The sequence below is a fragment of the Roseobacter sp. genome, from assembly GCF_045106495.1.
Lineage (GTDB): Bacteria > Pseudomonadota > Alphaproteobacteria > Rhodobacterales > Rhodobacteraceae > Roseobacter.
The window spans coordinates 1-107457 of record NZ_JBGCEQ010000012.1; the positions used below are offsets into that span (position 1 = coordinate 1).

The window sequence follows — 107457 nt, forward strand, 5'->3', positions numbered from 1 at the left end:
TTGGGGCATACGAAGATGGATAGCACAGTTCGTTATTTGGGCGTTGAACTCGAAGATGCGCTAGCAATAGCCGAAGCGATCGAAATGTAAGTATTTGGGCCGTTCGACAAGGACGGCCCATTGCGGTCGTTGATCAATGGGTGTCGTCGCTGCGCTGCGGAGCACCGAAGCAGCCCTTCGCTGCAAACGCAAACTTCATAGCAGGGTTCGCACAATATACTATTGGCTCAGTCTGCCTTGCATTGGGCGGCCAGTAAGCTCAACAATGTGTCAATTGTCTACGAACGGATTAGAACAGGATGCCAGCCAGTTCACTTCATGAGGTTATCGAGTGATAAAGCGAATAGCGTCAGTGATAAGAGCTGCAATCCCAGTTTTTCTTGGCACTTCCTTAGGTATCGGCTTGACGCTGTTGTTCACATTGAACTCCAGCATTGCGCTGCGGCACGGTTTAACTGTTGGACTTGCCGTATGTGTATTTTGTTTCGTTTTTTTCATCATCGTTCGTTTGATAGCTAAGAACTCGAAAGTTGTGGTCCAGGAACGGGTTAAAGACGGGAAGAGTAACGATGAGAAAAAAATAGTATTGGTTCTGTCTAGCCTCTTGGAAAGGTTTGCCCCGGAAATTGAAGATCATGAGCAGGCTGGTGAGAGGTTAATATCTAACGCCCGCGAAGTAGGGAGAATTGGCCTTTCGTATTGGAGTGCTACCGCTGCGCTAGGAATAGCGATTACAGCCATGGGTCTAGTCATTGCGATGGTGACCGCAATGGCTGCAATCAATCAGGTCAATCGCATTGATATACAGAACAGTCTCATCGAACAGCAGATCTACGAGGCTCAAGCGAGCCGAGTTTCGTCACTCTTCTCTGCTCAGTTGCCTGATTTAATTGCTGCAATTGACTTGGAGCGCTCTGGTCAAGACGAATGGGTACCAAGCAATTTGCTAGTAAGTCGCATACAAGCCATAGTCGATGTTGCGGAACCTTATCTCATTGACCACGAAGTCGAACAAATTCGCCAGAGGCTTCACCATAACCTTAGCTTAGCGGATCTGAAAACTGGGACCTGGTTCAACCGAACTTACACGATCGAGCCTCTGCTTTCTAAGGAGCCACTTACATTTAGCCCTGAAAGAGGTCAGTTGCTCAGAATAATATTGTCCTCTGGCATACAGCTGAGCGAACTAGAGCAACCCTTGAATTTCAGCAGAGCATATCTTCGAGGCGCCTCATTAAGTGGTACATCCTCGCTTGGCGAGACTGACCTAAGTCTGGCAAATCTTCTCGATTCCCGTATTGCCGTTGACCTCGGGTCTGTAAACCTTACCGGTGCATTCCTTCCTCCGCTCGATTCATTGTACTGGAGGCTGCCGCTTCCGAAAAACGAGTTGAGCGAGGAACTTGGCACGCAATTCCCAAAAGTTGACTATGCGGTTACCTGGGATACGCTGTTGGCGCGCGTCAATTTTCTCCTTGAGTTGCCATTGGAGGCGGGAACGTTCAATAGCTTTTCCGGCTATGAGCCAGGGGCTCGATCTGCGCTCGATATGAGTGGCCTACTCACTCTTCAAGATCTAAGTGAATGAGTTTTTGAGAAGATACGCGTCACCAGAACTCTACGCCATGCGAATGCATTACCATTTCTCTCGATTTTTGCACATACTGATCCAACAACTGGACCAGTGTATTTGATGTTTGATGCAGGTTGGCCTGAGTATAGCTTCAATGATGCGGCACAGGCCCTGCAGCTTGAAGCTCAGGACCACCCGGATTGTGTTGGTGTCAGTTTCGAGATTCTGTACTTGAGAGAGTATGATGCCTTTCTAAGGGGCGATGATGCCCGGGTTGAATTAGGATTGGACAGCTTTAGAGCCACTGTCCCAGAAGCATTTTGGAGTTGCGTATTTGACACCCTGCCTCCACAGAGCATACCGCCTGGGCTAAACCTGGGTGTGTACTTCGAACCTCTGCCGGTGGATTAGCCGGTCAAGATACTGCGGAACAGAACGTGCACGGCCCAAACCGGCCATTGACCCACCCTACGCTATGCTGCGGTGCGGCCCGTCGGACCGGCCATTCGCTGCAACTGCGAAATCAGTTGATGGGCGAACTTACAGTTCGCGGACATTTTTGCCGTTCCACTTTATTGTGCGAATGGTGGCTTTCGAAGACTGACTATTTTTTTAATTTTGCAGCCCGAGCCAGCTTAGGCACTCTGTTGGATACGAGGCAAAAGAAAAGCCAGCGCTGCGCCAAGAATGTAGACTGGCAAAATCATCAGTGGGAATTGCAACGGGAGAGTGATCGCAATAAGCGCTCCGGAATAGATGCCTAAAGGGTGCCCAACCGCAACCAAAGAACCTGTGATAGCACCGACGCAAGGATATGCAGCCGCAATCCACAGACCATCGGTGACCCACCACCTACCCATTCTTGGGAAGACATAAAAAGCCCAAACACTGGCGGCGATGCTGGCAGCTCCTGCCATGTACCAAGGGCTCATCGGTCCGTGGCCAGGGTTAACGTTTGCCTCATAGATGAATGCACAGCTTCCAGCGCACAACGCTGTAAATGCCACACTGATCCAGATTCTCACCGCGCCAATCCCTCCTTGGATCACAACATCAAGTGGCAAGTTTATAACATGAACATCTAAGAAGGTGGCGAAATTTGGAACCCCAAATTGACTGTGCTGAGCATCTATCAAACAATTTGCCGCACCCGAATGCGGATGAGGTGGGTGGCTCCTGCTCCACCGGCAATGAATGTGCCAAAGTGCAGTTGTTATCGGCTGCTAGGAAAGGAGCCACCCGATGACAGTTACGACTTCTGGCCTCGATTTGGCCAAGGATGTTTTCCAGGTTCACTGCGTTTCGGCCATGGGGCGCAAGATCATCAACAAGAAAATCAAACGCACAAAGCTGCTCCCATTCTTTGAGACGCTGCAGCGCTGCGTAGTTGGAATGGAGGCTTGCGGATCATCTCATCACTGGTGATGCAAATTTCGCGAACTTGGCCATGACGTGCGGCTTATGCCCGCCGCCTACGTCAAACCCTATGTAAAGCGCGGCAAGACGGATGCGGCCGATGCCGAGGCAATCTGCGAAGCAGTACGCCGCCCGACTATGCGCTTCGTCGAGATTAAGTCCGAAGACCAACAAGCCGTGCTTGCTATCCATCGCGCACGCGATCTGGTCGTCCGCCAGCGCACCCAGGTCGTGAATATGATCCGCAGTATCCTTCGCGAGTTCGGGCACATTTTACCGATGGGTATCGAAGCTGTATCCAAATTTGCCCGAGAACACGGAACCGAAGAGCAGTTAGAAACACCTAAGATCGCAGACGGTATTCTCGGCGTGATGTGTCATCATCTGAATGGCCTCAATGCACGGATCGACGGACCGACCAAGCTGATCGAACAGCACGCATGGCTGGATGCCGATGCGCGACGGTTGATGGGTATGCCAAGGATCGGACCGATCACGGTCTCGGCCCTTGTCGCGACTATCCGAGATGCAGAACAGTTCGAAACCGGACGCGATCTGGCGGCTTGGCTGGGCCTCACACTGCTGAACAAATTCAGTGATAGCAAGGAACGCCTTAGTCGCATAACCAAAAAGGGTGACCGATTCATCCGCAAGCTTTTGATCGTCGGGATGACATCACGGGCGCTCATGGCGAGGAACAAACTTGAGAAGGCGGATAAGGCGCGTTGCAGCATCGGTCGAAGCGGGCTCTAGTGCCGTCATTCCGCTCAATCTCATAGAGTGGCCGTTTTAAACAGCTGACTGTCCCAAAAAAACGAGACACGCCATTGATATGACAGAAATATCCGTTTTTCGGGAATGGCGGCTTACAGAACTAGGTTCGAGCCTGCCCCACTGCGATGCCGCATGCCGACTGTGAACCCTTTTCGGTTTCGTTTCTGGTCAGCTAGGTTTTACCGTTTGCCAGATGTATTCTCATCGCCCTAAGCTATCGGATGTCTAAGAACCGGACTTTGATTAGCAAGGAATTGAGCGATGGCAAAAGTTCTTGAGCAGCGGATGGCTGCCAACATCGAAGGTGACTTTGTCGTTTTTCTCATCGGCATGCGGATCAACAAACCTTGGAAACCCCACAAATGGATACCAGCATTTCTTGCCATGCCCAAAATGCTGAAAGAACTGGAAACTATGCCTTCCGATGAAACAGGGTTTTTAGGCCACAACGGTTTAGGCATGGGTGTAATCGTGCAATACTGGCGCAGTTTTGAACATCTTGAAGCCTACGCGCGTTCCAAAGACAATGCGCATTATCCGGCATGGACCGCCTTCAACAAGCGCATGAAAAACAGCCGGGCAGACGTTGGAATTTGGCACGAGACTTACCTGATAAAAACTGGGCAATATGAGGCTGTGTATTCTGGAATGCCGCCTCATGGATTGGGCCGGGTTTCCGAGCTGGTTCCGGCTACCGGTAACCGAAGTGAAGCTCGTGCGCGATTGGCGGGTTGATGGCGCTACCGAGTTTTGTTTGCCCGTTTAGTCCGACATGCCCAAGTTCCGCTAAGTCCCAAAACTCGGTCATGGACCCTACTGAAATCGCTGCAACAGATATAAACGGCCGTTTTTCTGGCTGCGGAGCAGCGGATGGTTTTGGTGAACCACTTTGCTGCATCTGCTCGATTGGGAGTCGGGGCGTGTCTGCTCTGGGCTCGAAGTCGACATCCGACGGTATCGGTCAAATGGCCATGTGAATCGGTCGGTTGTCGTTCGATTTGAAAGTTCTAAGGCGGGTCAGCGGGAGTTTGCTCCGGTTCGAAGTCGTAGTATCCATGTCAGTTTTTGAGCAACAGCGAAAATCAGGAGACAAGACCATCCAGCTTGGCTGCGCAGATAAAGTCATTTTCTGACAAACGACCCAATTCATGGGACGTGAATGTAACTTGGCAATAGCCCCAACCAAAAGCCACATCCGCGTGATGACCTTCCTTATCGCTGAGGAATGCAGCAAGATTGGCGGTGTAGACAGCTTTTGCAAAACCTTTGAATTCGAATTTACGAGATAGGGCATTGCCTACGACATTGATGGTCCACGCTGGATCAAGCTCGGATTTCAAGTGCGCAATGCGTTCATCTGATAGAGCTGGAACCCAACCATCGCAGGCTGCACAATTCTTCGACGCAATTTCTGACATTGTTTTATCCGGCCATTTTCTTTTGAGGAAAAGATGGGGCGTGCAGCCCTAAGGCTTGGGCCGTTTTTATGTCTTGCAGCAAATCTCGCTTACACGCGTTCAGCAGTTGTTGCACATCGTTCAACACGAAATAGACGGGTTGATTAATGTCGATCCGGTACGGTGTGCGCAGGATATCGATCACATCAAAGGGCTTACGAACAGCGGTTTGATCCTCCACGGAATATTGCAATTCGCCCGGTGAGGAAGCCAAACCAGACCCCAGAACTTTAATCGCGTCCCCTTCGCGGATCAGGCCAAACTCAACCGTGAACCAATAGAGACGGATTAGCCACGCATAATCGCCAGCCCCGCATCTTAAACCCGTTTCACCAATCGCTTGTGAAAACTCAGCAAATCGGGCATCTGCCAACAAAGGCGAGTGACCATAAATTTCGTGAAAAATATCCGGTTCCTCAATGTAGTCGAAGTCCTCGCGGTCACGAATGAAGGAAGCGGCAGGAAAAGTGCGTTCTGAAAGCATTTTGAAGAACTGCGAGAACCCAATCAATGCGGGAACAGGCGCCACGCGCCAGCCCGTCAGAGGCAGAAGACTCTCGGTGAGGTCAACGCACTGTGGCACACGGTCCATTGGCAAATTCAGCTTTTTTTGCCCCTCCAGAAACGGACGCGCCGCAAACTTGGCAACCCTAGGCTGTTGCTGTGCGACAAGATCACACCAAACGGCGTCGTCCTGTGCAGAGTAGTCAATCCGACCTTCATGATCTGGGGTCTTGGCAGTGTATTTGGTAGACTTCGGCATGGCATTCCCTCTCAACTGCCCAGACATAATGAGGCTAAAAGGCAGAAAAATTACGCCTAAGTCTTAGGGTTTTTGGGAAAATCAGGTTATTTTTTCCTCAGAAGAAGGCTTTTAAGGTAAAATCATGCTGGATAAATTCGAAAAACTCATCTTGACGACTCTTCAACACAATGGCCGGGCGAGTACCCAAGAACTCTCCGACGCAGTTGGATTGTCCCCGTCCCCGTGTTGGCGGCGCGTAAAACGGCTAGAAGACGCAGGCTACATCACCCGATATGCAGCTATTTTGGATGGCAAAAAGCTGGGCCTTCATGCTTTTGCCCATGTTCAAGTTTCCTTAATCGACCATAGCGAAGCGTCCATTGACGTGTTTCGCAGGTTTGTGGATCAAGTCGATCAGGTTCTGGAGTGCTCCTCGATCACGGGTGACTTTGACTATATTTTGAAAGTCGCGGCCACCGATCCTGAAGCCTTGGAAACATTTATCATGAACAATATCCTGCGACTTGGTGTTGTTCGCACGACGACGACCAATTTCATCTTACGGCAGATGAAGGTTTCAGGCCCACTGCCACTTGACAATTAGCCACCTGCACGAATGTGGCACGCGAGCAGTAATTGGTTCACTTTGCTGAATTGATTACTATGGATTCTGAGCCGACAAGCTTCGCTTTGGCCTGGAACTGTCGGGATCAGAATTCTTCAGATCAAAGCAGTCAGCCTGCGTTCAGAATGCTCAAGGTCTCGCGGGCTATTACCAACTCTTCATCGGTCGGAATGACGTACATACTGATCTCGCTTTCTGGTGTCGATATCCTGGGGACACCTTGGCTGTTCGCTAAAGGGTCAAGTTTAGCGCCGAGCCATTCCAGACTTTCTGCCGCCCGGGCTCTGATCTCTGGCGAGTTCTCGCCGATCCCTGCGGTGAAGACAACACCATCCAGCCCATTCAATGCAGCCGCTAACATGCCAATGTGCAAGCCGCATCTGTGGACAAAATGGTCGATCGCAAACTGCGCCTTCGGGTCATTGCTGGACAATAATTCGCGCATGTCGCTCGACAAACCTGACAAGCCTTCAAGGCCCGACTGATGATAAAGCAACTCCGTTACTTCCGCGGCACTCATACCCAAGTGACTTATCAGATACAGAACGACACCGGGATCAAGCTGACCCGAGCGTGTACCCATGGGCAAACCGTCAAGCGCCGTGAAACCCATTGTGCTTTCTATACTCTGCCCGGACCGCAGCGCACATAGTGAAGCACCACTTCCCAGGTGCGCGACAATAACGCGACCAAAAGCGAGCTCAGGCGCCACTTCAGGCAATACTTGAGAAATGTACTCGTAAGACAGGCCATGGAAACCGTAACGACGAACCCCCGCTTGATACAACGCCTCGGGAAGCGCATAGCGATCTGCATGTGCCGAGTGACTACGGTGGAATGCCGTGTCAAAGCATGCAATCTGCGGCAAATGCGGTGCAACCTGCATAGCAAGGCGAATAGGCGCCAGATTGTTTGGTTGATGTAGCGGAGCAAGTTCCTGATAGGCAGCCAACTTCTGGAGCACTTCAGCATCAATCCGAACCGGGGCGGCATAATCGGGCCCACCATGCACTACGCGGTGTCCCAACGCGCGCAATTGTATACCCTCAATACTCCGGACATAATCGCCCATCTTGGAAATTGCACTCAGCAGGTCCGGCACCTCGTGTACTAACCATGTACGATCCAAGAGCGCCCCACCGTCGCTGTCCTTCACTGAGAGTTTGGGCCTGACTCCGACACCTTCGATCTGGCCACGTAGCAGACGTGATAAAGACGAACCGATGATTTCAAAAATTTGAAACTTCAGGCTTGATGAGCCCGCATTCATTACAAGGATTGCGTCTTTCTTCGTCACACGGGTAATCCCTCTGTCGCGGGCCTGAAAGTCTGTGCCTTTTGCAACCTTAACAGTGCGGTTACTTTTCTACAGGCTCATCTTTCGGCAACCGCAAGGTGCCAGATAGCAGCGACTTTTATACACAAAACTCTTAGTTTACCGTTGGTACTAGTAACCTAATTTCCAACATGGGTTGTAAGCATTATGCGTTCTCCCTCCGTATTCCGACGCCTTTTGGCCAGGCGTTGTTTTGCAACGTCAAGCTTGAGCCGCGCAACTTTCAGCTGCCGGATGGCACGGTCGCGGTGATCATGGATACGTCGAACAGAAGAACCCGGATCTCCGATTGTCGATGCACCAGGCTTGCTGTCGACCGGGAATCAGGAGTTCATGTCGCACAACGCCATGGTCCACGCTCTAGGGAGGCACTTGTTCGACTACATGCAGAAAGGTTGTGTAGGCATTCGGTGTCGCCAAAATTTCTGCCAACTCTATTGGTGCGGTTACATCAGGTTCGCCATCAAAGACGACTGGAACCAAAATATTGCGATACATGCTTGCTCACTCCATGAGAGCTTTGAAAGTCGCACGCAATTGTAGTCCGCGCTTTGACTTAAGTCAGGAATGCATGGACATTTTGACTCAAACGGAGGCCATCCGATCCGCGATTCTGGGCGTCGAGAAGCTTATTCTGGAGAACCATGCAGAGCACTGCGTCGCAACCGCGATCCAGAGTGGCGATCGGTAGGAGCAACGGGCAAAGCTTGATGCGTTGATCGGTCTTTTGCGGAAGGCATCGAAGTAGTCTGGTCACCTGAGCGCCTTTCCGCGCTGTTGAATGGCGGTTTCAAGTCGTCGTTCAGGCCACTTCGAACCACCCCATCATGCCTGACTTTTGATGTGATAGCATGTGGCAATGGATCATCCAGACGCCGGGGTTGTCGGCTACGAAAGCGATCTCAACAGTTTCATCTGTTCCGATGAGGACAGTGTCCCTCACGTCGCCAGGGCTATTGGCAGATCCGCTTTGTGATTGGATGGTGAAGTGATGACCATGCAGGTGGATCGCATGCGGAAACATTGATCGATTGGTCATTTCCAAGTGAACTGTCCGACCCAAGGCCGACCTGAACATGGGTTCCTCCATTCCGTGAGCGACACCATTAAACGCCCAAACCATGCCATTGGAAGCAAGCTCACGAAACCCCATCTTTTTGCCACCAAAGCGGGCCTCTTGCACTCCGCGCATGGCACCGCCTTCCATCAGCAGCGTTTCACGTTGTGGGTTTGAGAGATCAGGCGCGGGCAGCATACGCCAAGCAGGCAGAGGCTTCACATCGGAATTGGATTCTGGCACGGGCTCGCCCGCATGTATGATGGCCGCGATCTCGACCCATTCCCCATTGCCGGGATCAAGCAACAAACCAGCTTGCGCTTCGCCGTTCTTGCGACCATCGATCACGACATCAGCCCTTTGGGCGGGGCCCAGGACGAGCGTTTCAACATCGCGTGGCGTGACAGGGTGACCGTCCAAAGCAATCAAACGTGCTGTCATATCTGGCAGGGCCAGCGGCATGATCCGATCTGTAGCTGTGTTGATGATCCGCAATCTAATTCGCTCGCCGCGTCGGACAACTAATTCCGGGTAGGCCGCCCCGTTTACGGTTACGGTATTGCCCATGCGTCCGCCGTGCGACGCAGCATGCAGATCATCCCATCTGTCTTCGACAATGCCTGCATTACTGTCCAGCAACCAATCGTCCAGAACAAGCACCAGCTCTCGGGTCGCGGCTCCACTTTCACCAAGCCAAGGATCAAGATCCTCCACGATCAATGGACCTGCGAGACCCCTCGCCACCTGTTCAGTGCTGCGATTGTGTGAGTGATACCAGTACGTACCGGCATCAGGCGCGACAAAGTCGTAGTCGAACTCTTCGCCAGGCGGCACTGGAGCCTGCGTGAGCGGTGCCGCTCCATCCATGGAATTTTCAATGCGAATGCCGTGCCAGTGAACGGCTGTGGCTTGAGGCAGCTCGTTCACTAGCCGTTGCCTGACACGTTCTCCTGCGCGCAGTCGGATTTCCGGACCAGGAACGGTGCCCTTTCCCTCGGTCGCATAGGCCCAGACTGGCGTCGAGGGATATCCGGCAGGAGCAAGTTGTGCATTTGATGGTGCCGCCCGCAGAAGCGGTAGACTGGCATCGGCCATTGAATGTCCGGGCAGCAGAACCGATCCGCTAAGAGCAGCGAAACTTTTCAAAACGGTACGTCGAGAGAGTTGATGCATTGGCAGTTTCCTTCTCACAGGTTCACTGGAGGCGTGGTAATCGAGGTCAGCGTAGCCGTCGCGGTCAGAATGAGTAGAACCGCTAGAGCTTCTACTCGGATTGAGTGGCGCAAACAGAGCTTAGCGGAAGGTGCGCCAGATGCCAGCGCCGGGACCAACCGCCATTTGTTGAATGCTGCAAGGCCCATCAGGCCTGAAACGACACAAAGCTTGGCAAGGAGCGTCCAACCATAAGCTGTTGTGAGCAGGGCGGCGACCGATCCGGTCATCAGCCAAGCGAAAATTACACCGACGGCAACCAGCAGCGCGACGGTAAAGTTGGCAATGTGCCCAAACCGATGCAGGAGCGATGCCCCGTCTGGCTGGGATACTGCATGCCACAGCGGGATCAGCGCGCCGATCCAGAACGCCGCAGCCAGCAGATGCAGCGCCAGTAGAGAGGCTAGTAGCCAGCGGGGATCTCCAAGCGAATGGCCGACGAGGGTATAGGATACTGCAATCAGCAGGGCGCCAAGCAGTCCCATGCCAAGGCCCATCACGCCTTCAATCAAAACGGCGAGGACAAGCAGCCAACCCAAACCTCGCAAAACCGCAGCGGAACCGAGCGGGCTGTCCCAAACAAAACCAAGCATCATTGGATCAACGGCCCCCGACAGCCCCATGCCGGAGATACGGGCGGCGCGGATGCCGAAGCGCAGGGCCAGTACGGCAATCCCGATCAAAGAGGCAATCACAGCGACTTTCAGAGCCAAACGCCTCACATCGTTTGATGCATCAGGGAAAGCCGCAATGAAGAGCGGTCCGCCTATCGCGAGAAATGCCGCGCAATAGCCTGCGGCCTTCGCAAAAATCGCCGCGATTGCCCATCCGTCGATTGGTGCCAGTCCTTCCATCACTATCAGTTTGCAATTGCGAAACCGAAACTGCCCTCGACCGGATGTCCATCCGCTGAGAGACCACGCCAATCGATTTTATAGGTTCCGACTGGAAGTTCAGCAGTTGGAAGCGCGCGAAACTCGGTTACAGCATCCATGCCGGTCTCACGCTCGACATCGACCTCGCCATCCGGGCCGATGATCGAAATTGCCGTTACTCGTATCGGATCATCGAAACGTATTTCGATGACTTCGACAGTTTTAACGGTCGCTTCGTTTTCCGGTGTTGTCTGTTCTGCTTTTGCGTGCGCCCAAGCAATGATTGGGGTTGCGGCCAGTAAAAAGGCAGCAAAAATCGTCTGTCTCATTGTCTGTTTTCCAGTTCGTTATGATGGGCGCGGATTTCTTCTGGCCAGGTCGATTTGATGTAGCTGAGCACAGCGACGATCTCTTCATCGCTTAGAATGCCTTCATAGACTGGCATGTTCGAGGCATATTCAGCATCGTTAATCAACGCGCCCACACCGTACTTTGTCAGCTGGAACAATGTGTCACCGTCATGGTGCCAAGTATGCCCAGTTTCATCATGAGGCGGGGCTGGTAACCGACCATCCTCGTCAGGGGAACGCCAATCAGCTTGGCCTTCAAGATCAGCGCCATGGCAGGAGGCGCAGTTTGCTTCATACACGGCGGCACCCAATGCAACGGTTGCTGGATCAAGGTCGCGTAGAACGACCCGGCCGGTTTCAGCCCAGACTGTTCCGAAGGTATAGAACGCGGCCCCTATCAGGACCGTTCCAACAACACTGATGAGTGCGAACGTTCTCATAGAACGGCCTGATAGAAGACCTCGCCATCACCCCCAATGCCCGCAAACGCGATCACGTCAAACTGTGTAGTCGCATCATTCCGCATGCCCGCAGTGCCACCAGGCATCCCGGGCACGGCGATACACTTGATTTCGGGGCGTTCTTCTAACAGCTTCGCGACGGCTTCAAATGACACATTGCAATCAACCACGTAACTGTCGATCTGCGCTGAAATGCAGGCCCACATATTGCTGGGAATGTCCGAATGCAGCTTCACTCTGGTCACGTCTTCCCTTTCGGTGGTTTGAATGTCATGGCTTTCCTCATCGGCAAGAGAAACACAAGCGCTGCAACAGCCGCAGGCTGGGCTTTTGGTGACGTGGATGGTACCATAACCAGCCATACTCGCATGTTTATCGGCTTGGGCCAAGCAGGCCCATCCAAGGGAGGCTATTCCAAGTGCCAATGCGGTGTTGGACTTGAAGGCTAACAGTGGCTTGATTGGTTTCATGAGATTGTTTTTGCGAAACATACGCACCAAAAATAGGGCCACGGGCACTGCCCGCTTTGGTTTGATTGCAAGTTGCTGTCCGCACTTGAACAGGCACAGCAGGCATCATACGGCGCGGGGAGTACTGAAAGGGTCGGTAGGTTCGATACATTTTATCCGAAAACCCGACGCAATAGTTATGTCCTTACCGGATACGGCCGCGTTTTCATTCGTATCCATAGCTGGCAGATCATTGCAGTTCCGCTCTCGTTCTATGCATTCTTGGCAGAAAAAAGGCCGATCATCCACAATCGTTTCAACGGTGACAAAATCGTGACCCGGGACTTGCATAGCTTCTGCTTCCTGCGAGACGGAACACGTCGCGACGACAATTAAAAAGAAACGAAAGAAAATCATAAAGTAAACCTAAATGGGGTATGTCGAATTTTGCAAGTATGATCCGTTTTCGCAATCGTCAAAGAGGTGGCAAGTGTTAAGAACCTCAACTTTACTGGCACTGGTGCATAACTTCTCAAAAAGACCAATTGCGACGTGGGAATCTGTCTGGAAGGACACCAGCACTGCGGTTATGCGATCTCTGAACAAAGCCTCACATAGTGTCAAAAAGGGCCTTTCAATAAATGTAGACGGCGCGGTGGCGTTGATAAAATGTTGTTAGTAGATGTTTACGGTCGCTCGGAACACTTTCTGTAAATTCCCAGATTTGGAATAGAGGAAGTATTCATGACGAACGAAGAACGAAACATTCAGCGCAAACTTAGAGTGCTCCAACACGCTAAGAAAATCGGCATTGTCCACAAAGCCTGTCGGCACTTTGAGGTCGGCAGATTCAGCTTTTTTCGAAGGCGTGATGCTTATCTCATGCATAGCGAAGCCAGGTTAGAGAATGCCAAGTTATTCCGAAGACACCCGCCAATCAAACACCGATCAAGATCGTCGAGAAAGTGCCATATCTGCGGCGCAAGTATTACCTCGAGCCAATAAGGATTGTCTGGTATTTAGCGCGCTATCACGACATCGAATTCTCAAACGCGGGGTTTACCGCATCCTTAAGCACAGGAGCATTAACCGGATACCCAGAAGCTCGCGCGTGCGAAAATTGCACACCAAAGGCTATCAGAAACAAGTTCCAGGGCATCACATTCAAGTGAATGCTAAGATTCTGACCCTCAAACGAAAATGCGGCGACAAGATCCGTTGATTCCAATACACAGCAATCGACGATGCAACAGATTTCGCGCACGCAAAAGCTGTCGACTTCATTGACCACATCATCGGAAAGTTTCCATTCCGCATTCGCGAGGTCCGCACGGATAATGACCGCGAGTTCCAGGCCAAGTTCCATTCGGGAACGTTCTCTATCTGCGGTCTCGGTTTCCAGGGCGTTTTTTGATCTCATCGGGTTCATGGTTCTCTCCGAGGTCAGCGTTGCCGCCTCATAATGACGTCGGTGATAGACGGAGCCTGTCGCTTTTTTCGCTCTTAATGTGGGCCTCGCGATACCACCCCGTCCGCGCGAGTTGTGCGAGGGCCTCGGCATCCGATCTGTCAGGCTTGTTCATTCGCGCCGATAGCGCCTTGTTGGCTGCGCGGGCATCAACGCAAACCACCGGCGCATCGCGCTTGATCCATTCTCGCGACAGCCAGATCGACAGCGGACCAGACTCGTGCACGATCCGTTCGACACAACCCGCCTTCTCTGAGATCGTTCGCATAATCGCATTTGGATCAGTCGCGCAATCGCCCTCAAAAATCGGCGACCCATCGTCATCAAGGATACAAACCGCACAGCTATCTTGCGATACATCTCGACCAACAAATCGTTTCATGGTCGTCTCTCCTTCAGTTCAAGGTTCCTGAGATACGACCTTAGCCGCTCTCTCTGCCCTGGAACCTGACCGTTCAGCAGATGCGCCATGTCCGCTTGCAGCAAGGCGACGGTGTGACGGTTGGCGGCAACGCGAGTCTGGGAAGTGAAAGCGCGCACCAGCGAATGATAGTCACCGTTTCAGGGAATGCGCACCTTTCGCTTTTGTCAGTTCGTTGCCGGATGTCTAGCCACAGGAGGATTCCGCACAAGGGCGCGAACGGCGCATCGTGGACACATGACACCACTGCATCGAAATCACCGACCACCTCAAAGAGCGATTCCAACGCACTTATTCTGCCCATATCGGCATAATAGCATCCGCCGGAGCGGCCAGCGGAGATTATTTCTTACTGTTGCAAGAGGACCAACTTCAGTGGGCGGTTGAGAACCTCCTCGATTCCAGCAGATTACCGAGAAGGACCTGGGTTTGATGTTTTTCGTCAATGTGCATAGCGGATGCGCAGCTAGGAAATTGCACGGCGCTTAATCAGTTTTCAAGATACTTCGCATAACCAATGGTCTGTTGTCGCAGCCATGGGGTGCCAGTGTTTCGGTTTCTTTTTGCTCAAAGGGTCAAACGGCTAGTATTACTTATTGTTTGCTGTGTTTTTGCGAGCACCATTTTCGGCTCAATACAAGCTTTTGCGGCAAGCCCGGACGTGGCGAATAAACATTTTACGATATTGAATGACAGATTGTTTGGATCCGGAGTGGCGCTCGGAAACGGTCTGGTCGCGACCAACGCCCACACGCTGCATGGACGGGACGCCGGAGAAAGAATTACCCTGGTCACTACTTATCCGCGTTCGCGACGGGTGAAAGGGATTATCATCGCCAAGAGTTCGCGGATGGATCTTGCGATCATACAAATCGATCAGCAGGAATCCGTGACTTCTCCAACCCCGTCGCACCCCGTCCTTGTCGGGGCACGTGTTTTCGCCTTTGGGGCAACGGTGCGATCCGGACATGCGCGGGCACACCAGCTTTCCGGTCGAGTGACGGATAGTTCAGTGCATCTGAAGTCCTTCGGAACTGGTATTATTGCCATCTTCGACGAAATTCACGGCGGATACTCTGGAGGACCTGTGTTCAATGAGGACGGGCAACTGATCGGGATGCTTGCCGCGATTTCATTGTCGCCTGCACGCCATTCGACGATAAGTGAAGCCTTTCTGATCTCAGCTTCCGCTATAAGATTGGAAGCGGAACGCTTGATGCAGCAAAGTGTTCGATAGGTTTACGGCCAAATTTCTTCGCCTAATAGACCGAGCGGTGTGTTTTCAAACGCTCTGACCAGAACCTTGGCCGTGAACAACGGATAGCCTTTTAGCTTCTGGGCCAAATGACCCGCTTCCTGTTCTGATTGGTCATCTCTTTTAAGATGACTGATTGAGCCGGTACAACACATTGAGCTTCCATTATGACAGTCCAATGCTACGCTCGAATATTATCGAGATAATTCTCGTAAAAATTGCTCGAAACTGCTAGCGTCTACCTGAAATTAAGGTTTTTCAACAATTTAAAGATGCGGTTTTTTCTAAGCAGGTTTGTATTTGCAGGGATAATATCTTTGCTTGCGGCTCAAGCTGAGGCGCAACAGTCCCCAGTTGCGCTGAACCAATACGAACGTAGTCGCGCAGAAATGCTGGCTGATCTGGACGACCCTGAAAAAGCATTCGTATTTGCAGAATCTGCGGTTGCTGTTGGCGACATTAGGGGTGCGATTGACGCGCTTGAGCGTGTTCTGACGTTGAACCCGGGCTTGACGAATATCCGGTTCGAACTGGGGCTTTTGTACTTGCGCGGGGGATCTCTGGAACTTGCCGAAAGCTACCTTCTGGAAGTACTTGAAGATCCACAAACACCAGAGCCAATCAAACTGCGAGCGCAGGGTTTGATTGAAGAGATAGGGCTGCAGAAGTCACGCCATGTGTTCCGCGGGACCGTTACGACAGGCCTCCGACACGACTCCAACGCCAACACAGCACCGGACCGTCTGCTCGTCGGCGGCATTCCCTTCAACATTGCGGATCAGGATCGCTCTACATCGGATGTCTCCGCTGTGTTGTCATTCAGAATGCAGCATCTTTACGATCTTGGTGGGCAATACGGCCCCTTCATAGATACGGAATTGACGGTCTTTTCCCAGAGCTATCAGGACGTTTCGAGCTCGGACATCACATTTGTGGGAGCAACTAGTGGCCCTCGGTTCCGGTTTGGACTGGATGGACAGCATTCGGTTCGCCCCTACATCGGCGCCTCGACATTGTTTCTTGGGCAAGAACACTATGGCAATGCGGCCCGTGTCGGAACGGAATGGGCCCATGCGCTGGACCCGCGCACCGAAGTTCGCGCCGAGATCGACGCACGCTGGCAAAATCTGTTCAACAGCGACGTGAATCCAACTGCCAAAAATTTCGAAGGCCGACAGATCACCGCGCGATTTGGCTTTCGGCGCGCTTTGACTGCAAGGCTGGCGATTGACACCGCACTGAGCTTAACCGACTCCAATCTTGACGCGAGTTTTGAATCGAATGTAGCAACCGGGATTGAGTTGTCGCTGCGCCAATCTGTGGGCAATCCGTTTGGGTCGAACCTGGATCCTGCCAACCTGAGCCTGACCGCTGGTTACGCTCTTGCGGAATATGATCAGGCCAATCCTCAGGTCGACCCGAACGTTGTGCAGGAGGATGATCGGTGGAGGATCGGTCTAGACGCCGCGATTCCCGTCGCGGAACAATGGCTGCTCAATGCAGGCCTGGCTTATGCGCGCAACGACAGCAACCTGCCAAATGACAGTTATGACAACCTGCAAATCTCCATCGGTGTGAGCTACAACTTCAGGAGGCTGAGATGACTCGTTGGACATGGCGACATCAAATTGTAACCGCGGTGTTGATCTTTGGGGTGGACCCGGCGCTTGCACAAAGCGGAAGCCTGACGGTCGATGCAGACGGCATCTCCGCGCGTTCAGGGACCGGGTCGGTGGGCGGTCGACGATACGATGCCCGTCAGGGCCAGTCTCATGAAGTCGTGTTGCCGGACGGCACGACCGTTGTGATCGGCGCGGGTGGATCCGTCACAGCTGTTCAGTTCGAATGGGACGGCAACGGAGGTGCTGGCCGTTTGCGTCTCGCGCCCGGCACCTACCGCATCAGTTCGGGCGCTCTTGGGCGCAGCGGTGATCTGGAAGTGTTTGCAGGAAATACACGGATAACCATAGAAGATGCCACGGCGGTGATATCCGTGGACGCCGGCGATACCGCATCGGCCTACATGGCGATTGGCGGTCGGGTCAATGTCAGTGCCGGCGGACGCTGCACGCGCCGCCTCAGTCGGGCAGGCTTTGTCACGACGGCGAATGCCGGCGGGTGTCCATCCCGCGCAGTTCGGGTTTCTGGGTCGACGATTGCGCAGGACAGGCGGGCGTTGCGACCCGCCGTACGGGCAGTTGCAGCGAATGCCGCGAGATCAAACAGCGAGGAGGACAGAGGCCTTTTCGTGCCCGCTTCGGGGCAGATCGCAGATGATGCAGGGCCCGTGGGCCAAACCTCACGTGCCGACAATGTCCTGGGTGACAGTCTTTCCAATGCACGTAATGAACAGACCAGCGAAGGCCCTACAACGGGTGGCCCAACGACGGGTGGCCCTACGACAGGTGGTCCAACGACGGGTGGTCCTACAATTCCACGCGGCCCCGGCCCCGGCCTTGGCGATAATGTCGTGCTCGCGCTGAGTTACGCGCCAGGAATCGATGTTCCGGGCGCCTCCAGTGTGAATGTGAGCGGCACAACCGGGTCGCAAGCCGACGGGCGTTTTACAATCTTCGGTGACTCCAGCGAGCCGGACCTCCGAAGCTACGTGATTTTCCCAGGAACTTCAGCCACAGACGTGTTCTTCTCAAATACTGATGCGGAACCCGTCGAAAGTGCTGTGCGCGGACGTGGCGTGGATTCGCTTGGTTATACGTCGTCAGACTTCGAGAACCTATTTAGAATTGGACAGTACGGTCTTGCGTCCAGAGATGAAGTCAGTGGGGAATTTACAGTTCGCGATGCGATTGACCTAGGTCTCGGTCCCAATCAGGGATTTGATGACTACAGCGCTTTGGTCAATGATGAAGATAGCGGAGTGTTTGAGGACGACGTCATAGGTCGCGACTTCGATACGGCTTACCATGCGGCTCCGCAGTTCAGCGGAACCGACAGCGAATTCGATCGGGTATTTTCTCTCAACCTTGGCTCTAGCGGAAACGATCCACTGCCGTTTGGAACTGGGCTGGTGGCATCATTCTCGAGCGCGGCAGACGATTCTCAGAACGAAAATACTTTCGATGCGAGGGACGCCTTCCAAGTCGATGACGCTTTCATCTTGTACCACTTCACTGAAGACGACAGTACTAATCTCGACGATTTCGCCTCATCCTATGTTTTTGCAACCGGAACAACCGCCGAAACATCCCCAGCTTTGCGGAATTTCCGTATTGATCGGTTTGAAACGTCCTTGGGGTTATTCGATCTGATCGATGGCGACAGCGACCAGCCGCGCCGCGCCTTGCTGTCCGACGCGAGCCGGGCACGCTATCTTTTTTCCTCGCCCGACGAACGTATCGCGCTTTCGGATCCGGGGGTTTATTTTGTATACGATGCCCAGGATTCGGACAGTCCCACAGGTACGGTCGCACAAGTCGCCCATGGCGATCTTGGTTTTTCCGGAACCGGCAGCGAACAATTCAGCACATTGTCCATTTCAACGGGGCGGGTCGATCGATCTGAGTATCAGGCAAGCACAATCTACCCAAATCCCAATTTCGACAACAGCCAGGAGGAGAGCGACAGCAACCGCCGCCTGATAGAAGATCCTCTTTCCAGATCAAACTACTCCGTGGTGATCGAAAGCCTCGGCAGTCGCCGTGACAACCCCGCCGACCCGCGAGACCGCGACGATGGAGAGTATGTCGCGTCCGAGATCATTTATTCTTCGCTAGATTCTACGTCCTACGGCGGCGGCAATCCGGAACAACGTATTGCCCCAAATACACCTTTGCAGGGGGTCGCCGGATACTTCGTTCTTGAAGGAGGCGGGGATGCCACGCCGCTCGACCCAGGTGACGCTAGCGAGAGATTTCAAACCGTGAGATTGCTGCGGGGAACGGGGTCTGTGCATGAGAGTTCGACCGGAACATTCGCGCAGAATGGCAGCGCACCGCCGGAGTTCGATGCCACTAAGCGCGATACGAAGGCGATCTTTTTTGGCTATGCCGCCGGTCTCGCCGAATTTCCATCGGACGCAGGCACTGTCGGGCTCACACAGCGCGGGGCCGGTGCCGAGGGCAGTCCAAACCTGCGTATCGTCACGGACCCAGCGACCAACAGGTTAGCTGCACGTGTTACGCTTAAAGGCCGCGACGATTTTTCATCTACATTCGAACTCGGTGGGTCCGGCAATAACAGCACGGCATTGAGCGCTTATGTGGACAGGTCCCGATTTGGCGCCCTCAGTTCTGAAGGGAACTTTGCTTTGGCTTCCTCCGCTTTCGTCTTGGGTCAGACGGTTCAGGTCGACGGGCAATCCGGGCGGCGCGTGACGGGACTGGGTTCCGATGAAGGTACTTTCGTGCGCGACTACGCGCACGTGAAATGGGGTGTTTTCCTAGGCGACCGCATCCCTGTATCTACCGATAACAATGAAGGCCGTATCGACATCGGCACATGGGTCGCAGGTGACCCGATCGACGTATCTCAATACAAGGACTTTACGGGTACCGCCACATACACGGGCCACGCCATCGGCAATGCTTTTGATGGCACGGCCACTTACACGGCAATTGGCTCCTATACGAACAGCTGGACATTTAACGGAACTAAAAGTGCCGGGTCTGTGGAGATGACATTCGACAACAGTACTTATGTCGGCAGCACGAAGCTGAAGTCCGGTGGCGGGTTCGATAGTACGAACCTCAAAGCTCCGGGCCGGGTGGGCAGCCTGAACGGCGACTTTTTCGGTGGTGTCAGCAGCAATGCAAAAGGAAAGTCACCAAATGCGCTCGGCGGGCAGTTCGATCTGTCCAATGCGCCTGATGCGGACACCTACCGCGCAAGTGGAACTTTTGCTGCGGAGAAGTAAGGATGCGACGCCAACCGATCCGACTTCTTGCATCCATCGCATTTATTTTTTTGCTTGTATTTCCGGCCAAGACGGATGTCGCCGCGCTCGGCCGCGCGCATGCGCTGTTCGCGCAAGGCGATCTTGATGCGGCAATGTCGGAAACGCAGGCGGCCAAGCAGGCAATTTCCCCGGAGACACCTGAATTCGCTGGGTTGATGGCACGCGCGCTTTGGCAAGAGGCTCAAATTCTTCGGGCCATGGGCGATCTTTCAGGTGCGCTGGAGCGCGCTGAAGAAAGCGTGGAGCATGCGTCGAGGGTCGGCTCAGATGCGTCGATTGTCACTGCAATTTACCAATCCGAACGGGGCAAGATAAGTCTCGACTCCGGAATTCTCGAGTACGCCGAGGAAGATTTCACGACCGCTCTGTCGGTTCTCAACACTGAGGGTGGGTTTGAAGAGATCCGTTTTGATGTGCGCAGGCACCTTGCTCTGACCTTAAGCGAAAGGGGGGACATAACCGCCGCACATGATCACTTTGACGCCCTTGTCGAAGCGAGACGCGCGCAGGGATCCGATCCGGCTCTCGCGTCAGCTCTGATCGATCTGGCTGGAACGAAGCTTCGCCTGGACACCGATGGGCTTTTGGCAGCGGATCAGGCAGAAGCGCTGGTCTCCGAGGCGGAATTGCTAGCAAGCCGTCAGGACCGAACCATGCAGGGTGAGCTGGTGGTTCTGCGTGGACGCATCGCCTTGCAGCGATCAGATCTGTCACGCGCAGAGGGTTTTTTCAGCGAAGCGGTGGAGTTGTTCGCAAATCCTTTGCAAACCGCGCATGCGCAGCTGCTGGAGGCGCAAGTGAACATGCTGCGTGGCAGATCGCTGCGCGCCGAGCGCCTGTATATATCGGCGCTACAGGACATAGAACGCCGCATCGGCAAGCAGCATCCGATTGTTGCCCGCACATTAGTGGGCCTTGGCCTGGTAACGTCAGACCTTGGAAGACCAAGTGATGCAATCAGTTATCTTTCCCGAGCGGTCCGGGTCTTTGAGGACAGCGCCGGCATTGGAACAACGCCCGCAGCCGAAGCCCGCGTTGAGCTGGCGATGATCTTTAATGGCGTCGGAGAATATGAAAGCGCCCGATCGGTCGCCGAAACGGCTCTAGAAACACTTTCGGAAAGCGTCTCGGATCTGCGCGTTGCTTATGCGCATTCCGCGCTTGGCTTTGCTTTCAGCGGTCTCGGCGAAAACGAGCCAGCGATAGACCATCTGGAGACAGCGGTCCGCGACATCAGCAGGTTGCGCGGGCCGCAAAGTTCGGACCTCGTTCCAGGGTTGATACGCCTTGCATCGATCAAGACCAATTTCGGTGGCCAATGGTATGTGGACGCGGCAGATAACCTGAGTACTGCATTTCGGATTATTGAAAAGGATAACGCGTCCGGGGCCCGGCTGGTTGCGGCAGCCAGGGAAGTTGAAATCCGTTTGCTTTCGCGATCTGACCAGCCTCAAGAGGCAGCAGCTCACGCACGAGAAGCGCTCACTTACCTGAGATCGGAAATGCGACCGTCATCCCAAGCTTGCGACGTGAGGGCGAGCGAGGTGAAAGCACGAAATCGGCTCTTGACCACCGCCGTCGATTCTCTCGCCGCGGTCGAGAAATTTGATACCAAGCTCGCAAACGAGTTGTTGGAAGCTGCCCAGCTTGCCCATATGGGCGCAGCATCCAACGCCCTTCTCGCAAAAGCGGGCATGCGGAAGAAGGACGAACGCAGCCAGCAGCTGCTACTCGAACGGGCACAATATATCACAGAGTACTGCGTTCTCACGCGCGAACTTCTGCTCGGAATCAGCGGTGCAGTACGTGGCGTCGAAATTGATCGTGAAGCCGTCGAGTTGCGTCTGGCTGATCTGATGGAACGCATCGCCGACCTCGATACCGAGATCGGAACTGGCGATCTATCCCCAACAGATCAGTCGATACCCGTGCCCGTGCAGCGGATAACCGAGCACCTGAGAGACGGCGAAGGTATGCTCTTGCAGCTGACCGGAGCAGATCAGTCACATCTTTTCTGGATTGATGCCTCGGGACTTTCATACAGGAAAACTGATCTTTCCAGTATGGAACTTGCGCAGAGTGTACAGAGGATTAGGCAAGCGATCGAGATTGCAAATGCTGGGCCAGACGAAGAATTGCCAGCTTTTCCATTGGACGCGGCCCATATGCTTTACACCAAGATTTTCGAACCATTTGAGGAAGAAATAGCCCGGACCACAAACGTTTTCTTCATAGCGGACGGAGCCGCGCGGTCGATTCCGGTGTCCATTCTTCTAACGGAAACTCCAGTCAAGCATGCCATGTCGGATCCCGAAACACTGGCGGCTCTTCCATGGTTTGGGGCGGAGCACGCCTTTGCGGTTCTTCCCTCGCCTGCATCACTTGTCGCACTGCGCGAAAGTGATGCAACACCCGGTAGCCTTGCCTTTGTCGGGATCGGCAATCCGAAATTCGCGCGGGAGAGCTACGCGCTGCCGGAAACTGAAGAAGAACTGAACAAGCTTGGCGCAGAAATTGCTGGCTCGCAAAAACCTTTGGTCGTGGTGGGACAGCAGGCAACGGAAAATTTCGTCCGGACATCGGCTTCGGTGCGGGATGCGCGGGTCCTGGCCTTCGCAACACATGGACTTTTAAATCGGGAATTGGGCACGACCGAACCGGCTCTCATGCTCACCCCAGCAGCTAGCCCAGACGAAAACGCGGCAGGCGACGGGTTTTTAACTGCAAGCGAGATTGCAACCCTGGATCTCAAGGCCGACTGGGTCATCCTTTCGGCATGCAATACAGCCGCAGGACGCGACGACCGGGCTGAAGGGCTGTCCGGTCTTGCGAGCGGGTTTTTCCAAGCCGGCGCGCGTAGCCTTCTTGTCAGTCACTGGTATGTTCCGTCCGCGGCTGCCGCAGCCTTGACCGTGTTCACCGCGGAGGTTCTGGCAAAGGACGCCGTCAGTCGCCCAGAAGCTCTGAGACAGGCGATGGATCGCGTCCGCAAAGGCTATACGCTTGAAGGCACCCGAAATGCGCGTTTCGGGCATCCGGCTTACTGGGCGCCCTTTGTCGTCGTTGGTGGCACCGGTTGAAGTAAATTATTTTATTGCGGCCGCCTTGGCGGCTTCTACGATTGCCGATGACAGGTCTGCAGGTTTTGGCGTCGAGCGGAAGTTCTGGATCTCAATACCGTTCGCGTCGCGCACCAAAATGGTTCCATATGGCAAGCCCGTACTTGTCTCGATCGCGATCTGCTCACCCGACGCGTCAATAATGACACCTCCTTGGGTGAGGTCGCGGTAGAAAGTAATCACAGCATCAACCAAAGACGGCAGCACGGCAACGCCCACCAGAACAACAAGAGGCGCGCCACGTACCGCCTCTCCTTCCACAGGCTGGATCTCGCCTTCAAAATCCAATTTGGAGGCCACCCGTTCTGCATCTGTCTCCGTCATCTCCCAAAGGACTGAAATATTTTCCTTTTCTTGTGCCAAGGCGGCCGTACCGGTTGCGAAAGACAGCGCGAGACAGGTCAATGCGGCAGCAATTGATCGAAATGGCGCCACACCGTTCCGGTTTAAGTGATTTTGCATGTCAACAACCTCATTGTTTTTACCGTCTCGCTTACCTTACGTTAGAATTAAACAAAAGGAGACATCTTTTGTGCCTCCCAATCTAAAAAATGTGCCGGTGTTCGCAGGTGTAACTTAGACGAACTAGCGGGACATTTGCGTTGTTACTGCAGCTTGTCTCTGAGAGCTTTGTAAGCGGTCTGGCCGTTGTCCGTACCATGCGGTCTAGCGAAGTTACAGAAGAGCTCCCATTCGTCGGGTTTGGCTTCAAGACCGACGTCTTCCTTGTAGCTGAGAAGCAGGTAGAATTCCTGCTGATCGGACTGGTGTGATCGTTCTACCTTCCCATTGAACTGGGGCGTGCCGCGCTTGGTGGAGGTGTGCCTGATGCAGCGGTCTTCGACATCCCAAGACAACGATGGCGTGTCTGCAAAGCTCGGTACTCCAGGGTTCCGACAAAACAAACCCAACTCTGGTAACGCACCCCAATGTGCAAATGAAGCCCAAAACCACGTTGCGCCCCAAGACTCGTCCGCCGGGCGAGGTGGCAACAAGTGCTAAGCGGACATTGCGGTTTTCTTTGAGAAGCCGCTAGTTTTCGTTTGACGAAAGGCGATCAGGTTCTCTTTCAAGAAAGTGTGCAATCACAGTTCTTTTAGGTGTAATCGAGCTTAACACTCCAGAATCCTCCAATCACCTGTGGGCGATGCAGCAGAAGACAAGGGCTTCATCCAGTCCACCACGGGCCCAAGGAATTAGGTGATAGCTAAGATCACTTTAGGATCACATTGTTGGAATAACTGATGTTATATAACAAATTTGATTTAGTGAAAACGTAAGCGCGGACTTCAAACTTACATGAAAACAATCGACGCGGTTCGACGCATTGTTGCTGACGAAATGACCACGCACGAGGTCACCGTTGAAAAAGAGCGTCGCGTGCTCGATACTCTGCTCTCGCAAGTCACCGGTAAGGCACTTGAGCTTGGCCCTTATGCCTGCAACATGACCGAAGAACTGGGTGGCGGTAGTCTTGGCCCGCTCAATATTATTCTTGTGGAAAAGGAACCGGAGCGAACGACCATGGCGCTGGCCGATGCTGTATGAGGCCCACCAACATCCTTTAAAACTACACCGGTGCGCGGACCGACCGCTATCCGAAACCGACCATTCTAGAGACGCGTCGTGATTGCATTGCTATGACCGAACCCGATGGCGAATCCAAACTGAGGGGAATGAAAGCAACGCCGGTGCGCGATGGTAACGGTTGGGTATTGAATTGCACCACGCATTTCAATTCGAACGTTGATCTGACCGACTACTCTATCCTCGTCGCCACATCGGGGCAGGAAGACACCTCCAGAGGGGCAAAAACGCATTACGGCCTTTCTGGTGGACAAGGATGCTCCGGGCACGGAAGCGCGCGACAAGTATGACTGTATCAGTCAAGTGGGCTACCACTATGCGATCATCACGTTAGATGATGTCCGGCATGGTGACGACCAGATCCTGGACCAGAGGGAAAGGGATTTGAGGTCTTCAACCAATGGCTTGGGCCAACGCGTCTGGCCGTTGCTGCCCTGTCGACCGCGCGAGCGGCGCGTGCCTTGGAGACTGGGCAGTGAACCGCAAACGGTTTGACCAAAAGATCGCCAAATTTCAGGGCGTAACACTCCCCCTGGCCGATATGGAAGTCGATGTGCGGCTCGCCAATCTGATCCTGATGCCGACGGCGTGGAAATTGGAACTGGGCACGATGGTCGATGCGGATGCCGCCACCGCTAACCAGTTTTGCAGCGAGGCCCTCGGCCATATGGCCGACCAGGCGATACAGATTGCCGACGGCAGGGGATTGAAGTCCGGTCTGCCGCTGGAGCGGCTTTGGCGCGATGCGCGGATCGAACGTATCTGGGACGGCACCAGCGAGATTCGACATCACATAATCTCCCGCGCAATGCTGCGCCCTCTTGGTGGCTGCATGTCCCGCGACTTGTCGCGGCTGTTGCGACCCAAATCCATCGCAGTCCTTGGTGGCGCCTGGGTGGGTACGATCGACACGCGATGCCGTCGTCTGGAGTTTGAGGGATCAATTTACCGCATTCACCCACCGCGCGAAGGCGATGTCTGGCACAGGCTGAGCGACTTGCCAAAGCCACTCTATGCAATCTTTGTCGGCGTCAACCGAGAAGCGGCGGTCGGTGTACTGGCCGAAGTGAAGCGTATCAGTGCCGGCGGTGCGGTCTGATTTGCCCCCGGATTTGGGGAGTTCGAAAGTAACGACGGGATGGTCCCCGCCCAACGCCTAAAGGTAGCCGCCGACGGGGTGCCCTTTGCGGGTTCCAACAGCTACGGCATTGCCAATTTCTTTGATCGTTCGGCGCTGTTTCTCGACCAGTTGCGCATCGATCCGATCGAGCGTGGCATTGCGATGACAGCACAGTCCGGCATGATCAGTTGTAACGCGATGTATGCTGATAACGTGACAACTGGAATGATTGTCAATTACTTCGACATCAAGGATGACATCATTGCTACAGCCTTGCGGCTGGCCTTCGTCAATATCCGGCGCAAGATCGCTGAACGCGCCTCTCAGGAGGATCTGAGCGATCTTGCCGATATTCTAGAACCCGCCATCCCCGCTGGACAGTCCGACCGGCAAAACATTGCCGTCTGGATCGGGTTTTGGGGTAGGCTGTCGGCTGATCCGGAAATGCGAAAGCTGAACGACGGGCTGCACCAGGAAGGGCTGGCGACTTATGCCGCCGCAATCCGTGCTGCCTGACCGGAAAGCGCCGAGTGGCCCGATACAGTCTTGTCGGAGATTTTAATTTCAGTGGCTACTTGCCTTTTCGGCTTGAGTTCCGGTGGTATCACGACCCCCAGCACCTGGCCCCCTTCAGCGCTTCAACGGCAATTGCGGTTGCAGCTTCAGCTTCTTCGGGAATGGGCCTTGGCTGAAGCTTTGGAATTGGGTAGCCATCGCAAAGCTGACGCCGCGAAATAGAGAAGCACTCGCTTTGATCAAGTTAACGACAGTTTCATGAGTGGATTGAGCATGCGGTGTGAAATTCACGAAGCCTAGTCACGTGAAAACTGGTTCGCGGATTTGGCATATTCTGTCGCAACAAAGCAGTAATTGCGTGACAAGTTCAGATACGCTCCAGAGTTGGGACACCGGTCACCACCAAAAACACGATTTCAAAGCTCAGAGGGGCCAGACATGCGCCATCGAAACGCATCCAAGGGGTTGATGACCAAGGTCATACACGCGGGTGAAGCACCGGACCCGACAAACGGCGCGTCCGCGCCTGCCTTGCATATGTCGTCAACATTCGTGACCGATCAGGTGGCTGGGTTTTCAGCCCATGACCACGAAGACGAAGCCGACGTACCTTATCTTTACGCCCGATGGGCCAATCCCAATGTGCGAATGCTCGAAGCCAAGATCAGTGCTCTGGAGCAGACCGAGGATTGCGTTTGCCTTGCCTCAGGCATGGCTGCGGCGACGGCAATCTTTCTGACTTTTCTGTCTGCAGGCGACCATCTCGTCATTTCCGACGTCTGTTACGCTGGTGTCGCCGAGCTGGCCCATGATACCCTCCCGCGCATGGGGATCGAGGTCAGCCGGGTCGACATGTCCAATATTGAATCTGTCTCCGCCGCAGTGCGCCCGAACACCCGGCTGATACATACGGAAAGCCCGGTCAACCCCATTGGGCGTCTAACGGATTTGGCGGCGGTTTCCGAAATAGCCCGCAAGGCAGACGCGCTCATATCTTGTGATGCGACTTTCGCATCCCCACTGGGTCAGACAAACAAGGATTTGGGAATCGACCTGATCATGCATTCTGTCACCAAATACATCGGTGGGCACGGCGACGCGATCGGTGGGGCGATTGCCGGGAGAAAAGAGCTGATCGAAAGGATTCGCAACGAATCCGGCATCCACCACGGCAGCATAATGTCACCCTTCAACGCTTGGCTCATTGCCCGTGGCATGGCCACACTTCCACTACGCATGAAGGCACACGAAACTGGGGCCTCCGCTGTGGCGAATTGGCTGGAAAACCGCGACGCGGTCACGCGTGTGATCTATCCCGGCCTCGCATCGCATCCGCAATACGAGTTGGCGCAGCGCCAGATGAAGAATACTTCGGGTATGATCATGTTCCAGGTTGGTAATGCCGCCAAAGGCAAGGAAGTTGCCCAGCAGATGATCGAAAGGCTACAGATTATCCACTATGCGGTGTCGCTCGGTCACCATCGCAGCCTTGTTTTCTGGATGGAAACGGCTGCGTTGATGGCGACTTCGTTCAGATTGGAAGGGGCGCAACTTGAAAGCTATCGTGCCTATGCTGGTGATGGTGTTTTCCGGCTTTCAGTAGGACTTGAGGACGCCGAGGATCTGATCGCTGATCTGGCACAGGTTCTTTGAAAAAACTCCTCGAAGCAATGAAGCGTTGGCGATTGAAATTTCTGAAATCGCCGATTGCAGCGGAGCCCAGAATCCGCAGCAGTCGGCGCGGCGCGTCATTCAACGCTCGGGCCCAAAAGGACTGAGTGTAGCAAAACTCTAAATGAAACATGGCGGCCGATGGAAAAGTGGTTTGGCACACGCGCTGCGACGTGAGGTTGGCGGTGGGAGAGGCCCATGAAAAGGCAGAAATTCCGCGAAAAGAAATGGCGTCTTCGCTAAATTCATCCCTTGGCTCGATTGTCTCCGCAGCCTCGGCTTGCGACACCTCAAAGAGAGTAGAAATCATTTTTCCAGGTCAAGGGTTTTCGGCACTGACAATTGATTCGAAAACGTTGATGGAAAACGTAGACGCGGACATCAACGCCACAGATAAGGTCTTGTCCCGTGGCGCAAAAGGTAACCTCAAGCCGGGTAGCAAACATAACAGTACCAAACATACTCGGCGCACGACCATCGAAAGAGTCTGTGCGCAATATCGGATGTTGGTTTGCACTTCTCAGGAAAACGCTAAGCGCGCTGACGTAAGACTGACTTTTATCGAACTCTCAGTTTTTGGAGCACGGTGATGTTTTGGGCCGTTGTATGTGCCCAACAGGATTGCATAAAACTAATTGCAGAACTCATCAATGCGGGGGCCGAATGAGATCACATAGGAGTTAATCTGGACCTTCCACCGTTGCCCGCTCAGGAGAAGCTGAATTGCGACTCGAACTGACAGACGAATTTTTCGTTTGACCTGACCGTGCTGACCCAAAAAGAACCGGGTCGCGCGCAGATTATCCGTTTTCTTGTACATCTGCGCCACCTTGGTCCCGTGTATCGAGTGGGAGCCATAAATCATCGCTTCAAGACTGGTAGAAGTCACGCAATACCGAACGAAACGTGTGTATTGTCCCTCCGAGATGTGCCAACGCTCGTCAAATCGACCGTAACATAAATATCCGGATCCAAACATGATGTCGTGATCCATCCACCTCTCGACCGAGGCGCGGCCCCCTTCAGAAAAATTCGGACTGTCGAATGGCGCGAAGTCTAAAACCACAGGCCGCACAACCGCTCCAACAAAAAAATTGGGTTTCTGCCCTGAAACGTCTCTTCCGCCGGGCGCGCAGTGCCGAAAGCGGTAGTCGCGCATTGACAGTACTGTGATGTGAAAACGAACGTTCTCGTGAATTCAGGCAGTCTCGTCCAATGCCAGTACAGCCGGATCGATCATACGCTTTTTTGCGCTGTTTCTGACGGTTTCCCGCATGCCTTTGCTCCGCCGGAGAAGTCGCCGGAAGCGTACTTCATCAAGTGTTAGCAGTGTTGAGGGCGCTATTGCGCGCACTTCTATGCGGCGCGGATTTTTCATGAGCATGGTCAGTTGTCCGAACATTTCACCCCGCCCGAGTCGGGTCGATTGCCCGGCAAATGACAATTCAACTGCGCCTGATGCAATGAAGAACACGCTTCGGGCCGGGTTGTCTTTGGACACAATCAGATCCCCGGCATTGGCATGGCGAGTCCGTAGCGCCGAGCCAAGCTTTTTCAGCGATGCTGCATCGAGATCCAAGAACAGTGGGAACTGCTTAGCCAGATCCTTGCCTTTGAGAGCAATATCCAGCGGCGGCCGTCCCTCCGTTGATGCACGCCTCGAGGCGACGTCCTGCATCAGCACCCTATACAGCTCCTCGCTCACCAGACCGTCTTCGCGCATGGTCGTGTACTCACGTTCTTCCAGTCGCAGCGCGGTGCGTCTGATGAACCGCCTCTCCAGTTCTTCGGCGTATCCCGGATACTGCAACCGAAGGCCTTCGAGTGCTGTCTCAACAGCCGCCACGCGTCGTTCAAGCAAGTCATCGAGCAGTTCTGCGACCCGACGACCATGAATACGACGAATACGACCGCGGACGAAACCATCAAGGTCTCGCAGGACAAGACGTTGTATGAGAAGGCGCTCAAACCGATCAGCTGTCATGCTGGTGAGCGGGCTTGAGAGACGCAGCCGATTATGCAGAAAAACGGCCGTTCGAAAAGACTTGCCGTAGGCCACGGTTCGGTTGGCCGCGCGCTGATACCCTATTCGCCCTCCGGTTCGCGCACCTTCAATGAGCCCATCGACTTCCGCCAAAATTTTCTCACTCAGCCCTAATGATATCGTGCGTTCCCTCAGTCGAGTGAGAATGGTATCTCGCTCGGCTCCGGCCAAGGCAATCAACCCAAGTGTGATCCGATCCCGGTCTAGAATCTGCGTGCTCTCTTCTGCGGCACTTACCACAGCATCAAGCCGTTCGCCGAAATCTTTTGCCTCCGCCCGGACAATATCACGCGTCAGTTTATAGTTTTCAGCGGAACGGGAAACGTCTTCCCGGACAGTTTGAAGAGCGACCGCCACAACTTGACGCGACAGCGCAGTATCCAATGGGGACAACTTGTCGAGTCCCAGCTTTGAGATCACCATGCGAAGGGTCGTACCCTGCACGATCAATGTGAAAAGCGTAAAGCCCGTTGCGAGAATGCCGACCAGTCGTTTTGTCTCCAATGGAATGCGCGCACTTTCAGTGACGGCCAACGCGAGCGCTAACGTTACTGCGCCGCGCAATCCGCCCCAGAGGATGGCAGAACGATAGGGTTTATCGACCGCAGGCGACAGACCGATCATCGTCAGCAATGGCAACAGCCCAAAGAGGATTGCCGCCCTCGCAGCGGTGGCGGCCAGAACAACCACGAAAAGCAGGCCAATGTCAGACAGCCGTATTTCTTCAAGCAACCTTGGGATCAAGAGGGCGGCCAGAATGAAGATCAAAGCGCCTGCCCAATGTGCCAGCAAATCCCAGACATCGCACAAATTATTCCAGGCAGCGGGTGGTAGACGACCGGGTCCCGCAAGGTTGAGTGTAAGCCCGGCAGCAACGACCGCAATCACTCCCGAAGCTCCGACGCTTTGTTCTGCAACGACATAAGCAAGATAGGGCAGCGCCATCGAAATGGTGATTTGCGCGACTTCCCAGCGTTCGATGGTTGCCATCACCCAGATTGCGATGCGTGCTGCAAGCCAGCCGATAACAGCACCACCGGCTATCAGCACAGGAAATCGCGCAATTGCGTCACCGAGCGCAGGATCAGGTTGTCCAAGCAAAACAAAGCCCATGAACAGCCCGAAGAGAGCAACTGCTGCGGCATCGTTTAACAGGCTCTCGCCCTCGATAATTCGCGACAGTCGACGCGGTGCCGAAATCGACCGGAAAATACTGACAACTGCTGACGGGTCCGTTGTCGATACGATCGCACCGATCAGAAGGCACGCCGCCAAGGGTAGCGCACTGGCCCAGCTCAGCGCATAGCCAACAGAGAAGGTCGCAGCAACAACCGCTACCACCGCCATCATGAAAATAGGCACCCAATCATCCAGCATCCGTCGCAGGTTCATGCCGAGGGTTGCCTGAAAGAGCAATGTGGGCAAAAAAACGTAAAGGAATACGTTGGATCGGATTGGCAGCCCCAAAATCGCACCGGCCACTGGGTTCAGTGCATCTGTCAGATCAGTTCTGAGGAAAAACGTAGCACCAAGGCCAATCGAAACGCCCAATATCGCGAGTATAACGCTGTAAGGAAGACGTATCCTTGCGGCCAGTGGCTCGGCTATTCCGATGACAACGAAAAGTGATGCCAAGATGGTCGTGATGACAACAATGTCCATGAATCGAGCTTACCCGAAATGCCGCGTCGGCGTCATCAATTGGCTGACAAAACAGAAGATTTAAATCTGCACCCGCCAATCGACACTCAGCTTAGTCGACCATTCTGAGTTGACCCGAGAATTTTAGCCACATTGCCAGCCAAATTTGGAACCAGTGCAAATGAGTTTGATGTCGTAGTTCATCCCAAGGCAATGCCACTGGCCCTCACCATGCATGACGAAAGCGATATTTGCATGAACCAACCGAGCCGAGGATCGCTATGCGATCTGAACCAGCAAAACACCCATTCCAAGCCCTGTCGGTCTTTGGGATTCTGGCGCCTATAGCGGCTTGAACTAAGGGACAGTTTGGCTCATCTGTCCGGATTGGTTTTCGGAGCGATTGCTACGATGCAAGCGACGGGTTTCGAGCGGCTTCAGCCTGATCCTCTTTTGTTGTTATAGAGTGGTTGCGTAACGTTCGAAGTAAACGTCGACCAGCCGATGAAGTCCGCTGGCGCCTGGCCCGCTTGACATCTTTGACGATCTTCTTGCCAGGGCTCTTCTGGGTCGCGTTGTCTTTCCCATCTTCCACTCCTCAGAGGTGACGATGAGCCAAGAACACTCTTTAAAAATCGCCGCAATTTGGATTCATTAGGGCTGACGTCAGACAATTGAGGAGGATTCCACAAAGGAGAAAAGCTTCCGCGACTTAACGCGGATTTGCGACAAAAGTGATTGTACAGACTGGTAAAATTGGAACCTCGTCATGGCTCTTTTCGTTTCAAGATGACTGTGCACATACGCTGGGCTGAAAGCCGGTGAAAAAATAGTTCGTCACAGTGTGAAAATGGTCCATTTTGATTGCTATGTCTGCCGCACGCCTTTCACATCTGATAACGTTGGTTAGTCTCGCGATCGCGATTTGCTCTATCTATAAGCTCGAGAGCGCCCGGGTCCCAGTTGAGATCGAACGGGTACTGTTGGACGACACACCTTCGGAATTCTATTCGGCTAGTCGAAAGGTCGACACACTTGTCGTGGTTTCCCATGGTTTCGGTGGATCTCGGCAAATGATGCAAGCAATCTCGCTGACATTGGCGCGCGCAGGTTACACAATCGTCGCATTCGACTTTATCGGTCATGGTCGCCACGCTAAACAACTTTCACCGGCAATTGAGACACTAACGGGTACGACAGAAGATCTTGTAAAACAGACATTGGATGTGGTGGAGAAAGCGCGGACGCGCACAGGTTTGAAACGTGTGGCATTCGTCGGTCATTCCATGGCGACGGATGTAGTCGTGCGCGCGGCGCAGCGCCTGCAGTCCGTTGACTCCGTTGTTGCCATCTCAATGTATTCTGAGGCGGTAACAAAGACCCACCCGGAACGCCTGCTTGTGGTCTCGGGAGCCTTTGAAAGCAGACTTCGCGATGTTGCATTGAACACGGTGGCACAGGTTGGCCCGGCGCGGGAAGGCGAAACCGTCGTGTCCGGTGATATCTCGAGGCGCGCCATTAGCGTTCCATGGGTCGGGCACGTGGGTGTTTTGTGGTCGCCGAACACCTTGACGGAAATTACGGCTTGGTTGGGTAGCAAAGCAACCCCAGCTGTAACAGGGAATTGGATCCTAGCGCTGTTGTTTTCGATCTTGATCCTGTTTCGGTCCCTTGCCAAATTGTTGCCCGTCGCCGACAAGCAGCATCGACCCAGCATCGGACGCGCCCTACTGGCCGCATCAATCGCGGCCATCGGGGCTGGAGCGATGGCCTCCTCCGGATTGCCCTTGATCGGGCTGGCAGGTTTTGGAGCGCTCGCACTTGCATTCGGTCTGTGGGGTGTTTTGGTTCTCTTGATCCTTCGGGTCTTTCCGAGGTTCTCTGGAACTGACCTCTTTGCAGGCTTGCTACTGATTACCTGGGGTATTGGTGCCTTCGCACTTGCGCTCGATCGCTATGGAGCGGCCTTTTTGCCAACGGGTCCAAGGGTGTCGCTCGCGTTTCTTTTGTTTCCTGCGACCGTGATCTTTACGCTCGCGGATCGCTTCCTGGTGGATGGACGAAGTATTTTTTCACGGATCGCTTTGCGCATCCCATTTCTGGCAGCTTTTTCCGTCGCCATGATTTTCTCTCCGACAGATCTTGGTCTCGTATTTATCGTGATACCCGTAATGGTGCTTTACTGGATGGTCTATGGCACGATGGCGGCGTGGATTGCCCGGAGAAGCGGTCCCGCAGGCGCAGGCCTCGGCGAGGGTGTCATATTGGCATGGGCGATCGCCGCGTCGACGCCTCTTTTTCAATCGTGAACTGAGCCGAATTGCATCACATGCCGTTTAGGACCATCTCGGCAATCGCCTGCCCGCTTGTCCAGGCGTGTTCGGCATTCGCGCCAAGACACCAGTCACCACCCGCAAAAAGGGTCTGTTCCTTGTCGACCAAACAAGACTGTCCAAGCGGTCGGGACACCAACGCGTAACGCCAGCGATGCGCTGATACGTAAGCAGGGTCGGCCATTAGATCTGCACCAATGACCGATACCAGGAGTGGCAGCATCAGTTCTGCTATTTTGTCACGCTCAAGTTCCAGATGTCGAATGCTCCACTCGCGACCAGCCTGCGCTACAACGCTGGTTGCATTCGGCCGCCCAGGCTTGCTGTTGTCGCAATTGACCCAAGAAATATCCTCATCCGGATTGCGGCCGAAAACCAAGGGCAACTGGGCCTCCTTGCGCAGTCCAACCATAAGCGTCAGGCAGGGATCCATCCTGACAGCGTTCAAATGCCTGATGAAAATGTGGTCGTCCGGCAAGAGCGGTGCAATCTGAGGTGCAGGCACAGTAACGACAACGCGATCGAACACTTCAGCGCCGTCCGCCCAAACCAGTTTCCAGCCTCCATCCGCTTTCACGATGCGATCTATGCGAACCTCTTTTCGAAGGGTCAAGCCAAGGCCCAGGTACTTTGCCAAACCAGTCATACCGGGGACACCAACATATCCCTGTTCTTCACGAACTTGCGACCAATGCGCCACGGTGCCAGCGGCTTCGGCTTGCTGCAACATCGAAGCAAAGCCATCACTCTGCGCTGAAATGTATGGAGCGCCGTGATCGAATTGGAAGCCACCCTCCGCGCGGCGCGTTGCCATCCTGCCACCCAAGCCACGGCCCTTGTCAAAGACAACCACGTTCACGCCGCGCTGCGCCAGTTCCCGGGCGCACGTGAGACCAGCCATCCCGGCACCAATAACTGCGGTTTTGGGTGTGGCCCTTACCAATGTTCGGCTCCTCTCGCCTCTTTGATGAGGCCCTGTGGGTTCGTCGTCACCCATGCGCCTCCAGATCAAAGTCTTGGAACATCCATGCCGAAGTTTCTTGCGTTCCCATCATTCCTCCATACTCCTCAGACCATTGAAAATTGGGGATCAATGGACTTGCCGTAAGACACTTACAGACTTATTAGACAAAACAAACCTACAGCGAAAAATTCCTATCAATTGCAAACTACGCTCGTATGGGCCGTGCTGGATCAATGATCCTTTTGCGCCACGCCAACTGACTCGCAAAATCTTCAGCCGATTTACCGTTCTTGAATGGTTCCTCTTTCGGTCAAGCCAAGGATATCTTGCCAGTTGTGTACCCGCGTCACGCAGTTTTGTCGCGGCTTTGCAATTCTATCGCCGCACCGTTGGCCAGTAGAGTTTCGATCATGGAGTCGCAATATCCCATATTGCTCAGAACTTCCCGTGTGTGTTGCCCTAGGAGGGGTGATGGGCGACCGATCTCGGCTGGGGTTTGACTGAATTTCACTGGGTGCCCAATGGTGTCCACTTTTCCCGCATTCGGGTGATCCACCTCCACAATCATTGATCTGGCGCGCGCCTGCGGGTCGTCATGCATCTGCAGTATGTCGTTGACGGGTCCTGCAGGAAGGTGCGCCGCATCCATTCGCGTTAGCCAATTCTCTGTCGTGTCTTTGGACAGAAATTTATTAAGGATATCAACAAGCGCCGGAAGGTTCTGTATGCGGTCGTGATTAGATGCAAACCTGGGATCCTCATTCAACTCCAGCGCCGAAATTACATCCAAAAACCGCAACCAATTGCTCTGGTTTGCGGCGCCAACGTTGATCCAACCGTCACTTGTTTGGAACGCTTGATAGGGCGCATTCAAGGGATGCGCGGACCCCAGCGGTTCCGGTTTTTCTCCCGTTGCGAAGGCGATCGCAGACTGCCAGTAAGTTTGCACAATCGCGGCCTCAAACAGCGATGTATCGACCTTTTGCCCCATGCCCGTTTTCAGCACGTTTGCATAGGCTGCGGATACACCCATTGCTGCTAGAATACCTGCATTGATGTCGGAAATGGGGGCCGCTACTTTTACTGGGGGGCGTCCGGGACCTTCTCCTGTCACAGACATCAATCCGGACATTCCCTGCGCGATCAGATCAAAGCCACCACGCTCGGCGTAAGGCCCCGTGCGACCAAAACCAGAAATCTCGCAATAGATAAGGCGCGGATTTGCTTTTGCCAAATCTTCGTAAGCGAGGCCGAGCTTGGCCATGGTGCCCTTGCGATAGTTTTCGATCACCACGTCTGCATCGGCCAAAAGTTTACGGAGAACCTCTACCGCGTCAGGTTTCTTCAGATCGAGGGCGATGCCCCGTTTGTTGCGGTTCATCATCATATAGGCCGCAGATTCGCCATTGATGTCAGGCGGGACAAAACGGCGGGTATCGTCTCCATCAGGTTTTTCAACCTTGATGACATCCGCCCCCATATCCGCAAGCATCAGGCCACACACAGGGCCCGCCATAATATGGGCAAGCTCAATGACGCGCATGCCTTGCAATGGGCCTTGCGCGGTTGTCATTTGCCTGTCCATTGCGGTTTTTTCTTTGACAGGAAGGCTTCCATTCCTATCTTGAAGTCTTCGCTTATATAGCAAGATACGATCAAGTCGGCATCATCTACTTCGGTAGCGGAACGATTACGCCGCAAGGCTTCCTTGGTCGCCCTCAAAGTAAGAGGGGCCATGGCGCCAATCTTCTGCGCCATTTCGTTTGCCCGTGCCAAGAGGCTTTCTTCGTCCTCCAAGACCTCACTGACAAGGCCAATGGATAGGGCCTCCTCTGCTTCGACCAATCGCGCGGTAAAGATCACTTCACGAACACGCCCAGCGCCCATCAGTTCGGTCAGACGGGCAAGGTTGCCTGCAGCTAGACAGTTTCCCAAAGTGCGCGCGATGGGAAATCCGAACTTCAATCGCGAGGATGCAATCCGGATGTCGCAGGCTGCGGCAATCGAAGCGCCGCCCCCAGTGCATGCTCCATGCACCGCCGCAATCGTTGGTACGGGGCAGCGCTCGACGGCGTCCAGTACCGAAGCGATCCGGCCCTCGTATTGCAGCGCATCATGCTCTGTTCGAAAGGCGCGAAACTGGGTCATGTCCGTTCCGGCGGCAAAGGCTTTGCCCCCGGCCCCGGAAATCACTATGGCGCCTATCGAACCATCAATTGGTACGGTGCCACATATCTGGGCCAGACATTCGTACATTTCGAAGGTCAAGGCATTGCGTGTTTCCGGACGATTTAAGGTTAGCCACAAAATGCCATCGCGCACTTCCTCGATCAAATCAGATGTTGCTCCGGTCATCGGTAAAAATACTCCACCAGAAACATCGGAACGGAAGGCACGTAGGTGCAGAGCATAAGCACTGCCAACAGGACACCAACGAACCAGATGTTGACCTTGGAAACCTCCCAGATATTAGCGCGCGCCACCGAACAAGCCGTTATCAACACAGATGCAACCGGTGGTGTTTGCTGTCCTATGGCCAGGTTCAAGGTGACAACCAGTCCAAAGTGAACAGGGTCAATTCCAGCCGCCGTGATAAGCGGGATCACGATCGGGATAACCAGAATGATTGCTGCCGCGGAATGTAGAAAGAAGCCAACGATCAAAAAGAAGAAATTCAGGATTAGCAGAATGGCCCATTGCTGCGTTGTAATCGACAGAATGCCCTCCGCCAATTGCTGAGGGATTTGCGCGCGGGTTAGAAAGCCGCCCATGAGCACTGAGGCTGCAACCAGCAGCATCACAACCGCTGTCTGAATGCCTCCGTCCAGCATGGCACGACGCAGGTGTGTGAGATCGAGGTTCTTGTACCAGGCCGATACGACCAGGGACGCCAGAACGGCAAGGCCTGCGGCTTCGGTTGCCGTTACGTAGCCGCCAAAAATGCCACCCAAAATGATGACCGGCAGTGTAAAGGCAGGCAGCGCTTCGACGAAGGTTTCGCGCAATCGCTTAAAATTGAACGCCTCTTCGGTGGGGAAGTTGTATCTTTTCGCAAAGAGATAGGCGACGGTCATCAACCCTGCCGCACCCAGCAGACCGGGCACAATGCCCGCAACAAACAGCTGTTCGACCGAGGTATTGGCGGATGCGGCATAAAGGATCATCGGGATCGAGGGCGGAATAATGATGGCCAAGGATGCCGACGAGGAGGTCACCGCCGCCGAAAATTCCTTGGTATACCCACGTTTTTTCATTTGTGGTATCAAGATCGACCCCATCGCCGCGACATCAGCCACCGCTGATCCAGATATTTCGGCGAAGAACAATGAAACGCCGATATTGACCATCGCCAGCCCGCCGCGGATGAAACCGATGATTGCGGACACAAAATTGATCAGCTTATCGGTAATGCCGCCTGCGTTCATGATCGCCCCTGCCAAAACGAACATGGGAATGGCGATCAATGAAAACTTGGTGGACCCGTCATACATGTCGAGTGCGATGGTCACGAGACTGCCCGTCCCTTCCGTCACCAGCAGACCAATAACGCCACACATGGCCAAGGCGACCGCGATAGGAATGTTGATGCAGATCATCAACATAAGTGCAGCGAAAATAGCGGCAATCAGCATCAGGCCCTGTCCTTGTTCTTTTCGAGTTCGGTTTCGACTTCCTCTTCGATTTCAGCATGCTCCAGGGAGATACCGGCGGAAGTTAACCGCAAATAACCCGGCAAGCTGAGAAGCTGACAGGTCATGAACAGGATCGCCCCAATCGGGATCACGGATTGTGTGAATTGAATTGGAACCCACGTCAGCGATATGAGCGTATCGCCCGCGAGCACTGCGAGCACCTGCAATCCGGCGCGCGCCATCAGAAAGAAGAAGATCAGAACGATCAACTCACCTGCCAAAACTGCCAGAATGCGAATCTTCTGTGGAATGGCGAGCAGAACGGAGTCAAACCCAATATGGCGACGGTGCAAAGCGGCGAGCGCGGAACCGTAATAGGTGATCCAGGCCAACATGATTGCGGCCACTTCGTCGTACCAGGAAAAGCTCTGCCCCATCAGGCGCGCAATCACGGCGATGGTCACTGTTAGTGTCAACAGGATCATCAAGCTGATCGTGATCCACTCGAGGATTTTGCTCAAGAAACGATTGATTCGCGTGAGCGTCGGGTACTCGGGGTGTTCCATGTGCGTTCAGACTTGCTCAGGACTTGGCGACCACCCAGCAGGCAAGAAGCATGTCCGGTTTTGGAGGCCACTTTGAAAGTCCATAAAAGATGGGCGGCAGATCATACCCGCCGCCCCTTAACGTGGTTTATCCGGACTGGCCCAGGCCAAGCACGGTATCAATCATTTCCTGACCGCCTTCGACTTCTGTTGCAAACTGCTCATACACCGGCTTGGAAGCTTCGATGAACGCTGCTTTGTCCGCCGTATTCACTTCAACGCCAGCATCTTCGATGACTTTCAACAGACTTGTTTCCAGCTCAGCCGCTTTTTCATACGTGAAATCCTGAGTTTTGGTACCACAGTCGGCAAATGCTGCTTTCACGTTGTCGGACAGCCCATCATATTTTGATTTTGACATCAGGATATACGCGGGCGTGTATACATGGCCTGTAACAGACAGATACTTTTGAACTTCCTGGAATTTGGCCGAGGCAATCTGAGCGTAGGGGTTTTCCTGACCGTCGATCACGCCTGTCTGCAAGGCGGTAAACACGTCCGAGAAGGCCATTGGAGTTGGATTTGCACCATATTGCTGGAACATTTTCAAACGCCATACACCGTTGGGCGTGCGCAATTTCACGCCCTCAAGGTCTGCCGGCACGTTGATCGGCCGTACATTGTTTGTGATGTTGCGAAAGCCGTTTTCGGCAAGACCGACAATGTGATACCCCGCATCGTTTGCCGCGGACTGGAATTTGTCCATCATCGTGTCCTGGACACGGCGCATATGATCGCGGTCGGTGATAATATAGGGCATCTCAAATATGCCGAAGGTATCGTCAACAGATGACATCACTGACGACGGCAGCGAAAAGTCTACCTGCCCCAGCTTTAGCTTCTGTAAAAGCTCCTTGTCCTTGCCCAATTGTGACGATCCGAAAGTTTGCACCTCGACCTCACCTGCCAATGATGCATTTGTGCATTCGGCAAAGTTGTTGACCGTTGCTTCAAAAAGCGAGCCGGGCGCGCCAACGTGACCAAACTTCATTGTGACGTCGGCCGCGGACACGGAGGACGCCATGCCACAGATCGCAGTCGCTGCAAATAGTTTTACTAGAGTTTTCAAAATCTTCTCCTCCCAGAGTTTTTGAGTTCGTTTGTAACTGCTTTGCGCAGTGTTCTTGGCTCTTACGAGAGCATTGCCATGGCCGCCTGTACCCCACCATCCTTGTATGGGACGCTGGCTTTTTTGAGACCCATCTCAACACCCGCCAAAGTTCCTATCAACATAAGATCATTAAAATCGCCCAGATGTCCGATGCGGAAGACTTTGTCCGCAACCTTTGAAAGACCATTGCCCAAAGATATGTCAAAGTTCTCTAGTGTCGACGCGCGAAAGGCATCCGCGCTGTGCCCGTCAGGCATGACAACGGCTGTCAGGACTCCACTTTCCTGTCCCTGCGCCGCACAGAGCACATCAAGCCCCCATGTCTTCACCGCGGCGCGCGCAGCAGCCCCGTGTCGTGTGTGACGGGCAAATACATTGTCCAATCCCTCTTCGTGCAACATATCGATGGCCTCATTCAGGCCGTAGAGCAGGTTGGTGGCTGGCGTGTATGGAAAGTAGCCCGTCTTGTTCGGCCCGACCATTTCGGCCCAATCCCAATAAGAACGTTGTAATCCTGCGGTCTGGTTGGCCGTCATGGCCTTTTCACTCGCCGCATTGAACGACAAGCCGGGCGGGAGCATCAGTCCCTTTTGAGAACCGGAAACGGTAACATCCACGCCCCACGCATCGTGCTGGTATTCAAGAGACGCCAAACCGGAAATGGTATCAACCATGAAGAGTGCCGGATGACCTGCGTTGTCGATGGCTTGCCGCACAGCAGCTATCGGTGACACTGATCCGGTTGATGTTTCGTTGTGGACCACACAAACGGCTTTGATTTCATGGGTTTTATCTTCAGCAAGATATGCTTCAATTTGATCGGCATCCGCGCCGCCGCGCCAATCACCCGCAATAAACTCAGGCTTGAGGCCCAGTTTCTCGGCCAGCTTCTTCCACAGCGTAGAAAAGTGCCCCGTTTCAAACATCAAAACGCGATCGCCAGGAGAAAGCGTATTCACCAAAGCGGCCTCCCACGCACCCGTGCCCGAGGAAGGATATATGAATACATGGCTTTCGGTGTTGAAAATGGTTTTCATGCCATCCAAGGCGCGCAGTCCAACCTTGGCAAAGTCCGGGCCGCGATGGTCGATTGTTTGCCGAGAGATCGCACTGAGTATTCTTTCGGGCACCGCACTCGGACCAGGGATCTGCAAAAAATGGCGTCCGGCTTTTCTCATTGCCAACTATCTTTCTATCCAGCGTGTCGGGCCAAGCGACGTACAATCGCATCGCTGACCAGAATTTAGTTGATACAACGTAATTTTGAATTCATAATTATGTCAACCGAAAATCTGAACCGCGAACGTTGGCGAACTGGATCGAGAATGTCTCAATTGTTGGAAAAGCTTGCAAACCGCGTTCAGGGGGATTTGGCATTCGATGCCTTTTCGCGGGGGCGATACGCCACAGATGCTTCGCTCTACCAAATGATGCCCCATGGCGTGTTATCACCGAAATCAGAGGACGACATCTGCGCGGCTCTGGATTTTGCGGCGGAGCAGCGGTTTCCAATTTTGCCACGTGGTGGTGGAACATCGCAATGCGGCCAGACTGTTAACGAGGCTTTGGTTCTCGACAACACTCAATACTTCAACGGCATTCTAGAATTGGACGTGGCCAACCAGCGATGTGTGGTGCGGCCAGGTATCGTGCTGGATGAATTGAACAGGGCTCTAAAACCGCATGGTCTTTGGTTTCCGGTAGATGTCTCCACGGCATCGCGGGCGACGATCGGCGGCATGGCGGGCAATAATTCCTGCGGTGGCAAGTCGTTGCGCTACGGGATGATGCGGGACAATGTACTTTCGATCGATGCATTTACTGCCGAAGGACAAAAGCGCAAATTCGGTCCCGTCACGTCGGAAAAGTCGCCCAGCTATAACGAAATGTCCGATGATCTTCTCAGCCTGGGGGCCCGCGAAGCGTTGGAAATTGACGCACGCTTTCCGAAAATCATGCGCCGGGTGGGAGGCTATAACATTGACGCTCTGGTGCCCAAGAACACGCCGCAGAACCTCGCACATCTTCTGGTTGGTTCTGAAGGAACACTTGCCTACTCAACTGCCATAGAGTTGAAACTATGGCCACTGGTCTCCGATAAAGTCCTCGGTGTTTGTCACTTCCCTACTTTCTATCAGGCGATGGACGCAGCCCAGCACCTTGTGACGCTGAAACCGCAAGGCGTGGAACTGATCGACGCCACCATGATCTCGCTCGGTCGGGATATCCCGCTGTTTCGCAAAACGATTTCAGATTTCGTGACGGGCGCTCCCGAAGCTCTTTTGCTCGTGGAATTTGCCGAAGAGAATACATCGCAAAACCTGCCCAAACTCAAACAGCTTGAGGAGATGATGGGCGATCTAGGATTTTCTTGGTCAGGAACTGAAAAGTCGTGGGGCGGCGTTACTCTAGTAACGGAAATCAACCTGCAAAACGACATCGCGGAGTTTCGCAAAGCCGGACTAAACATCATGATGTCAATGAAGGACGCGGGAAAACCAGTATCTTTCGTCGAAGACTGTGCCGTAGAACTCCCGGATCTGGCCAAATACACGGCAGGGCTCACAGAAGTATTCGACAAGCATGGCACCAAGGGCACGTGGTACGCCCATGCATCCGTTGGGTGTCTGCATGTAAGACCCGTCCTGAACCTCAAGCTCGATCAGGATGTGAAAAAAATGCGGGCCATCGCCGAGGAGTGCTTTGACCTTGTTGCCAAATACAAGGGATCGCATTCCGGTGAGCACGGCGATGGGCTGGTGCGCTCCGAGTTCCATGAAAAAATGTTCGGCACCCGAATGGTTGAAAGCTTTCGGGAAGTGAAAAAATTGTTTGACCCTGAAGGCTTGTTTAACCCTGGAAAGATCGTCGATCCGCCCAAAATGGATGACCGGACCCTGTTTCGGTACAACCCAGACTATGCCGTGACCAACTTTGATACCGGGCTCGATTGGTCGGCATGGCCCGGCAGCGCTGGGGGATTTCAGGGCGCCGTGGAGATGTGCAACAATAACGGTGCATGCCGCAAACTGAAGGGTGGCGTCATGTGCCCCTCGTTTCGTGTGACGCGCAAGGAACAGGATCTGACACGTGGTCGCGCCAATACACTAAGGCTGGCGATTTCGGGCCAACTTGGCCCCAACGCGCTGACGTCTGATCAGATGGCCGAAACGATGAAACTCTGTGTGTCTTGCAAGGGATGCAAGCGTGAATGCCCAACGGGTGTTGATATGGCGCGGATGAAGATTGAAGTTTTGTCGGCCCGCGCGAAAGAACACGGCATCAGTCTACATGACCGTATGGTCGCATACCTGCCGCGCTATGCGCCTTGGGCATCTCGTCTCGCCACGGTTGCGAACCTGCGAAACACTGTGCCGGGTTTGGCAAAGTTACTAGAAAAACCAACAGGCTTTACGGCATCGCGCGATCTGCCCTCTTGGAGTTCCAATCCATTCAAGAACACCGAAGTGGCGCAGTCCGAAATCCCTCAAGCCGTGCTCTTTGCCGATAGTTTCAACCGGTACTTTGAACCAGACAACTTGCGCGCTGCAGCAAGAGTTTTGAACGCGGCCCGCGTTCCATTCGTCATGGCATCCTCACCGAAAGGCGAACGCCCATTATGCTGCGGACGGACTTTCCTTTCGGCTGGCCTCATTGATGAGGCGAAAACTGAGGCAAAACGGCTTGTGAACGCTCTAATGCCTTACGTCGATAAGGACATTCCGATCATCGGCCTCGAGCCAAGTTGCCTGCTGACATTAAGAGATGAGATACCCGGGCTGTTGCCTGGCAAGGACGCTGAACGTCTGGCTGATAAAGCCAAAATGCTGGAGGAGTACATCGCCGACCAAGCGGACAACCCGGACTTCAAGCTTCCCTTGAAATCTCCTGCGTCAAAGATCTTGCTACATGGTCACTGCCACCAAAAGGCGTTGGGCGTAATGAGCAGCATCGAAAAAACTCTGTCGCGTTTGCCGGATACAGAGGTTGAAATCGTCGAAACAAGTTGCTGTGGTATGGCAGGAGCGTTCGGCTATGGTATCGACACGCATGAAATATCACGCAAAATGGCTGAGGCAGATCTGGCCCCTGCGGTGCGAAAGGCGGACAGGGACACCCTGATCGTGGCAGATGGCACCTCCTGCCGCCATCAGATCGCGGATATGACGGCCAGAAAACCAATCCATGTCGCCAGGTTGTTGGAAATGGCATTGGTAGAATAGAGCGAAAGTTATCATGTTCGAAAATACGGCCCCCCAGACCATTGCCCGTAAGTCGCTTCATCAGGAATTGGTGGATCGCCTGCAACAGATGCTCATCAACGGCGCGCTTGCGCCCGGAACCAAAGTTCCAGAAAAAGACCTTTGCCTTAGATTTGGTGTATCCCGGACCCCGATGCGGGAGGCCTTGAAAGTGTTGGCGTCCGAAGGGTTGGTCAGACTGGAGCCGAACCGGGGTGCGTGGGTTACGCAAGTCACGGTCAGCGAGGTCAACGAGGTCTTTCCTGTACTCGGTGCTCTCGAAGCTCTGTGCGGCGAGATGGCGTGCCAGAATATCACCGATGCAGAAATCGAAACCGTCCGGTCTCTCCATGAGCAAATGGTTCAGAACTACGAGAACCGCGACCTGGGAGGGTACTTTGCGATCAATCAGAAAATTCACGGTGCAATTTTGACCGCAGCGCGTAACGATACTTTGACAACCTCCTGTCAAGCACTGTCACTGCGCATGCAACGCGCACGCTACCTTGCCAATATGTCCGAAGAACGCTGGCGCACGGCGATCTTGGAACATGAGAAAATCTTGCAATTTCTCAGCGAACGAAATGGTAAAATGTTGGCAAAAACCTTATCTGAGCACATGGACACAAAACGTGCATCAATTGTGAAATGGCTGCAAAGTGAGTGACACCAACTATGCGTTTCAAAGTCCTGGTTAGCATATGACCCTATCGCGCAATATGCGCTATTGGGGCGAAAACTCTGAAAATGAGTGTGAACTCTTAGCGTCGAAACCGCCTTGGCGCTAAGAATTCACCGTCAGATTTCAAGTTTGGTCTGTCGTCGTATGTGAACCGTGCGGCGATGCATATCAAATAGCTTGGAATGGCAGCTCCAGTCGCCGCAAACAACCACCAAGGCACTTGGAGTGACCTTGCTGACAGGTCGAGACACAAGAGCTCTCGTATGTCGAAGAGGCAAACCATCCTTGAATGCCAATCCCCGGACTGCGGTCAACTTAGACTAGACACGGCCGCTTATTCCCGCGTTATCCAAGGTGGGTCAGGTTACTTTCACAGTCAGCGACCCGACGCCCTCAATGGTGGCCTCCATCACATCGCCTCGCTGGACGGCATTCACACCCGAGGGTGTTCCAGCCATGATTACGTCGCCCGCCCTGAGTTCGAAATATTCGGACAGATAGGAAATCATTTCAGGGACCTTCCAGATCATTTGATTGAGGTCGCCTTCTTGCCGCAATTCGTTGTTGACGTTCAGCGCGATACGGCCTTGATCGGGGTGCCCCACTTCGGAAACAGGCAATAATGGACCTACCGGCCCCGAACGTTCGAACGCCTTGCCGATCTCCCACGGGCGTCCCATTTTTTTGGCTTGTCCCTGAAGGTCGCGGCGCGTCATATCCAGCGAGACACCGTAGCCCCAGACGTGATCCAAGGCCTCGTCCAAGGTAATATTGGTGCCGCCGGATTTCAGGCCAACCAGCAATTCGACTTCATGGTGCACATCCGAGGAATGCGATGGGTACGGAAACTCACCCGATGCATCCAGATTGTCAGGGTTCTTTTGAAAGAAAAACGGAGGTTCACGGTCCGGATCGTGGCCCATTTCCACCGCGTGAGCTGCGAAATTTCGACCAATGCAATAAACGCGTCGTACTGGGAACGTGCCACCCTCGTGCGTTGGGATCGTGTGCGTTTCCGGCGATTCGATAACGTTATCAGACATTGTTTTCCTCCTGCACGTTCAACCCCTAACATCCGGTCGGGCAACGCAATTTCCATGGCTCCTGAATCCCGTCATAGATGTGGTCGCGACTCAAAAGGTTTCATCACATTCCTTACAACTTAATTGTGTGAAATCTGAAGCCTTCGGTTCCGCCCATTTGGCAAATTGGTTGACTTTTCTGTCACTTATTGCCGGCTGCATTGTCTCTATCGGGTAGGACGCGTGAATAGACGGATCTCAGATGCATATTCATGGCGCGCGCAGCCGCGTCCCCGTCCTTTGAGGCGATGGCAGACACGATCGCATCGTGTTCTGAAAAACTGACGTAGTCGCGAGATGGCCCGCGGGTCTCGCGCGGTTGCCCCCAAACGATGGATCGACGCACCGAATTCAGAGTTTCAAAGAAATAGAGAAAAAGCTGGTTGCCCGTCGCACGCGCGATGGCATGGTGCAGATGATTGTCCCAAGCCTCATATGTGCGCCAATCCTCTGCTTTACGACAGCGATCCGCACACAGCGTCATCTGCTCTCGATCCGAACGCGTCGCGTGCCGGGCCGCAAGACGACACAATTCCGGTTCAATTGTAAAACGCACGGCAACGACTTGCTCGGGTTTGATTTGATCCCGCAGATATGTGACGTCCTGTAGATTGAGCACCGGACGCGCACCGACAAACGTGCCACGCCCGACATGGCGCCAAACGCGGCCCTGAGCTTCCAATTCAGCCAATGCTTTGCGCACCTGGTTGCGCGTTGTACCCAGAGTTTTGCACAACTCGCGTTCGGGCGGTACACGGTCGTTGTGGCGGTATCCCGCGCTGTCAATTAAGTCACGCAACCGCTGTTCAAGGTCATTCGCCATTCCCGAAATCCACCCAATTTACTGATTGGTTGTTTGATTGGTACCGTATGGCAGCCGTAAACAAATTAAAAGAAGGGGTGCGGCGGCGAGTCGTAAACCAGATAGTCAACTGCCTTGGTGAAGGTTGTTTGGGGGGGATAAAAAGTGCAACTGGCAACGATTTCTGTGGAGCATGACGCTATATGTGTGGCGATTTTGAACGATGGTCGCATGCTGAACATCGCGCAAGCCGCAGGATCAAATTCGAACTCCGAAACGTCTTTTAGTGGAACAATGCTGGATTTGATCGCAGGCGGCAAAGCGGCTTTGGACACGGTACGCACGCTTGTAGCAGAGGCCCATTCAGGACAGCACGCTGACGCGATCATCTCAGCCAGCGCGACCCTGATGGCGCCAATTGCCGTACCCCGAAAAAATGTTTTCTGCGTGGGCCGCAACTACGCCGAGCACATCGCAGAGGGCGACCGGGCACAAAAACAAAAAGTTGGCGTGACCGAATATCCGGTGTTCTTCACCAAGCCGCCAACTTCGGTCGTGCCTCCGGATGGTGACGTTCTGATATTCCCGTCCGTTTCACAGGCAACGGACTACGAGGTCGAATTGGCTGTCGTCATCGGCAAGACCGGACGAAACATCTCCAAGGCACATGCGTATGAGCATGTTTTTGGGTATACTATTCTTAACGACATCACAGCGCGCGATATTCAGCGCCGCCACGGAGGTCAATATTTCAAGGGCAAAGGATTGGACGGATCATGTCCGATCGGTCCCTACATCGTTACGTCCGATGAAATCAGCGATCCGCATGCCTTGTCGATTGGCCTTACCGTGAATGGAGAGCAACGTCAGAACGGGAACACGGCGGACATGATATTCGACATCCCAACCCTGATCGAGTCCGTCTCGGAGGGCCTGACTTTGGAACCCGGTGACATAATTGCCACCGGCACACCGTCAGGCGTCGGTTACGCAATGGATCCACCACAATTCTTGAAGGACGGAGACACCGTGATTTGTGAAATCGAGAAAATTGGCAAACTTCGAAATACAGTGCGCGCAATTTGAAATGTTCCTGCCGAGCAGCAGCACGGCGTCCGGAGCAAAACACTTAAGGGAGGAAAGAAAACCATGATGAACAGGAGAGAATTTTCAGCCACGTTGCTGGCGGCAGTTCCAGCTACAGGTGTGCTGGGCACAAGTGTTCTTGCGCAGACCATGCGCGATATCACATTCGTGCAACCGAGCCCGTCGGCGATCAACTCGTTTCCGGTATTTGTCGCGATCGGCGAAGGCTACTTTGAGGAGGAGGGCCTCAATGTGACTGTCGAGGCAATCAACGGTTCCGGCGCGGTTTTGCAAGCTTTGTCCGCAGGACAGGCGCAATTTGGACGTCCCGGCCCAGGCCCTATGATCGCGGCACGGTCACGCGGTGTCGAAGCAGTTCACATCTATAATGTCGCGGCGCGCAGCAACTTCGGCGTTGCTGTTCAGCAAGACTCTGAAATCCAGAGCATCGAAGAGCTGCGCGGCAAAGTAATCGGCACCGGCACCGCTGATGGAGCGGAGGTGGGTTTTGCCCGCAATGTTATGACCGGCGCCGGTATGACTGAAGGCACGGACTACGAATTCCTGACGGTCGGTGACGGGGGCCCTGCGACAGCAGCTTTCCTGAATGGCGAAATCGACGCCTATTCGGCCTCGACTGCGGATACCGCCATACTGAATCAGCGCGGCATGGCAGTACGTGACATCACGCCCGCGGAATTTGGACGTTTCTTCGGCAATGGCATCGCGACAATGGCAGAAACCATCGCCAATGACAGAGAGCTGGTGGAAGCCTGGAGTCGCGCTTTCGCACGTGGTCATGCCTTTGCACTTGACGATGCAAACCGTGAAGCCGTGTTGAAACATCTCGCTGATGGCAACCCGCAAGAAGGCGAAGACAAGGAATTCCAGTCGGCATTGTTCGACGCGGTCCGTTCCAAAACCGTTTCGACAGACGACAGCAAGCACCTCGGGTGGTATCCTGCGGAAGTTTGGCAGGAATGGCAGGACGCACTCGTTGCAGGCGGCGAGATCCCTGGCCCGTTGGAAGATCTAAGCGCGGTCTGGACAAATGAGTTTGCTGCCATCGGCAATGAGGCCATCGGCGGATGAACCCCGCCGTTGCAGAAAATTTTTCCGGCGCGTCTCTTGGCGCGCCGGTTTACGAGCTGACCAATGTCAGCAAGACATATGCACGCAACCTTGTGGTCGCGTTGGAAGATGTCAGCCTGACCCTCAGGAAAGGCAGTTTTACATCCGTGATTGGATCCAGCGGGTGTGGGAAGTCCACATTGCTCAAGATCATGGCAGGCTTAATTCCCCCCAGCAAGGGACGCGTGATACTTCAAGGCGAGCCTGTGAAGGGTCCTCGACGTGACATTGGCATGATGTTCCAACAAGCAACACTATTTCCCTGGAAGACGGCTGTAGAAAACATCGTTCTCCCGATCGAGATCAGAGACGGCAAACAGGCGACGGAAAAAGCTCTGGGCAAAGCGCACGAGCTTTTGGACATGGTTGGGTTACAGGGATTTGAAAACGTCTATCCGAACGAATTGTCTGGCGGCATGGCGCAACGTGCCTCGATTTGTCGGATGCTCATTACCGAACCGGCCGTTTTACTCTTGGATGAGCCCTTTAGCGCTCTGGACGAACTTTCGCGCGATATGATGAACATGGAATTACAACGAATTTGCAGCGAACAGGATGCCACCGCTTTCCTCGTAACCCATTCGATTCAAGAAGCGGTGATCCTCTCTGACGAGATCGTCGTGATGAAACCACGACCCGGTCGATTAGCAGAAATAGTAGAAGTCGATCTGCCAAGGCCCCGCACACTCGATATGATGACGACACCAAAATTTGGTGAGATTGTAGACCACATCCGTGGCATGCTGGACAAGGGAGAAGACATGTGACGGACCTTCGCGCAAATAGCTCTTCGTCGTCTGAAACGGAACAGGATACCGTTTGGGAACAAGAAATCTCGTTCATTGACTCTGTTCCGAGATCGATCGCGATGATATTTGTTTTTCTTGTTTTCATCGGGACATGGCAACTCATCACGGGCTTTGGTCTGGTATCGCCGATTATCCTTCCAACGCCGTTGGAGACATTGAAGGACATGATATTCGTCGGTAAAAATCTCATAACTGGTGATTACATGCTGGTGGCGCTCTGGATCACCATCCAAGAGGTGATTTACGGTTTCGCGCTGGCCATCGCGATTGGTTTTTCACTCGGAGTCCTCGTTGGCGAGACCGCATTCGGTGAGAAAGCCGTCATGCCTTATCTCGTTGCCATCGACACAATGCCTAAAGTGGCCTTTGCACCGCTTTTTGTGGCCTGGTTGGGATTTGGCATCGAATCCAAGGTGGCGCTCGCCGCCTTTATTGCGACATTTCCGATCGTTGTGGGGACTGCCGCAGGGCTTCATGCCGCTGACGAAAACGCACGTATGCTTTTCAAGACCATGGGGGCAAGTCGGATGCAAACTTTGATCAAAATGAAGCTCCCCACGGGCTTGCCGCAGATATTCACGGGCCTCAAGATCGGAGCTGTTGGCGTCATGGCAGGCGCGATCACAGGGGAGTTTCTTGGTGGGGGTAAAGGCTTTGGGGAATTGATCCGCGTCGCAGCTTCCCAATTGAATACACCGCGTGTGTTTTCACTGATCTTGTACCTCAGTGTCGTGGGGTTGGCACTCTATCTGATCGTACAATGGACCCAGCGCAGGGTCGTGTTCTGGCAAAAAGAAAGCGTGGGCTCCTACGATGCCTGACGACATCGTAATTGCTCCAAGCACGCTGCGCGACTTTGTGGCGGAAGCACTAAGGTCACGAGGTGTCCCAACTTCTGACGCCGAAAGTGTCTCCGCTCTCATGGTCGAAGCGGATGTGTTCGGATATGGCACGCACGGCGTTTTCCGTCTTCGCCAATACTTGGCCCGGCTGGAGGGAGGCGGGTGCAACCCCGCGCCTGAAGTCACCGTGGCGCATGAGACAGTTGCAACGGCTCTCGTTGACGGCGATAACGGTCTCGGCCATCTGGCAATGGCAACGGCCCGCGATCTTGCCATCGAGAAGGCCAGGGAAGCTGGAATCGGTTGGGTCGGTGTCCGTCGCGGCAATCATGCAGGACCACTTGCACTCTACGTTAGGCCGCAAGCGGAGAATGGATTGCTCGGCATGGCCGCTGCGGTTGGCAGTGCAAACCATGTACCTCCCTACGGTGGCACAGATCTGTTGCTGGGCACAAACCCGATCGCTTTCTCTGCACCCTCGACCGGTCCTGATCCATTCGTTTTTGATATGGCCACGACCGTGGCCGCTATGGGGAAAATCAAAACACTTCTGCAGCAGGGCGAACCGATGCCCGAAGGCTGGATGGTCGGTCGGGATGGCAAACCACTTACCGACCCCGCCCAAAAATCGGAAGGTTTTTTGCTGCCTATTGGTGGCCCCAAGGGGTTTGGCCTGTCAGTCGCGATCGGTCTTTTGGCCGGAGTACTCAACGGCGCAGCCTTCGGTTCTGACGTGGTTGATTTTACGTCCGACACTACTTCGCCAACGAATACCGGGCAGTTTGTCGTGGCAATCGATCCCGACGCTTTTGGGATCGGTGAAGACTTCGGCGAAACAGCATCAAGAGTATTCAACGAAATGCGTGCCTCATCGCCTTTGCCGGGTCACGAAATGGTACGATTGCCGGGTGATGGGAAGACCGTGGCCGCACAGGCAAGACGAAATGAAGGCCTTAAGCTCAATCCCGCCTTGAGGCGGGATCTCAATGAACTTGCCATGAACTGCGGTCTGACAAAACCGTTCCCGGACGCAGCCGCAGTATAACGCGCTTTGCATTTCGGATCCGCTACCCTGTCAGAGAATGGTTTGGCGGAGTTGGCACGACATCTTTTCCCTGTTTCGGAACTTGAGCAGGGTCAGGCTGTTTGTGGAAACCGTACGGTGTTGGGTCAAGTTGTTGGCGTTTTCGGATTTTTATGCTGAACCACTCGATCTTTCGAGAAGGGGTTGAATTTTACGTTTAACACCGAATTCACGGCATCGACTCTGCTGGAACGGACTTTTGGCCTCATTGCCAGCTTCGGTCTCATGCCGAACGGTTTCAAGATGGTCTTGGGTCGCCTTGAGCTCAATTATGTGGGACAAAACGGCCACCAAACCACCAAGTTGCGTATGCTGCGTGCTCACCAAAAGCCAGCCGCAACCCTTGGTGTTCAATGTGAAAGCACCGTGATCATCCAGAAGGTAGTCGCATTAGGCTATGGCGTGCGCTACAGTTTTCCTCCAATACCAATACGAAAAAATCAAGCATCAACGTAACAATCGCGACAAACAATCGGTTTGGCATTTTCTCAGCTTAACGTGCAAACCGCGCAGGCGCTTATATGTGAACTGATTGATATCTTTATGCTCGAGAGCGTCGCTTATGCCCGTTTTTAGCCAGATCGGCGTGGTCAGTACTTTGAGGCGGCAACCGCACTATTGGTTCTTTGGTAAAAGTAAATTCGGACCTATCTACAGACGGCCTTCGTTAGGTGATGTGCCGCAATACGTGTTTTCAGGATATGGTCGAAAGCCCGATCAACACCGAAGCCAAAAGCTGGCAATGTCGATTTTGCTTGCTGGTTCATTGAAAACCACACGCTTGCTGCCTGTCGCACGAATTGAGGACCGTTTCGTTTCATGTCACCATCGAAGCTTGTACGAAGACGGATTTTGTTGACTTACTTGCGTGCCGATTGATAAAATCAAAAGCGCATTGGAGTTCCCGCTGCAAACTGCCCCACCAATCTCAAAGAACTGGTCGAGGAACACTTCCAAGCAGCATCAATTCTTCTGCACTATTTTGCGCAAGGACGGTGCATTGTCGAAGTTTACGATAGTGATGAAAGGCTGAAGACGGGCCTTCACTGCCTTCTTTTCAACTGCGTTCGCCAAGATGCGCGTTCGTATCCAAAGTCTTTAAGCCTCAAGGTTCAATTTCTGGCGCCCAGAGTAATCAGTACCACGCATGTCATTCATTGAGATCGCGAAGCAGGCGGTTGTGTTTACGCGTTTCCTCGATCAACGCGCCAAAGGTCCGCATGCCTTTGCCCTCCACAAGCGGTAGCAGTTTTACCAATGCTTCTGCCGTTGCTTGCGCATCTCCAAGGGCGGTGTGGCGCAAATCGGGCGGGATGGTGATTGAAAGGCGGGTGCACAGGGCATCCAGCGAGTGCTCTTCGTTGGTACCAAAGACGACTGCCGACAAGAGAACCGTATCGAGAACGGGATTGTTCCACTCGACACGCATCTGTGCCCCGTGTTTTCGCAAGAGGCCAATATCAAACGGCGCATTATGCGCTACGAGAACGGCATTCCGGGCAAAGTGATGGAACGCGCGCCCTACGTCCGCGATATCCGGCGCATGCGCAACATGCACATCTGTAATATGGTGGATTTTTGTCGACCTAGCTGGGATCGGACGACCGGGATTTACGTAGGTATCCATGAATTCGCCCTTGATGATCCGCCCGTTCAAAACCCGCACGGCACCGAGCTGCACAATGGTGTCTTCTTCAACCGAGAGCCCTGTTGTTTCGGTGTCGAAAGGCACGAAACACAGATCTGAGAGCGGGGTATCTGTGATTTGTTTTGTCTCGGGCGCATTCATCAGATCGAAATCAAAAATCAATGGACGCGACGCGATGGTCTTGTTTTCCTGAACTGCTACGTCGACGCAAATCATGTGTCCATCATCGCCCAATGATTTCAATCGGGCGCTGAAGTCCATGTCTCGCTCAACATTGCAAAGGCTGAAAGGCACGTCTTGTGTGGCATCAGATAATCGCTCTATTGCAGCCAAAAGGCCGGAGACATCGAAGTAGTCGCCAAGCGGTGCCTTCAACCGAGGCGGCGCGATCTGAGACAAGACATCCGCTGCCTGAGTGTCATAAAGTACAATCTCTTGCGCGGGGTTCAGCAATATTGTTGCGATGGGAATTTCGCTGAGTAGCGAGGTCAGTTTTTCGCGTTCCGCCCGAAGGCGCTGGGTTTCATGCGCAACCTTTGCCGCTGTATCCATTAAAGATGTACTCACAGTTTGAGTCAATGCATTTGCGGCAGGAGCCAGATCACCAAGGTACCTTGCCTCACCGGCATTAACCTCTGCTGGCACGTCTGAATGCGCGCGCAGTCGAAGAGATGCCGAGAGTTTATTAATCGGTTTGGCGACATTCTCATCAAACAGCAGCCAGACCGCCATAACCAGCCCGGTGTTCAGAAAGGCGAACATCACAAAGGCGGTCACAAAGGGCGTGGCGGGCAGATTTTGGTCCGCGCGTGACCACCCGAACATCAATGCCACCGCAACCAGTCCCGCACCGCCAACGGCCAACAGGCCGAAGAAGAGCAAGATGCGAAAACGCAGAGACAGAAGTGAAAACATGTCAGGTCTCGCAGACCAGTTTCAACGTTTGGTCGCCCTCGGGCAGAGCTTGCCAATCGGCATTTGTAACGCCACCATTCTCACCGAAATCCGCTCCATCGATCAGAAGCGCCGCGCGCCGGCTCTGACAATCAAACAGCATCGGCGCCTTGTTCACAGGCGACCAACGGCCAAAGAAATAGACATCTGCCAACCTTTGTTCAGGCCAGTCATCGTTGGTGCGTGCTGTGGCTTTGTCGACAGCAGCAAAGCGTTTGGTGTAGGGCCAGATTTGTGTCCAGGGCCGCAGCCAGCTTTGTTCCTCAACCTTGGTCGCGATTTCCACGCCCTCCGGCAGACGCTCGGCAGTGCGGTCAAACCAAGTGTATTCGTTGGAAATGGTCATGCCGATCATGCCCAAACCTGCGGCGATGGGCATGATCCATTTGGGCAACCGCCGTCCGGTGACGACATTGAGCAGCATGGCAACGCCAGCGCAGGCGATCCCCGCGAAGACAGTGGCTATGAGCTCTACAAACATAACATCATCCCAATGCTCCTTTGCCTGATCCAACAGCGGCTTGCATGGTTTTGACCACCACAAAGGCGTCGCGCAGGTGGCTCCGGTCGAAGTCCGATAGTGTTGCGGGGTCAAGGTAGTTATCGGGCTTTTGGCCCCTCTTGATTTCAGCTGCCTGATGTTCAAGGCGCGTGGCTGCGATCAGATCATAGGCGTCCAGCAAGTCAGCACCGCCCGAGGTAGATAGCACCCCCTCCGAAATGGCCGCATCAAGCCGGGCGCGGGTATTGATCTGCGTCAGTTGACCCTGAAGCGTGTAGATGCGGCCAAGGTCAACCACCGGCACGACACCATTGTGTTTCAAATCAATCTGATTGCGATGCTCACCCGACCGGATCTTGGCCAGACCCTTCAACAAGCCCAAAGGCGGTTGGTGCGTCAGCGAATTCGAGATCATATGCGCTGTGAATATCGAGTTTTTGGCCGCCATCAAGAGGGTCTCTCTCTGCAGGTCGGCGAACAGGCTGGTATCTCCGCCGATCGGACGTAAGTCGAACATGACCGAAGCCAGCATTTGCGCCTCGGGGTTTGGTTTGGCAATCCATTTTTTGAAATATCCCTGCCAGACCCTCAAAGGCTGGCGCCAGCGCGGGTTTGTGGCCATCATGTCACCGGGGCAATAAAAATATCCGCAGGTGTCTAGACCGTCGCTCACAAACTTTGCCAGCGCGGCGAAATAGGTCATATCAGCCTCCGTCACGGTATCAGACAGGATCAGACAATTGTCCTGATCGGACACCCCGGTCTGTTCTTGCCTGCCTTGAGAGCCGCATGCGAGCCAAAGGTACGGAATCGGCGGCGGGCCAAGAGCGACCTCCGCCAGTTTCAGAAGTCTCCGTGTTGCTGTGTCGGCAATATCGGTAATCAACCGCGTCACAACCTCGTGCCGATTGCCCGCCTCGACCAATTGCAAAAGCAATTGCGGGATCTCTGCGGTTACATTTGCCATGGCTTTGGCATCGTCCGCCTTGGCGATACGCCCAACCAGATCGGCAGAGGACATCGCCAACGCACGCGTCAGGTCCGTTTGCGTGACAATACCGATGAGCCTTGAGCCCTCGACGATGGGAATATGCGCGATACCACGTTCCATCATGAGGTGCAGCACGTCTGTTACCAGTGCGGCAGGCCCAAGGGTCAGCAGATCAACGGTCATGATCGCCGAGACGGGCGCGCCTGGATCCTTGCCGGTTGCCACCACGCGACCGTTGATGTCGCGCACAGTCACGATCCCGCAGAAACGGTCGCTATCCGTGATGCAAATCGATGAAATATGGGCCGCGTGCATCTGGCCCGCAGCCTCGCGAATGGGAATGTCCGGGGCGCAGGTCACCGGGTCACGGGTCATCAACTGCGCAACGCAGAGGGTCGCAAGATCACGTTTGGATTGGGGCGGCGGGCGACGGCGGTCGAAAAACCGGCTGACTGTCGGGTGGGCGTCGATCAGGGCCAACAAGGCTTGGGCAGGAACCGCGATCAAACTGGCATCAGACGTAACAGTGGCGGTGCGTTTGGCCGTTTCTGCGCGCAAAATACCGCGTTCGCCGAAGGAATTGCGCGGTCCCAGAATAGAAAGTTGCACACCCGTTTCATCGGTGATCTCAACCTCGCCATTTACAATCACATAGAGAATATGGGCCGGGTCCCCGACAGCAAATACGGTGCCACCCTTGGGACATGCCTGCTCTGAACAAACTTTTGCGAGCGCGGTCAGATCCGCTTCGGTCAGGCTATCGTAGGGATGCACGGACGCAAGGAACTGGGTCAAAGCTGCCGAAAGGGACATAGGAAGGGCCTCTTTGAGGGGGAAGCCCTGCCCGCAGGTTGCACGGGCAAGACAGATTTTTTAGTTCAACGCTGCCGCGTGTCACACACGGCAGCGTCGCGTCGGTCTAGTGACCTTCAATTGCTGTTCCGGCGCCGCGTGGCACACGTACGCTTTCGACCAGATCCTTGATTTCCTGCGGCGTTTCCTTGGTCATGCCTGAGACCACGAAGGCGACGCCAAAGTTAACCATCGCACCGATGGCACCGAAGGACGTGGATTTGATTGGTCCAAGCAGTGGATCCGCATCCGTGAAGGAGTTGGTATCGGGGATAAAGAACCAGCCCTTATGCAGGAAGATGTAAAGCAAGGTCACCACCAAGCCAGCCAGCATGCCCGCAACCGCGCCCACATTGTTGATGCGAGTAGAAAAGATCCCCATCATCAAGGCCGGGAAGATCGATGCCGCCGCAAGTCCGAAGGCCAGCGCCACAGTTTGCGCAGCAAATCCCGGCGGGTTGAGTCCCAGAAGAACCGCCACCACGATAGCTGCTGCCATTGAGATACGTGCAGCCAGCAGTTCGGACTTTTCTGACATGTTTGGCGTCAACTGTCCCTTCAGGAGATCGTGGCTGACCGCCGACGAGATCGCAAGCAAAAGACCAGCCGCTGTGGACAAGGCCGCCGCAAGACCACCCGCTGCCACCAGACCGATCACCCAACCGGGCAGCGACGCAATCTCGGGATTGGCCAGCACAAGGATGTCACGGTTGAAGTTGGTCAGCTCATTGCCCTCCCATCCGTTCTCGGCCGCCTTGGCCTGCAAATCAGCACTCTTGTCGTTGTAGTACTGGATCATGCCGTCGCCGTTTTTGTCTTCCCACCCCAAAAGGCCGGTTTTCTGCCAGGTTGCCATCCAGGCGTAGCTGGGATCGTTTTCGATCTGCTCAACTGTTACCGCGGCTGCTTCCGTGCCATTGGGCCACATCAGCTCGGAGATATTGAGCCGTGCCATCGCACCCACCGCAGGGGCCGTGAGATAAAGCAGCGCAATGAACACAAGAGTCCAGCCCGCCGACCAGCGCGCATCAGATACCTTCGGCACTGTAAAAAAGCGCATGATCACGTGGGGCAGACCAGCTGTTCCGATCATCAGCGACAGGGTGAAGAGAACCATGTTGATGGTCGACCCATGTGCTGCGGTATACTCGGCAAAGCCAAGATCGGTGACAATCTGGTTCAGCTTGGCAAGCAGTGGCTCGCCCGAACCTGTGTGCTCGCCAAAGAGACCCAATGCCGGGATCGGGTTGCCGGTTAGTTGCAGCGAGATAAAAACCGCCGGGATCGTATAGGCCGTGATCAACACGCAGTATTGAGCCACCTGCGTGTAGGTAACGCCTTTCATGCCGCCAAAAACCGCATAGGCAAAGACCACACAGGCCCCGATGAGCAGGCCCCAAAAGGCATCGATTTCGAGAAAACGCCCAAAGGCGATGCCGACACCCTGCATCTGGCCGATCACGTAAGTGATGGAGGCCACGAGCAGGCAGACAACAGCCACCATGCGCGCCGTCTTGGAGTAAAACCGGTCGCCGATGAACTCGGATACGGTGAACTTACCGAACTTGCGCAAGTATGGTGCAAGCAACAAGGCAAGCAGAACATAACCGCCGGTCCATCCCATCAAGAAAGATGAGTTGTCATATCCGGTAAAAGCGATAAGGCCGGCCATGGAGATGAACGACGCAGCAGACATCCAGTCAGCAGCGGTCGCCATGCCGTTGGTGACAGGGTGTACGCCGCGCCCGGCTGCATAGAATTCAGATGTGGAACCCGCGCGGGCCCAGATTGCGATGCCGATATAGAGTGCGAAAGACGCCCCTACAAATAACAGATTGAGTGTAAACTGGTCCATATTCCTATTCCTCGTCCACGCCGTGTTGCTGGTCGAGCTTGTTCATCCGCCAAGCGTAATAGAAGATCAAAATCAGGAAGATAATGATTGATCCTTGCTGTGCGAACCAAAAGCCGAGGTCAGTACCGCCTACCGCGATGCCTGACAAAACCGGGCGCAGGATGATCCCGAACCCGAATGAGACCAGCGCCCAAATCGCGAGGCTGATCAGGATGAGACGCACATTGGCTGACCAATAGGCGTTATTTTTCTCGTTTTGAGACATGTTTTGTGTTCCTCCTTCGTCAGATTTTCGCAAGACCGCTCAGCGGCCTTGGCCGATGCTCTACGCTGTGGCTTGCGACACAACGTCATGGAGCTGAGCTGCGATGTCATCAATCGCGCCCATTGCGGGGACACGGGAAAGCGCCCCTTTGGTTTCGTAATAGTCAATCAGCGGTGCTGTCTGGGCATGGTATGCTTCCAGCCGCTGGGCCACGGTTTCCGCGTTGTCATCTGCGCGCCGTTTCATCTCAGTTGACCCACAGTGGTCACAGATCCCTGGCTTGGCGGTGGGTTTGAAGCTGTCGTGATAGCCTTCGCCGCAGCCCCCGCAAGAAAAGCGGCCCGAAATACGCGCAACCATTGCCGCGTCTTCAACCTCAAGGCTGATCGCGGCGTTGATGCGTTGTCCGGTGTCGCTCAGCAATGCGTCCAGCGCCGCCGCCTGAACAATCGTGCGCGGAAATCCATCAAGGATCACCCCCTTGGCGCAGTCATCCTCCATCAAACGGTCGCGAAGGGTCGCGATCACGATCTCATCGCTGACCAGATCGCCTGCTTCCATCACGGCTTTGGCTTGCTTGCCCGCTGGCGTGCCCGCAGCGACGGCAGCGCGCAGCAGATCCCCAGTGGAGAGCTGGATCAGACCATACGTCTCTTCCAGCATGCGAGCTTGGGTCCCTTTACCGGCACCGGGCGGTCCGAGCAGGATCAATACAGGAGCGACCGTCGGTTTCATACCGCCGTCCATCATTGGTCCCCCCGGTTCATGCGATTCTCAATCAGGTCGTCGACAACGGATGGGTCCGCGAGGGTGGAGGTATCACCCAAGGCTCCAAAGTCATCCTCGGCAATCTTGCGCAGGATGCGGCGCATGATTTTACCCGACCGGGTCTTGGGCAAACCCGGCGCCCATTGAATCAGGTCCGGCTTGGCGATCGGGCCAATCTCGGTCCGAACCCAGGTTTCAAGCTCCTTGCGCAATGCATCGGTAGGCTCTTCGCCATTCATCAAGGTGACATAGGCGTAAATGCCCTGCCCCTTCACATCATGGGGATAACCAACGACTGCGCTCTCAGCGACTTTAACGTGGGCAACCAGCGCGCTTTCTACTTCGGCCGTGCCCATCCGGTGGCCGGAAACGTTTATCACATCATCGACACGTCCGGTTATCCAGTAGTCGCCATCGCCATCCCGGCGGCAACCGTCACCAGAGAAATAATAGCCTTTGTAGTCAGAAAAATACGTCTTCTCGAACCGTTCATGGTCACCCCAAACCGTCCGCATTTGACCAGGCCAACTATCGGCGATGCACAACACGCCTTCGACGTCATTTCCTTCGACAACCTCACCGCTTGTCGGCTCCAATACTACCGGCTGCACCCCAAAGAACGGCTGTTGCGCAGCGCCGGGTTTCAGCGTCGTGGCGCCGAGCAAGGGGGTCAACATGTGACCGCCTGTTTCGGTCTGCCAAAAGGTGTCGACGATGGGACATTTGCCTTTACCGACAACCTCATTGTACCAATTCCAAGCTTCCGGATTGATGGGCTCACCCACCGATCCCAGGAGCCTAAGATCTGACAAATCGTGCTGTTCCACCCATTCCTTGCCTGCCGCCATCAAAGCGCGAATGGCCGTCGGCGCAGTGTAGAATTGGTTGACCTTGTGCTTGGCGCAGACTTCCCAAAAGCGCCCGGCGTCTGGAAACGTGGGCACGCCTTCGAACATTATTGTTGTGGCACCATTGGCCAAGGGACCATAGACGATGTAGCTGTGGCCCGTAACCCAACCCACATCCGCCGTGCACCAGAATATGTCGCCATCATGATAATCGAAAGTGATCTCATGGGTCATTGCGGCGTAGACCAGATACCCACCGGATGTATGTACCACACCCTTCGGCTGGCCGGTCGAGCCGGATGTGTATAGGATGAAGAGCGGATCTTCGGCCGCCATCTCGACCGGATCACAATCCGCCAGTGCTGCTTCCATCAACGCGTTACAGTCATGATCCCGATCAGTCCAGGTTGTTTGCCCACCGGTACGTTTAACCACGAGGCATTTCACATTTTCCTTGCAGTGCAGAAGGGCAGTGTCTGTATTCGATTTTAGAGGTGTTTCTCGTCCGCCCCGGGGCGCAAAATCGGCCGTAATGACAACTTTGGCATCACATCCGTTTACGCGCGCCCCAAGAGCGTCCGGGGAGAACCCTGCAAAAACGATAGAATGAATGGCACCGATCCGCGCGCAGGCCAGCATTGCATAGGCTGCTTCCGGGATCATGGGCAGATAGATAATGACGCGGTCGCCTTTGTTGACACCCAGCCCGCGCAAAACGTTTGCCATCTTGCTGACAGAACGGTGCAACTGAGCGTAGCTGATGTGCTGCGCATCCTCTTTCCTGGGATCATCCGGCTCCCATATGATGGCCGTCTGTTCACCACGAGTCGCAAGATGGCGGTCGACGCAATTTGATGACACATTCAGCGTGCCATCTTCGAACCAGCGGATGTCGATGTTACCGGGTTCAAAGGACGTATTTTTGACCTTACTGAACGGCTTCAGCCACTCGATCCGCTGTCCCTGTTCGGCCCAAAATTTTTCTGGATCGTTTACAGATGTGGCATACATCTGCGCATAGTCTTTGGCCGTAACATGGAAAGCTGGGCTGGAAGCCGCCATTGACGGCGCGTCTATGGGTTTCGTCAAATCCTTGATTTGCATGGGTGTCCTCCTGGCGATGCGCTGACCCAACTTTGGTTAAGAAAGTTTTCAGCGCTTGATGCCAGTAAATACACAGTCTTAGTTAATTTGTCTCAATATGCAGATATAAAAGAATTTTTTTGTAAATTTTTTCGCTAGTCTAGTTGTAAATCTGATAAGTAATTTTCGTATAGAGATATTCTGTTAATGTTTTCCGTTCTGTAGGTATTCTGCTTTCGCAACCTAGGTACACAAAGGCATACAATTGCATACAGTTGAAAATGATGATCAAAGCCCTTCAGTTGGCCGCAAATTGTCATTGGCTTGAAGCCGGCGTTCCAAACAAATCGAATCGAACCTACGCTGTATGGTCAACACACGACGCTGATAACGCGCCGCGCCTGATGTCCCCTTTAAAGTCGCGGCAAGTAAGCACCAGCTGAGCGCATAATCGATAATGTTGGCAGGCAAAATGACGATAGGCATTGGCATTGCCCGCCATTAGGCCTCTGATCCTCGCGTGATTGGAATTAGCGGGTTCCATTCGTGAATTTCTTACGCCGCTCTTTGATCTTAGCGTCGGAGACGATGGTGCCATCGTGGAACGACCCAAACCACTTGTCCCAAGGCAACTCCAGCGAGCCGTAGTTACACTCAAAGTAACGGTGGTGCATTTGATGGTGGAAGGTGCCCAGCTTCATCCGGTTTTTGTCCTGGATGACCATACCTTCAAACCCGGTGTGCGTCGTGGCTGCTGTCAGGGCGTAATACTGCAGGTGAAAAAGGATATGGATTGGGTGTGCAGCAACGACGAAATGAATCAAAACCGAGCCCAAAAAGATCAGGTGCTCGGCCGGGTGCATCGCCAGGCCAGACCAAGGGCCAACGTTAACATTGCGGTGATGCAGAGCATGCACATGTTTGTAAAAGAATGGAATGTGAAGGAACCGGTGGATCCAATAAAAATAGAAGCTTTCCCATACGGGAATTAACAAAAAGAGCGCTACGAACCAAATTGGGTGAGCAGCCCAGGTCAGCATTGGAGCATACCCATTGGCCAGCGCCCAGAACATCAGCACCTCGTAGGCCGTCCAGACGGTCACGCCGCTGGCGATGGTCCAAAAGATATTGTCACGTATTTGCCCACCCAGAGTGAATTGCCGCCCGTTTTTCATCAGAGGACGCGAGTCATACTTCAGCGCCTGTCCCTGTTTGGTGAAGGTGTAGAAATACAGGTGCAAACCACCCGCTACCAGCGTCATCAGCACTACGTTGCGCACAAACATCTCGGCAATCCAGCCGAAGGCGAGCGTCTGCGTTTCTTCCAAAGAAGGCTGAAAACAATAAAAGGAAATGCATGCGATCCCAACAATGATCAGTCGTTCGGTGATGAAAAACCATGAGTTCCAGACCCAGGCCAGCATTCGATCAGGTCGCGGCGGCCATTGGAAAAAGGGAGAGACCTGTAACGGTACATCTGGAATATGATTCCAGCCCTTGAGCGGTGTGTCAGACATGATTTACCTCATTGAAGAGCGTGATACGCGAACCTGGCATGGTTTTCTTTTTTGGAAAAACAGTATTAAAGGAGCAACATCATCTGAAAAGCAGAGGTTATGATGGCACTCACCCTGAAAGCAATGGACTACTTCACCACAGCGCTACGCCACGGCAACATCGCCAAGGCAGCGTCGGCGTTGAACATTGCCGCTTCCGCTGTATCCTCTGCCATTGATCAGGTCGAAACGGAATTCGATTTGACACTTGTGACCCGGCATCGGGCGCGCGGCATTCAGCCCAACGCCAGCGGTCGCGAAGTGGCGCGAAAATGCGAACGCTTGCTGGAAGAGTACCGCTCCTTGATTGCCGAAGGCGCTGATCTCAAGAAGTCCTTGAGCGGGACATTGCGGATCGGATATTATGCGCCAATTGCGCCCGCTTTCCTGCCACAGATCCTTGATAACTTTTTACCGGGTGACACTGCCGTCACGCTCGAATTGGAAGAATGCGACAATGATCAGGCGCAGGACGGTCTGATCAACGGCAAATTCGATGCCATTCTTTTTGTAGCAGAGGATGTACGACCGTCCATCAAGTTCGACACGCTGATCACTGCGCCTCCCTTTTGCCTGCTACCAGAGGCTCACCCTTTGGCGCGGCTGTCGGAAGTGTCGATGGCACAGATTGCGCGGGAACCTTTGATTGTTCTAAACCGTCCTTTGGTCGCTGCCTACTATAAGGGTCTTTTTCAATCTGAAACCCGGCAAGCACCCACCGTGGCCTATGTAAATTCCACAGAAATGGTCCGATGCCTTGTGGCGGCAGGGCGCGGCTGCGCGATCCTAAATATGCGCCCAAAGACACCCGTAACTTACACGGGTGAGCAAGTCGTGGAACGTCCAATCTCGGACATTCTACCGCCACTAAACCTAGCAATCGGATACGACAAGTCGCGCCCGCGGCGAAGCGTCCAAAACTTCGTTGAAGCATGTAGCAACTATTTTTCGAAGGCCGGTACTGAGCGATGTATTGTGGATTGCTAATACGTTTGATGCGGTGATTGAGGTATTTTGCGAAAAACCTTCTCTATCTCAGATCGTGTAAAATCGTTTATCACCCAATCTTGACAGTGTAGCAGTTTTCTCTGCCGAAGCTTAGCGCCTTAAAAAACTCGCCTGTTGGGGAAAGTTCGCAACGCGCTATTCGTCGCGCCCGTTCTTACCATTTTTTTGGTAGTATTGCGGTCCGGACTTTGCCGAAGTCTGGTTAACTGCAAATTGGTCAAACAGATTCGAGTTTCGCTGGATCCGGCTGAGAATCCGCATGAACAAAAGCTGTTGAATGTGAGTATTGATTGCGAGGTGCGAGCTTATGTGTCGCTTAAAATGACAGGCGCTAAACCGCAGCGCTTGCCCTAAGCGGGGAAAACCCCAGCGTACTGGAAAGTGAGCCGCTTTGTCTGTGCTGTGCGAGACTTGATTGAGCCACGAGGTATCCTAAGGACCAATTTAAGTAGGATCCTAAAATGGTCGATTGCCAACATCATGAACCAGCGCGCCTTTGCGACCGTTTTCTTATTCCGACGCGTAAAGGTACTATGTCATGTGAATTCGATGGGCCATTTCATCCCAGTGTCCAACATCAAATCGATCTATTTGTTTCACAAACCACCGCATCATGAGCTCAGGTGCCAAATCCCATGGACAGGTCCAATCTGAAGTTTGCCAATGTGATCAGTAACACCATTCTGGCCTTGAACAGGAGACTGTAGCGGCTTCTGCAAAAAGGGGATCATCCACTGACCCTGGAATCAAAAAAGCTTTGCCGATAACTTGATGGAGACACGCTCAATACCCTCAAGAATGCCCGTCGCATGCGGTCTTCGTCCTTGAAGCCGCACTGGGTAGCAATTTGCTTGAGGCTCCGACCCGTTGTCCCTAACAGGTCCTGCGCTCTCTCAACACGCAGAGCTTCAACGGCTTTTGCAGGTGTCGTACCCATTTCTTTCACATAGACACGCGCAAAATTACGCGCACTCATGCCTGCTTTTGCGGCCAATTCCTCTACGGGCAATGACAAGTGAAGGTTTTCTGCGACCCAGTCATGCAGCGCTTCAAAACGCCCTGCCCCATCTCGCAATTGCCGTCCCAAGGTCGGGCTGAACTGGGACTGTCCCCCGGAGCGCATCATCTGCGCCACCATGGACTTCGCCACCTGTAAAGCTGACGTCCTTCCCAGATCTTCGGAAACGATTGCCAAGGCCATGTCGATGCCCGCAGTGATCCCGGCCGACGTCCAGATGGGTCCGTCTTTAATGAAGATTGGATCCAATTCAACACGGACACGGGGAAATCCCTCTGCGAGCATCTTGCAGTCGTCCCAATGCGTGACAGCCCTGCGTTCATTCAACAATCCGGTCGCGGCCAATACCAATGCTCCTGAACACACTGAACACACTCGGTGCGCTCCGACGGCAAGTGCCGAGACTGCTCCAACGAGCTTTTCGTCATGCATACCGGCTATTGCACCATCTCCACCCACAACGACAAGGGTGTGGATCTGCTGACCCATGACTCTTGATACGGAGACGGTTGGGATAGAAACAACCGTGTTTGTTTCCGTGAGATTTCCCTCAGGTGAGACAACCATACAATCGTATCCAGCCAGCCCTGTCGCGGGGTCCGGCGCGTGCGAGAATACCTGCAGTGGTCCAACCAGATCCAGGAGAACAATGTCGGGATAGACAACAAAGACCACCTTTCGTTTGGCACGAGTCAGTTTTACAATTTTGGCAGTTTTTGAAGTCATACTGTCATTTCTGCCAGAAACGAATGATGTAGTCTATCGTTGTGCGATCTGGAGAAACCGAATGCTCACTCTGAAACCGAATTGCGAATGCTGCGACAAAGACCTGCCAGCCTCTGCGCAGGATGCCCAAATTTGCTCCTTCGAATGCACCTTTTGCGTTGAGTGCGCAGAAAGACGATTTGGCAATACCTGCCCGAATTGCGGCGGCGGATTCGTGTCTCGTCCCACTCGGCCGGCAGACAAATTAGTCAAGTTCCCTGCTTCAACAGAACGCTTTACAAAAAATCACTCGGCCTGTGCAAACCATCTTACTTGAACCCCGGAGACCAAAATGACCAACTTGCCGCACATCCTCAACTGGCGCAGGATCAACGCACGCCTGACAACATCGGGGCAACCAACAGAAGAACAGCTTGCCGAAATCCAAACCCTTGGCGTGACCCAAGTCGTCAACCTGGGCCCACATCACAACAAAGGCGCGCTTGAAGATGAACCTGGAACGGTCGCGTCACTTGGCATGTCCTATGTTTACATACCGGTGGAGTTCGAAAGCCCGACCGAGCAAAACTTTGAAGATTTCAAGGCGGCTATCGAAGGCAACCCATCGGCCAAGATCCATGTCCATTGCATTTACAATGCAAGGGTGAGCGCATTTTTCTACCGGTATGCCAAAAGCGGGGCCATCATATCCGAAGACGCAGCCTTTGCTAATATGGAAAGCATCTGGCGGCCCGGCGACGATTGGGCCGCGTTCATTGAAAACCCTGATGCTAAAGGGCAGCAAAATCGCTATGCCGGAGAGGACTATTGACCGCGCTCCACCAACATTGGCTGGCAAGTTAATACTGACGCAGCAGCTCAGTCAGAAACGCCTTTCTCTGTGGCAAAAAGTGGTGACTTGCGAATAATCCTGCCGTTCGCGCGAAGGCAGAGGGGCACGGCCAGTTGGCTAGATCGCTTTTGGTTTTCCAGCTGCCCAACGCACCATGTTCTCGAACAGCTTGTCGTAACCCGACCAGTCCAGAAATGGCTTGGGGAGCCAATGCTCGCTCATGTCCGATGCCCAGGCCAAGGTATGTCCTTTGCCATGCGCGCCACTGACAAGCAGTGGGTGCCCGCCCTGTTCTTCGGACAAACGCAATAGGACCTCCGAGACACCAGGTTTTGGTATGATTTCGTTGATACCGAGCAGATAGGGCCAATCCGGTGGCACCCCTTCGAGAATCGGGTGATTTGCATGTGCAACCTCTGGGATTGCACCCTCAGGAATTTCAATGCGGTCATCATAGGGCAGACAGTCGACAGGCAACGCCGCTTCAACCGGCGTTCTGTGCCAGCGACCGCGACCGTCTATGCCCTGGAAAGTCAAGTATCCGCCGATCATGATGAGACCACCACCGCCACGCACCCAACTCTCAATCGTTTTCAGGCGGTTCGGGACGCGCTGCCCGCGCAGCCAGACATCCGGCGGCAAAAGGAGCGTGTTCGAGCCAATATCCGACAACATCAGAACATCGTAAGCATCGAGGTCCTTGATGTCATAGGGGAACGCTTCGGCGGCCTCGTGCGCTTTCATGTAGGTCACGTCAATACCGGCTTTCTCCATGCCTTGCACAAAGCGGTCTGCGCCGGTGTGGAAAGTGACGCTGCCAAACTGGTCAAATCCTTTGAAATGGTTTGCAGAGCTGACCCAGCTTTCGCCGACGAGAAGCAGTTTTGTCATCAAGAGATCTCCGGTGTTATGTAAGCGCAAAGAGCGGCGGCAGGGTTGGCAACCATGAGCTGGCTGACATCGTTTTCCGTCAGACCATGTCGCAAGAGCCGGGGCAGAAAGTGGCGCTGGACATGGGCATAGCCGTTTCCGCCAAAAGGCGTCAGCATCATTTTTAGAAAAACGTCCTGCGACAACAACAGCCTGTCCAAATAGCCATCACGGCAAAGACGCGCGATGGCGCCTGCGCAATCCTCGTCTGAGGGGCATTGGACTTGCTGGTCATCGTACCAGTAGTCCATTCCGATCATGTCATATTCAAGATACGCCCCGCGGTCTGCGAGCGCTCTTTGGTAATCTCCGTCATCCCACGACGGGTTCATATGACACAGGATGACCCGATCCAACGGCTGGCTTTCCGCTGCCACCGTGTCGAGAACATCATGCGCCAGACGTTCCCATCCGGGCAGGTGGACCATCAGGGGCAAACCGGTCTCAACGGCTGCGATTGCAGCTCCGCGCAGGCTCTTGCGTTCGTCGGCTGTGAATTCTGCGCTGACACCTATTTCCCCAATGAGGCCGATGGAAACACCGTCAGCGCCCACGCCCTCGCGGTGTTCCGCGATCAGTTCCTCAGCGACGTCATCCGCGCTCATGGCTGCAAGTGTTGCTGGATGAGAAGACTGAAGGTAATAGCCCGCGCCCATAACGACATTTAGCCCGGTTGCCCGCGCGATACGCACCAGCGCTTCGGGCGTGCGTCCTATTCCACGACAGGTTGGGTCAACCACAGTGGTGCCGCCTGTTCCGGCAAATTGCAAAAGCTCTGCAACAGCGAGGGCTTCGTCATTCAGCGCGCAGTTGTCGCGACAGGCAAAGGGGTCGTTCTTCAGTTGCGACAGGATTTCCGCGCTCACTGGGAGGTCGCGAACTGGAGATGAAAAATTGGGATCCCGGCCGCGCCACCAACAGCTGCAATCGTTCAAAATATGCTCATGCATGAGCGTTGCTCCAAGCGCATCGCGTGGCACAGGACCGAGCACCGTGGACACGAATTTTGAAGGTTGCTTATGCATTGGCAGCCTCCGCGTCCGCGATCAATGGGGCGTCATGAAAAGCGATTTCAAGCTCAGTCACATGTCCAAATAGAGCGCTCAAACGGGCGCGATGCTCAGGTAAGGCATAGCGATCAATCGCATTCTTGAGCCAAAGCGCTTGTGCCTTGAAAGCCGGTTCGGCGTGGAGATCTACCCAACGGCGGATATGGGGATCAGCAATACTTGTCGACGCGGCATGGGTGCACCACGTCCAATACATCCATTCAGCTGCAAACATTGCTGTAACGATCTCGGAAAAATCGCCCTGCTCTGCGATTGTCAGCATTCCTTCGTCGAATGCGTCGACAGCAGGCGGCCTCGGAAAGTCCGTCGCGACCGCCAACTCTTTGAAACTTTGGTCGAAATAGGGTAGTTGGTCCCGCGCAAGTGATTGCTGCACGTCGATAAGCCAGGATTTGGCATTCAGATCGGGCGCCCGTGCCGTGGCATAGGCGAATATCGAAATGGCGGTTTCGACAAAGTCACGCTCATAGATAAGATACCGATGGTAGGCAGGCTTAGGCAACGTACCGTCGCTGATCCCACGGACAAAAGGGTGATCAAGCATGCGCTGAAGCACCTCAGCGTTGTCTTCCAAGATCAGATCCGACAATGCAGTCATGTTGGATCAAGCACCGGTCGTGCCGCAGCCATCAGTGCAGAAACCCGTTTTGCCTCAACCGGATTCCACCAGACGCCACCTTCCTTGAGCGATGACGCGACGATCGCGGCGTCCACTGTTTCAAGGATAGCACCTACGTTTTCGGGTGTAACGCCCGAACCTACAAGAACCGGCAAATGAGTGGCGTCACGTACTGTCTCGATCTCGTCGAGTGCGGCGCTGTCACCGGTGCGTTGACCGGTCGCAATTACCGCGTCGGCGTCAAAGAAAGCCAAGTCTCGGGTCAATTCTGTGACAGTTCTGTCGGCAACAATCGCATGGCTTCCATGTTTGACGTGGCTGTCTGCAAACACCCGAATGCCTTCGGCCCGCAGACGGGAACGATACCTCAAGGCTTCGGCGGCGCGGCCCTCCATGAACCCTTCATTTGCGACATAGGCATTCGCCCACTGGTTCACCCGGATGTAGGACGCACCCGAAGCCGCCGCGACGGCGAAGGCCGGGATCGGTGCGTTGGCCAGAACATTGATCCCGAGCGGAACGTCGAATTCGCGCGAAATGCGATCAGCCACAACCGCCATGAAAGCTGCGGTTTCATGGCCGATATCCTCGGGTTTCGAAAACGGGATATCGCCGTGATTTTCAACCAGCAGCCCGTGCATCCCGCCCTCGATCAACCGTTCCGCATCTTGTAGGCAGAAAGAGATGATGTCATTGCGCGATGCACCTTGGTAGCGTGGAGAACCAGGAAACGCCGGGCAATGGATCATGCCGATCAGGGCCTTCTTTCGGCCAAATATTTCCTCGATGGCGTTGGTAGATCTATTGGATATCTGCGTCATCGTCAGCCTTTCCGTCGTCCGCCACCGATGCGGAAGTTCGCCGTGAAGATACGCGTGTTAAGCCAGATCGCCATCAAAATGATCGTCCCGGTGACGATCTGCGTGAAAAAGGGCGAGATGTGCATCAAGATCAAACCATTGCCGATCACCGCGATGGTCAGGGCGCCAAGGATGGTCCCAAGGATTGAGCCGCGCCCGCCAAAGAGTGACGTACCTCCGAGCACGACCGCAGCAATCACCTGCAACTCGAACCCAACGGCCGCATTGGAAGAACCCGAGCCTAAGCGCGCCGCAATGAGCAGACCTGCGACTGCGCTGGCGACACCCGTCAACACATAGACAGAGGCGATTGTACCGCGCGCAGGCATACCGGCGCGGCGCGCGGCTTCGGTATTGGAACCGACGGCGACCACGCGCCTGCCATAAACGGTGCGTGAGAGTACGACGGCGCCTAGTATCGCAATGCTGACCGAGATGATCACCGGCATGGGAATGCCAGACACCTGTCCTCGGCCAAGTGCGAGAAAACCGGGAAGGTCAGGTATCGGAATCGAGTAGCCTTGGGTGAGATAGAGGGCCAGGCCGCGTAAGATTGACAGCCCCGCAAGTGTCACGATGAAAGCTGGAATGCCCTGGTAGGCCACGAACCACCCCTGTACGAGGCCAATTACTCCGCCCAGTATCAGCATGCCGACAACCACAAGCGGCCAAGGTAGCCAACCAACGGACAGAAGAATGGCGGCAACAGCGTTGATCAATGCTACTTGCGAGCCTACCGAAAGATCGATGCCCGCGGTAATGATCACATAGGTCATGGCGACAGCCACAATGAGGATGGGCGCAGCCTGTCGCAAGATATTGAGGAGATTGACCGAGGTCAGAAAGGCATTCGTCGTGGCCGAGAAAAACACCACGCAGAGCAAAAAGAAGCCTGCAATTGACAAGACCTGCGCATGTTCTGACAAGAAGTCGGCGATGGCCGAACCCTGACCGCGCTCAGTGTACTGCAGGCTCATATTTCGGCCCCTTTGCCCACGATCAGTTTTACAAGATCCTCAAGGCTTGTCTTGCCAATACTGCGCTCTGCAACCTTTGTACCCTCGTACATGACCGCGATGCGGTCGCATACTTCGAAGAGATCCTGAAGGCGGTGCGTGATCAGGATAACCGCAACCCCTCGGGACTTGACCTCGTTGATAAGGCGCAGGACGGCTTCGACTTCGGCAACGGCCAGAGCCGATGTCGGCTCGTCCATAATCAGCACGCGCGGCTCGAAGGAAGCCGCACGCGCAATGGCGATGGCCTGTCGCTGACCGCCGGAAAGCTGTTCGACTTTGGCATTCAGGCGCGGGATGCGGATGTCGAGATCGTCAAGCATCTTGCGTGCTTGAGTATGCATGCTGCGGCGATCCAGGAATGACCAGCGCGACATCTCGCGGCCAAGAAAAAGGTTCCCCATCACGTCGATATGGTCGCAAAGACTGAGATCCTGAAATACCATTTCAATATTCCGGATACGGGCGTCCGAAGGGTTGGAGAACTGCACCTCCTCGCCGTCGACCGTGATGGTTCCTGCATCCGGCACATAGGTGCCTGAAATGATCTTGGTCAGTGTCGACTTTCCAGCAGCATTGTCGCCGATCAGACCAACGCACTCCCCGGGATAGACATCCAAGTCAACACCACGCAGCGCCTCGATCGATCCGAATGTTTTACGTATACCGCGCAAAGAGATACGCGGAACTCTGTTTTTTACTGAAGCTGAACCGGAGGGCATATTGCCCCCCAGTTGGTCAATCGCGATCGTCTGCGATTGACCTGTTTTCATTCGAAGATGCTCCGGAAATCATCGACGTTTTCGGTTGTGACAATGGTGACCGGTACGGAAACGGTCGCCTCCGTGCTACCGCCTCCCGCCAGATCAGCAAGAATGCTGACCGCAGTGGCCCCCATCTGCGCTGGATCTTGCTGGATGACGGCTTCGACGTAGCCCTGATCGATGCCGCGTATGGCCTGCGCCGTAAGATCCCAACCAAACACCTTTACGTCACCGGTCCGCCCCTGGCTTTCAACCGCAGCGATGGCACCCAACAACGCGGGCTCGCCCGTGGCGTAGATTGCATTCAAGCTTGGGTTCGCAGTCATAAGGTTCTCGGCTGCTGACAAGGCGATGTCCTGCACGTTCTGGCCGTCGACGACACCGGCCACTGTGATCCCATCAACACCCTCGATACTGGCCTCAAACCCGTCTTGGCGGATGTTCTGGATCGACGAATTCAGAGCGCCCACGATACCCACCGTGGCCGAACCATCCATGTCTGAAGCAACGTAGTCTACAAAATAGTCGCCAATCATGCCGCCAGCTTCCGCATTATTAACGCCAACCTGCGCGGCTTGCGGACCTTCGGGCAACACCGCGTCAACAGCCACAACAGGAATGCCGGCCTCCACTGCCTGCTGAACTGCCGGCATAATACCGTTAACGTCTATTGCGACCACAACGATGCCATCGACACCCTGTGCGATATAGGTTTCAACAGCGCTGTTTTGCGCGGCAGGGTCATTGTTGGCATTGAAAATGACCAGTTCATTGCCGCCCGCCTCGGCAGCAGTTGTAGCACCTGCGTTCATTTGGTTGAAAAAGAGCGCCTGCTGGTTGATCTGCACAAGTGCGAAGGTTTCGGCACTTGCGTTGCTGGCCATCAGGCCCAATGTGGTTGTGGCGGCCAAAAGCGCGCCCTTCATCCCTGTTGTCATGTCATCGTTCTCCTTTGTTGGTTTGGATAGCTTTGTCTTTTTTTGCTTTTCTTTTTGTGTTCGGCGCCGCGACCGACGCTCTCTCGATCAGCTGGACTGGCAAGTATTCGACCTGGGCCAGCGCAGCGCGATTGTCCCAGTTTCCATCAAGCAACAACTCGACTGCACGCTCGCCCAGTTGTTTTGCCGGTTGGTGCACTGCGGTAATTGGCGGATCGTAAAGGTGAAGTGCCCGAGCCCCATCAAAGCTTACGAGAGACATATCCTGCGGGATCCGCACGCCCCTTTCGCGCAGCGTCTCGATAACTCCGATTGCTAGCTCGTCTGAGCCCACGAATATGGCCGTCTCCTCACCATTCGTGTCAAGCAACTCAGCAGCCAGCGCACGGCCGGATAGCATGTCGTGGAGACCGGAAAGAACCCGCACATTGATGGTTTCCCCAGCACTGCCTTCCTTAAGACCGCGTTCCAGTCCTTCGGCGCGCAGTTTCGTGGACATAAGTGCCGGATCTCCACCAAGGTAGGCGACCTTGCGATGTTTCCAGTCGGAAAGATGGCGCCCAGCAAGGTACCCACCCTGCTCATTATCGGCGAACAACTGCGGCGCGCCAGCACCAGGAACGGCCTCATCCAAGATGATTGTCTTGGGCAACGCCGAAAGCGCCTCCGCTACGGCAGTGCCAGGCCTTCTGTTTGTACAAAAGACGACACCATCCGACCGATCGTCCGAAGCCATTTCGAGGACGGCAATTTCGCGCGCTTCTTGGTTGGAAGTTGCGTGCAACTGAACGATTTTGCCGCGGGCAGAAGCCGCATGTTCTACGGCAGAGGCCAGCAAGGCAAAAAATGGATTTGCGATATCTGGCAGAATCAATGTTATCGTGTCGGACCGACCAAGACTGAGGCGCCGCGCATGCGGGTTGGGGCGGTAGCCAAGATGGCGCACAGCCCTTTCGATGCGATCCCGTGTTTTTTCGGGCAGTTCCAGTGAGCCGTTCAGATGGCGCGACACGGCTGTTGGAGACAAGCCCGCCTCTTTTGCAACATCTTTCAAGCTCGCCGGCATTCGCCTCTTTCCAATCGATCCGCAATTAGATAAACCGATTTACTAAACCGCATTACAAGGATGGTCAAGCGAGGTGGCATATCAATGATCCAAGTTCCGCCTGATGCATATTTTCTATGCGCTCCTTGTGGTCAAAATCAGTAAATGAGTGCGAAGGAAGAGAATTTGCGTCGCGCATTCGTCTTTGGAAACGCTGCTGTTGACGAAGTGTTCCAAGTCCGTGATTTGCCGGTCGCGGGAGAGTCAGTCCTTGGCACGACGGCAAGCATGGGCCTTGGTGGAAAGGGCGCGAACCAAGCAATCGCGCTGGCTCGAACAGGAATGCCGACAACGCTTTTGTCTGCAGTCGGCTCTGATTGGTATGGGCGCGAAATCACCAAGGCCCTATCTTGTGAACCACTTGAAACCGAACTTTTCGAACGTAAGGATATTCCGTCCGACCGTTCTATCGTTTTTGCCCAAGAGCATGGCGATAATGTCATCGTCACGACCAACGCATGCGCCCGCAGTATCAGCGCCAACGAGTGTATGTCCTTGCTGGAACACTGCCGCGCGGGAGACGCGGTTTTGCTTCAGGGCAACCTCAGAACGGACGTGACGGCAACGGTTTGCCAAGAAGCGCGACGGCGTGATGCGTTCTTGGTTTTGAACCCATCGCCGTTCGACACAGCATTTCACGATCTTCTGAACTTGACCGATGCTCTCTTTGTCAACGAGTCAGAAGCCTTTTCACTGACCGGGCTGTCAAGGCAAGAAGCCTTGGCGGCGCTTTTGCGCGCCGGGCCTCGACAGATCGTTCTGACGCTTGGCTCGGAAGGGTCATTGCTGGCCTGCAAAAGCGAGGTGATCCATGTTCCGGCAATTAAAGCCGAGATTGTTGACGTGACGGGTGCAGGAGATTGCTTCGAAGGTGTAGCAGTAGGATCCTCTCTTCGGCGCGGGAACAGGATTGATGAAGCGGCCATCATTCACGCGACAAAAGCTGCAGGTCAGACCATCGGTGCGCTGGGGGCATCGCAAGCGTTTCCAAATAAAAAGGTCATTGAGAGCTTGGTGCAAAACTCCGACGCGGTGTGAACGATAAAATACAAGGCTGGTTTTGGCCAAAAGAGAGACCAGGGTTTGTCAGCGCATCAGACCCGATTGGCAGCACTGGATCTCAAACCTATTCCGGGAAATGAGCGCTTAATTTGAGCGGCGAATTGTTGATCACACAATTGGCGAGCGGCATATGCCTGACGAGGCTCGGGTGCCTGTACCATTCCGCCGCTTCACCCTTTACCAACGGCGTCGAGTTTTGCGTAGGAATTCACGACAAAGCAACGCCCGAAGAGAAAGCACATTGGTGCCTGCGCTCCCCTTTGACGAGGTGGTCAACCCTTTCCTCGGGCTCGCCATCGTTGTGTTTTCCTTCGCCTTATCGGCGGGAACATTCACACGCCAATTGAATTTTTCTCGGCTCGGCAGCATCACTGGCGGACTTGCTACCAGCGTGTGCTTCACATGGGAGATTTAAGTCACAAGTTTTGGTGATTTCGCCCCTTGCCGACCTTCGCAACTTGGGCGCCTCGCTTACGATCACTGCCACATCGCTCTCGATCATCGACGTGACAGCACTGCGCTGACTCAATCCAGCATAAAAATAGAGGAGGATCATTGTTTTCAAAATACTTTCGGCGCAATTTTGTCGGGACTTCTCGTATCAGATTGCAACTCGGGTTTGGAAATCGCGTCACACCAATTGTCGTCTTGGAGATTCAGACCCGCGTGGCCTTTCTTCTCAACATCCGCAGTCCGGCAAACCCAGCAAATCCGCTTAGAAAAAGCGGGAGGCCTGCCGGGAGGGGAACGGTCGAAAGCTCAAACGCGGTTTTCCCTGGAAAGCCGACATTGACCGTATTACCAACAGGTCCGTCGTTGGAAAACTCTGAAAATAGAAGCGGGAAGTAACCGCCGTAACCACCAAAGGCTAATTCGTCATTTGGAATTGGTGATACAGGACTTGTTCGCCGAAACAAGGCGTCTGCAAAAGACACGGATTTGTCTGTTTCAACTGTGAAAGCGTCTCCGCCCAAGGACGTATCATCAAATACCCACCCCCCGCCAAGGACCGGAACGTCCACGTTGGTTGACTGGAGTATTTCAATGGTAAGACCAGACCCATCATTGGACCCAATTTGCAAACCGGAGATCGTGCCTGCAACAATGCCTTCGCTTGTTCCATCAACAGCATCGAACGACCAATTGTATGTCAGAGCACTCGCGGCATTTGCCAAGAAAAAGAGCGCCGCTACAGCTGCCATCAGCAATCTATTCATCCAAATATACCCCAAATTAAAAAATAAATGTGGCAACCCGCGACTGGCCTGTCAATCTCCCAGCTTGAGACTGGCCTATCCACATTTAGAGACAGCAAATAATCTGAGCAGACATATCGTGTGCGCATTTTGGACCAACTATTTTAGCCTGAAGCGTGTCGCTTTCTCAAATACACTCACCAAAGTACCAAGTTGTTATCGACTGCAACGACACTGCATAAATCAACTACTTTTGCGTAAGCCGGGGCCGCGGCGAATAGATTAATGACCTAAAACTGGCGCAAAGTGCACTGCGCAAGTAAACGTCAGCGACCCGCCAAAAGCACAAACCATCTTTCGCACTGCAAGGCCGCGTAGCTGACCCGGCCTTGAATGCTTTATTGCATGGCCAGAAGCGCAGCATTGCCACCTGCGGCGGTTGTGTCGATGCAGAGGTGACGTTCATGAACACAAAGATCTTTCATTTCGCTTGTGGCAATCAGTGGAAGTAGCGCTCCGTCGCGGCGTGCCAAAGCCTCTCTGGCGAGACGCAGATCATCCGCCTCGGACCAGAGGACCACAGCTGCAAAACCCTGCAAGCTGTCCAACGCTGATCGTGGTAAAAAACCGGCAAGGGTATTTGGCCCCCTCGCAGTTGGAGCCACTCCGACTGCGACGCATCCCATTTGCTGCGCAATCCCCATCTGCGCTTCTACATCTTCTTGTGTTGGACCAAGGCACAGGATCGTCCCCTTGGCATAGAGCGACCAACGGTTTGATTCACCGGTTGGACCGGGCATGTTGATGGTTTCCAGCGGCTCGTGAGTATTCGCACGAACAGAACTTAGCATGGCCTGGACCTGTGGAATATCCGCCTGCGGACCATGCGCGGACTGATGTTCGGGGCGCGTAAACCGTTTGAATCGTTTGACATAGTGCGGGCCACCTGCTTTGGGGCCTGTGCCGGACATGCCCTCTCCACCAAAGGGTTGCGACCCGACGACCGCCCCAATCTGGTTGCGGTTCACATAGAGATTGCCAACTTTCAAACGGCTCGTAATGCTTTCCACCCGGTCATCAATCCGGGTGTGCAAGCCAAATGTCAGACCGTATCCGCTGGCATTGATGTCTTCGACGATCGCATCAATCTGATCAGACTGAAAAGTGCAGACATGCAGAACTGGTCCAAAGATTTCTTTTTCCAGCGCACCGATGCCGTCCACTTCGATTACCGCCGGGCCGACAAATATACCGTCTTTTGGAACATCAAGTTGTTTGAGCAGCTTACCCTTTTGGCGCGCGGCGTCGATGTGATCGAGGATCCCTTGTCGCGCGTCATGTGTAATCACCGGCCCAACATCCGAGGACATACGCCAAGGATGAGAGACCTCCAATTCATTCATCGCACCATAGAGCATCTTCATAAAGTCGTCTTCGATGTCCTTTTGAAGATAAAGCATCCGCAAAGCGGAACAGCGTTGTCCGCAGGACCGAAACGCAGAGTCGACGATATCGCGCACAGCCTGTTCTGGGAGAGCTGTTGAATCGACGATCATCGCATTTAGTCCACCGGTTTCGGCAATGAATGTAGAATCCGGCTCCAAGGTAGATGCGGCAGCACGATAGATCGTCTGCGCAACACCGGTTGAGCCCGTGAAACAAATCCCGCTTACGCGCGGGTCAGTGGTGATTTTGTGTCCAATCACGGCACCTGTGCCTGGTACAAGTTGCAAGGCTGTCTCGGGAACTCCGGCCTCATGCATCAACCGAACACCGATCGACGCGACAATCGGTGTCGGGTCCGCCGGTTTCGCAATTACACCGTTACCGGCGGCCAAAGCGGCCGAGATCTGGCCGGAAAAGATTGCCAGCGGGAAATTCCACGGCGAAATGCAAGAAACGATTCCACGCGCCTCAAAGTCCCCCAAACGCACGGCTTCAGCTCCGTAGTAACGCAGGAAATCAACGGCTTCACGAATTTCTGCAATGGCGTCCACGGACGTCTTGCCCGCCTCGCGACAGAGGGCGGCAAATATCTCGCCTGCGTTTTGTTCGAATAGATCGGCCGCCTTGTTCAAAACAATTTGACGTTCCTGTGGCGAAACTCCCCAGGGTGTCGCATGACTGAGCGCCAATTCCGCCTCCGCCAACCCGGCCAGAGCAACGGTACCGATTTTTTCATTCTGCGCGTTTGGGCTGAACACTACGCTCGACTTTGCTGGATCTTTTAAACCAACGATCATTGGCGTCACCGTCCATTCATGTGATTTGAACGCATCGCGGGCCGTTTCGAAAGCGGCCAGGTGATCAACATTGCGCAGGTCCCAGCCTTGAGAATTAGTGCGCTCAGGCTGATAAAGGGCTTCGGGTTTTGTCGCCCCTGACCGAGGAAATGCAGCATCACCTTCTGTGACCCAAAAGGGATCTGCCGCAATTTCAGAAGGATCAACCTCATCGTCCACTATCTGGTTCACAAAGGATGAATTCGCACCGTTCTCCAAAAGCCTGCGGACCAGATAAGCCAATAGATCACTGTGCGCTCCAACCGGTGCGTAGATCCGGCATTTGGTGTTTTCCCGGTCTAGAACGATTTGATGCAGGGTCTCTCCCATCCCATGCAACCGTTGAAACTCGAAAGTTTGGGCGTTGTTGGCCATTTGAAGGATGGCGCAGACGGTGTGGGCGTTATGCGTCGCGAATTGCGGGTAAATCCTGTCCGAGTGGTCCAGCAGTTGTTGAGCAGAGCAGATATAGGAAGCATCTGTTGCAGATTTATGTGTGAAAACCGGAAAATCAGGCAGGCCTTCAACCTGTGCAAGCTTGATTTCCGTGTCCCAGTAAGCGCCTTTCACCAGGCGCACCATGATCTTGCGATCCAGCTCTTGAGCCAGTTGGTAGAGCCAGTCAATGACCGCAGGCGCGCGCTTCCCGTAGGCCTGGACGACAACGCCAAAGCCGTCCCATCCAGCAAACCGTGTGTCGCGCAACACCGCTTCGATCACGTCCAGAGACAGATCGAGACGGTCCGCTTCTTCGGCATCAATGTTGAGACCCAATGCTGCTGTTTTTGCCATCAGCGTCAATTGGACAACACGCGGAACCAGTTCCTCCATGACGCGCTCTTTTTGACTCACCTCATAGCGGGGGTGCAGGGCAGACAGCTTGATCGAGATGCCAGGGTTCTCACGAGGATCGGCATGTTTTGCGTGGCGACCAAGTTGCGTAATGGCATCCGCATAGGAGGTAAAGAAAGCATCTGCGTCCCTGGCCGTTAGAGCTGCCTCGCCTAACATGTCATAGGAATAGGTAAACCCTTTTTGCTCCATACCCTTGCCGCGGTTGATGGCATCAGAAATCGTCTCACCCAGCACAAACTGATGCCCCATCTCCTTCATCGCGCGTTTGACCGCGGTGCGAATTACCGGCTCCCCAAGGCGTTTGACCGCGGACCGCAGTGTATTGGCCAGACCTCCCGCGCCCGGATCCTGCAGCACCTTGCCGGTCAACATCAGCGCCCATGTAGAGGCGTTCACCAGGGATGAACTGGATTGTCCGAGATGTTGCCCCCAAGCCGAAGGGGCGATTTTATCTTCTATCAACTCATCGATGGTGTCTGAATCCGGAACCCGCAAGAGGGCTTCGGCGAGACACATCAAGGCGACCCCTTCATCGCTCGACAAACCATATTCAGCAAGAAACACTTCCATCAGACCCGGCGTACCACTGTCACGAATGTCCTGAATGAGCTGTGCTGCTGTCAGGCTTGCCTGTTTGCGCTTCTTCGAATCCGGCCCATGCGCTTCAACGAGCGATTTCAAGACTTCGGTTTCATCTGCCAAATGCAATTGTCTGATGCGTGTTCTAATGTTGGCTAGCTGGCTCATTTGGGGCTCCGTTCATACTCACTTTGGATAACATGAAAGGTGCAGTCGATTTAACTTCGTTTCTCAAATTTGCCGGAAATTCGACTTTTAATTGTCGGTATACAAGACATTATTCCAATATTTTGCAGTTATCGAAGGCGAAGCGATTTCTACATAACTTGATTTCTCTAGGGCAGATTTCTATTCACGCACGATCGATAGCGGCCAAAGAAGATAACAGGCAAATTGTGCTCACACCTGCAGGCGTGGAATCTCTCCTTGGCCAGCCCAAACACTATTAACAAATCCCGGTTCACAAACCGTATGCTTAGTTTGCTTATCGCTCGACCAGTCAAAGCGATAACCGTGTTTTAAACTTTGCGATGTTGGCTTGAACCGGGTCTTGGGAGAGTGCATCTAGCCTATGGATCGGGGTATGCTTGTGGTTCCCTAAGCAACAGAAACAAACCTAAGGATCGGCGGAACAGGATGAACACCAAGCACTGCAAATGAGGATGACATCAAAACTGATTGTGCAAAACATGCGATGAGGATGACGGCTGGTGCAGCCATCAAAGCGTAAAATCTGGTTCGATATGCAACAAGTGATCCACTACTTCGGACATTTAGTTAGTCCATTCGAGAGCCACGGATCGTTACAGCAAAGCCTTTGGAGCAGCGCAATGATGAAAAGGCCAGCGTGACTGTAGTCAAACCTGCACCTGGACCCTGCGTCCTTCGCGAGCAGACTGTTCGATCGCGGCGATCAGCTTATGCACTTCAAGAGCGGCGCGCCCAGTAATCCGTGGGGGCCGGGCTTCCCTTAGGGCGTCGGCAAAGTCGGAGATCAAATCTCGATGCCAGTCGCATGGGAAATCCATCGGATCACTGCCACCTCCAGTCGATGTCAATTCGCCCACGGTTTCGCTGGAGCCATCGCGCCAATGCACCACCAACTCTCCTCCCGTTAGCGCGGCAGAGCCATTTTCCGCGTCAATCACCAATGATTCCTGAGAGCCAGGAAAAGCCGCCGTGGTTGCCACAACTGATCCGACGGCACCACTTGCAAAGACAATCCCTGCTGTAGCAAAATCTTCCGCTTCCATCTGGTGCAAATCTGTTGTGGCGCTCAGCGCCTGAACTTCCTTCGCCTTTCCGGTCACACTCAGCATGAGATCCAGAGCGTGTATCGCCTGCGTAATCAAAACACCGCCGCCATCTTGCGCGTAAGTACCTCGGCCGGGGGCATCATAGTAGGCTTGATTGCGCCACCAAGGCAGCGCCAAGCGCACCGCCCTAATCTGCCCCATCCTTCCGGAGCGTACAAGTTGGGCAAGCGCAACGCTACCAGCACGAAAACGGTGCTGGAGCACGACTCCCAAAGTCACACCGGCGGCTTCGCACAAATCAACCAACTGTTCGGCACGGGGCAAGTCGCGCTCCAACGGCTTTTCCATCAAGATATGCTTGCCAGCACGTGTGAATTTGGTTGTCAGATCTTTGCGAGCGTTCGGTGGCGTGATCAAAATCACTGCATCGACGTTTGGATCTTGGCATATCGCCTTCACACTATGATAGGCGGACCAACCGGTAGCCTCAACCTGACCGGCCAGTCGTTCCGCATTTCTCGTATAAAGTCCGGCAATACGGATTGGCCCTTCGAGCTGCCGTAAAGCCGCTATATGTGGCTTGGAAGCCATGCCTAATCCGACCACTGCGACTGAAATGACTTTACGAACCACGACTTGAAACTCCCAAACCAGCAAGCCCACCGTATTTCCGGTCGCTCCATTACATAAACGATTACTGGATGATCAGGGTGCGGGCTGTGCTGTAGATCGTCAAGATCATACTGACCACGGTTCAGCGAGGTGTTCCGCCTTGTGTGCACTATCCTTTGCCGCGATCACGACAAATCATTTGGCATCCGCAAGACGTTCAACTACCTGAAACACCTCAAATTTTTTTTGCAGCTATTAGCCGTGCCCAACGTAACCGGAATAGACGCCAAAAGCGCCGACGATGATCAAGCTCATGGCCCAGACCAGATCAAGGTTGAACCAGCTTTTTGAGATGAATTTGAGACCAAACCAAAAGTAAACAAAGACGGCGACCGCTGCGCCAATGGTAGTCATCGCAAACGTATGGGCCAGGGCGACCAAAAACGCGGTCATGACATCAGAGCGCATCAATGCCTGAGCTGCGACATGGCCGTTGGCGGAGACACCGCCGGACTCCAGCAAACCGCAAATTCCCAGATAGATTGGCACCAGCATGAGCCCAGCACCATGTGCCATAGCGGCTAGAAAAGACCAAAGTCCCAGCTTGGCCGGATGAACCCGTGCCAGAAAGCGGGGGTGACGCTGGTTGATAGCCAGATAGATGCCCATGGCAATCACGAGCAGGCCGGCGCCAATGCGTATCTCTGTCTCGCGCTCGACTAGAAAGATCAACATGCTGAACGGCAGCAAGATCGCCATCATTGCCAGAAAGTGCCCCATCGCCAGCATGGCTAGCGCTTTGGGCATTGCGTTGGCGCGCCTTTCCATAAGGGCAGCGGACACAGCAAGTGGCCAGCCCATGCCTGGGTTAACCCCATGATAGAAGCCGGAGAAAATGACGGCCCACCAAAGGGCCGCCAATGTCATGTCATCCATGTTTTAGACCGACGGGTAACAGAAGCTGTCAGTCGAACAGTCACCCCCTTCAAGACGGATTTGATGAGCGCGCGTGTTTTCAGGGAAGTCGATGTAAAAATCAGGATCAAGAGCAAAGCTACCATCCTCGCCGACACGCGCCATTACCATCTGCCCGCCTTCCTGATGTGGGTAGAATTGATTGTCCCATGAGGAGTAAAGCGAGTTGGTCCAATATACGCGCTTACCGTCGCGACTGATTTCAACCATTTGCGGGCCGTAGATGAAGGCGCCGCCGGAAGGGTGCTTGGTCTCGCGCGCAATGCCGCCAAGTTCTACCTTGCCATTCAGCACAGGGTTCATCGGGTCAGAGACATCGTACTGATGCATTTCCCCAAGCCCCCAGCAAGCAACGTAGAGATACTTGTCATCCAGACTAAGATCGATATCGGTTACCAGCGGAGGCACTGCGCCGAACCCCTTCAAGAGCTCCGGCAGGTTTTCCGCATCTTCCGGACGCGGATCAATGGTGATCGTTTTCTTTGATTGCCATTTACCGTCGTCGTCGCGCCACCAGGTGAAGATCGCGCCTTGCAGATTGGTTGTATCCACCACAACGCCGCAGAAACCGTAGGATTTGGTCGGATCATGCGCGGGGCGGATTTCCAACGCCATTTGATAGTTTTCACCAAAGTCCATGGTCTGAATGTTTTTGCGCGCGCGCAGATCCCAGAAATGGATGCAGTGGCCGTATTTATTGCTCAGCAAGTCTTCAGGCACGACACCGTTTTCATATTGTGGCGGCAGGCCCCATTCCGAACTCACCATATAATCCTGTGGCAAGTTCCACCAGAAATCGTAGTGTTTGTCTTGCTGGCCACGGTCCATCTCGTAGCGACCAATAATTTCAAAGGTCTCGCAATCCATGATGAAGATCCCCGGAGGGCCATCGGTGCCGTCTGGCCCGCCCCCACCAAGCGTGGAGACATAGATGCCTTCCGGACCACAATGAATTGTATGCGGTCGCGAATAGCCTGTTTTGGCAAAAAGCTCTTCGGGCTCAATCACTTTGTGTATCTTTGCCTCGAGCGGTTCTTTCACGTCGAAGATGTAGATGCGCGAGGATCGGATGCCCGGCACGATCAGGTAGCGGCGCTCGAGAAAAGCGTGCCCGGTCAACGGCGACAGAGCGGATGAACAGGCGTTCCACCCAAAGTGGTGGAATTCATCTCCCGTCGTGGGGGTTATGACCTTGTGCACAATCTGACCATAGGTTTCTGAACCCTGTCGAAGATCGACTACCGCAAGCCCATCGTGTTGGCTGGCGTCTTTGCCCAACATCACTGTGAAAGCGAAATTTTCTGGCGGGGCTTCCATCGCCAGTTTAGCTGACGCGTGAAACGTCGGATCCGGTCTCATTGGTTTGTTCATTTTAGTTCCTCCCTGCGTTTTCCCCACCCTTTATGAGGATTGAAACATCGTGACGTTGGCTTCCTCCTCAAGCCTCAGACACGTTGCATAGTTGTATGGCACCGCTGATGTTTATAGCGAGCTGGATCAACTGTTTGCCAATAGTTTGCCGAAAATCGGCGCCAAACCTGCGCACCGGGCCCACGGCGCCGACACTGAAGGTGGCGCCAATGTTGCCGATCGTAACGGGGGCCGAGACGCTGGAAATACCAATGTCGATCTCCTGATCACAGTCGGCAAAACCTTGAAGGCGGATCAACTTAAACTCCTCGAGCAATTCGCCTCGCGTCACTTTGGTGTGTTCCGTGAACGCCTTCAGGGTGCCGGACATAATCCGCTCTTGAAACGCTTCTTCCGCGAAAGCCGCAATTGCTTTCGAGCAGGAACATGCATGAAGAGGGCGCTCGCCAATACCTGGATGAATGAAAGCGCGGCCGGGGTCTTCGGGTGTTTGCACGTGAATGATTTCGACCTTGTCGTTGCGAAACCGCGCCAGAAACACGGTCTCATTGAACTGTGACGCCGCAGCTCTCAAGAGAGGCGCCGAGACCCTACGCACGTCCACGTCCGATTTGCCAAGCAAAGCAATCCGGATCAGCTTTTCGCCAATGACATAACGACCATCGTTTTGCGGTTCGTCGATCAGGCTTTGTTCCAGCAATGTTTGCATCAAGCGGTAACATGTGGGTTTGGGAATGCCGGACGCTGATTGCACTTCTCCTGCCGTTACCGGTCTTCCGACAACGGCAATAATCTCGAGCAGATTGATGAGGCGTTCCAGGTGCATTCTGACCTCGCGTTTCAAAATTCGAGAACTCTTCTCACATAATGAGAATTGAATGGGAAAAATCAAGACTTATTTACAAGGGCATCTAAAGCATGAGGCGCATTTTTTTGCCTTGGCAAAAGAAAAATCGCGCAGAACTGGGTTCGGTTATCCGATCACATGAATACGCGTTGGCAGCAATCAGACTATTGATCGGGTTTCATTTTGGAAATCAGATACATTTTGGTCGGCGCGTCGGTCGGTTCATCCAACTCCAACGCTCGGCAGCACTCCCAAAACTATGCACCAAAACCACGCTTCAACACTACTAAACTTGTCATCAAAAAGTGACCAGAGGATTAGCAAATCTCTAAAGCGACTGGACTACTAAACACTTATGGAGAGTGGATTTGGCAAAAAATTCCGAAACTTGGATGATTTTTCTGGGATGGCTTCTGATTGGTTTTGGGAAACTGATTCAGAGCACCGGTTTTGCTATTTTTCGCGACGTATGGAAGAAGTCACAAAATTTGATATCTCCGCGCTTCTGGGCAAAAAGAGAGATATCATACCCAATGAAAACCTTTCCGACCCAAAGTGGATCAAGCACCGTGACGACCTGAAAAATCATCGTCCATTTCGGAACTTTGAGTACGAAATGCGCAGGCCGCATGATGGAACGCTTCTTTGGATCAGGATCGCCGGAGAGCCACAATTTGATGAAAGCGGAAGGTTCACAGGCTATCGCGGAACGGGACATGACATCACACAAGAAAAAGTCGCGATGCAACGGCTTGAGGAATCAAACGCGGCTCTAGCTGCACGGAACAATGAACTCGACCAAGCAAAGAAGTTGATCGAGAAAACCGCATACGAAGATCCTCTCACCAACCTTTTCAATCGACGCGCTTTTGAACGCGACATGAAACAGGAGCTTTCTGATGACCGCCGTGGTCTTGGCTTACTTCATGTCGACCTTGATAGGTTCAAGTGGGTGAATGACACCCTCGGGCATCCTGCTGGTGACCACGTTTTAAAGGTCTCAGCGCAGCGGCTTAAAGACACAGTTGGAGAGAATGGCACCGTATACCGTGTTGGTGGCGATGAGTTCATGGTGATTCTTCGTCGTAACCCGACCGTCGATTTGTCAACTTGCCTTGGGGATACGATTGTCTCGGCGATGGCGGAACCGTTTCATCTGGTTACACATCAAGTGACAGTCGGAGCGAGCGTTGGAATCGTGATTGCGGAGGCTGGCGAATTCGATGCCGGGCAATTGGTCAATCACGCCGATGCCGCTCTTTACGAAGCAAAACGCAGTGGTCGGAATGAATCTTGCCTCAGTACACCCAAGTTACAGGCACGCATTGATGACGAACGACGCCTCTCACGCGACATCCCGGGAGCCCTTGAGCGTCGGGAATTTGTCCCATTTTTTCAACCGCAGATTGACGTAGTTTCAGGAATGGTATGCGGTGCTGAAGCTCTGGTCCGATGGAAACACCCAGAGCGAGGTCTCCTGCAACCAATCGCATTTCTGCGCACAGCAATCGAATTAGGTCGGATTGATCAAATTGATCGGCTTATTTTGCAGACATCAACAGAGGTGATTGATCGTTTTGAATGTCGGGGCATCGCGCTGCCTTCGTTATCGATCAACGTGAGCGAAGCACGCCTTGCTGATCCCAACCTGTGCAAGGAAATTGAAAGTCTTTGGCACGGGCGGCGCTGTCAACTCGCAATCGAGCTTCTGGAGACAATCTACTTTGACGAAAGCAGCGGGGTAGATCAGTTCAGCGATAGTTTGCGCAGGTTGCGTGAAATGGGAGTGAGAATCGAAACGGATGATTTTGGCAGTGGACGCGCGTCCATTACGGGCCTGCTCCGCATATCGCCCGACCGCGTCAAGATTGACCGCACTCTTATCCAAAAGGTTGTTGGATCTCGCAAACAAAGAAGCCTTGTTAAAGGCATCATTGATATGTGCCACGCGCTGGACATCGATTGTATTGCAGAAGGCGTAGAAACTCAGGCGGATGTCGACGCCATCGTCGAATTGGGATGTCGCAAATTTCAAGGGTTTGCCTTCAGTGCTCCACTTAGCGAAGATGACTTTGAGCGATATCTGACAGGACAAAAAATCGCACCACAACTGATGCTGAAAAATAACATTGCTCCTCACAAGGGTAGCTTCGCAAATGGTTCTCACTAGGGGCGCGGTTTTTTGCAGTTAGTCGCGCAGCCGGATTGGAGCCGTCTACGAACGATCCGCTGGGTGGTCCTGATCCTCTCAGGTTGCGTCCAGACACAACTCTTGGACAGGTGCGGTTTTTCTTGCAGCCTTCGCGAATGGATTTGGCGACCGCGCAGGTTGATGGTGTTTTCCGGTTACTAAACTCGGGCGATTTGTTGTAGATGATGCGGTTGCAACCGGAACTAACTACCGAATTCAAAAGCCATTTCCAGCGTAGGATCTGGGCGGTCGCAGCGAAGAGAAATTCGTCTTTTGCACCGCTTACGCTAAAATTGTTAGAGGCGATTAATACCGAGATTGGGCTTAAGGCGGGGCGACCTTCTTTCTAAGTTTCATTGAGATGTCACAGTGAAGGGTGTTGGCGGTGTCCACGGTCGGCGTTTGGGGTACCGATCAAACCGTTCTTTCGAACGTTCGAGAACGGTTTTAGTTGATCCGACTTCGGCCTGACAGATCGACCTTGTCGCCTCGACATCCACGATTGCTCCATTGTTGTGTGTGGAATAGAAAGTTAACGGAACTGCCCAAGAATGCAGGCCCTGTGCATTCCGCCAACCACTGGCAGACGGGATCGGAATGGCACGTAAACTTGGGCGGAGCTTCGGTGGCGGAAAATGGCGAACCTTACCGAGCAACAATACATGGCGCGATGCACGGACAGTCAGCAGGTGACACACGGCTTGGGAGACAAAGGACGGAACGACCTTGCTCTGCAAATAATTGAGCAAATGGATCTAAACTTTGTCTGCCAGAGGGATGTAGTTCCGAAAGACCGCTTGAACCTACCAGCCAAGTGCGCAAAGCACTTTGCAATCCACCAAATGAAAGAGCTCAAAGAACGGACGTGCTGCAGCATTAATCCGCATGTTGCAGGTCTGCTTTTCGAAGACCGAACAACCGAACTCTTCTTTAAAACGTAGATTCTACGGACGAACGCCGAAACGGTCAGGTCGCTTTCCTCGATTAACCGCCGGATCGGACCGACAAGCATCAATACCTAGATCGGGCAGAAGGTATTCAAGTATCTAATCTTGCGTTGTTTTTTGCCGAGCGATGCAAAAAATGCATCGGCCTAATGAATTCTTAGCATTGGAAGTGGACGCAGCAATATCCGATCCTCCTGCCTTAAACCAAACAGCTTTTTACTTATCGCGGGGAAACTGCCATGACCGAGACCACCTCACGACGGAACTTATTGAAAATGGGGGCCGCTGGGGCTTCCATGCTTCCCTTCCTCAAGGCAATGCCCGCAGCCGCCCAGGGCGCGGACACGATGGTTGTCGTTATAGGACAAACGATCAATTCGCTGGATTTGCACCGCACCGGCACCAGCCGTGCTGCCTATCAGGTCGGTATCAATTGCTACGACCGGCTTGTGTCCTTTGGCACCAAAGAGGCCATTGGCGGTGGCTATTCCTACGACTATTCCGTGATCGAGCCGGAACTGGCAGAAAGCTGGACAGAATCGGAAGACGGCACAACGCTGACTTTCAAGCTCAAGCCCAACGCGACTTTCTGGGATGGGCGAAAGGTGACCGCGCAGGATGTGAAATGGTCCTTTGATCGCGCCGTGTCAGTGGGTGGGTTCCCGACGGTCCAGATGAAGGCTGGTGGGTTGGAGCGCCCAGACCAGTTCATCGCCGAAAGCGAAGATGTTTTTGTCATCAAGCTTGACCGCCCGTCCAAGCTGACCATTCCCGATCTGGCGGTGCCGGTTCCATACATCATCAATTCGGTCGAAGTTCTTGAAAATGCCGCCGAAGACGACCCATGGGGCCTGGAGTACCTGCACACCACGCCCGCCGGATCTGGCGCGTTCAAGGTATTACGCTGGTCGCCGGGTGAGCAATTGATCTATGAGCGCAACGATGATTGGGCTGGAGGCCCGCTGCCAGCGCTCAAACGCGTGGTGATCCGCGAAGTACCCAGCCCCGCCACCCGGCGCGCGCTGGTCGAGCGCGGAGACGTACAGATGGCTTTCGGTATTCCCGATAAAGATGCTGCAGAACTGGCTGACACGATTGACGTTTTCTCGACTCCTGTGGAGAATTGCATCCACTGTCTGTGTCCGAACTTCGCCTTCGAGCCATTCCAGGATGCCAATGTGCGCAAGGCCATCGCCTATGCAGTGCCTTATGACGATATCTTCCAGACGGCTGCTTTTGGTCGGGGCTTGCCGCTCTATGGCGGAGAGGCCGAGATCGCGGATGGCGACATCTCATGGCCGCGCAAGACGCAGTATTACACCGACCTTGAGAAGGCCAAGGAACTAATGGCAGCGTCTGGTTACCCGGACGGGTTCGAAGTGCCACTGTCGATCAGTCTTGATCTGGCATCCTGGATGGAGCCGACGGCCTTGCTCGTGCAAGAAGCACTTGGCAAGATCGGTATCACTGTCGAGATCGAAAAGATCCCCGGTGCAAACTGGCGTACTGCAGTCCTTGTCGAAAAACGTCTGCCGTTGCATCTGGAGAACTTTGGTGGCTGGCTGAACACACCCGACTATTATTTCTTTTGGGCCTACAAGGACGGGCACCTGTTCAACTCATCCAACTACCGCAATGAAGAGATCGAGCAACTGGTTGACGACAGCCTGCATATGCCCATGGACGATCCCGCCTATGCACCGATGATCAAACGCATGTTCGAAATCGCTCTGGAGGATCTGCCCCGCATCCCGCTCTATCAACCTGCGTTGAACGTGGCGGCCAATGGGGCCGAGGGTTATGAGTTCTGGTTCCACCGCCAACTGGACGTACGCCCGATTTCGGTGACCTGAGCCATGCTGGCCAGCCATCCAAGGTCGCGCGCGGTGCTATTGCGCTGCGCGCAGGCCATTCCCGTGGTGATCGGGGTGGTCATAATCAGCTTCTTGCTGACCCGCGCCTTGCCTGGTGACCCTGCGGTTTACTTCGCAGGGGTCATGGCGGACGAAGCCTCTATCGAGGAAACGCGCGTCGCCATGGGGCTGGACAAACCTCTGCCGCAGCAGTTTTTCATATATGTGGGAGAGCTGTTGCGCGGCGATCTGGGCATGTCGCTGACGTCCGGTCGCCCCGTGGCGACGGATTTGGCCAACCGCTTGCCAGCCTCGTTGGAACTTACGCTGACTGCATTGATCTTGGCCTGCGCCATCGCGATCCCATTGGGTGTTCTGGCAGCCACGCGCCCCGGCACCTGGGTGGATCACCTGTGCCGCGTGGTTGTCACCGCAGGCGTCTCACTGCCGACTTTCTTTACCGGTATCCTCCTTATCTTTGTCTTTTACTACATTCTGGGCATCGCGCCTTCGCCTTTGGGGCGTCTGGATTTTATCTATATCGAACCAGACCACGTTACTGGTTTCTACCTGATCGACGCGGCCTTGATGGGGGATTGGGAAACCTGGCGCGGCGCCGCCAAACAACTGGTTCTCCCTGCTGGCACGCTTGCATTGTTCACCTTGGCGCCCGTCGCCCGTATGACGCGCGCGGCAATGCTGACGGCGCTGTCGGCGGATTTCATCCGCACAGCACGGGCGGCCGGGCTGTCAGGACGCAAGGTGCTGTATGGCTACGCGTTTCGCAATGCGCTGTTGCCGGTGGTCACAACCCTGGGGATGGTGTTTTCTTTTGCTCTTGGGGCCAATGTGTTGGTGGAAAAGGTATTCGCGTGGCCGGGTATTGGATCATATGCAGTAGAAGCGCTGGTGGTTTCTGACTATGCCGCAGTGCAGGGCTTTGTTCTGGCCATGGCGCTTTTGTTCGTGCTGCTCAATCTGGTGATCGACCTGCTCTATACGGCGATTGATCCACGCATCGGGTTCGAAGCAAGATGACCGACACACCCAATTCAGCGAAGCCGGACAATGCTTGGGCGCATATGGTCTATGTGCTGCGCGCCAACCCGGTAACGTTGTTGGCCTTTGCAATGTTCGCCTTCCTGATCTTCTGTGCGCTGCTCGGGCCGTCCGTTGTCCCCTATGATCCGCTGCAAACCAATGCGTCCAAGGCACTGCAAGCGCCAAGTCTGGAGCATTGGTTCGGTACCGATCAGGTTGGACGCGATGTGTTCAGCCGAGTGATCGTCGCCACACGGCTTGATCTGACCATATCCGTGGCCGCCGTTGCCCTGTCCTTTGTGGTCGGCTCGCTGTTGGGTGGGGTCGCGGGCTACTGGGGCGGCTGGTTGGATGCGGTACTGAACCGGTTTCTGGACACAATCATGGCCTTTCCACTGTTCGTGCTGGCAATGGGGATCGTAGCGGCTCTAGGTAACACCATCGAAAACATCATCTATGCCACCGCCATCATCAACATGCCATTCTATGCCCGCCTTGTGCGGGCAGAGGTCAACATCCGCCGCGATTCCGGCTTTGCGCACGCCGCCAAACTGTCGGGCAATTCAGATCTGCGGGTGCTGGCTTTTCACATCTTTCCGAACGCGCTGCCACCGATGATGGTTCAGGTCTCACTCAACCTTGGCTGGGCCATCCTGAACGCTGCGGGCCTGTCGTTTATTGGTCTGGGTGTGCGCCCGCCGACCCCAGAATGGGGGATCATGGTGGCCGAAGGGGCAAACTTCATTGTGTCCGGCGAATGGTGGCTGGCGGTCTTTCCCGGCCTCTGGCTGATGATCGCGGTCTTTACCTTCAATCTGTTGGGCGATGGGCTGCGAGACATCGTTGACCCGCGCAAGAGGACATAGACAATGCTGAGCGTGCGCGATCTGGCCGTAACCTTCCAAACCCGCCGTGGTGCAGTAGACGCCGTGCGTGGTATCAGCTTTGATCTGGCCAAGGGCGAGATCCTTGGCATCGTGGGCGAAAGCGGGTCAGGCAAATCAGTCACATCATACGCTTTGATGCGTATTCTGGATTCAGGCGGCGTGATCAAGGCAGGCGAGGCCACCTATTCTGGTATCGACTTGCGCCGTGCCGCTGAACGCGACATGCGCGACATCCGCGGGCGCGAGATTTCAATGATTTTCCAGAGCCCGCGCACCGCCCTGAACCCGATCCGCAGGGTCGGCCACCAAATTGAGGACGTGCTGCGCCAGCACGCCCGTGCCACCCGGCAAGACGCACGCGCAAAGGCCATCGAAGCGCTGGAAGCGGTGCGCATCAAGAACCCTGAAGCCCGCTATGAAGCCTACCCGTTCGAGCTGTCCGGCGGTATGTGCCAACGTATAGTCTGTGCGATCGCGCTTGCCTGCAATCCCAAGCTGCTCATTGCAGACGAGCCTACAACGGGGCTGGATATCACGACGCAAAAGGCGGTGATGGATCTGGTGCGCGATCTGATCCGCGACCGGGGCATGTCCAGCATCCTGATCACCCATGATCTGGGTCTCGCGGCGCAATATTGCGACCGGATCGTGGTAATGAAGGACGGGCTGATCGTTGAGCAGGGCGACCCTGTGCAAATCTTTTCCGCCCCGCAGCACGCTTATACTCGCAAACTGGTGGATGCGACTCCACGCGAGGGCGAAAGCATCCGTAGCCTCCTGCCACCCGAAGAGCGTAGCCCGATCCTCCCGCACAAGGTCCATGATCACCCGCTGCTGGATGTTCAGGATCTCTTCAAGACCTATCACGGTAAATCCGGGCCAGTGCACGCGGTGCGGGGTGTTTCGTTTCGCGTCAACGAAGGCCAAAGCGTGGGCCTTGTTGGCGAAAGCGGCTGTGGCAAATCCACCACCTCGGAAATCCTCGTACGGCTGATGGATGCCACCAGTGGCACAGTCCTGTTCGATGGCCGCGACATCGCAGGCATCCCTGCACAACGTTTTGTGCGCGACCCACTCCGCGCGGATATCCAGATGGTGTTTCAGGACGCCACCGACAGCCTGAACCCGCGCCACACTGCACGTCAATCCATCGCCGAACCTTTGCGCAGGTTGTCCGAAATGCGCGGCGCGAAGCTCACAGCCCGGGTCGAGGAACTGGCCTCACTGGTAGGTCTGCCGGCGAGCCTGCTTGACCGCTTTCCGCACCAGCTGTCCGGAGGGCAAAAGGCTCGCGTCGGCATTGCGCGCGCCGTAGCACTTGAACCCCGATTTCTGATCTTGGATGAACCCACCGCCGCGTTGGATGTATCTATCCAGGCTGTGGTGCTAAATTTGTTGGTCGACCTGCGGGCCAAGCTCGGTCTCAGCTATCTGTTCGTCAGCCACGACCTCCACGTTGTGCGCCTGCTGTGTGATCATGTGATCGTTATGAAGGACGGGCAGATCATCGAACAGGGCCCCACCGAACAAGTCATGCGGGCACCCAAAGAAACCTATACCCAGACGCTGCTTGCGGCTGCGCCCAAACCTCCGGCGCGCCGCGTGGCCGCCGAATAATACCACGACTGGAACACCACGATGCTCAAAACCTTACCCTTTACCCTTGCTGCCTTGAGAAACGCCTACGCAGAAGGCGTCAGACCCGAGGACGTGATCGAAGAGGTTCATGCCAGGCTGGACCGCATTGGCGACCAGAATATCTTTATCCACCTATGCGACAAGGCGGATCTGCTGGAACAGGCGCGTAGGCTTGGAGCCCATGATCCGGACCTGCCCCTGTGGGGTATCCCTTTTGCGGTAAAGGACAACATCGACGTGGCCGGGATTGAAACGACAGCCGCCTGCCCGGCCTATGCATACATGCCCGAGCAGGACGCCTTTGTGGTGGGCAAACTACGCGCAGCCGGAGCGTTGGTGATCGGCAAAACCAACCTTGACCAGTTCGCCACCGGACTTGTTGGGGTACGTTCGCCCTACGGCGTGCCGCTAAACAGCATTGATCCGGCGATCGCGCCGGGCGGCTCTTCTGCCGGATCTGGCGTGATTGTAGGCCACGGGGCTGTAACGTTTTCACTTGGCACCGACACCGCCGGATCAGGGCGGGTTCCCGCAGCGTTAAATAACATAGTCGGATTGAAACCGACGCTTGGCACTTTGTCGGCCAGCGGCGTGGTTCCTGCATGCCGGACGCTCGACACAGTGTCGATCTTTGCGCACACGGTTGATGACGCCTATGCCGTCTATTCTGTGGCGCAAGGGTATGATGAAAAAGATGCCTATTCGCGAGCCATCGCACATGGACTGATGAGCGCGCCGCCCAAATCCTTGCGCATCGGGGTTCCTGACAAGGCCTCGGTGCAATTCTATGGCGATACAACGCAAGAAGCCGCTTTTTCCCGCGACGTAGCACGGCTGGTCGCCTCTGGAGCCGAGATCGTCGAGGTGGATTTCACACCACTTTATGCGATTGCCGCCATGCTGTACCAAGGCGCCTGGGTGGCTGAGCGGCACACGGTCATCGCCGAACTGCTGGACAAGGATCCCGAGGCCGTGCATCCGGTCACGCGTCAGATCGTCGGACTGGCCGAAACCCTGTCGGCCGATGACGCGTTCAGGGGATTCTATCGTCTTGCCGATCTGAAACGCGAAGCGGCGCCGATGCTGGCCGGACTTCACATGCTCTGCGTGCCGACGATCCCGGACTTCGTCACGGTCGAGGAATTGCAAGCCGATCCGATTGGACCAAACAACCGCATGGGGACCTATACGAATTTCGTTAACTTAATGGATATGTGCGGCATCGCCGTGCCCACCGCGCCACGCAGCGACGGCAGACCCGGCAGCGTGACCCTGCTGGCCGAGGCTGGTCAAGATGCCCTAGTCGCATCTGTGGCGCGCAGTTTTGAACAGGACTGCCCACGTAGCATGGGCGCATCAAGATTCGCGCTGCCTCAGCCCAAGCCATTGCCCGACCCCGTGCCTGATCGGATCGATCTGGCCGTTTGCGGCGCGCATATGTCAGGGCTGCCGCTGAATTCCGAGATGACGAAACTTGGCGCACAGTTCGTACGCAGCGACAAAACCGCGCCATGCTACAAATTCTATGCGCTGTCGGGCGGTCCGCCGGTGCGACCCGGCTTGGTACGCGCCTCGGGAAACGGAACTGGCTCGGTGTCGATTGAAATCTGGTCCTTGCCAAAAACAGCCATGGGCCAATTTATAGAAGGCATCCCGGCCCCATTGGCCATCGGATCGGTCGAACTAGCGGATGGCACATGGGTCAAAAGCTTTGTCTGCGAAGCCGATGGAACAACAGACGCGCGTGACATCACCGATCTCGGAGACTGGCGACAATTTCTGGCGCAGCAAATGGAACGCACCTAATGTCCCGCGTTGAAGCACGCCTTCGAGAAATGCAGCTATCCTTGCCGCCCGACTGGACCCCGCGTGGCCAGTTCCTACCCTTTCGGCGCGATGGCGCAGTGGTCTACCTGTCAGGCCAGATCTGTGAATGGGACGGCGCGGTAACGCACCTTGGTCCTGTGGAAGAAACTGTCGAGGGAATTGCCGAAGGGCAGAAGGCGGCGCAAATCTGCGCGCTGAATCTACTATACCGGTTGCGCGAGGCTTGCGGGGGCGATCTGGACAGTGTCGATTGCATTTTGCGGTTGGGCGGTTTCGTGAACTGCCAGTCCGGGTTTGGAGCCACGCCGCAGGTGATCAATGGCGCGACCGAGGTTTTTGTGGAGCTGTTTGGCGATGCGGGCTGGCACGCGCGCACCGCCGTTGGCGTGTCCGGCCTGCCCGGAAACGCGGCGGTTGAAGTCGATGCAGTGGTGCGTCTGCGCGGTTAAACGGAAGGCGGTTCAGGTGGAACGATAAGCGGGGCATGACGCTCCAATTGCTCTGCCAGATCCAATAGTGCCAAGTCCGCTGTCGGCTTGCCCGCCAGCATCACTGCGCAGGGGCGCCCCAAACGGTCAAGCCCCCAGGGCAGAGTGATAAGTGGGCCGCCAAAGACTGTCCAAGGGGTCAGCCAGTCCTGAAATCCGGTACTGCCATCCAGACGCGGCGCGCCTTCGGGCACCGGCAACGTCAGGATCGCATCCACGCCCTGCATGGCACGCCAAAACTCTTCCGTCGCACGTTTCAAGACGTGCCGAGCCGCTGCAATGTCTGCCGCATTGAACCTAACTCCTGCCTCCAGCCCGGCCCGGAACTTCGGCCGCAAGAGATCAGCCTTTGTGCCGTGCAACAAGTGATTGTGGACCTCAGCAGCCTCGGCCTGCATCACGGTGCGGTGCGCATTCACGATAGCATCGGTGTCACAAGGAACGCTTGGCGCTTGCCTCACCTGACAATAGCGCGACAAGGCTTCGGTCGCCGCCTCCAGCGCCAAAAATATGTCCGGCGCGGGCCGTATGTCACCGGGTAAGAGCCACCAGGTAGCAGTGCTCACATGGCCGGCTACCCCTACCTCGGGCTCACACATTGCCAGAAACGCTGCGCGGGCGACGTCGACCGAGCGCGCGATCACACCCACGCTGTCAAAACTACGCGCCAGAGGCGTCACGCCTGCGGTGGGCAAGCTGCGAAAGCTTGGCTTCAACCCAACCGCCCCGCAATATGCCGCCGGTCGGCAAAGCGAGCCTGCAGTTTGGGTACCCAGAGCCAAGTCCACCAAACCAGCAGCCACAGCCGCACCCGAGCCGCTACTGGACCCACCGGGCGAGCGGGCGATGTCATAGGGATTTCGGCAATCGGTCGGATCGGTAAAGGCAAATTCCGTTGTGACGGTCTTGCCCACGATCCGCGCCCCGGCAGCGCGCAAACGGGCCACCACCGACGCATCGCTTTGCGCGGGGCTTGCATCCGCACAAGTCGCGCTGCCATTATGTGTGGGCAGGCCCGAGACGTCGATGATGTCTTTGACCCCGACGGTCAGCCCGCTCAGTGGCCCTGCCGTAGGGGCGGGCATGGGTTCAGACAAGCAAACAAAGGACCGGATATGCGGCTCCCAACGGGCAAAGGCATTTGCGTCCTTTTGGGATGTGGCGACACCGGCATTGGTCAAACGATCAAATCCGGAATGCTGCGGCGGCAATAGTCGTGGATCCCGCCGCTGGTGGTCAACCAGATGTCATCGCGATGGGCGCAGATATGCGTCAGCGCACGACGCAGGTGGCGCAAACGATAAGGCTGACCCACCAGATAAGGATGCAGCGCGATACCCATCACAAGCGGCTGAAACGCGGATTGCTCAAGAATTTCATCAAAATTGTCGATGATCATTTCCGCAAATTGCGCGGCACTGTCCTTGCGCGCCGCTATGGCGGGGATGTCGTTCACCTCTTGCGGATAGGGAATAGCCAAGAGCGGCCCCACACTGGTCTGCATCCAGACCGGTTGGTCATCCATGCACCAATTGAGCGTATAGCCATAACCTGCCTCGGCCAGCAGATCCGGCGTGTAGTGGCTTTCGGCGATCCAGGGGGAGAGCCAGCCCTGAGGGGCAACACCTTCCGCCTGCTTCAAGACATCGGTGGTTTCAGCGATCAAAACGGCCTCGTCGTCGCGCGCCAGCACGCTTTGGCGTTCGGAATTGGTGTGGCCATGACCAACGATTTCATCGCCGCGCGCCCGAAAGGCCGCCATTAGCTCTGGCGCGTAATCATACATCGCAGAGTTGGCAATCACACTAACAGGCATGTCCAATGCATCGAACATATCGCGCATGCGCCATGCCCCCACGCGGTTGCCATAATCGCGCCAGGCGTAGTTCAGCACATCTGGCTGCGGCCCGCCTGGAGCCAGTGCCGCCCCCAGCCCTTCGCCAAAGGCGAAATGCTCCAGGTTCAACCCAATGTAGACCGCCAGCCGCTTGCCCCCGGGCCAGCTGTAGTTGGCGCGCCCGGTGATCGGGCTGTAGGTATAACGCCCATGATCTGTCAGCATTTACAGATCAGCCTCAGCAAGCCCTGCTTTGTGCAGAAGGATCTCGGCGCTGTCGTTCCAGACATCGGTCGCAACAATCTTGCCAGCGCGGACAACGAACTTGTCCATATAGCGGTTGGTTTCAAAGCTGCTGCCGTCTTTCCATTCGCCGTAAAGATAGCCGGTGTTGTAGACGTGAACATCGCCGGTGATTGTATCAAGCGCCGCGTCGGTGCGCAGGAACTTCTTTTTGACCCAAGCATAACGCTTGGCGTTGAAGGCCGAACTGTCGGCAGGGCCGGAAAAGCGCCGGCCACCGGTGAAAACAAGCTGGAAATCATCCGACACATAGGCCGAGGCGCCTTCGGGGTCCGGCACCATGGAACGCTCCAGATAGGCCTCGACAATTGCCTTTGCTGCCGTAACGGGGTCTGTTTTCACATCCATTGAAATCTCCAGTCGATGTCTTAGCCTGCCGTGTGCAAGGCGCCGGGGCAAGGCCCCAACGCGCTATGCCATGTGCAGTTTCAGTTGATTACAACGTCCAACATACGCTCTTCAACGGGCGGCAGGAACGAGCGGTCAAAGATTTCAGAAGTCTCTGGCAGCGTGTCAAGGTCGTAGCCTTCGGCAATCAGCGCGATGGAGCGCGACAGACGTTCGTCCACCAGGTCACCAATCCCTGTCTCCGCCGTCTCAGGCGCGTTCATGAGTTTGGTCAGGGCAAATTCCAAACGCGCGCGTTCCAGATCAGGATCCACCAGGTTGTCAAAAGCGATGATCGCTTCCACGGCAACATCCTGATCTTTCATGATCTGCGTGGTTGCCTTGGTCACGGCGCGCACCAACCCAGCTACGGCTTCGGGGTTTTCGGCAAGCAATTCACGCGACACCATCATGCCATTGGAATAAAGGTCCATCCCGTAGTCTTCGTAGTTGAACCAGTCGAAATCGGCGGCCGGGTCCTTGCGGTTCGCAATCAAGTTGAACCAGCTGGAAACGGTAAACGTATAGGCCCCGTCGATATCACCGCGGATCAGCATCGGTTCCTGAAGGTTGGGCGCCAGGCTTTCGTATTTCACCGTGTCTATGTCGATATCGTTGAGCCGGGCAAAGACCGGGAACAACCGTGTGGTAGGCGTGCCTTGCGCTCCGCCCAGCGTCTTGCCTTCCAGGTCTTTGGGCGACGTCAGGCCCATCTCCTTAGGGACAGCGATGGCAAAGGGTGGGCGGTTCCACATCTGGAACACCATGACAGGAGCCTCACCCGGGCGAGCGGCGGCATTCTGGATGATAGCGTTAATGTCGCCAAAGCCTGCATCATAGGCCCCACTCATAATACGTGTGATGGTCGCCGCAGATCCTTCGCCTTGATCTATTGTAACGTTCAGCCCTTCGGCTTCGAAATAGCCTTCATTCAAAGCGACCAGAAAGGGGGCGTCAGAGCCTTGGGTCTTCCAGCCAAGCGTAAACTTGATATCCGTCATTTCGGCCATGGCCGGAGTGATCCCGCTGACAAGGGCAATTGCGGCGGCAAATAGAGTATGCTTCATCGTCTTGGTCCTTTTCGATTGTGGCAGAGTAAGGTCAGGTAATGGTGATTTCGGTATCGCGCGTGGCCCATCCGGTAACGCGGCGTTCAAGCAAGGAAAAAAGCGCGTAGAGGAGAACCCCTAGAACGGCGAGGATGATCAGCCCGGCAAAGACAAGCGAGACCTGAAAATTGGACGAGGCCGTCATCATTACATTGCCGATGCCCCGATTGGAGGCGACTGTTTCCGACAGCACCGCGCCGACAAAGGACAGCGTTATTGCAACCTTCAGCGAGGCAAAGAAATAGGGCATCGTCCGCGGCAGGCCTACGTTCCAGAGAATTTCCCGCTTGGAAGCCCCCAGCGTTTTCAATACGTCCTCCAGGTCGGGTTCGGTCGTGGCCAGCCCGGTGGCGATATTCACCACGATCGGAAATACGCAGATGACCATGGCGGTGAGAATTGCGGGCGTCGTGCCCGAGCCGAACCACAGCACGAAAATTGGCACCACAGCCACCTTAGGGATCGAAGAAAAGCCGACCAGCAGCGGATAGGCCACCGCATACGCGACCTTTGAGGTGCCAACCATAACACCCAGCGCCACACCGATGCCCACCCCGAGGGTAAAACCGACCAGCGTCGAATAGAGTGTTTGCAGAATATGCGGCCAAAGGATGGGAAATTTTATCCAAAGCGTCACGATAATCTCGGACGGGCGCGGCAGCACAAGGTCCGACACATTGAGCAAGATGCACAGCACTTCCCACATCAGGAAAAAGCCAACCAGCAGCGAAAAAGACCAAAGCCGTATGCGTTGCGTTTCGCTCATTGCGCGCTCCTACTCCCGAACCTGAGCGATCAAGGCGCGCAGGTTCTGGGTCATTTCAACGAATTCGGGACTGTAGATCGTATCGATCGACCGTGGTTGCTGCAGCGGAACAAGTTCATCCGATATGATGCGCCCAGGCCGGGCACTCATGACGCAGATACGCTTGGCCAGAAAGCCCGCCTCGCGCAGATCATGGGTGACCAGCAATACTGTGGGTTTGCGGTCCAGGTACAAATCCTGCAGGATTTGCCAGAGCTCTTCGCGTGTGAACTGGTCAAGCGCGCCAAAAGGCTCATCGAGCAATAGCAGGTCGGGATCATGCACCAATGCGCGGCAAAGGTTTGCGCGTTGCAACATCCCGCCCGACAACTGCCACGGAAAGTAACCGGCGAAACCCTTTAGCCCTACCTGCTCCAACAGGGCATGCACCCGGTCGCGGAAAGCACCTTTGCGATCGCGTCGAAACGTCTCCTTGAAAGGTTTCACGATTTTGAGCGGCATCATCACGTTTTGTTCGATCGATAACCAGGGCAACATTGTGGGGTTCTGAAAGGCCATACCCATGCGCAAATGCCGGATCGCTGCATCCCGGCCACCCACCAGAACGACCCCGGACGAAGGGGCGATTAGGCTGGTGACGAGGCGAAGAATGGTTGACTTACCGCATCCCGACGGGCCGACCAGCGCGACAAAATCGCCCTTCTCCAACGTCAGGTTGGTTGGTGAGAGGGCTGTGATCGCACTCGCGTCAGCTCCAAAAACGACTGAGGTTTGTTGCAATTCCACCGCCTTTTGCCGGACTGCCAAAGCAGGCTGCAAGTCGATCGGCTTCGCAGCGAGTGCGCGCGACTCTGATGGTGTTGATAGATTCATCACACGAGTAAAAAAGCACTGACGTGGCTTTTCGAACAACCTAGGTAAAAAGTTTTAGAATTAATATGCACTCAGTTGCTGCATGCGCCATTTTGAAGCGGCATGCCGCCAAAACTAGCATATGTGGAAGTACACCGCGTGCGTGTCAGCTTTTAGGTCGGCAGCCTCCAAAGCTTATTGTCATTGAGCGAATCAGTGAATCGACACGGCATCTGACTTGTCTGTACGCTCTTTAGCGACGTGGCAGATGGCGGCGCCAAGAAGCAAGACTGCTGGCAAACCGACTCACAAGTAAAATTGCGTTATCAGGTCAAATCTCTAAACCGTCGCAAACACCCAGGTACGCCAACGTAACCTCCACCGCGTGACGGCGTCGCTCTTCCTGCCAAGCCGGGTCGTTCAGGTCTTGCCCGACGACAGTGCCAAGCGTCGCGGCATTGTTCAGATGATGGGCCGACAAAGCGACGACTGTCACATAGAGCTGCACCGGGTCAGGACTGCACGAAAACACCTTTGTTTTGTGCCCCCTTTCGATCAACTCTCCGATTGCCGCGATGAACGGCTGCGACATGTCCCGGATCATCTGTGATCGCTTGATATACCGGCCGTTGAGCAGGTTTTCATTGCGGATCAGTTTCAGGAAATTTTCGTTCTCTGCGAAATAATCGAATGTGAATTCAACCAATCTTCGCGCCTCCGTCGCCGGATCAGCAGTTCCAAAGCGCAACTGCGTCTCGCGGTTGCGGATCGCAGCATAAACACTGTCAAGCGCGGCCAGGTAAAGCTGCTCTTTTCCGCCGAAATAATGATAGATCATTCGTGCGTTGCATTTGGCGGCTTTGGTAATGCGCTCGACCCGCGCACCATAAAAACCGTGCTCGGCAAATTCCTGCACCGCTACGGTGAGAATCTCGGCCCTTGTGCGCACTGGATCGCGGCTGCGCACAGTGTTGGCTTTGGGCGCGACGGGAGATTTGGACATGAGCTTCCTTGCAACGACACTCGCAGATAAGGATAGCGGTAAGCCGGACACAAAGAACAGCCCCGACTTGGCGCCACTCAGACTGGAGACGTGCGAGCAAATAGCGGGCAACAAACAGAACACGGGCCGCTTAGCCCAAGTCGGTGCTGATCAACATTTTGCCGAAATTTCAACAGATCCACTCTTCGGACCAGAAGTGTGATTAGGTTTCAAACACAGGTCGGGATGCACCATTGTCGTCCAAGGCGACAAACACGAAATCAGCATCCGTGACTTTTTCAGCTTTGTCTGAATATCTGGGGCGTGCCCAGGCGTCTACGTGAATGCGCATGGAGGTACGCCCGACTTTTTGCAAAGTAGCATATAGGGTAACCTCATCGCCTACTTTGACCGGACGAAGAAACTGCATCGCTTCCACCGAGACCGTGGCGCCCCGGCCTTGAGAAACCCGGCCAGCCATATTGCCTGCTGCAAGATCCATTTGAGACATCAACCAGCCGCCAAAAATATCGCCCGACGGATTGGTGTCAGCAGGCATCGCAATGGTGCGGATCACCAAAACGCCCTCTTCTTGCTGCCGACCGTGCGATCCAAGTTGCTGACCACGTTCCAGGGTGTTTTTTGTAGTATCGCCCATCGATGCTGCTCCAATGTTGAACGGAAAAGGTCTGCGGATTTTTGCAATTCTTAACCCTATAGACCAGCGTCTTCATCGCAAACCCAGAGCCAAAATGACCGCAGACGAAATCCAGCGCGAAGAGGTAGCGCGGTCTTACCGGATATTGTCAAACGTCAGTTGAAAAAACTGCCGATGGTTGCTTTGAGAGCGCGCTACCAGTCATTGTAACTGACTTAACACCGAATTAACGAAGCCAGTTTTTCCATTTGCGTATTGGCTACGTCCGGCGTCGCCAAGTCTGTCGACCAAATCTTGCTTTAGTTCTGCATATTGGTCACAGAGCTTTGGGTCGGCCCGAAGGGCGTCTCTAAAGGCAATTTGTTCTTTGCACTCACGGTCGTCTGGTTGGTAGAGATGTAGGTTGTGTGTTCGTACATCGCCGTCGTACAATTTAATAAAGAGGCGGCCACTTCGGATGCCCCGATCAATGTAGCCAAGTTTCTTAAGTCCTGATGCAACCTGCGTTTGCTGGGTTGACCGCATGGCGATGTCCAGAATGGGTTTAGCGGCAAGGCCAGGCACTGCGGTACTGCCAATGTGGTCGATCTGGTATCTCACGCCAACTAGTTCCGCCGCAATGAGAGACGCCTCGATTTCAAAAAAGTAAGCCCACTTTGGGTCGTGTTGGCTCAAGGCGAGGGTAGCCTGACCGAGACCAAGGGTGGATTTCCGTGCAGTCATTGCATACGAGCTCTCTAGTGTGATGATGCAGTCAATAAACCCCGACGCCCCGGCTGTCAGCGTTAAAGTGGTGCATAAAATACGTGACCGAACATAAAAAACAAAACCCGCTACTTGGTACGTCTCCAGGAACCACGCATCGTCGTCACGAACGGCGAGACGGGGCCAGACGATCCGAAAACCTCAATGAAATAAGTGGGCTGCAAACCATTTCAGAAGCCTGTGCAAACCGGAACTCTCAACTTTCATATTCCAAAGAAAAAGTAAAACGACCGGGGCCCGGTCCGTCAGATCGAGGTGACAGAACCAGCGATACGCAAGGTTCAGGAGCATCTTTTCGCAAAGCCGTCGGTCAAATCCAATTTCGAAGCAGTAACTGACCAACAGCTTCCGGATCAGCAACTTAGCCTCCGATCAAGTCGGACCTTTTAACAATGCAAGCCAAAAATAGTCATTGGCTTAGAGGAAAGCAGCGATCGGTAGCGCGTCACTCAGGTTACAAAATTGGACCAATTGTCGCGACGGCATTGTGCCAAACACGACGCACTGGAGACCACGCCAATACTGCCTCAATCCCGATGCAGTCGGCTCTAAGGATGTAATCAGATTGCCTTGCTCTAACGGCTTTTGTGGCTGCTTCGTCCTGAAAAAGGATATTGTTTTCGTAGTTCAGATCAAAACTGCGCAGATCCAGATTTGTAGATCCCACAACTGTAACCGTTTCATCAATGGTCAGTGTTTTGGCGTGCAGTAGCCCATCTCGAAATTCATATATTTTGCACCCCGCTTCGAGCAGTCTGCGGTAAAAACTCCGACTTGCGGCTGCAACGACCCAACTATCGTTTCGGGAAGGAAAAATAAGCGTTACCCTGACGCCTCGAAAAGCAGCAGCACAAATCGCCTCGAGCAGAGTAGCGTCCGGCACAAAATAGGGCGTGGAAATCGTGATCTGACGACGGGCACTGGCAATCAAAACGGAGAAGAACTGAGGTGTCGCGCCGCGTCGAATTGTCGGACCATCACCCAGCACTTGAGCTGGAAACCCATTTTCGAATTCTGCTACGGCTGTAGGAATAGGATCGAGGTTTTCGCCCGTGGCAATCTTCCAGTCCGCAACGAAGAGAATTTGGTTTTGAGCAACGACGGGGCCCTGAAACCGCATCATGATATCCACCCAAGGCGCATATTTTGGTTTGACGCGAAACTCCGGATCCGCAGCATTTCTGCTACCACAGTAGGTCACTCGACCGTCGATCACGGTAATCTTGCGGTGATTGCGCAAGTCTACCCGGCTCGTCAGCATCGTCCTGAACAGCCTGTCGATGGGAAGCGTCACGGCGACGCGTACGCCAGCTGATTTCATGCGGTGCCACACGGGCGAGCGAATCAGAGCACGCGATCCAAGGCCATCGGCCAGAGCGCGACACGTCACCCCGCGTGATGCCGCCCGGATCAGTGCCTCAGCGATTTCGGTACCTGTCTGATCATCTAGCCAGATATAATACAGCACGTGAACATGATCTTCTGCCGCATCTATGTCGCGAACCAAGTGATCACGGGTCGCCATCGCATCGGACATTAACTCAACAGTGTTTCCCGCGACGGGGTAAAACCCATTGACCGAGGCTGCGTAATTAAAAGCAGGCAGATATGCGGAATCAATTAGATCCTCGCTTGACCCAGGGGTCCCCATCAAATGGACCGCACGAGTGCTAATGTCATCAAAGACCAACTTGTAGCGGGTTTTTGTACGTTGACCAATGTCGATTTCACCAAAAAAGAAATAGATGGTGACGCCGACATAAGGAATCACGTTCAGTACAATAAACCAAGCCAACCTTGCTGGAGGTGACAGGTCGTCTCGTAGCAGAATTCTGGCTGTGAACGAGACAACGAGCAGCAAGTGAATTACGGCAAGAATAGTCAACATCACGCAGTGACCTTCAGAATTTCAAAATCGAGAACGACCGGTAAATGGTCTGATGCCTGGCGTGCGGCCATCGATTGGTGAACAAATGACCCTTTCGCTTCAATAGAACCGCATAAAATAAATCGATCGAGCGCGGCTATTTGCCGGCTGGCATGAAAGCTGAGACCCGGGGTAATCACTTTGTGTTTCCCTGCTGGCAACGTTTTTCCCCAGTGGTTAAAATCACCACCAATCACTGTCGGCGTCTCAAAGTGCTGGGCGCGTGCACACAATGAATGAATCTGGTGGCGTCTCACTCCGGCGGTCAGCGCAAGGTGCGCACCAATCACCGCAAAGCCTTCTGGTAAAAAACGCGCAGCGATGGCTCCGCGAGGTTCCCGCGCTGGCAATGTAATGCGCTCAGCCTTCGGCACGGACATCTTTTCCCTTCGGTACAATATCGCGTTTCCATGCCAACCATGGCTTGGCCCACCAGAGTTAACAGTGCTCAAAACATACCCGTGCTCTTCACGTAGACGATCCAATGGAAGCACACCGGCACGGCGGCCTAAACGTTTGTCAGCTTCTTGTAAGACTATGATATCGGCACTAATTTCGCCAATTACATCGACAATCCGGTGCGGGTCTCTGCGCCAGTCCAACCCGACCGCTTTACGGATATTGTAACTTGCAATTCTCACGAGTACTGGTTCACTCAAGTGCCTTAGCATTACACTGTTTCATCGGTGTTGTTCTTTCCCGAAAGAAAGGATGATCGGGAAACACAATGCAACTTTGCGTTCTTCTGGCAAGTCGTCACAGATTGTTCCGTTGACAGTAATAATTACTACTTAGTGCTATTTGTCTCCCATCGTCGCTCCTTGCTGCCAGTGATTTTGGCAAAATCATTATTGCAGCCTGTGATCCAGCGGATAGACCGGGTTTGTCAGCGAAGCAAAACTCCACACATCAAGTATGCTGCGGCTATCCGCCGTGCGCTCAACATTTTTATGGATGGAATTAGTTTTTATTTGGGCACTCCCAAAAAACCAACACGCATTCATGTTCTGAAATCTAGTCTAAACACCCGCCCAGTTGTGCCAAGAGACTACGTCGCCTGGTGAACCCGGCCACATTTTTTCAGGTTGAGGAATGGCAACTGCATCTGGATGCGCGGCCAATTCCAATGTCTAACGTCAGCGCTTGTGGGTCCAAATAGCGGTATTTGCTAAGAGAGGGTTTGTTGCTCATCGTAACCACTGAGGAGTGGAAGATGAGACAGACAACTGGAACACGCAAAAGCCCTGGCGAGAAGATCGTCAAAG

General features: G+C 54.3%; 92 protein-coding genes and 5 pseudogenes. 37 read left to right on the forward strand and 60 right to left on the reverse strand.

Translation table 11 applies throughout. The features are described 5' to 3' along the window. A pseudogene (locus tag AB8B75_RS10255) lies at positions 1–90 on the forward strand (integrase); the annotation flags it as partial. 313 nt (positions 91–403) lie between these two features. Beyond that, positions 404–1588: a pentapeptide repeat-containing protein gene (locus AB8B75_RS10260; RefSeq protein ID WP_405361978.1), complete on the forward strand. Its 1185-nt coding sequence runs from the start codon at positions 404–406 to the stop codon at positions 1586–1588. 620 nt (positions 1589–2208) lie between these two features. On the opposite strand, the gene AB8B75_RS10265 is transcribed toward AB8B75_RS10260, so the two are convergent. Next, positions 2209–2709 (reverse strand): hypothetical protein, encoded by a 501-nt coding sequence (locus tag AB8B75_RS10265; protein WP_405361979.1) that lies wholly within the window; start codon positions 2707–2709, stop codon positions 2209–2211. Between the two features lie 106 nt (positions 2710–2815). On the opposite strand from AB8B75_RS10265, the gene AB8B75_RS10270 reads away from it, so the two are divergent. The 3 genes from AB8B75_RS10270 (at position 2816) to AB8B75_RS10280 (ending at position 4498) form a co-directional block, all read left to right on the forward strand. Further along, the gene (locus tag AB8B75_RS10270) at positions 2816–2998 is read left to right on the forward strand and encodes a hypothetical protein (RefSeq protein ID WP_405361981.1); all 183 of its coding nucleotides are present in this window, start codon (positions 2816–2818) and stop codon (positions 2996–2998) included. Positions 2999–3034: 36 nt separating this feature from the next. Beyond that, positions 3035–3742, forward strand: a complete 708-nt coding sequence (locus AB8B75_RS10275) for an IS110 family transposase (RefSeq protein ID WP_405361983.1) — start codon at positions 3035–3037, stop codon at positions 3740–3742. A gap of 282 nt (positions 3743–4024) precedes the next feature. Further along, entirely contained in the window at positions 4025–4498 is a 474-nt protein-coding gene (locus AB8B75_RS10280; RefSeq protein ID WP_405361984.1) for a DUF4188 domain-containing protein, read from the forward strand. A gap of 347 nt (positions 4499–4845) precedes the next feature. Here AB8B75_RS10280 and AB8B75_RS10285 read toward each other — a convergent pair whose 3' ends face one another. Both AB8B75_RS10285 and AB8B75_RS10290 read right to left on the reverse strand, forming a co-directional pair. After that, positions 4846–5181 carry a 4a-hydroxytetrahydrobiopterin dehydratase gene (locus tag AB8B75_RS10285; protein WP_405361986.1) on the reverse strand — a complete coding sequence of 112 codons (336 nt, stop codon included), beginning with the start codon at positions 5179–5181 and terminating at the stop codon, positions 4846–4848. Between the two features lie 4 nt (positions 5182–5185). Then, positions 5186–5983, reverse strand: coding sequence for a phenylalanine 4-monooxygenase (locus AB8B75_RS10290; RefSeq protein ID WP_405361987.1), 798 nt, complete (start codon positions 5981–5983; stop codon positions 5186–5188). 124 nt (positions 5984–6107) lie between these two features. Between AB8B75_RS10290 and AB8B75_RS10295 the strand changes: the two genes are divergently transcribed. Then, positions 6108–6569 carry an Lrp/AsnC family transcriptional regulator gene (locus AB8B75_RS10295; RefSeq protein WP_405361989.1) on the forward strand — a complete coding sequence of 154 codons (462 nt, stop codon included), beginning with the start codon at positions 6108–6110 and terminating at the stop codon, positions 6567–6569. Positions 6570–6699: 130 nt separating this feature from the next. Here AB8B75_RS10295 and AB8B75_RS10300 read toward each other — a convergent pair whose 3' ends face one another. Both AB8B75_RS10300 and AB8B75_RS10305 read right to left on the reverse strand, forming a co-directional pair. Continuing rightward, positions 6700–7887: an acetate/propionate family kinase gene (locus AB8B75_RS10300; protein ID WP_405361990.1), complete on the reverse strand. Its 1188-nt coding sequence runs from the start codon at positions 7885–7887 to the stop codon at positions 6700–6702. A 399-nt stretch (positions 7888–8286) separates the two neighbouring features. Beyond that, a complete protein-coding gene (locus tag AB8B75_RS10305; protein WP_405361991.1) occupies positions 8287–8424 on the reverse strand; it encodes a hypothetical protein in 138 nt (45 codons plus the stop codon). A 73-nt stretch (positions 8425–8497) separates the two neighbouring features. Here AB8B75_RS10305 and AB8B75_RS10310 point away from each other — a divergent pair, with 73 nt between their 5' ends. Further along, on the forward strand, positions 8498–8617 hold the full coding sequence (locus tag AB8B75_RS10310) for a metal-sensing transcriptional repressor (protein WP_405361993.1): 120 nt from the start codon (positions 8498–8500) through the stop codon (positions 8615–8617). 111 nt (positions 8618–8728) lie between these two features. Here the strand turns inward: AB8B75_RS10310 and AB8B75_RS10315 are convergent, their stop codons facing one another. From AB8B75_RS10315 to AB8B75_RS10335, 5 genes are read right to left on the reverse strand one after another with little or no spacing between them, the layout of a single operon-like run. After that, entirely contained in the window at positions 8729–10156 is a 1428-nt protein-coding gene (locus tag AB8B75_RS10315; protein WP_405361995.1) for a multicopper oxidase family protein, read from the reverse strand. 14 nt (positions 10157–10170) lie between these two features. After that, a complete protein-coding gene (locus AB8B75_RS10320) occupies positions 10171–11049 on the reverse strand; it encodes a copper resistance D family protein (RefSeq protein WP_405362108.1) in 879 nt (292 codons plus the stop codon). Between the two features lie 5 nt (positions 11050–11054). Then, a complete protein-coding gene (locus tag AB8B75_RS10325; RefSeq protein WP_405361997.1) occupies positions 11055–11399 on the reverse strand; it encodes a copper resistance protein CopC in 345 nt (114 codons plus the stop codon). Then, on the reverse strand, positions 11396–11860 hold the full coding sequence (locus tag AB8B75_RS10330; RefSeq protein ID WP_405361998.1) for a c-type cytochrome: 465 nt from the start codon (positions 11858–11860) through the stop codon (positions 11396–11398). The genes AB8B75_RS10325 and AB8B75_RS10330 overlap by 4 nt, the downstream gene beginning before the upstream one ends. Then, complete coding sequence (locus AB8B75_RS10335) at positions 11857–12351, reverse strand: DUF411 domain-containing protein (RefSeq protein WP_405362000.1); 495 nt, start codon at positions 12349–12351, stop codon at positions 11857–11859. The genes AB8B75_RS10330 and AB8B75_RS10335 overlap by 4 nt, the downstream gene beginning before the upstream one ends. 886 nt (positions 12352–13237) lie before the next feature. On the opposite strand from AB8B75_RS10335, the pseudogene AB8B75_RS10340 reads away from it, so the two are divergent. Next, positions 13238–13696: pseudogene (locus AB8B75_RS10340) on the forward strand (IS481 family transposase); the annotation flags it as partial. Positions 13697–13787: 91 nt separating this feature from the next. On the opposite strand, the gene AB8B75_RS10345 reads toward AB8B75_RS10340, so the two are convergent. Then, entirely contained in the window at positions 13788–14180 is a 393-nt protein-coding gene (locus AB8B75_RS10345) for a transposase (protein ID WP_405362001.1), read from the reverse strand. A 556-nt stretch (positions 14181–14736) separates the two neighbouring features. Here AB8B75_RS10345 and AB8B75_RS10350 point away from each other — a divergent pair. From AB8B75_RS10350 to AB8B75_RS10365, 4 genes are all read left to right on the forward strand, one after another. After that, complete coding sequence (locus AB8B75_RS10350; protein WP_405362003.1) at positions 14737–15456, forward strand: serine protease; 720 nt, start codon at positions 14737–14739, stop codon at positions 15454–15456. A gap of 335 nt (positions 15457–15791) precedes the next feature. Further along, positions 15792–17078: a tetratricopeptide repeat protein gene (locus AB8B75_RS10355; RefSeq protein ID WP_405362004.1), complete on the forward strand. Its 1287-nt coding sequence runs from the start codon at positions 15792–15794 to the stop codon at positions 17076–17078. Beyond that, complete coding sequence (locus tag AB8B75_RS10360) at positions 17075–20347, forward strand: hypothetical protein (RefSeq protein WP_405362005.1); 3273 nt, start codon at positions 17075–17077, stop codon at positions 20345–20347. The genes AB8B75_RS10355 and AB8B75_RS10360 overlap by 4 nt, the downstream gene beginning before the upstream one ends. Before the next feature lie 2 nt (positions 20348–20349). Continuing rightward, positions 20350–23469 carry a CHAT domain-containing protein gene (locus AB8B75_RS10365; RefSeq protein ID WP_405362006.1) on the forward strand — a complete coding sequence of 1040 codons (3120 nt, stop codon included), beginning with the start codon at positions 20350–20352 and terminating at the stop codon, positions 23467–23469. A 6-nt stretch (positions 23470–23475) separates the two neighbouring features. Here the strand turns inward: AB8B75_RS10365 and AB8B75_RS10370 are convergent, their stop codons facing one another. Together AB8B75_RS10370 and AB8B75_RS10375 are read right to left on the reverse strand one after the other, a co-directional pair. Next, positions 23476–23970: a hypothetical protein gene (locus AB8B75_RS10370; RefSeq protein WP_405362008.1), complete on the reverse strand. Its 495-nt coding sequence runs from the start codon at positions 23968–23970 to the stop codon at positions 23476–23478. Between the two features lie 143 nt (positions 23971–24113). After that, positions 24114–24359, reverse strand: a pseudogene (locus AB8B75_RS10375) (IS481 family transposase); the annotation flags it as partial. A gap of 448 nt (positions 24360–24807) precedes the next feature. Here AB8B75_RS10375 and AB8B75_RS10380 point away from each other — a divergent pair. From AB8B75_RS10380 to AB8B75_RS10400, 5 genes are all read left to right on the forward strand, one after another. Then, on the forward strand, positions 24808–25056 hold the full coding sequence (locus AB8B75_RS10380; RefSeq protein ID WP_405362010.1) for an acyl-CoA dehydrogenase family protein: 249 nt from the start codon (positions 24808–24810) through the stop codon (positions 25054–25056). 92 nt (positions 25057–25148) lie between these two features. Next, positions 25149–25385 carry a hypothetical protein gene (locus AB8B75_RS10385; RefSeq protein ID WP_405362011.1) on the forward strand — a complete coding sequence of 79 codons (237 nt, stop codon included), beginning with the start codon at positions 25149–25151 and terminating at the stop codon, positions 25383–25385. Between the two features lie 110 nt (positions 25386–25495). After that, positions 25496–26194 (forward strand): acyl-CoA dehydrogenase family protein, encoded by a 699-nt coding sequence (locus AB8B75_RS10390; protein WP_405362012.1) that lies wholly within the window; start codon positions 25496–25498, stop codon positions 26192–26194. 39 nt (positions 26195–26233) lie between these two features. Next, the gene (locus AB8B75_RS10395; protein WP_405362014.1) at positions 26234–26731 is read left to right on the forward strand and encodes a TetR family transcriptional regulator C-terminal domain-containing protein; all 498 of its coding nucleotides are present in this window, start codon (positions 26234–26236) and stop codon (positions 26729–26731) included. Between the two features lie 438 nt (positions 26732–27169). After that, positions 27170–28384 (forward strand): trans-sulfuration enzyme family protein, encoded by a 1215-nt coding sequence (locus tag AB8B75_RS10400; RefSeq protein ID WP_405362015.1) that lies wholly within the window; start codon positions 27170–27172, stop codon positions 28382–28384. 649 nt (positions 28385–29033) lie between these two features. Here AB8B75_RS10400 and AB8B75_RS10405 read toward each other — a convergent pair. Both AB8B75_RS10405 and AB8B75_RS10410 read right to left on the reverse strand, forming a co-directional pair. After that, positions 29034–29477 carry a hypothetical protein gene (locus tag AB8B75_RS10405; protein WP_405362016.1) on the reverse strand — a complete coding sequence of 148 codons (444 nt, stop codon included), beginning with the start codon at positions 29475–29477 and terminating at the stop codon, positions 29034–29036. 123 nt (positions 29478–29600) lie between these two features. After that, positions 29601–32108, reverse strand: a complete 2508-nt coding sequence (locus AB8B75_RS10410) for a cation:proton antiporter (protein ID WP_405362018.1) — start codon at positions 32106–32108, stop codon at positions 29601–29603. An 848-nt stretch (positions 32109–32956) separates the two neighbouring features. On the opposite strand from AB8B75_RS10410, the gene AB8B75_RS10415 reads away from it, so the two are divergent. Continuing rightward, positions 32957–34396, forward strand: a complete 1440-nt coding sequence (locus tag AB8B75_RS10415) for an esterase/lipase family protein (RefSeq protein ID WP_405362020.1) — start codon at positions 32957–32959, stop codon at positions 34394–34396. A gap of 16 nt (positions 34397–34412) precedes the next feature. Here the strand turns inward: AB8B75_RS10415 and AB8B75_RS10420 are convergent, their stop codons facing one another. The 7 genes from AB8B75_RS10420 to AB8B75_RS10450 form a co-directional block, all read right to left on the reverse strand. Beyond that, positions 34413–35363: an NAD(P)/FAD-dependent oxidoreductase gene (locus tag AB8B75_RS10420; protein WP_405362021.1), complete on the reverse strand. Its 951-nt coding sequence runs from the start codon at positions 35361–35363 to the stop codon at positions 34413–34415. A gap of 367 nt (positions 35364–35730) precedes the next feature. After that, positions 35731–36957: a CaiB/BaiF CoA transferase family protein gene (locus AB8B75_RS10425; protein WP_405362023.1), complete on the reverse strand. Its 1227-nt coding sequence runs from the start codon at positions 36955–36957 to the stop codon at positions 35731–35733. Beyond that, on the reverse strand, positions 36954–37739 hold the full coding sequence (locus tag AB8B75_RS10430) for an enoyl-CoA hydratase/isomerase family protein (RefSeq protein WP_405362024.1): 786 nt from the start codon (positions 37737–37739) through the stop codon (positions 36954–36956). The genes AB8B75_RS10425 and AB8B75_RS10430 overlap by 4 nt, the downstream gene beginning before the upstream one ends. Further along, the gene (locus AB8B75_RS10435) at positions 37736–39016 is read right to left on the reverse strand and encodes a TRAP transporter large permease (RefSeq protein WP_405362025.1); all 1281 of its coding nucleotides are present in this window, start codon (positions 39014–39016) and stop codon (positions 37736–37738) included. The genes AB8B75_RS10430 and AB8B75_RS10435 overlap by 4 nt, the downstream gene beginning before the upstream one ends. Then, positions 39016–39537 (reverse strand): TRAP transporter small permease, encoded by a 522-nt coding sequence (locus AB8B75_RS10440; RefSeq protein ID WP_405362027.1) that lies wholly within the window; start codon positions 39535–39537, stop codon positions 39016–39018. The genes AB8B75_RS10435 and AB8B75_RS10440 overlap by 1 nt, the downstream gene beginning before the upstream one ends. Positions 39538–39709: 172 nt before the next feature. After that, on the reverse strand, positions 39710–40690 hold the full coding sequence (locus AB8B75_RS10445; RefSeq protein WP_405362028.1) for a TRAP transporter substrate-binding protein: 981 nt from the start codon (positions 40688–40690) through the stop codon (positions 39710–39712). 62 nt (positions 40691–40752) lie between these two features. Next, positions 40753–41910: a pyridoxal-phosphate-dependent aminotransferase family protein gene (locus AB8B75_RS10450; protein WP_405362030.1), complete on the reverse strand. Its 1158-nt coding sequence runs from the start codon at positions 41908–41910 to the stop codon at positions 40753–40755. Positions 41911–42057: 147 nt separating this feature from the next. On the opposite strand from AB8B75_RS10450, the gene AB8B75_RS10455 reads away from it, so the two are divergent. Both AB8B75_RS10455 and AB8B75_RS10460 read left to right on the forward strand, forming a co-directional pair. Beyond that, complete coding sequence (locus AB8B75_RS10455) at positions 42058–44955, forward strand: FAD-binding and (Fe-S)-binding domain-containing protein (protein WP_405362031.1); 2898 nt, start codon at positions 42058–42060, stop codon at positions 44953–44955. Between the two features lie 13 nt (positions 44956–44968). After that, positions 44969–45640: a GntR family transcriptional regulator gene (locus AB8B75_RS10460; RefSeq protein ID WP_405362032.1), complete on the forward strand. Its 672-nt coding sequence runs from the start codon at positions 44969–44971 to the stop codon at positions 45638–45640. Between the two features lie 374 nt (positions 45641–46014). On the opposite strand, the gene AB8B75_RS10465 is transcribed toward AB8B75_RS10460, so the two are convergent. Continuing rightward, the gene (locus AB8B75_RS10465; RefSeq protein WP_405362034.1) at positions 46015–46698 is read right to left on the reverse strand and encodes a fumarylacetoacetate hydrolase family protein; all 684 of its coding nucleotides are present in this window, start codon (positions 46696–46698) and stop codon (positions 46015–46017) included. Between the two features lie 181 nt (positions 46699–46879). Next, on the reverse strand, positions 46880–47560 hold the full coding sequence (locus AB8B75_RS10470) for a FadR/GntR family transcriptional regulator (RefSeq protein WP_405362036.1): 681 nt from the start codon (positions 47558–47560) through the stop codon (positions 46880–46882). Positions 47561–47704: 144 nt separating this feature from the next. On the opposite strand from AB8B75_RS10470, the gene AB8B75_RS10475 reads away from it, so the two are divergent. The 5 genes from AB8B75_RS10475 (at position 47705) to AB8B75_RS10495 (ending at position 52452) form a co-directional block, all read left to right on the forward strand. Further along, positions 47705–48625 carry a fumarylacetoacetate hydrolase family protein gene (locus AB8B75_RS10475; protein WP_405362038.1) on the forward strand — a complete coding sequence of 307 codons (921 nt, stop codon included), beginning with the start codon at positions 47705–47707 and terminating at the stop codon, positions 48623–48625. A gap of 63 nt (positions 48626–48688) precedes the next feature. Further along, positions 48689–49717 (forward strand): ABC transporter substrate-binding protein, encoded by a 1029-nt coding sequence (locus AB8B75_RS10480; RefSeq protein ID WP_405362039.1) that lies wholly within the window; start codon positions 48689–48691, stop codon positions 49715–49717. Continuing rightward, the gene (locus AB8B75_RS10485) at positions 49714–50523 is read left to right on the forward strand and encodes an ABC transporter ATP-binding protein (RefSeq protein WP_405362041.1); all 810 of its coding nucleotides are present in this window, start codon (positions 49714–49716) and stop codon (positions 50521–50523) included. Before AB8B75_RS10480 ends, AB8B75_RS10485 begins: the two co-directional genes overlap by 4 nt. Next, the gene (locus tag AB8B75_RS10490; protein WP_405362042.1) at positions 50520–51386 is read left to right on the forward strand and encodes an ABC transporter permease; all 867 of its coding nucleotides are present in this window, start codon (positions 50520–50522) and stop codon (positions 51384–51386) included. The genes AB8B75_RS10485 and AB8B75_RS10490 overlap by 4 nt, the downstream gene beginning before the upstream one ends. Further along, positions 51379–52452, forward strand: coding sequence for an Ldh family oxidoreductase (locus AB8B75_RS10495; RefSeq protein WP_405362044.1), 1074 nt, complete (start codon positions 51379–51381; stop codon positions 52450–52452). The genes AB8B75_RS10490 and AB8B75_RS10495 overlap by 8 nt, the downstream gene beginning before the upstream one ends. 1189 nt (positions 52453–53641) lie before the next feature. On the opposite strand, the gene AB8B75_RS10500 is transcribed toward AB8B75_RS10495, so the two are convergent. From AB8B75_RS10500 to AB8B75_RS10535, 8 genes are all read right to left on the reverse strand, one after another. Next, complete coding sequence (locus tag AB8B75_RS10500; RefSeq protein ID WP_405362045.1) at positions 53642–55054, reverse strand: PolC-type DNA polymerase III; 1413 nt, start codon at positions 55052–55054, stop codon at positions 53642–53644. Between the two features lies 1 nt (position 55055). Further along, positions 55056–55574, reverse strand: coding sequence for a hypothetical protein (locus tag AB8B75_RS10505; protein WP_405362046.1), 519 nt, complete (start codon positions 55572–55574; stop codon positions 55056–55058). A gap of 4 nt (positions 55575–55578) precedes the next feature. Beyond that, complete coding sequence (locus AB8B75_RS10510; protein WP_405362047.1) at positions 55579–57399, reverse strand: DUF294 nucleotidyltransferase-like domain-containing protein; 1821 nt, start codon at positions 57397–57399, stop codon at positions 55579–55581. Positions 57400–57505: 106 nt separating this feature from the next. After that, complete coding sequence (locus AB8B75_RS10515) at positions 57506–59293, reverse strand: sodium:solute symporter family protein (RefSeq protein ID WP_405362048.1); 1788 nt, start codon at positions 59291–59293, stop codon at positions 57506–57508. A gap of 4 nt (positions 59294–59297) precedes the next feature. Then, a complete protein-coding gene (locus AB8B75_RS10520) occupies positions 59298–59558 on the reverse strand; it encodes a DUF4212 domain-containing protein (RefSeq protein WP_405362049.1) in 261 nt (86 codons plus the stop codon). 60 nt (positions 59559–59618) lie between these two features. After that, on the reverse strand, positions 59619–60305 hold the full coding sequence (locus AB8B75_RS10525; RefSeq protein WP_405362110.1) for an adenylate kinase: 687 nt from the start codon (positions 60303–60305) through the stop codon (positions 59619–59621). Further along, complete coding sequence (acs, locus tag AB8B75_RS10530) at positions 60305–62236, reverse strand: acetate--CoA ligase (RefSeq protein ID WP_405362112.1); 1932 nt, start codon at positions 62234–62236, stop codon at positions 60305–60307. The genes AB8B75_RS10525 and acs overlap by 1 nt, the downstream gene beginning before the upstream one ends. A gap of 551 nt (positions 62237–62787) precedes the next feature. Further along, positions 62788–63774, reverse strand: coding sequence for a sterol desaturase family protein (locus AB8B75_RS10535; RefSeq protein ID WP_405362050.1), 987 nt, complete (start codon positions 63772–63774; stop codon positions 62788–62790). Positions 63775–63873: 99 nt separating this feature from the next. Between AB8B75_RS10535 and AB8B75_RS10540 the strand changes: the two genes are divergently transcribed. Continuing rightward, positions 63874–64800, forward strand: a complete 927-nt coding sequence (locus AB8B75_RS10540) for a LysR family transcriptional regulator (RefSeq protein WP_405362051.1) — start codon at positions 63874–63876, stop codon at positions 64798–64800. Positions 64801–65548: 748 nt separating this feature from the next. Here AB8B75_RS10540 and AB8B75_RS10545 read toward each other — a convergent pair. After that, positions 65549–66565 (reverse strand): GlxA family transcriptional regulator, encoded by a 1017-nt coding sequence (locus AB8B75_RS10545; protein WP_405362052.1) that lies wholly within the window; start codon positions 66563–66565, stop codon positions 65549–65551. Between the two features lie 61 nt (positions 66566–66626). On the opposite strand from AB8B75_RS10545, the gene AB8B75_RS10550 reads away from it, so the two are divergent. Beyond that, entirely contained in the window at positions 66627–66881 is a 255-nt protein-coding gene (locus tag AB8B75_RS10550) for a DUF1272 domain-containing protein (RefSeq protein ID WP_405362053.1), read from the forward strand. A gap of 15 nt (positions 66882–66896) precedes the next feature. Next, a complete protein-coding gene (locus AB8B75_RS10555; RefSeq protein WP_405362055.1) occupies positions 66897–67376 on the forward strand; it encodes a protein tyrosine phosphatase family protein in 480 nt (159 codons plus the stop codon). Between the two features lie 138 nt (positions 67377–67514). Here AB8B75_RS10555 and AB8B75_RS10560 read toward each other — a convergent pair whose 3' ends face one another. Genes AB8B75_RS10560 through AB8B75_RS10595 form a run of 8 tightly spaced genes read right to left on the reverse strand, consistent with a single transcriptional unit; the run spans position 67515 to position 74660 of the window. Beyond that, complete coding sequence (locus AB8B75_RS10560) at positions 67515–68288, reverse strand: glutamine amidotransferase (RefSeq protein WP_405362057.1); 774 nt, start codon at positions 68286–68288, stop codon at positions 67515–67517. Further along, positions 68288–69352, reverse strand: a complete 1065-nt coding sequence (locus AB8B75_RS10565; RefSeq protein ID WP_405362059.1) for a phosphotriesterase — start codon at positions 69350–69352, stop codon at positions 68288–68290. Before AB8B75_RS10565 ends, AB8B75_RS10560 begins: the two co-directional genes overlap by 1 nt. Continuing rightward, complete coding sequence (locus AB8B75_RS10570; RefSeq protein WP_405362061.1) at positions 69345–69995, reverse strand: TenA family protein; 651 nt, start codon at positions 69993–69995, stop codon at positions 69345–69347. Before AB8B75_RS10570 ends, AB8B75_RS10565 begins: the two co-directional genes overlap by 8 nt. Beyond that, positions 69992–70837 carry a BtpA/SgcQ family protein gene (locus tag AB8B75_RS10575; protein ID WP_405362063.1) on the reverse strand — a complete coding sequence of 282 codons (846 nt, stop codon included), beginning with the start codon at positions 70835–70837 and terminating at the stop codon, positions 69992–69994. Before AB8B75_RS10575 ends, AB8B75_RS10570 begins: the two co-directional genes overlap by 4 nt. Positions 70838–70839: 2 nt before the next feature. Next, on the reverse strand, positions 70840–71853 hold the full coding sequence (locus AB8B75_RS10580; protein ID WP_405362065.1) for an ABC transporter permease: 1014 nt from the start codon (positions 71851–71853) through the stop codon (positions 70840–70842). After that, on the reverse strand, positions 71850–72665 hold the full coding sequence (locus AB8B75_RS10585; protein WP_405362066.1) for an ATP-binding cassette domain-containing protein: 816 nt from the start codon (positions 72663–72665) through the stop codon (positions 71850–71852). The genes AB8B75_RS10580 and AB8B75_RS10585 overlap by 4 nt, the downstream gene beginning before the upstream one ends. Beyond that, complete coding sequence (locus tag AB8B75_RS10590) at positions 72662–73594, reverse strand: substrate-binding domain-containing protein (protein ID WP_405362067.1); 933 nt, start codon at positions 73592–73594, stop codon at positions 72662–72664. Before AB8B75_RS10590 ends, AB8B75_RS10585 begins: the two co-directional genes overlap by 4 nt. Position 73595: 1 nt before the next feature. Further along, the gene (locus tag AB8B75_RS10595; protein ID WP_405362069.1) at positions 73596–74660 is read right to left on the reverse strand and encodes a LacI family DNA-binding transcriptional regulator; all 1065 of its coding nucleotides are present in this window, start codon (positions 74658–74660) and stop codon (positions 73596–73598) included. A 144-nt stretch (positions 74661–74804) separates the two neighbouring features. On the opposite strand from AB8B75_RS10595, the gene AB8B75_RS10600 reads away from it, so the two are divergent. Further along, entirely contained in the window at positions 74805–75737 is a 933-nt protein-coding gene (locus AB8B75_RS10600; protein ID WP_405362071.1) for a ribokinase, read from the forward strand. A gap of 680 nt (positions 75738–76417) precedes the next feature. On the opposite strand, the gene AB8B75_RS10605 is transcribed toward AB8B75_RS10600, so the two are convergent. The 6 genes from AB8B75_RS10605 to AB8B75_RS10630 form a co-directional block, all read right to left on the reverse strand. After that, complete coding sequence (locus AB8B75_RS10605; protein WP_405362072.1) at positions 76418–76978, reverse strand: VPLPA-CTERM sorting domain-containing protein; 561 nt, start codon at positions 76976–76978, stop codon at positions 76418–76420. A gap of 377 nt (positions 76979–77355) precedes the next feature. After that, positions 77356–80841: a bifunctional proline dehydrogenase/L-glutamate gamma-semialdehyde dehydrogenase PutA gene (gene putA / locus AB8B75_RS10610; RefSeq protein WP_405362074.1), complete on the reverse strand. Its 3486-nt coding sequence runs from the start codon at positions 80839–80841 to the stop codon at positions 77356–77358. Positions 80842–81530: 689 nt separating this feature from the next. Continuing rightward, the gene (locus AB8B75_RS10615) at positions 81531–82592 is read right to left on the reverse strand and encodes a Gfo/Idh/MocA family protein (protein WP_405362076.1); all 1062 of its coding nucleotides are present in this window, start codon (positions 82590–82592) and stop codon (positions 81531–81533) included. A 204-nt stretch (positions 82593–82796) separates the two neighbouring features. Then, the gene (locus AB8B75_RS10620; protein WP_405362077.1) at positions 82797–83477 is read right to left on the reverse strand and encodes a hypothetical protein; all 681 of its coding nucleotides are present in this window, start codon (positions 83475–83477) and stop codon (positions 82797–82799) included. 3 nt (positions 83478–83480) lie between these two features. After that, complete coding sequence (locus AB8B75_RS10625; RefSeq protein WP_405362078.1) at positions 83481–84887, reverse strand: selenium-binding protein SBP56-related protein; 1407 nt, start codon at positions 84885–84887, stop codon at positions 83481–83483. A 67-nt stretch (positions 84888–84954) separates the two neighbouring features. Further along, complete coding sequence (locus tag AB8B75_RS10630) at positions 84955–85713, reverse strand: IclR family transcriptional regulator (RefSeq protein ID WP_405362079.1); 759 nt, start codon at positions 85711–85713, stop codon at positions 84955–84957. Positions 85714–86140: 427 nt separating this feature from the next. Here AB8B75_RS10630 and AB8B75_RS10635 point away from each other — a divergent pair, with 427 nt between their 5' ends. Further along, positions 86141–87904, forward strand: coding sequence for an EAL domain-containing protein (locus AB8B75_RS10635; RefSeq protein ID WP_405362080.1), 1764 nt, complete (start codon positions 86141–86143; stop codon positions 87902–87904). Positions 87905–88323: 419 nt separating this feature from the next. Here AB8B75_RS10635 and AB8B75_RS10640 read toward each other — a convergent pair. Further along, positions 88324–88558, reverse strand: a pseudogene (locus AB8B75_RS10640) (IS5/IS1182 family transposase); the annotation flags it as partial. Positions 88559–89111: 553 nt separating this feature from the next. On the opposite strand from AB8B75_RS10640, the gene AB8B75_RS10645 reads away from it, so the two are divergent. Genes AB8B75_RS10645 through AB8B75_RS10670 form a run of 6 tightly spaced genes read left to right on the forward strand, consistent with a single transcriptional unit; the run spans position 89112 to position 96567 of the window. Beyond that, complete coding sequence (locus tag AB8B75_RS10645) at positions 89112–90725, forward strand: ABC transporter substrate-binding protein (RefSeq protein WP_405362082.1); 1614 nt, start codon at positions 89112–89114, stop codon at positions 90723–90725. 3 nt (positions 90726–90728) lie between these two features. After that, positions 90729–91763 (forward strand): ABC transporter permease, encoded by a 1035-nt coding sequence (locus tag AB8B75_RS10650; protein WP_405362083.1) that lies wholly within the window; start codon positions 90729–90731, stop codon positions 91761–91763. Beyond that, the gene (locus AB8B75_RS10655; RefSeq protein WP_405362085.1) at positions 91760–92632 is read left to right on the forward strand and encodes an ABC transporter permease; all 873 of its coding nucleotides are present in this window, start codon (positions 91760–91762) and stop codon (positions 92630–92632) included. Before AB8B75_RS10650 ends, AB8B75_RS10655 begins: the two co-directional genes overlap by 4 nt. Before the next feature lie 3 nt (positions 92633–92635). Continuing rightward, positions 92636–94270, forward strand: a complete 1635-nt coding sequence (locus AB8B75_RS10660; RefSeq protein WP_405362086.1) for a dipeptide ABC transporter ATP-binding protein — start codon at positions 92636–92638, stop codon at positions 94268–94270. 21 nt (positions 94271–94291) lie between these two features. After that, a complete protein-coding gene (atzF, locus tag AB8B75_RS10665) occupies positions 94292–96097 on the forward strand; it encodes an allophanate hydrolase (RefSeq protein WP_405362088.1) in 1806 nt (601 codons plus the stop codon). Further along, positions 96097–96567, forward strand: a complete 471-nt coding sequence (locus AB8B75_RS10670; protein ID WP_405362090.1) for a RidA family protein — start codon at positions 96097–96099, stop codon at positions 96565–96567. Before atzF ends, AB8B75_RS10670 begins: the two co-directional genes overlap by 1 nt. On the opposite strand, the gene AB8B75_RS10675 is transcribed toward AB8B75_RS10670, so the two are convergent. The 7 genes from AB8B75_RS10675 to AB8B75_RS10705 all read right to left on the reverse strand — a co-directional run bounded on the left by AB8B75_RS10675 (position 96564) and on the right by AB8B75_RS10705 (position 102863). Next, the gene (locus AB8B75_RS10675) at positions 96564–97817 is read right to left on the reverse strand and encodes an amidase (RefSeq protein WP_405362091.1); all 1254 of its coding nucleotides are present in this window, start codon (positions 97815–97817) and stop codon (positions 96564–96566) included. The two genes, AB8B75_RS10670 and AB8B75_RS10675, sit on opposite strands and share 4 nt — an antisense overlap. Next, positions 97784–98668, reverse strand: a complete 885-nt coding sequence (locus AB8B75_RS10680) for a polysaccharide deacetylase family protein (RefSeq protein ID WP_405362093.1) — start codon at positions 98666–98668, stop codon at positions 97784–97786. The genes AB8B75_RS10675 and AB8B75_RS10680 overlap by 34 nt, the downstream gene beginning before the upstream one ends. Continuing rightward, positions 98669–99094 carry a nuclear transport factor 2 family protein gene (locus AB8B75_RS10685; protein ID WP_405362094.1) on the reverse strand — a complete coding sequence of 142 codons (426 nt, stop codon included), beginning with the start codon at positions 99092–99094 and terminating at the stop codon, positions 98669–98671. 80 nt (positions 99095–99174) lie between these two features. After that, a complete protein-coding gene (locus AB8B75_RS10690) occupies positions 99175–100200 on the reverse strand; it encodes an ABC transporter substrate-binding protein (RefSeq protein WP_405362095.1) in 1026 nt (341 codons plus the stop codon). Between the two features lie 34 nt (positions 100201–100234). Further along, entirely contained in the window at positions 100235–101008 is a 774-nt protein-coding gene (locus tag AB8B75_RS10695) for an ABC transporter permease (protein WP_405362097.1), read from the reverse strand. 9 nt (positions 101009–101017) lie between these two features. Then, complete coding sequence (locus AB8B75_RS10700) at positions 101018–101794, reverse strand: ABC transporter ATP-binding protein (protein WP_405362099.1); 777 nt, start codon at positions 101792–101794, stop codon at positions 101018–101020. A gap of 397 nt (positions 101795–102191) precedes the next feature. Continuing rightward, entirely contained in the window at positions 102192–102863 is a 672-nt protein-coding gene (locus tag AB8B75_RS10705) for a TetR/AcrR family transcriptional regulator (RefSeq protein WP_405362100.1), read from the reverse strand. Between AB8B75_RS10705 and AB8B75_RS10710 the strand changes: the two genes are divergently transcribed. After that, entirely contained in the window at positions 102862–103065 is a 204-nt protein-coding gene (locus tag AB8B75_RS10710) for a hypothetical protein (protein ID WP_405362102.1), read from the forward strand. The genes AB8B75_RS10705 and AB8B75_RS10710 overlap by 2 nt on opposite strands. Here the strand turns inward: AB8B75_RS10710 and AB8B75_RS10715 are convergent, their stop codons facing one another. From AB8B75_RS10715 to AB8B75_RS10735, 5 genes and pseudogenes are all read right to left on the reverse strand, one after another. After that, positions 103066–103401 carry an acyl-CoA thioesterase gene (locus AB8B75_RS10715; RefSeq protein WP_405362114.1) on the reverse strand — a complete coding sequence of 112 codons (336 nt, stop codon included), beginning with the start codon at positions 103399–103401 and terminating at the stop codon, positions 103066–103068. It lies immediately after the preceding gene. Positions 103402–103701: 300 nt separating this feature from the next. After that, on the reverse strand, positions 103702–104175 hold the full coding sequence (locus tag AB8B75_RS10720; RefSeq protein WP_405362104.1) for a GrpB family protein: 474 nt from the start codon (positions 104173–104175) through the stop codon (positions 103702–103704). Between the two features lie 321 nt (positions 104176–104496). Then, a pseudogene (locus AB8B75_RS10725) lies at positions 104497–104634 on the reverse strand (transposase); the annotation flags it as partial. A gap of 85 nt (positions 104635–104719) precedes the next feature. After that, on the reverse strand, positions 104720–106153 hold the full coding sequence (gene cls / locus AB8B75_RS10730; protein ID WP_405362106.1) for a cardiolipin synthase: 1434 nt from the start codon (positions 106151–106153) through the stop codon (positions 104720–104722). Next, positions 106153–106851 carry an endonuclease/exonuclease/phosphatase family protein gene (locus AB8B75_RS10735; protein ID WP_405362107.1) on the reverse strand — a complete coding sequence of 233 codons (699 nt, stop codon included), beginning with the start codon at positions 106849–106851 and terminating at the stop codon, positions 106153–106155. The genes cls and AB8B75_RS10735 overlap by 1 nt, the downstream gene beginning before the upstream one ends. Between the last annotated feature and the right edge of the window lie 606 nt (positions 106852–107457).

What these genes read in the sequence shown, in the direction of transcription:
- AB8B75_RS10560 (WP_405362057.1), bottom strand. Translation starts at nt 68,288, where the DNA reads ATGACAAAACTGCTTCTCGTCGGCGAAAGCTGGGTCAGCTCTGCAAAC.
- AB8B75_RS10705 (WP_405362100.1), bottom strand. Translation starts at nt 102,863, where the DNA reads ATGTCCAAATCTCCCGTCGCGCCCAAAGCCAACACTGTGCGCAGCCGC.
- AB8B75_RS10695 (WP_405362097.1), bottom strand. Translation starts at nt 101,008, where the DNA reads ATGAGCGAAACGCAACGCATACGGCTTTGGTCTTTTTCGCTGCTGGTT.
- AB8B75_RS10585 (WP_405362066.1), bottom strand. Translation starts at nt 72,665, where the DNA reads ATGAAAACAGGTCAATCGCAGACGATCGCGATTGACCAACTGGGGGGC.
- AB8B75_RS10630 (WP_405362079.1), bottom strand. Translation starts at nt 85,713, where the DNA reads ATGCACCTGGAACGCCTCATCAATCTGCTCGAGATTATTGCCGTTGTC.
- AB8B75_RS10595 (WP_405362069.1), bottom strand. Translation starts at nt 74,660, where the DNA reads ATGCCGGCGAGCTTGAAAGATGTTGCAAAAGAGGCGGGCTTGTCTCCA.
- AB8B75_RS10455 (WP_405362031.1), top strand. Translation starts at nt 42,058, where the DNA reads ATGTCTCAATTGTTGGAAAAGCTTGCAAACCGCGTTCAGGGGGATTTG.
- AB8B75_RS10510 (WP_405362047.1), bottom strand. Translation starts at nt 57,399, where the DNA reads ATGTCCCTTTCGGCAGCTTTGACCCAGTTCCTTGCGTCCGTGCATCCC.
- AB8B75_RS10540 (WP_405362051.1), top strand. Translation starts at nt 63,874, where the DNA reads ATGATGGCACTCACCCTGAAAGCAATGGACTACTTCACCACAGCGCTA.
- AB8B75_RS10365 (WP_405362006.1), top strand. Translation starts at nt 20,350, where the DNA reads ATGCGACGCCAACCGATCCGACTTCTTGCATCCATCGCATTTATTTTT.
- AB8B75_RS10605 (WP_405362072.1), bottom strand. Translation starts at nt 76,978, where the DNA reads ATGAATAGATTGCTGATGGCAGCTGTAGCGGCGCTCTTTTTCTTGGCA.
- AB8B75_RS10660 (WP_405362086.1), top strand. Translation starts at nt 92,636, where the DNA reads ATGCTGAGCGTGCGCGATCTGGCCGTAACCTTCCAAACCCGCCGTGGT.
- AB8B75_RS10690 (WP_405362095.1), bottom strand. Translation starts at nt 100,200, where the DNA reads ATGAAGCATACTCTATTTGCCGCCGCAATTGCCCTTGTCAGCGGGATC.
- AB8B75_RS10335 (WP_405362000.1), bottom strand. Translation starts at nt 12,351, where the DNA reads ATGAAACCAATCAAGCCACTGTTAGCCTTCAAGTCCAACACCGCATTG.
- AB8B75_RS10555 (WP_405362055.1), top strand. Translation starts at nt 66,897, where the DNA reads ATGACCAACTTGCCGCACATCCTCAACTGGCGCAGGATCAACGCACGC.
- AB8B75_RS10520 (WP_405362049.1), bottom strand. Translation starts at nt 59,558, where the DNA reads ATGTCTCAAAACGAGAAAAATAACGCCTATTGGTCAGCCAATGTGCGT.
- AB8B75_RS10290 (WP_405361987.1), bottom strand. Translation starts at nt 5,983, where the DNA reads ATGCCGAAGTCTACCAAATACACTGCCAAGACCCCAGATCATGAAGGT.
- AB8B75_RS10325 (WP_405361997.1), bottom strand. Translation starts at nt 11,399, where the DNA reads ATGAGACAGACGATTTTTGCTGCCTTTTTACTGGCCGCAACCCCAATC.
- AB8B75_RS10390 (WP_405362012.1), top strand. Translation starts at nt 25,496, where the DNA reads ATGGCTTGGGCCAACGCGTCTGGCCGTTGCTGCCCTGTCGACCGCGCG.
- AB8B75_RS10600 (WP_405362071.1), top strand. Translation starts at nt 74,805, where the DNA reads ATGAGTGCGAAGGAAGAGAATTTGCGTCGCGCATTCGTCTTTGGAAAC.
- AB8B75_RS10410 (WP_405362018.1), bottom strand. Translation starts at nt 32,108, where the DNA reads ATGGACATTGTTGTCATCACGACCATCTTGGCATCACTTTTCGTTGTC.
- AB8B75_RS10655 (WP_405362085.1), top strand. Translation starts at nt 91,760, where the DNA reads ATGACCGACACACCCAATTCAGCGAAGCCGGACAATGCTTGGGCGCAT.
- AB8B75_RS10620 (WP_405362077.1), bottom strand. Translation starts at nt 83,477, where the DNA reads ATGGATGACATGACATTGGCGGCCCTTTGGTGGGCCGTCATTTTCTCC.
- AB8B75_RS10525 (WP_405362110.1), bottom strand. Translation starts at nt 60,305, where the DNA reads ATGGACGGCGGTATGAAACCGACGGTCGCTCCTGTATTGATCCTGCTC.
- AB8B75_RS10650 (WP_405362083.1), top strand. Translation starts at nt 90,729, where the DNA reads ATGCTGGCCAGCCATCCAAGGTCGCGCGCGGTGCTATTGCGCTGCGCG.
- AB8B75_RS10535 (WP_405362050.1), bottom strand. Translation starts at nt 63,774, where the DNA reads ATGTCTGACACACCGCTCAAGGGCTGGAATCATATTCCAGATGTACCG.
- AB8B75_RS10625 (WP_405362078.1), bottom strand. Translation starts at nt 84,887, where the DNA reads ATGAACAAACCAATGAGACCGGATCCGACGTTTCACGCGTCAGCTAAA.
- AB8B75_RS10480 (WP_405362039.1), top strand. Translation starts at nt 48,689, where the DNA reads ATGATGAACAGGAGAGAATTTTCAGCCACGTTGCTGGCGGCAGTTCCA.
- AB8B75_RS10590 (WP_405362067.1), bottom strand. Translation starts at nt 73,594, where the DNA reads ATGACAACAGGGATGAAGGGCGCGCTTTTGGCCGCCACAACCACATTG.
- atzF (WP_405362088.1), top strand. Translation starts at nt 94,292, where the DNA reads ATGCTCAAAACCTTACCCTTTACCCTTGCTGCCTTGAGAAACGCCTAC.
- AB8B75_RS10360 (WP_405362005.1), top strand. Translation starts at nt 17,075, where the DNA reads ATGACTCGTTGGACATGGCGACATCAAATTGTAACCGCGGTGTTGATC.
- AB8B75_RS10280 (WP_405361984.1), top strand. Translation starts at nt 4,025, where the DNA reads ATGGCAAAAGTTCTTGAGCAGCGGATGGCTGCCAACATCGAAGGTGAC.
- AB8B75_RS10310 (WP_405361993.1), top strand. Translation starts at nt 8,498, where the DNA reads ATGGACATTTTGACTCAAACGGAGGCCATCCGATCCGCGATTCTGGGC.
- AB8B75_RS10385 (WP_405362011.1), top strand. Translation starts at nt 25,149, where the DNA reads ATGACCGAACCCGATGGCGAATCCAAACTGAGGGGAATGAAAGCAACG.
- AB8B75_RS10460 (WP_405362032.1), top strand. Translation starts at nt 44,969, where the DNA reads ATGTTCGAAAATACGGCCCCCCAGACCATTGCCCGTAAGTCGCTTCAT.
- AB8B75_RS10275 (WP_405361983.1), top strand. Translation starts at nt 3,035, where the DNA reads ATGCCCGCCGCCTACGTCAAACCCTATGTAAAGCGCGGCAAGACGGAT.
- AB8B75_RS10670 (WP_405362090.1), top strand. Translation starts at nt 96,097, where the DNA reads ATGTCCCGCGTTGAAGCACGCCTTCGAGAAATGCAGCTATCCTTGCCG.
- AB8B75_RS10550 (WP_405362053.1), top strand. Translation starts at nt 66,627, where the DNA reads ATGCTCACTCTGAAACCGAATTGCGAATGCTGCGACAAAGACCTGCCA.
- AB8B75_RS10370 (WP_405362008.1), bottom strand. Translation starts at nt 23,970, where the DNA reads ATGCAAAATCACTTAAACCGGAACGGTGTGGCGCCATTTCGATCAATT.
- AB8B75_RS10400 (WP_405362015.1), top strand. Translation starts at nt 27,170, where the DNA reads ATGCGCCATCGAAACGCATCCAAGGGGTTGATGACCAAGGTCATACAC.
- AB8B75_RS10645 (WP_405362082.1), top strand. Translation starts at nt 89,112, where the DNA reads ATGACCGAGACCACCTCACGACGGAACTTATTGAAAATGGGGGCCGCT.
- AB8B75_RS10575 (WP_405362063.1), bottom strand. Translation starts at nt 70,837, where the DNA reads ATGACGCAGATATCCAATAGATCTACCAACGCCATCGAGGAAATATTT.
- AB8B75_RS10270 (WP_405361981.1), top strand. Translation starts at nt 2,816, where the DNA reads ATGACAGTTACGACTTCTGGCCTCGATTTGGCCAAGGATGTTTTCCAG.
- AB8B75_RS10435 (WP_405362025.1), bottom strand. Translation starts at nt 39,016, where the DNA reads ATGCTGATTGCCGCTATTTTCGCTGCACTTATGTTGATGATCTGCATC.
- AB8B75_RS10430 (WP_405362024.1), bottom strand. Translation starts at nt 37,739, where the DNA reads ATGACCGGAGCAACATCTGATTTGATCGAGGAAGTGCGCGATGGCATT.
- cls (WP_405362106.1), bottom strand. Translation starts at nt 106,153, where the DNA reads ATGTTGACTATTCTTGCCGTAATTCACTTGCTGCTCGTTGTCTCGTTC.
- AB8B75_RS10415 (WP_405362020.1), top strand. Translation starts at nt 32,957, where the DNA reads ATGTCTGCCGCACGCCTTTCACATCTGATAACGTTGGTTAGTCTCGCG.
- AB8B75_RS10580 (WP_405362065.1), bottom strand. Translation starts at nt 71,853, where the DNA reads ATGAGCCTGCAGTACACTGAGCGCGGTCAGGGTTCGGCCATCGCCGAC.
- AB8B75_RS10485 (WP_405362041.1), top strand. Translation starts at nt 49,714, where the DNA reads ATGAACCCCGCCGTTGCAGAAAATTTTTCCGGCGCGTCTCTTGGCGCG.
- AB8B75_RS10515 (WP_405362048.1), bottom strand. Translation starts at nt 59,293, where the DNA reads ATGGACCAGTTTACACTCAATCTGTTATTTGTAGGGGCGTCTTTCGCA.
- AB8B75_RS10685 (WP_405362094.1), bottom strand. Translation starts at nt 99,094, where the DNA reads ATGGATGTGAAAACAGACCCCGTTACGGCAGCAAAGGCAATTGTCGAG.
- AB8B75_RS10505 (WP_405362046.1), bottom strand. Translation starts at nt 55,574, where the DNA reads ATGTTTGTAGAGCTCATAGCCACTGTCTTCGCGGGGATCGCCTGCGCT.
- AB8B75_RS10305 (WP_405361991.1), bottom strand. Translation starts at nt 8,424, where the DNA reads ATGTATCGCAATATTTTGGTTCCAGTCGTCTTTGATGGCGAACCTGAT.
- AB8B75_RS10545 (WP_405362052.1), bottom strand. Translation starts at nt 66,565, where the DNA reads ATGACTTCAAAAACTGCCAAAATTGTAAAACTGACTCGTGCCAAACGA.
- AB8B75_RS10285 (WP_405361986.1), bottom strand. Translation starts at nt 5,181, where the DNA reads ATGTCAGAAATTGCGTCGAAGAATTGTGCAGCCTGCGATGGTTGGGTT.
- AB8B75_RS10315 (WP_405361995.1), bottom strand. Translation starts at nt 10,156, where the DNA reads ATGCATCAACTCTCTCGACGTACCGTTTTGAAAAGTTTCGCTGCTCTT.
- AB8B75_RS10330 (WP_405361998.1), bottom strand. Translation starts at nt 11,860, where the DNA reads ATGAGAACGTTCGCACTCATCAGTGTTGTTGGAACGGTCCTGATAGGG.
- AB8B75_RS10680 (WP_405362093.1), bottom strand. Translation starts at nt 98,668, where the DNA reads ATGCTGACAGATCATGGGCGTTATACCTACAGCCCGATCACCGGGCGC.
- AB8B75_RS10320 (WP_405362108.1), bottom strand. Translation starts at nt 11,049, where the DNA reads ATGGAAGGACTGGCACCAATCGACGGATGGGCAATCGCGGCGATTTTT.
- AB8B75_RS10470 (WP_405362036.1), bottom strand. Translation starts at nt 47,560, where the DNA reads ATGGCGAATGACCTTGAACAGCGGTTGCGTGACTTAATTGACAGCGCG.
- AB8B75_RS10565 (WP_405362059.1), bottom strand. Translation starts at nt 69,352, where the DNA reads ATGCATAAGCAACCTTCAAAATTCGTGTCCACGGTGCTCGGTCCTGTG.
- acs (WP_405362112.1), bottom strand. Translation starts at nt 62,236, where the DNA reads ATGGCGGCTTCCAGCCCAGCTTTCCATGTTACGGCCAAAGACTATGCG.
- AB8B75_RS10380 (WP_405362010.1), top strand. Translation starts at nt 24,808, where the DNA reads ATGAAAACAATCGACGCGGTTCGACGCATTGTTGCTGACGAAATGACC.
- AB8B75_RS10395 (WP_405362014.1), top strand. Translation starts at nt 26,234, where the DNA reads ATGGTCCCCGCCCAACGCCTAAAGGTAGCCGCCGACGGGGTGCCCTTT.
- AB8B75_RS10635 (WP_405362080.1), top strand. Translation starts at nt 86,141, where the DNA reads ATGGCTTCTGATTGGTTTTGGGAAACTGATTCAGAGCACCGGTTTTGC.
- AB8B75_RS10450 (WP_405362030.1), bottom strand. Translation starts at nt 41,910, where the DNA reads ATGAGAAAAGCCGGACGCCATTTTTTGCAGATCCCTGGTCCGAGTGCG.
- AB8B75_RS10295 (WP_405361989.1), top strand. Translation starts at nt 6,108, where the DNA reads ATGCTGGATAAATTCGAAAAACTCATCTTGACGACTCTTCAACACAAT.
- AB8B75_RS10495 (WP_405362044.1), top strand. Translation starts at nt 51,379, where the DNA reads ATGCCTGACGACATCGTAATTGCTCCAAGCACGCTGCGCGACTTTGTG.
- AB8B75_RS10425 (WP_405362023.1), bottom strand. Translation starts at nt 36,957, where the DNA reads ATGACAACCGCGCAAGGCCCATTGCAAGGCATGCGCGTCATTGAGCTT.
- AB8B75_RS10570 (WP_405362061.1), bottom strand. Translation starts at nt 69,995, where the DNA reads ATGACTGCATTGTCGGATCTGATCTTGGAAGACAACGCTGAGGTGCTT.
- putA (WP_405362074.1), bottom strand. Translation starts at nt 80,841, where the DNA reads ATGAGCCAGCTAGCCAACATTAGAACACGCATCAGACAATTGCATTTG.
- AB8B75_RS10350 (WP_405362003.1), top strand. Translation starts at nt 14,737, where the DNA reads ATGGTCTGTTGTCGCAGCCATGGGGTGCCAGTGTTTCGGTTTCTTTTT.
- AB8B75_RS10500 (WP_405362045.1), bottom strand. Translation starts at nt 55,054, where the DNA reads ATGTTTTCACTTCTGTCTCTGCGTTTTCGCATCTTGCTCTTCTTCGGC.
- AB8B75_RS10715 (WP_405362114.1), bottom strand. Translation starts at nt 103,401, where the DNA reads ATGCCTGCTGACACCAATCCGTCGGGCGATATTTTTGGCGGCTGGTTG.
- AB8B75_RS10345 (WP_405362001.1), bottom strand. Translation starts at nt 14,180, where the DNA reads ATGAAACGATTTGTTGGTCGAGATGTATCGCAAGATAGCTGTGCGGTT.
- AB8B75_RS10710 (WP_405362102.1), top strand. Translation starts at nt 102,862, where the DNA reads ATGAGCTTCCTTGCAACGACACTCGCAGATAAGGATAGCGGTAAGCCG.
- AB8B75_RS10465 (WP_405362034.1), bottom strand. Translation starts at nt 46,698, where the DNA reads ATGTCTGATAACGTTATCGAATCGCCGGAAACGCACACGATCCCAACG.